General features: G+C 65.7%; 111 protein-coding genes and 1 other RNA gene (2 of these 112 only partly in view). 40 read left to right on the top strand and 72 right to left on the bottom strand.

The window, feature by feature from the left end; all coding sequences use genetic code 11:
* Window positions 1–854: the 3' portion of a 1,4-alpha-glucan branching protein domain-containing protein gene (locus BVC93_RS00300; protein WP_083735418.1), read on the top strand. It extends 667 nt beyond the left edge of the window; only the last 854 of its 1,521 coding nucleotides appear in the window; its start codon lies off the left edge, out of view; it ends in the stop codon at window positions 852–854.
* Window positions 851–2,077: a glycosyltransferase family 4 protein gene (locus tag BVC93_RS00305; protein WP_157516709.1), complete on the top strand. Its 1,227-nt coding sequence runs from the start codon at window positions 851–853 to the stop codon at window positions 2,075–2,077. The genes BVC93_RS00300 and BVC93_RS00305 overlap by 4 nt, the downstream gene beginning before the upstream one ends.
* Here BVC93_RS00305 and BVC93_RS00310 read toward each other — a convergent pair.
* Genes BVC93_RS00310 through BVC93_RS00320 form a run of 3 tightly spaced genes read right to left on the bottom strand, consistent with a single transcriptional unit; the run spans window position 2,074 to window position 3,484 of the window.
* Window positions 2,074–2,388, bottom strand: coding sequence for a DUF202 domain-containing protein (locus BVC93_RS00310; protein WP_083735419.1), 315 nt, complete (start codon window positions 2,386–2,388; stop codon window positions 2,074–2,076). The two genes, BVC93_RS00305 and BVC93_RS00310, sit on opposite strands and share 4 nt — an antisense overlap.
* Window positions 2,385–2,741, bottom strand: coding sequence for a YidH family protein (locus BVC93_RS00315; RefSeq protein WP_083735420.1), 357 nt, complete (start codon window positions 2,739–2,741; stop codon window positions 2,385–2,387). The genes BVC93_RS00310 and BVC93_RS00315 overlap by 4 nt, the downstream gene beginning before the upstream one ends.
* Window positions 2,742–2,746: 5 nt before the next feature.
* Window positions 2,747–3,484, bottom strand: a complete 738-nt coding sequence (locus BVC93_RS00320) for an acyltransferase (protein WP_083735421.1) — start codon at window positions 3,482–3,484, stop codon at window positions 2,747–2,749.
* A gap of 85 nt (window positions 3,485–3,569) precedes the next feature.
* Between BVC93_RS00320 and BVC93_RS00325 the strand changes: the two genes are divergently transcribed.
* Together BVC93_RS00325 and BVC93_RS00330 are read left to right on the top strand one after the other, a co-directional pair.
* Window positions 3,570–4,856, top strand: coding sequence for an outer membrane protein assembly factor BamB family protein (locus tag BVC93_RS00325; RefSeq protein WP_083735422.1), 1,287 nt, complete (start codon window positions 3,570–3,572; stop codon window positions 4,854–4,856).
* 110 nt (window positions 4,857–4,966) lie between these two features.
* Window positions 4,967–6,505: an alanine/glycine:cation symporter family protein gene (locus BVC93_RS00330; RefSeq protein ID WP_083735423.1), complete on the top strand. Its 1,539-nt coding sequence runs from the start codon at window positions 4,967–4,969 to the stop codon at window positions 6,503–6,505.
* Here the strand turns inward: BVC93_RS00330 and BVC93_RS00335 are convergent.
* Genes BVC93_RS00335 through BVC93_RS32890 form a run of 8 tightly spaced genes read right to left on the bottom strand, consistent with a single transcriptional unit; the run spans window position 6,502 to window position 12,538 of the window.
* Window positions 6,502–7,197 carry an esterase gene (locus BVC93_RS00335; protein ID WP_083735424.1) on the bottom strand — a complete coding sequence of 232 codons (696 nt, stop codon included), beginning with the start codon at window positions 7,195–7,197 and terminating at the stop codon, window positions 6,502–6,504. The two genes, BVC93_RS00330 and BVC93_RS00335, sit on opposite strands and share 4 nt — an antisense overlap.
* 18 nt (window positions 7,198–7,215) lie before the next feature.
* Entirely contained in the window at window positions 7,216–8,382 is a 1,167-nt protein-coding gene (locus tag BVC93_RS00340; protein WP_083735425.1) for a THUMP-like domain-containing protein, read from the bottom strand.
* A complete protein-coding gene (locus tag BVC93_RS00345; RefSeq protein ID WP_083735426.1) occupies window positions 8,372–9,349 on the bottom strand; it encodes a class I SAM-dependent methyltransferase in 978 nt (325 codons plus the stop codon). The genes BVC93_RS00340 and BVC93_RS00345 overlap by 11 nt, the downstream gene beginning before the upstream one ends.
* A gap of 10 nt (window positions 9,350–9,359) precedes the next feature.
* Window positions 9,360–10,100 (bottom strand): enoyl-CoA hydratase, encoded by a 741-nt coding sequence (locus BVC93_RS00350; RefSeq protein ID WP_083735427.1) that lies wholly within the window; start codon window positions 10,098–10,100, stop codon window positions 9,360–9,362.
* Window positions 10,100–10,900, bottom strand: coding sequence for an NUDIX hydrolase (locus BVC93_RS00355; protein ID WP_083735428.1), 801 nt, complete (start codon window positions 10,898–10,900; stop codon window positions 10,100–10,102). The genes BVC93_RS00350 and BVC93_RS00355 overlap by 1 nt, the downstream gene beginning before the upstream one ends.
* Window positions 10,897–11,742 (bottom strand): ABC transporter ATP-binding protein, encoded by an 846-nt coding sequence (locus tag BVC93_RS00360; RefSeq protein WP_083735429.1) that lies wholly within the window; start codon window positions 11,740–11,742, stop codon window positions 10,897–10,899. The genes BVC93_RS00355 and BVC93_RS00360 overlap by 4 nt, the downstream gene beginning before the upstream one ends.
* Window positions 11,697–12,368: a membrane protein YczE gene (yczE, locus tag BVC93_RS00365; protein WP_083735430.1), complete on the bottom strand. Its 672-nt coding sequence runs from the start codon at window positions 12,366–12,368 to the stop codon at window positions 11,697–11,699. Before yczE ends, BVC93_RS00360 begins: the two co-directional genes overlap by 46 nt.
* Complete coding sequence (locus BVC93_RS32890; protein WP_157516711.1) at window positions 12,365–12,538, bottom strand: hypothetical protein; 174 nt, start codon at window positions 12,536–12,538, stop codon at window positions 12,365–12,367. Before BVC93_RS32890 ends, yczE begins: the two co-directional genes overlap by 4 nt.
* Window positions 12,539–12,613: 75 nt before the next feature.
* On the opposite strand from BVC93_RS32890, the gene yczR reads away from it, so the two are divergent.
* The gene (gene yczR / locus BVC93_RS00370; RefSeq protein WP_157517149.1) at window positions 12,614–14,059 is read left to right on the top strand and encodes a MocR-like transcription factor YczR; all 1,446 of its coding nucleotides are present in this window, start codon (window positions 12,614–12,616) and stop codon (window positions 14,057–14,059) included.
* Here the strand turns inward: yczR and BVC93_RS00375 are convergent.
* The 3 genes from BVC93_RS00375 to ctaD form a co-directional block, all read right to left on the bottom strand.
* A complete protein-coding gene (locus BVC93_RS00375; RefSeq protein ID WP_083735431.1) occupies window positions 13,988–16,129 on the bottom strand; it encodes a bifunctional diguanylate cyclase/phosphodiesterase in 2,142 nt (713 codons plus the stop codon). The two genes, yczR and BVC93_RS00375, sit on opposite strands and share 72 nt — an antisense overlap.
* Before the next feature lie 174 nt (window positions 16,130–16,303).
* The gene (gene serB / locus BVC93_RS00380) at window positions 16,304–17,551 is read right to left on the bottom strand and encodes a phosphoserine phosphatase SerB (RefSeq protein ID WP_083735432.1); all 1,248 of its coding nucleotides are present in this window, start codon (window positions 17,549–17,551) and stop codon (window positions 16,304–16,306) included.
* Between the two features lie 24 nt (window positions 17,552–17,575).
* Window positions 17,576–19,321 carry an aa3-type cytochrome oxidase subunit I gene (ctaD, locus tag BVC93_RS00385; protein WP_083735433.1) on the bottom strand — a complete coding sequence of 582 codons (1,746 nt, stop codon included), beginning with the start codon at window positions 19,319–19,321 and terminating at the stop codon, window positions 17,576–17,578.
* A gap of 146 nt (window positions 19,322–19,467) precedes the next feature.
* Between ctaD and BVC93_RS00390 the strand changes: the two genes are divergently transcribed.
* Both BVC93_RS00390 and BVC93_RS00395 read left to right on the top strand, forming a co-directional pair.
* Window positions 19,468–20,529: an ABC transporter substrate-binding protein gene (locus tag BVC93_RS00390; RefSeq protein WP_442929000.1), complete on the top strand. Its 1,062-nt coding sequence runs from the start codon at window positions 19,468–19,470 to the stop codon at window positions 20,527–20,529.
* Between the two features lie 174 nt (window positions 20,530–20,703).
* Window positions 20,704–21,750 carry an NAD(P)-dependent alcohol dehydrogenase gene (locus BVC93_RS00395; RefSeq protein ID WP_083735434.1) on the top strand — a complete coding sequence of 349 codons (1,047 nt, stop codon included), beginning with the start codon at window positions 20,704–20,706 and terminating at the stop codon, window positions 21,748–21,750.
* Between the two features lie 27 nt (window positions 21,751–21,777).
* Here the strand turns inward: BVC93_RS00395 and BVC93_RS00400 are convergent, their stop codons facing one another.
* Window positions 21,778–23,550, bottom strand: coding sequence for a penicillin-binding transpeptidase domain-containing protein (locus tag BVC93_RS00400; protein ID WP_083735435.1), 1,773 nt, complete (start codon window positions 23,548–23,550; stop codon window positions 21,778–21,780).
* 194 nt (window positions 23,551–23,744) lie between these two features.
* Here BVC93_RS00400 and BVC93_RS00405 point away from each other — a divergent pair, with 194 nt between their 5' ends.
* The gene (locus BVC93_RS00405; protein ID WP_083735436.1) at window positions 23,745–25,325 is read left to right on the top strand and encodes an APC family permease; all 1,581 of its coding nucleotides are present in this window, start codon (window positions 23,745–23,747) and stop codon (window positions 25,323–25,325) included.
* A gap of 95 nt (window positions 25,326–25,420) precedes the next feature.
* Here the strand turns inward: BVC93_RS00405 and nrdF are convergent, their stop codons facing one another.
* The 4 genes from nrdF to BVC93_RS00425 form a co-directional block, all read right to left on the bottom strand.
* Window positions 25,421–26,383: a class 1b ribonucleoside-diphosphate reductase subunit beta gene (gene nrdF / locus BVC93_RS00410; RefSeq protein WP_083740693.1), complete on the bottom strand. Its 963-nt coding sequence runs from the start codon at window positions 26,381–26,383 to the stop codon at window positions 25,421–25,423.
* 106 nt (window positions 26,384–26,489) lie between these two features.
* Window positions 26,490–27,971, bottom strand: coding sequence for a flavin-containing monooxygenase (locus tag BVC93_RS00415; protein WP_083735437.1), 1,482 nt, complete (start codon window positions 27,969–27,971; stop codon window positions 26,490–26,492).
* A gap of 9 nt (window positions 27,972–27,980) precedes the next feature.
* Complete coding sequence (locus tag BVC93_RS00420) at window positions 27,981–28,616, bottom strand: TetR/AcrR family transcriptional regulator (protein ID WP_157516712.1); 636 nt, start codon at window positions 28,614–28,616, stop codon at window positions 27,981–27,983.
* Window positions 28,617–28,660: 44 nt separating this feature from the next.
* Window positions 28,661–29,392, bottom strand: a complete 732-nt coding sequence (locus BVC93_RS00425) for a TetR/AcrR family transcriptional regulator (RefSeq protein WP_083740695.1) — start codon at window positions 29,390–29,392, stop codon at window positions 28,661–28,663.
* 188 nt (window positions 29,393–29,580) lie between these two features.
* Between BVC93_RS00425 and BVC93_RS00430 the strand changes: the two genes are divergently transcribed.
* The 3 genes from BVC93_RS00430 to BVC93_RS00440 all read left to right on the top strand — a co-directional run bounded on the left by BVC93_RS00430 (window position 29,581) and on the right by BVC93_RS00440 (window position 31,801).
* Window positions 29,581–30,765 (top strand): NAD(P)/FAD-dependent oxidoreductase, encoded by a 1,185-nt coding sequence (locus BVC93_RS00430; protein WP_083735438.1) that lies wholly within the window; start codon window positions 29,581–29,583, stop codon window positions 30,763–30,765.
* A 75-nt stretch (window positions 30,766–30,840) separates the two neighbouring features.
* Entirely contained in the window at window positions 30,841–31,242 is a 402-nt protein-coding gene (locus BVC93_RS00435) for a VOC family protein (RefSeq protein WP_083735439.1), read from the top strand.
* A 73-nt stretch (window positions 31,243–31,315) separates the two neighbouring features.
* Window positions 31,316–31,801, top strand: a complete 486-nt coding sequence (locus BVC93_RS00440; RefSeq protein WP_083735440.1) for a hypothetical protein — start codon at window positions 31,316–31,318, stop codon at window positions 31,799–31,801.
* On the opposite strand, the gene BVC93_RS00445 is transcribed toward BVC93_RS00440, so the two are convergent.
* The gene (locus BVC93_RS00445; RefSeq protein WP_083735441.1) at window positions 31,798–32,511 is read right to left on the bottom strand and encodes a LysR family substrate-binding domain-containing protein; all 714 of its coding nucleotides are present in this window, start codon (window positions 32,509–32,511) and stop codon (window positions 31,798–31,800) included. The genes BVC93_RS00440 and BVC93_RS00445 overlap by 4 nt on opposite strands.
* 28 nt (window positions 32,512–32,539) lie before the next feature.
* Here BVC93_RS00445 and BVC93_RS00450 point away from each other — a divergent pair, with 28 nt between their 5' ends.
* The gene (locus BVC93_RS00450) at window positions 32,540–32,926 is read left to right on the top strand and encodes a DUF5997 family protein (RefSeq protein ID WP_083735442.1); all 387 of its coding nucleotides are present in this window, start codon (window positions 32,540–32,542) and stop codon (window positions 32,924–32,926) included.
* A 42-nt stretch (window positions 32,927–32,968) separates the two neighbouring features.
* On the opposite strand, the gene BVC93_RS00455 is transcribed toward BVC93_RS00450, so the two are convergent.
* The 8 genes from BVC93_RS00455 to BVC93_RS00490 form a co-directional block, all read right to left on the bottom strand.
* Complete coding sequence (locus BVC93_RS00455) at window positions 32,969–34,282, bottom strand: lipase family protein (protein WP_083735443.1); 1,314 nt, start codon at window positions 34,280–34,282, stop codon at window positions 32,969–32,971.
* A 45-nt stretch (window positions 34,283–34,327) separates the two neighbouring features.
* Complete coding sequence (locus tag BVC93_RS00460; protein ID WP_083735444.1) at window positions 34,328–34,633, bottom strand: EthD family reductase; 306 nt, start codon at window positions 34,631–34,633, stop codon at window positions 34,328–34,330.
* Between the two features lie 4 nt (window positions 34,634–34,637).
* Window positions 34,638–36,260, bottom strand: a complete 1,623-nt coding sequence (locus tag BVC93_RS00465; protein ID WP_083735445.1) for a 4-hydroxyphenylacetate 3-hydroxylase family protein — start codon at window positions 36,258–36,260, stop codon at window positions 34,638–34,640.
* The gene (locus BVC93_RS00470) at window positions 36,260–36,841 is read right to left on the bottom strand and encodes a flavin reductase family protein (RefSeq protein WP_083735446.1); all 582 of its coding nucleotides are present in this window, start codon (window positions 36,839–36,841) and stop codon (window positions 36,260–36,262) included. The genes BVC93_RS00465 and BVC93_RS00470 overlap by 1 nt, the downstream gene beginning before the upstream one ends.
* Window positions 36,838–38,151, bottom strand: a complete 1,314-nt coding sequence (locus BVC93_RS00475) for a cytochrome P450 (protein WP_083735447.1) — start codon at window positions 38,149–38,151, stop codon at window positions 36,838–36,840. The genes BVC93_RS00470 and BVC93_RS00475 overlap by 4 nt, the downstream gene beginning before the upstream one ends.
* A gap of 48 nt (window positions 38,152–38,199) precedes the next feature.
* A complete protein-coding gene (locus BVC93_RS00480) occupies window positions 38,200–39,267 on the bottom strand; it encodes a PDR/VanB family oxidoreductase (RefSeq protein WP_236950189.1) in 1,068 nt (355 codons plus the stop codon).
* An 86-nt stretch (window positions 39,268–39,353) separates the two neighbouring features.
* Window positions 39,354–40,304 carry an AraC family transcriptional regulator gene (locus tag BVC93_RS00485; protein WP_192860147.1) on the bottom strand — a complete coding sequence of 317 codons (951 nt, stop codon included), beginning with the start codon at window positions 40,302–40,304 and terminating at the stop codon, window positions 39,354–39,356.
* Window positions 40,305–40,559: 255 nt separating this feature from the next.
* A complete protein-coding gene (locus BVC93_RS00490; protein ID WP_236950190.1) occupies window positions 40,560–41,861 on the bottom strand; it encodes a helix-turn-helix transcriptional regulator in 1,302 nt (433 codons plus the stop codon).
* Between the two features lie 145 nt (window positions 41,862–42,006).
* On the opposite strand from BVC93_RS00490, the gene hxlB reads away from it, so the two are divergent.
* Together hxlB and hxlA are read left to right on the top strand one after the other, a co-directional pair.
* Window positions 42,007–42,588 (top strand): 6-phospho-3-hexuloisomerase, encoded by a 582-nt coding sequence (gene hxlB, locus BVC93_RS00495; protein ID WP_083740697.1) that lies wholly within the window; start codon window positions 42,007–42,009, stop codon window positions 42,586–42,588.
* Window positions 42,561–43,262 (top strand): 3-hexulose-6-phosphate synthase, encoded by a 702-nt coding sequence (hxlA, locus tag BVC93_RS00500; protein WP_236950191.1) that lies wholly within the window; start codon window positions 42,561–42,563, stop codon window positions 43,260–43,262. The genes hxlB and hxlA overlap by 28 nt, the downstream gene beginning before the upstream one ends.
* Before the next feature lie 65 nt (window positions 43,263–43,327).
* Here hxlA and zwf read toward each other — a convergent pair whose 3' ends face one another.
* The 15 genes from zwf to BVC93_RS00570 all read right to left on the bottom strand — a co-directional run bounded on the left by zwf (window position 43,328) and on the right by BVC93_RS00570 (window position 54,634).
* Complete coding sequence (gene zwf, locus BVC93_RS00505) at window positions 43,328–44,839, bottom strand: glucose-6-phosphate dehydrogenase (protein WP_083735451.1); 1,512 nt, start codon at window positions 44,837–44,839, stop codon at window positions 43,328–43,330.
* Window positions 44,840–44,952: 113 nt separating this feature from the next.
* On the bottom strand, window positions 44,953–45,243 hold the full coding sequence (gene catC / locus BVC93_RS00510; protein WP_083735452.1) for a muconolactone Delta-isomerase: 291 nt from the start codon (window positions 45,241–45,243) through the stop codon (window positions 44,953–44,955).
* A 7-nt stretch (window positions 45,244–45,250) separates the two neighbouring features.
* Window positions 45,251–46,114 (bottom strand): catechol 1,2-dioxygenase, encoded by an 864-nt coding sequence (catA, locus tag BVC93_RS00515; RefSeq protein ID WP_083735453.1) that lies wholly within the window; start codon window positions 46,112–46,114, stop codon window positions 45,251–45,253.
* Window positions 46,115–46,175: 61 nt separating this feature from the next.
* The gene (locus tag BVC93_RS00520; RefSeq protein WP_083735454.1) at window positions 46,176–47,282 is read right to left on the bottom strand and encodes a mandelate racemase/muconate lactonizing enzyme family protein; all 1,107 of its coding nucleotides are present in this window, start codon (window positions 47,280–47,282) and stop codon (window positions 46,176–46,178) included.
* A complete protein-coding gene (locus BVC93_RS00525; RefSeq protein WP_083735455.1) occupies window positions 47,279–48,196 on the bottom strand; it encodes a LysR substrate-binding domain-containing protein in 918 nt (305 codons plus the stop codon). Before BVC93_RS00525 ends, BVC93_RS00520 begins: the two co-directional genes overlap by 4 nt.
* A 120-nt stretch (window positions 48,197–48,316) precedes the next feature.
* Entirely contained in the window at window positions 48,317–48,532 is a 216-nt protein-coding gene (locus BVC93_RS00530) for a hypothetical protein (protein ID WP_083735456.1), read from the bottom strand.
* Entirely contained in the window at window positions 48,526–49,275 is a 750-nt protein-coding gene (gene pcaD / locus BVC93_RS00535; RefSeq protein WP_083735457.1) for a 3-oxoadipate enol-lactonase, read from the bottom strand. The genes BVC93_RS00530 and pcaD overlap by 7 nt, the downstream gene beginning before the upstream one ends.
* A 236-nt stretch (window positions 49,276–49,511) precedes the next feature.
* Window positions 49,512–49,676 (bottom strand): hypothetical protein, encoded by a 165-nt coding sequence (locus BVC93_RS33445; RefSeq protein ID WP_192860148.1) that lies wholly within the window; start codon window positions 49,674–49,676, stop codon window positions 49,512–49,514.
* A 39-nt stretch (window positions 49,677–49,715) separates the two neighbouring features.
* Complete coding sequence (locus tag BVC93_RS34470) at window positions 49,716–49,847, bottom strand: hypothetical protein (RefSeq protein ID WP_257788982.1); 132 nt, start codon at window positions 49,845–49,847, stop codon at window positions 49,716–49,718.
* Between the two features lie 79 nt (window positions 49,848–49,926).
* Window positions 49,927–50,415, bottom strand: a complete 489-nt coding sequence (locus BVC93_RS00545; protein WP_236950192.1) for a hypothetical protein — start codon at window positions 50,413–50,415, stop codon at window positions 49,927–49,929.
* A gap of 226 nt (window positions 50,416–50,641) precedes the next feature.
* Window positions 50,642–50,714, bottom strand: an RNA gene (locus BVC93_RS00550) — hammerhead ribozyme type II.
* 31 nt (window positions 50,715–50,745) lie between these two features.
* Complete coding sequence (gene nrdE / locus BVC93_RS00555; RefSeq protein ID WP_083735459.1) at window positions 50,746–52,911, bottom strand: class 1b ribonucleoside-diphosphate reductase subunit alpha; 2,166 nt, start codon at window positions 52,909–52,911, stop codon at window positions 50,746–50,748.
* Window positions 52,896–53,339 (bottom strand): class Ib ribonucleoside-diphosphate reductase assembly flavoprotein NrdI, encoded by a 444-nt coding sequence (gene nrdI / locus BVC93_RS00560; RefSeq protein ID WP_083735460.1) that lies wholly within the window; start codon window positions 53,337–53,339, stop codon window positions 52,896–52,898. Before nrdI ends, nrdE begins: the two co-directional genes overlap by 16 nt.
* Before the next feature lie 33 nt (window positions 53,340–53,372).
* Entirely contained in the window at window positions 53,373–53,618 is a 246-nt protein-coding gene (locus tag BVC93_RS00565) for a redoxin NrdH (protein WP_083735461.1), read from the bottom strand.
* Window positions 53,619–54,076: 458 nt separating this feature from the next.
* Complete coding sequence (locus tag BVC93_RS00570; RefSeq protein WP_083735462.1) at window positions 54,077–54,634, bottom strand: NADPH-dependent FMN reductase; 558 nt, start codon at window positions 54,632–54,634, stop codon at window positions 54,077–54,079.
* 87 nt (window positions 54,635–54,721) lie between these two features.
* On the opposite strand from BVC93_RS00570, the gene BVC93_RS00575 reads away from it, so the two are divergent.
* From BVC93_RS00575 to BVC93_RS00585, 3 genes are read left to right on the top strand one after another with little or no spacing between them, the layout of a single operon-like run.
* Window positions 54,722–55,327, top strand: a complete 606-nt coding sequence (locus BVC93_RS00575; RefSeq protein ID WP_083735463.1) for a TetR/AcrR family transcriptional regulator — start codon at window positions 54,722–54,724, stop codon at window positions 55,325–55,327.
* A 4-nt stretch (window positions 55,328–55,331) separates the two neighbouring features.
* Window positions 55,332–56,366, top strand: coding sequence for a DNA polymerase IV (locus BVC93_RS00580; protein ID WP_083735464.1), 1,035 nt, complete (start codon window positions 55,332–55,334; stop codon window positions 56,364–56,366).
* A gap of 39 nt (window positions 56,367–56,405) precedes the next feature.
* A complete protein-coding gene (locus BVC93_RS00585; RefSeq protein ID WP_083735465.1) occupies window positions 56,406–57,557 on the top strand; it encodes an AAA family ATPase in 1,152 nt (383 codons plus the stop codon).
* On the opposite strand, the gene BVC93_RS00590 is transcribed toward BVC93_RS00585, so the two are convergent.
* Together BVC93_RS00590 and BVC93_RS00595 are read right to left on the bottom strand one after the other, a co-directional pair.
* Entirely contained in the window at window positions 57,523–58,419 is an 897-nt protein-coding gene (locus BVC93_RS00590) for an SDR family oxidoreductase (RefSeq protein ID WP_083735466.1), read from the bottom strand. The two genes, BVC93_RS00585 and BVC93_RS00590, sit on opposite strands and share 35 nt — an antisense overlap.
* A 10-nt stretch (window positions 58,420–58,429) precedes the next feature.
* Window positions 58,430–59,074 carry a TetR/AcrR family transcriptional regulator gene (locus BVC93_RS00595; RefSeq protein ID WP_083735467.1) on the bottom strand — a complete coding sequence of 215 codons (645 nt, stop codon included), beginning with the start codon at window positions 59,072–59,074 and terminating at the stop codon, window positions 58,430–58,432.
* A 117-nt stretch (window positions 59,075–59,191) separates the two neighbouring features.
* Between BVC93_RS00595 and BVC93_RS00600 the strand changes: the two genes are divergently transcribed.
* Window positions 59,192–60,676, top strand: coding sequence for a cytochrome P450 (locus BVC93_RS00600; RefSeq protein ID WP_083735468.1), 1,485 nt, complete (start codon window positions 59,192–59,194; stop codon window positions 60,674–60,676).
* Between the two features lie 11 nt (window positions 60,677–60,687).
* Here the strand turns inward: BVC93_RS00600 and BVC93_RS00605 are convergent, their stop codons facing one another.
* A complete protein-coding gene (locus BVC93_RS00605) occupies window positions 60,688–61,146 on the bottom strand; it encodes a hypothetical protein (protein WP_083735469.1) in 459 nt (152 codons plus the stop codon).
* 594 nt (window positions 61,147–61,740) lie between these two features.
* Between BVC93_RS00605 and BVC93_RS00610 the strand changes: the two genes are divergently transcribed.
* The 11 genes from BVC93_RS00610 (at window position 61,741) to BVC93_RS00655 (ending at window position 70,162) form a co-directional block, all read left to right on the top strand.
* Entirely contained in the window at window positions 61,741–62,076 is a 336-nt protein-coding gene (locus BVC93_RS00610) for a hydrogenase maturation nickel metallochaperone HypA (protein WP_083740698.1), read from the top strand.
* Window positions 62,077–62,236: 160 nt separating this feature from the next.
* A complete protein-coding gene (locus tag BVC93_RS00615) occupies window positions 62,237–63,292 on the top strand; it encodes a hydrogenase expression protein HypE (protein WP_083735470.1) in 1,056 nt (351 codons plus the stop codon).
* 34 nt (window positions 63,293–63,326) lie between these two features.
* A complete protein-coding gene (locus BVC93_RS00620) occupies window positions 63,327–65,123 on the top strand; it encodes a nickel-dependent hydrogenase large subunit (protein WP_083735471.1) in 1,797 nt (598 codons plus the stop codon).
* A complete protein-coding gene (locus tag BVC93_RS00625; RefSeq protein WP_083735472.1) occupies window positions 65,120–66,007 on the top strand; it encodes a NifU family protein in 888 nt (295 codons plus the stop codon). Before BVC93_RS00620 ends, BVC93_RS00625 begins: the two co-directional genes overlap by 4 nt.
* Window positions 66,004–66,624 carry a DUF5947 family protein gene (locus BVC93_RS00630; RefSeq protein ID WP_083740699.1) on the top strand — a complete coding sequence of 207 codons (621 nt, stop codon included), beginning with the start codon at window positions 66,004–66,006 and terminating at the stop codon, window positions 66,622–66,624. The genes BVC93_RS00625 and BVC93_RS00630 overlap by 4 nt, the downstream gene beginning before the upstream one ends.
* Complete coding sequence (locus BVC93_RS00635; protein WP_083735473.1) at window positions 66,621–67,262, top strand: DUF6084 family protein; 642 nt, start codon at window positions 66,621–66,623, stop codon at window positions 67,260–67,262. Before BVC93_RS00630 ends, BVC93_RS00635 begins: the two co-directional genes overlap by 4 nt.
* Window positions 67,259–68,500, top strand: a complete 1,242-nt coding sequence (locus BVC93_RS00640) for a hypothetical protein (RefSeq protein ID WP_083735474.1) — start codon at window positions 67,259–67,261, stop codon at window positions 68,498–68,500. The genes BVC93_RS00635 and BVC93_RS00640 overlap by 4 nt, the downstream gene beginning before the upstream one ends.
* Window positions 68,491–68,610, top strand: a complete 120-nt coding sequence (locus BVC93_RS34675; RefSeq protein WP_442929001.1) for a DUF6893 family small protein — start codon at window positions 68,491–68,493, stop codon at window positions 68,608–68,610. Before BVC93_RS00640 ends, BVC93_RS34675 begins: the two co-directional genes overlap by 10 nt.
* A 3-nt stretch (window positions 68,611–68,613) precedes the next feature.
* Window positions 68,614–69,096 carry a hydrogenase maturation protease gene (locus BVC93_RS00645; protein ID WP_083735475.1) on the top strand — a complete coding sequence of 161 codons (483 nt, stop codon included), beginning with the start codon at window positions 68,614–68,616 and terminating at the stop codon, window positions 69,094–69,096.
* Entirely contained in the window at window positions 69,096–69,350 is a 255-nt protein-coding gene (locus BVC93_RS00650) for a HypC/HybG/HupF family hydrogenase formation chaperone (RefSeq protein ID WP_083735476.1), read from the top strand. The genes BVC93_RS00645 and BVC93_RS00650 overlap by 1 nt, the downstream gene beginning before the upstream one ends.
* Window positions 69,332–70,162: a DUF6390 family protein gene (locus BVC93_RS00655; protein ID WP_236950193.1), complete on the top strand. Its 831-nt coding sequence runs from the start codon at window positions 69,332–69,334 to the stop codon at window positions 70,160–70,162. Before BVC93_RS00650 ends, BVC93_RS00655 begins: the two co-directional genes overlap by 19 nt.
* Here BVC93_RS00655 and BVC93_RS00660 read toward each other — a convergent pair.
* Window positions 70,077–70,925, bottom strand: a complete 849-nt coding sequence (locus BVC93_RS00660) for an SDR family NAD(P)-dependent oxidoreductase (RefSeq protein ID WP_083735477.1) — start codon at window positions 70,923–70,925, stop codon at window positions 70,077–70,079. The genes BVC93_RS00655 and BVC93_RS00660 overlap by 86 nt on opposite strands.
* 8 nt (window positions 70,926–70,933) lie before the next feature.
* Window positions 70,934–72,667, bottom strand: a complete 1,734-nt coding sequence (poxB, locus tag BVC93_RS00665) for a ubiquinone-dependent pyruvate dehydrogenase (protein ID WP_083735478.1) — start codon at window positions 72,665–72,667, stop codon at window positions 70,934–70,936.
* Between the two features lie 182 nt (window positions 72,668–72,849).
* On the opposite strand from poxB, the gene BVC93_RS00670 reads away from it, so the two are divergent.
* The 3 genes from BVC93_RS00670 to BVC93_RS00680 all read left to right on the top strand — a co-directional run bounded on the left by BVC93_RS00670 (window position 72,850) and on the right by BVC93_RS00680 (window position 77,637).
* Window positions 72,850–74,400, top strand: coding sequence for a molybdopterin-dependent oxidoreductase (locus tag BVC93_RS00670; RefSeq protein ID WP_083735479.1), 1,551 nt, complete (start codon window positions 72,850–72,852; stop codon window positions 74,398–74,400).
* Window positions 74,401–74,434: 34 nt separating this feature from the next.
* Window positions 74,435–75,955, top strand: coding sequence for an ATP-dependent DNA ligase (locus BVC93_RS00675; protein ID WP_083740700.1), 1,521 nt, complete (start codon window positions 74,435–74,437; stop codon window positions 75,953–75,955).
* Between the two features lie 311 nt (window positions 75,956–76,266).
* Complete coding sequence (locus tag BVC93_RS00680) at window positions 76,267–77,637, top strand: DEAD/DEAH box helicase (protein ID WP_083735480.1); 1,371 nt, start codon at window positions 76,267–76,269, stop codon at window positions 77,635–77,637.
* Here BVC93_RS00680 and BVC93_RS00685 read toward each other — a convergent pair.
* Genes BVC93_RS00685 through BVC93_RS00690 form a run of 3 tightly spaced genes read right to left on the bottom strand, consistent with a single transcriptional unit; the run spans window position 77,634 to window position 79,665 of the window.
* Window positions 77,634–78,305, bottom strand: coding sequence for a hypothetical protein (locus BVC93_RS00685; protein ID WP_083735481.1), 672 nt, complete (start codon window positions 78,303–78,305; stop codon window positions 77,634–77,636). The genes BVC93_RS00680 and BVC93_RS00685 overlap by 4 nt on opposite strands.
* A 5-nt stretch (window positions 78,306–78,310) precedes the next feature.
* Window positions 78,311–78,436, bottom strand: coding sequence for a hypothetical protein (locus BVC93_RS34475; protein WP_257788983.1), 126 nt, complete (start codon window positions 78,434–78,436; stop codon window positions 78,311–78,313).
* Window positions 78,433–79,665, bottom strand: coding sequence for an MFS transporter (locus BVC93_RS00690; protein WP_083735482.1), 1,233 nt, complete (start codon window positions 79,663–79,665; stop codon window positions 78,433–78,435). The genes BVC93_RS34475 and BVC93_RS00690 overlap by 4 nt, the downstream gene beginning before the upstream one ends.
* A gap of 321 nt (window positions 79,666–79,986) precedes the next feature.
* On the opposite strand from BVC93_RS00690, the gene BVC93_RS00695 reads away from it, so the two are divergent.
* Window positions 79,987–81,105, top strand: a complete 1,119-nt coding sequence (locus BVC93_RS00695; protein ID WP_236950194.1) for an ROK family protein — start codon at window positions 79,987–79,989, stop codon at window positions 81,103–81,105.
* Window positions 81,106–81,162: 57 nt separating this feature from the next.
* On the opposite strand, the gene BVC93_RS00700 is transcribed toward BVC93_RS00695, so the two are convergent.
* From BVC93_RS00700 to BVC93_RS00740, 9 genes are read right to left on the bottom strand one after another with little or no spacing between them, the layout of a single operon-like run.
* A complete protein-coding gene (locus BVC93_RS00700) occupies window positions 81,163–82,143 on the bottom strand; it encodes a 2-hydroxyacid dehydrogenase (RefSeq protein WP_083735483.1) in 981 nt (326 codons plus the stop codon).
* Window positions 82,140–83,477, bottom strand: a complete 1,338-nt coding sequence (gudD, locus tag BVC93_RS00705) for a glucarate dehydratase (RefSeq protein ID WP_083740702.1) — start codon at window positions 83,475–83,477, stop codon at window positions 82,140–82,142. The genes BVC93_RS00700 and gudD overlap by 4 nt, the downstream gene beginning before the upstream one ends.
* 23 nt (window positions 83,478–83,500) lie before the next feature.
* Window positions 83,501–84,307, bottom strand: a complete 807-nt coding sequence (locus BVC93_RS00710; RefSeq protein WP_157516714.1) for an IclR family transcriptional regulator — start codon at window positions 84,305–84,307, stop codon at window positions 83,501–83,503.
* 13 nt (window positions 84,308–84,320) lie between these two features.
* The gene (locus BVC93_RS00715) at window positions 84,321–85,037 is read right to left on the bottom strand and encodes a sulfite exporter TauE/SafE family protein (protein ID WP_083735484.1); all 717 of its coding nucleotides are present in this window, start codon (window positions 85,035–85,037) and stop codon (window positions 84,321–84,323) included.
* Between the two features lie 3 nt (window positions 85,038–85,040).
* Window positions 85,041–86,054 carry an ABC transporter ATP-binding protein gene (locus BVC93_RS00720; RefSeq protein ID WP_083735485.1) on the bottom strand — a complete coding sequence of 338 codons (1,014 nt, stop codon included), beginning with the start codon at window positions 86,052–86,054 and terminating at the stop codon, window positions 85,041–85,043.
* On the bottom strand, window positions 86,047–87,069 hold the full coding sequence (locus tag BVC93_RS00725; protein WP_083735486.1) for an ABC transporter ATP-binding protein: 1,023 nt from the start codon (window positions 87,067–87,069) through the stop codon (window positions 86,047–86,049). Before BVC93_RS00725 ends, BVC93_RS00720 begins: the two co-directional genes overlap by 8 nt.
* A 21-nt stretch (window positions 87,070–87,090) precedes the next feature.
* Window positions 87,091–88,071, bottom strand: a complete 981-nt coding sequence (locus BVC93_RS00730) for an ABC transporter permease (protein ID WP_157516715.1) — start codon at window positions 88,069–88,071, stop codon at window positions 87,091–87,093.
* Window positions 88,072–88,083: 12 nt separating this feature from the next.
* Window positions 88,084–89,013 carry an ABC transporter permease gene (locus tag BVC93_RS00735; RefSeq protein ID WP_083735488.1) on the bottom strand — a complete coding sequence of 310 codons (930 nt, stop codon included), beginning with the start codon at window positions 89,011–89,013 and terminating at the stop codon, window positions 88,084–88,086.
* Between the two features lie 22 nt (window positions 89,014–89,035).
* Window positions 89,036–90,568 carry an ABC transporter substrate-binding protein gene (locus BVC93_RS00740; protein WP_157517151.1) on the bottom strand — a complete coding sequence of 511 codons (1,533 nt, stop codon included), beginning with the start codon at window positions 90,566–90,568 and terminating at the stop codon, window positions 89,036–89,038.
* A gap of 409 nt (window positions 90,569–90,977) precedes the next feature.
* Here BVC93_RS00740 and BVC93_RS00745 point away from each other — a divergent pair, with 409 nt between their 5' ends.
* Window positions 90,978–91,952, top strand: a complete 975-nt coding sequence (locus BVC93_RS00745) for a 2-hydroxyacid dehydrogenase (protein ID WP_083735490.1) — start codon at window positions 90,978–90,980, stop codon at window positions 91,950–91,952.
* 3 nt (window positions 91,953–91,955) lie between these two features.
* On the opposite strand, the gene BVC93_RS00750 is transcribed toward BVC93_RS00745, so the two are convergent.
* The 4 genes from BVC93_RS00750 to BVC93_RS00765 form a co-directional block, all read right to left on the bottom strand.
* Window positions 91,956–92,882, bottom strand: coding sequence for a LysR substrate-binding domain-containing protein (locus BVC93_RS00750; RefSeq protein ID WP_083735491.1), 927 nt, complete (start codon window positions 92,880–92,882; stop codon window positions 91,956–91,958).
* A gap of 74 nt (window positions 92,883–92,956) precedes the next feature.
* Window positions 92,957–94,231: a glucarate dehydratase family protein gene (locus BVC93_RS00755; protein WP_083735492.1), complete on the bottom strand. Its 1,275-nt coding sequence runs from the start codon at window positions 94,229–94,231 to the stop codon at window positions 92,957–92,959.
* Window positions 94,231–95,175: a 5-dehydro-4-deoxyglucarate dehydratase gene (locus tag BVC93_RS00760; protein ID WP_083735493.1), complete on the bottom strand. Its 945-nt coding sequence runs from the start codon at window positions 95,173–95,175 to the stop codon at window positions 94,231–94,233. Before BVC93_RS00760 ends, BVC93_RS00755 begins: the two co-directional genes overlap by 1 nt.
* Window positions 95,176–95,204: 29 nt before the next feature.
* A complete protein-coding gene (locus BVC93_RS00765) occupies window positions 95,205–96,761 on the bottom strand; it encodes an aldehyde dehydrogenase (NADP(+)) (protein ID WP_442929057.1) in 1,557 nt (518 codons plus the stop codon).
* Between the two features lie 225 nt (window positions 96,762–96,986).
* Between BVC93_RS00765 and BVC93_RS00770 the strand changes: the two genes are divergently transcribed.
* The 3 genes from BVC93_RS00770 to mgtE all read left to right on the top strand — a co-directional run bounded on the left by BVC93_RS00770 (window position 96,987) and on the right by mgtE (window position 100,828).
* On the top strand, window positions 96,987–98,216 hold the full coding sequence (locus BVC93_RS00770) for an acyl-CoA dehydrogenase family protein (RefSeq protein WP_083735495.1): 1,230 nt from the start codon (window positions 96,987–96,989) through the stop codon (window positions 98,214–98,216).
* Entirely contained in the window at window positions 98,217–99,338 is a 1,122-nt protein-coding gene (locus tag BVC93_RS00775) for an acyl-CoA dehydrogenase family protein (protein WP_083735496.1), read from the top strand.
* Window positions 99,339–99,445: 107 nt separating this feature from the next.
* Complete coding sequence (gene mgtE, locus BVC93_RS00780; RefSeq protein ID WP_083735497.1) at window positions 99,446–100,828, top strand: magnesium transporter; 1,383 nt, start codon at window positions 99,446–99,448, stop codon at window positions 100,826–100,828.
* Window positions 100,829–100,900: 72 nt separating this feature from the next.
* Here the strand turns inward: mgtE and BVC93_RS00785 are convergent, their stop codons facing one another.
* A complete protein-coding gene (locus tag BVC93_RS00785) occupies window positions 100,901–102,142 on the bottom strand; it encodes a cytochrome P450 (RefSeq protein ID WP_083735498.1) in 1,242 nt (413 codons plus the stop codon).
* 75 nt (window positions 102,143–102,217) lie between these two features.
* Between BVC93_RS00785 and BVC93_RS00790 the strand changes: the two genes are divergently transcribed.
* On the top strand, window positions 102,218–102,781 hold the full coding sequence (locus BVC93_RS00790) for a TetR/AcrR family transcriptional regulator (RefSeq protein ID WP_442929004.1): 564 nt from the start codon (window positions 102,218–102,220) through the stop codon (window positions 102,779–102,781).
* Here the strand turns inward: BVC93_RS00790 and purU are convergent.
* Window positions 102,778–103,692, bottom strand: a complete 915-nt coding sequence (gene purU, locus BVC93_RS00795) for a formyltetrahydrofolate deformylase (RefSeq protein WP_083735500.1) — start codon at window positions 103,690–103,692, stop codon at window positions 102,778–102,780. The two genes, BVC93_RS00790 and purU, sit on opposite strands and share 4 nt — an antisense overlap.
* A gap of 147 nt (window positions 103,693–103,839) precedes the next feature.
* A complete protein-coding gene (locus BVC93_RS00800; protein WP_083735501.1) occupies window positions 103,840–104,691 on the bottom strand; it encodes an SDR family NAD(P)-dependent oxidoreductase in 852 nt (283 codons plus the stop codon).
* Window positions 104,692–104,766: 75 nt separating this feature from the next.
* Between BVC93_RS00800 and BVC93_RS00805 the strand changes: the two genes are divergently transcribed.
* On the top strand, window positions 104,767–105,423 hold the full coding sequence (locus tag BVC93_RS00805; RefSeq protein ID WP_083735502.1) for a TetR/AcrR family transcriptional regulator: 657 nt from the start codon (window positions 104,767–104,769) through the stop codon (window positions 105,421–105,423).
* A 66-nt stretch (window positions 105,424–105,489) separates the two neighbouring features.
* On the opposite strand, the gene BVC93_RS00810 is transcribed toward BVC93_RS00805, so the two are convergent.
* Window positions 105,490–106,179, bottom strand: coding sequence for a DUF899 domain-containing protein (locus BVC93_RS00810; protein WP_083735503.1), 690 nt, complete (start codon window positions 106,177–106,179; stop codon window positions 105,490–105,492).
* A gap of 69 nt (window positions 106,180–106,248) precedes the next feature.
* Window positions 106,249–107,001, bottom strand: a complete 753-nt coding sequence (locus BVC93_RS00815; RefSeq protein ID WP_083735504.1) for a hypothetical protein — start codon at window positions 106,999–107,001, stop codon at window positions 106,249–106,251.
* A gap of 70 nt (window positions 107,002–107,071) precedes the next feature.
* On the opposite strand from BVC93_RS00815, the gene BVC93_RS00820 reads away from it, so the two are divergent.
* Window positions 107,072–110,344: a BTAD domain-containing putative transcriptional regulator gene (locus BVC93_RS00820; protein ID WP_083735505.1), complete on the top strand. Its 3,273-nt coding sequence runs from the start codon at window positions 107,072–107,074 to the stop codon at window positions 110,342–110,344.
* On the opposite strand, the gene BVC93_RS00825 is transcribed toward BVC93_RS00820, so the two are convergent.
* The 3 genes from BVC93_RS00825 to BVC93_RS00835 all read right to left on the bottom strand — a co-directional run.
* Complete coding sequence (locus BVC93_RS00825; protein WP_192860149.1) at window positions 110,286–110,942, bottom strand: hemerythrin domain-containing protein; 657 nt, start codon at window positions 110,940–110,942, stop codon at window positions 110,286–110,288. The genes BVC93_RS00820 and BVC93_RS00825 overlap by 59 nt on opposite strands.
* 93 nt (window positions 110,943–111,035) lie before the next feature.
* The gene (locus tag BVC93_RS00830) at window positions 111,036–112,295 is read right to left on the bottom strand and encodes an alpha-hydroxy acid oxidase (protein ID WP_083735507.1); all 1,260 of its coding nucleotides are present in this window, start codon (window positions 112,293–112,295) and stop codon (window positions 111,036–111,038) included.
* Window positions 112,296–112,521: 226 nt separating this feature from the next.
* On the bottom strand, window positions 112,522–113,272 hold the 3' portion of the coding sequence (locus tag BVC93_RS00835; RefSeq protein WP_157516716.1) for a class I SAM-dependent methyltransferase. Its footprint extends 293 nt past the window's final position; the window shows 751 of its 1,044 coding nt (coding positions 294–1,044); its start codon lies off the right edge, out of view; it ends in the stop codon at window positions 112,522–112,524.

Raw genomic sequence — 113,272 nt, forward strand, 5'->3', positions numbered from 1 at the left:
TCATCGCCTTCGGCAGAGACCTGCACGTCAGCTACCGCGTGTGGTCCCCCAGGTCGGGCTATCCCGGCCACGCCGCCTACCGCGACTTCCACACCTTCGACCACACCACCGGCCTCAAGCCGGCCCGGGTCACGGGCCGCAATGTGCCCTCCGAAGAGAAGGCGCCCTACGACCCGGAACGCGCCGACGCCGCGGTGGACGATCACGTCGCCGACTTCGTCGACATCGTGCGCCGCAGGCTGATCAGCGAGACCGAGCGCATCGGGCGCCCCGCCCACGTCATCGCCGCCTTCGACACCGAGCTGTTCGGGCACTGGTGGTACGAGGGTCCGCAGTGGCTCGAACGGGTGTTGCGGGCCCTGCCGCAAGCAGGAGTGCGGGTCGGCACCCTGGCCCAGGCCGCGGCCGACGGATTCGTCGGCGAACCTGTCGAATTGCCGCCCAGCTCATGGGGTTCGGGCAAGGACTGGCAGGTCTGGGCCGGCGAACAGGTGGCCGATCTCGTCCAGCTGAACGCCGAGGTTGTCGATACCGCCCTGGCGACCGTGGACAAAGCACTGGAACAGGCCTGCGCGCCCGGGGTACGCCCCGCCCGCGACGTGGTGGCCGACCAGATTCTGCGTGAGACCCTGCTGACGATCTCCAGCGACTGGCCGTTCATGGTGAGCAAGGACTCTGCGGCCGACTACGCCCGCTATCGCGCCCACCTGCACGCCCATGCCACCCGTGAGATCGCAGACGCGCTGGCATCCGGGCGCCGTGACGCCGCAACCCGGTTGGCGCAGAACTGGAATCGCGCCGACGGATTGTTCGGCGCCCTCGATGCACGACGACTTCCGGGACGGGTGCCGTGAGGATCCTGATGGTGTCCTGGGAGTACCCGCCGGTGGTCATCGGCGGGCTGGGACGTCACGTCCACAACCTGGCGACCGAACTGGTGGCCGCAGGCCATGAGGTGGTGGTGCTCAGCCGCAGGCCCACCGGAACGGATCCCAGCACGCATCCCAGCACCGACGAGACCGTCGAGGGGGTGCGGGTGGTGGCAGCGGCGCAGGACCCGCACGAATTCACCTTCGCCACCGACATGATGGCCTGGACTCTGGCCATGGGCCACGCGATGCTGCGGGCAGGCCTGGCTCTGGGCGACTGGCGCCCGGATGTCGTGCACGCCCATGACTGGCTGGTCGCCCACCCGGCAATCGCGCTGGCCCAGTTCTTCGATGTGCCACTGGTTTCCACCATCCATGCCACCGAGGCGGGCAGGCACTCGGGCTGGGTGTCGGGGCCGCTCAACAAGCAGGTGCATGCCATCGAATCCTGGCTGGTCCGCGATTCCGATTCGCTGATCACGTGCTCGGCGTCGATGCACGACGAGATCACCGACCTGTTCGGCCCCGAATTGGCCGATGTCAGGGTTATCCCCAACGGCATCGATACCGCGGGGTGGCCTTTCGCGCGTCGCACCGACAGCGGGACACCGGCTGAACTGCTGTACTTCGGCCGCCTCGAGTACGAGAAAGGGGTGCACGACGCGATCGCCGCTCTGCCGCGGATCCGTCGCACCCACCCCGGAACCACCCTCACCATCGCCGGCGAAGGCACCCAGCAGGACTGGCTGGTGGAACAGGCCCGCAAACACAAGGTGCTCAAGGCGATCAGTTTTGTCGGTCACGTGGACCATTCCGGACTGCTGGGCCTGCTGCACCGGGCCACCGCGGTACTTCTGCCCAGCCACTACGAACCGTTCGGGATCGTCGCACTGGAGGCGGCCGCCGCGGGCGCTCCGCTGGTGACCTCCAACGTGGGAGGCCTCGGTGAAGCGGTGATCGACGGCCAGACCGGAGTGTCGTTCCCGCCGCGGAACATCGCCGCACTGGCCGCCGCGGTGCGTACCGTTCTTGACGACCCGGCAGCCGCCCAGCGCCACGCCACCGCCGCCCGCAATCGGCTGACGTCTGACTTCTCTTGGCAGACAGTGGCTTCGGAGACCTCCCAGGTGTACCTGGCCGCCAAGCGCCGAGAGCGTGAACCGCACGCCCGCCGTCCGGTGGTGCAGCGACCGCTGCCGGGACGCTAGAGCAGTACCACCACCGACACCAGGATCAACACCAGTACCGCTGCCGTGACCACCACCACCTCGGTACGCGGTGTCAGTGTGGCGGGCAGTGGGTGGCGGGCCAGGGTCTTTTGGCGGCGCAGCCCGATGCCGTAGGTGAGCAACGCGACCAACATTGCGATTCCCGCGGCCACCAGACCGGGGCCCGCGCGGTGGTCGGCGATGTCGTGCAACATCAAGATGACACCATTGAGCAGCACCGCGAACGACGTCCGCGTCCAGGCCAGCGAAGTGCGCTGGGCCTGTAATCCCGGGTCGGGCGGCGCCGTCACGCGGTGAGCGCCCTGACCACGACAGCGCCGATCACCAGGACCCCGATCACCGTCAGCCCGATGGCGAGATAGGCGGGTGTCGGGTGCCGTGGCAACACGGTGCCCCGGCGCATCGCCCGGTCCACCTGCCGCCACCGCCACAGCCCGATCGCCGCGGTCAGTGCCGCCAGCGCAGCCAAGACGACCCCGACGAGGTAGCGAGCACCCGGCAGCGCCGCCTCGCTGACGAATTGGATGGCGGCCACGGATCCGGCCAAGAGCCCGAGTGCGGTGCGCTGCCACGCCAGGAAAGTGCGCTCGTTGGCCAGCGTGAACCGGTAGTCGGGCTCGGTTTCGCTCTCCTCGACGCCCATCGGGGTCAGCGAGCGGCTTTTTTACGCTCGATATCGGCCAGGGCGGCAGCCAGTTCGGCCCGCTGGGCCGCCGAGGTGTCCCACGCCAGCTTGCGGTTCTTCACCACCTTCGCCGGAGCACCGACAGCGATCGAATGGTCCGGGATCACACCCTTGACCACGGCGTGAGCTCCGAGCACGCAGCCACGGCCCACCGACGTGTCGCGCAGGACGGTCACCTTGGCCGCCACCCAGGTGTCCGGGCCGATGCGCACCGGCCCCTTCACGATTCCCTGGTCCTTGATGGGCACGTTGATGTCATCCATCCGGTGATCGAAATCGCAGACGTAACACCAGTCGGCCATCAGCACCGAGTCGCCGAGCTCGATGTCGAGGTAAGTGTTGATGACGTTGTCGCGGCCGAGGACCACCTTGTCGCCGATGCGCAGCGATCCCTCGTGGCAACGGATGGTGTTCTTGTCGCCGATGTGCACCCAGCGGCCGATCTCCATCTGCGACATCTCCGGGGTGGCCTGGATCTCCACACCTTTGCCCAGAAACACCATGCCCCGGGTGATGATGTGCGGGTTGGCCAGCTTGAACTTCAGCAGACGCCAGTAGCGCACCAAGTACCAGGGTGTGTAGGCGCGATTTGTCAGCACCCACCGCAGCGACTCCCGGGTCAGAAACCGGGCCTGACGTGGGTCGCGCAGCCGGGACCCACGCCAGCGCTTGTGCAGGGGCGCTCCCCACATCGTCGTCATGGGCGGAAAGCCTACGCGAGGCCGTCAGCGACTCGGGTTACCCTCGGTGGGCTTTCGGCATCGGCTGCAGAAGGGAACTGATCGGGTGCACCGGCGATTCGCGGCGCTGGCGGTAGCGCTGTTCGGCGTCGTGCCGCTGGTGCTCGCCACGGGCTGCAGCGACGACGGGTGGGTCCAGGCGGACCCGTCACCGGGCTGGTCCGCGCAGTACGGCGATGCGGCCAACAGCAGCTATGTCGCTGCCCAGGGCCCGTCGGAGCTGACATTCGACTGGACCCGGTCGGTCAAGGGTGAACTGGGTGCGGCAGTGGCACTCAACGGTGACAGCGACCTGGCGGCCAACGCGCAGACCACTGCCGGCTGTTCGCTGATGACGTGGGAGAGCGACAACGACGGCAGGCAACGCTGGTGTATCCGGCTGGTCCAGGGTGGTGGTTTCGCGGGCCCGATGTTCGACGGCTTCTCCAACCTCTACGTCGGCCAACCCGGCACCATCCTGTCCTACCCGTTGACGCAGTGGGTGCGCTGGCGCAAGCAGGTCATCGGAATGCCGCAGACCCCAAGGCTTCTCGGCGACGGACAGCTGTTGGTGGCCACGCACCTCGGTCAGGTCCAGGTGTTCGACGCGCACCGCGGCACCCTGTCGGGCAATCCCGTGGATCTGGTGTCCGGTTTGGATCCGACGGATTCCGAACGCGGACTTGACGATTGCGCAGCCTCCGGGCCGGAGTGCCCGGTGGCATCGGCCCCGGCCTTCTCGCCCGTCTCGCAGATGATCGTGCTGGGACTGCGGCAACCGGGCGCACCGGCGGCCACGCTGGTTGGTCTGCGGTATCAGCCCGGGCAGAAACCGCTGCTGGCCCCGGCCTGGACCAGTGACGCGGTGACCGACGGCGTGATCGGTGCGCCGGTGTTGTCCGCCGACGGCGCCACCGTCTACGTCAACGGCCGCGACCAGCAGCTGTGGGCACTGGATGCCAGCACCGGGGAAGCGAAATGGTCTGCGCCCCTTGGCTTCCTTGCTCAGACACCGCCCACCGTCTCCCCCGACGGCCTGATCATCTCCGGGGGTGGCCCCGGCGCAGCGCTGGTGGCCTTCCGCGATGAGGGGCAGAGCCCTGATGAGGTGTGGCGCGAGGAGGACGTGGAGCCCTTGAGCACCACCAGCCGGTCCGGCGACACCGGATACACCGTGGTGCGCGACGGCCAGGGGCTGGCGCTACTGGTCTTCGACGCCACCAGTGGTGAGACGCGCAACCGCTATCCGCTGCCGGAAGCCACCGGCTTTCCGGTGGGGGTGTCGATCGGTGTCGATCAGCGCGTGGTGACGGCAACCAGCGACGGTCAGGTGTATGGCTTCTCGGGTAGCTGACCCCTAGTTCCGCTGCAGTTCCACAAACCTGGCATTAGGCTGTGCATTTGCTGTGCGAATGACCGCTTGCGTGACGAGTACGTGGATACGAAACGAACGAACGGGCGACTATGAGCGATTTCCTGAGCACGGTCAATGGCTACATCTGGAGCAACGCCCTGGTGTACCTCTGTCTGGCGGTGGGAATCTACTTCTCGGTCCGGTCACGGTTCGTGCAGGTCCGCCAGATCCCCGAAATGATCCGAGTGATGGTGCGCGGTGAGAAATCGCCTGACGGGGTGTCGTCGTTCCAGGCGCTGATGATGTCGCTGGCCGGAAGGGTGGGCACCGGCAACATCGCCGGCGTGGCCACCGCCATCGCCTTCGGCGGTCCGGGCGCACTGTTCTGGATGTGGATGATGGCCTTCCTCGGCGCCTCCACGTCGTTCGTGGAATGCACCCTGGGCCAGATCTACAAAGTGCGTGACCAACTGACCGGCGAATACCGCGGCGGCCCTGCGTATTACCTGAGCCGGGCCATGTCGCACACCGCGGCGGCTCCGCTGTTCAAGATCTACGGATTGGTGTTCGCCGCCGTCACCATCCTGGCCTGCGGCCTGCTGCTGCCGAGTGTGCAGTCGAACTCGATGGCCGTGGCCATGAACAACGCCTGGGGCTGGTCGGAGTGGTGGGTGGCCGTCGGCACCGTGATCGTACTGGCGTTCGTGATCATCGGCGGCGTCAAGCGAATCGCGGTCTTCGCCTCCGTGGTGGTCCCGTTCATGGCCATCGCCTACATCGTGTTCGCGCTCATCCTCGTCGCTGTCAACGCCTCGGCGGTGCCGCAGATGTTCAGCCTGATCATCTCCAGCGCACTGGGTTTTGACGCGGCATTCGGCGCCATCATCGGCTCCGCCATCATGTGGGGCGTCAAGCGCGGCATCTACTCCAACGAGGCCGGCCAGGGCACCGGACCGCATGCCGCTGCCGCCGCCGAGGTGTCGCACCCGGCCAAACAGGGTCTGGTGCAGGCATTCGCGGTGTACGTCGACACCCTGTTCGTCTGCTCCGCCACCGGTTTTCTGATCCTCTCGACCGGCGCCTACCGGGTCTACGAGGGCGAAAGTGATGAAGGCGCGGTGTTGGCCGAAGGCGGCCTGCTGCCCGCCGATGTGGCGGTGGGCCCGACCTACGCCCAGCACGGCTTCGACACCTTGTGGAGCGGCGCCGGGTCCAGCTTCGTGGCCATCTCGCTGTTCTTCTTCTGCCTGACCACCATCATCGCCTACTACTACATGGCCGAAACCAACCTGCGGTTCATCATGGGCAAAGCGTCAACGGTGAACATGCCGGTCATCCGCGGTACCGTCGGCTCCAACGCGACCATGCTCCTGCAGGCGCTGATCCTGGTGTCGGTGGCGATCGGCGCGGTGTCCACGGCCAGCGAGGCTTGGACCCTGGGCGACATCGGCGTCGGCTTGATGGCATGGCTGAACATCATCGGCATCCTGATCCTGCAGCAACCGGCCTACAAGGCACTGCGCGACTACGAACGGCAGAAGAAGGCCGGGCTGGACCCGGTGTTCGATCCAATCGCCTTGGGCATACCGAACGCCACGTTCTGGGAAACCTACAAACGCGACAAGGTGTCCAGCTCGACCGGCAGTTAAATCTGCAGCGGCGGTATGGCGCTGCGCGGCACACTGGCCTGCAGGGCCCCCGCGGCTTCCGGCAGCAGCTCACCCTGGCCGAAGAAGAAGATCACCGCGTCATCGGTGATGGCGAAATTCTGGTAGTGAGTCGGGTCCAGGCCGTCACCCACCGGGGTTACCGACGGCTCGCCGAGCTGCTGGGTGATCTGGCGCATCACGATCGGGTACACCGCTTCCAGCGGTGTGGTACCCGGCGCGAACAAGTTGTCGAACGTGACCGGTGCCTGCGTGGCGGCATCGTAGGTGAAGCTCTGATACCAGGTGGACGGATGGGCGCCGCCGACGTTCTGGTACATCTCCAACACCAGTGACTGGGTGCCTCGCTGCGGCGTCCCGCTGGTGTAGCGGGTGGACTTCACGTCCAGCGCGTACGGCAGATTCCAGTTGCCGGGCATCTCGGCGACGTTGACGAAACCGTCGCGGGTCTGCAGCAGGTAGTCCGTCAGCGCGCTTTCGTCCGGGAAATCGACGGGGAACACCATGTCCAGCAGGTACTGGGGGTTCGAGACGTGCACTTCGCACATCTGCTCGGCCACCACAGTTCCCCCGAACCGGTCGCACACCGGCGACGGCTCGGCCGCGGCGGGGGCCGCGCTCAACAGGGTGATCGCCGCGGTGACGCCCGACAGGGCCGCAATCAGGGTGCGCATCGACCACAGATTACGTGTCTACCTCGACGACCTGCACACGAATGCCACGGCGCGGCTGCCTGCACCCGCTCCGATGCGGGTGATCACCACCGACAAGGGCAGCCGGCCGCGTGGCTTCAGGCGGCGCCGCAGAGCGTCCGGGTCCACCCCCACCCCCCGCACCAGGATTTCCAACGCACCGCAATCGAGCGACGAAAGCACTTGGCGCAGCTTCTTTTCCGCGAACGGCACGGTCTCGATCACTTCGAAGCCCCGCACTCCGCCCGGGAGTGTGTCTCCGGTCAGATAGGCGATCTCAGGGTCCAGTTGCCACAGGCCATGGCGCACCGCGTACTGGCGCACCAGCCCGGCTCGAACCACCGCGCCGTCCGGATCGACGATCCACCGGCCCGCCGCACCCACCCCGCAGTCGTCGGGTTCGGCATCGGTGAGCTGTTCATCGGTGTCCAGCACCGTGGCTCGTCTGCGGATGCCGGGCTGCGCCAGGGCCGTCGACCACAGGCACGCCTCCCGCACCGATCCGCCCAGTGACGTCACCTCGATCTCACCCTCGAATCCCAGTTCCTCCACCGCGGCGAAATCGATTCCGGGAGCGCACTTCACCACGAGATCTCGGTCGCGGTACACGTGCAGCACCGCGTCCAGCGCAGGTGTGTAGGCCCGCGGGTCGAACCGCCGGGCGCCACCGCTGCGCCGCGCCGGGTCCACGATCACCACGGCGTCGCGGGTGGTGGGGCGCAGCGCATCTGCGCGGCAGAGCGGGACTTGCCCACCCAGGTTGTGCCGGGCCATCGCCAGGCGCACCGGATCCAGATCACTGCCGACGACGTTCTCGGTCACCTCGCGCAGGACGGCCAGTTCGGTACCCACCGAACACGTCGCGTCGTGCACGGTGCGCCCGGTCAGCCGCGCCGCCCGATGTGCGGCCACAGCGGTGGCGGTGGCCTGCTGCAGCGCCTCGTCGGTGAACAGCCACTGCCCGGCGGCGGCCAGTTTGGCGGCGGCCCGGCGACGCAACAGTGCCGTCTCCACCAGAACCGGTGCGTGCCCGCGGAAGCGTTTACGCACTGCGGCCACCTCGGCCACCAGGTCGGTCAGTGGACGCTCGCCGACGACGGTCAACGCAGCATTACCCTCCTCCGATGTCAGATAGGCGACATCGGCGAGGGTGAACTCAAGCGCCAGGCTTCACTCCGGTGATCATCACGTTGTAGAACCAGCCCTTGGGCACCACATGGCGCCACAGGTTCTCGTCGACCCAGCTCAGCGTGGTCCAGCCGCCGAAGGCGAACTTCGCCCAGCCCCAGCCCAACTTGCCCGGCGGCACCGTCGACTCGAACGTACGCACCGGCCAGCCCAGCATGGCGGCGGTGAACTCGTCGGTGGCGGTCTCGACATCGACTGCACCGGCGTTGCGCGCCTTGGTCTCCAGCTCCGCCGGGTCGAAGGTGTGCAGGTCGACGATCCATTCCAGCGCCGCGGCGCGCGAGTTCTCGTCGAGCTCCTCCTGCGGGCGACGCCAGCTGCTCAGGCCCGGCAGTTTCATCGCGGCGACGGTGGTCTTCCACGTCAGGTCGGCCAAGGTACGAGCGTAGGTGTTGCCCACCTTCGTCGGCTCCCCCGCGAAGACGAAGCGCCCGCCGGGTTTGAGCACCCGGACCACCTCACGCAGCGACAGTTCGACATCCGGAATGTGGTGTAGCACCGCATGGCCGACCACCAGGTCGAAAGTGTTGTCCTCGTATGGAATGCCTTCGGCGTCGGCAACGCGGCCGTCGATGTCCAGGCCCAGATTCTGGCCGTTGCGGGTGGCGACCTTGACCATGCCGGGCGACAGGTCGGTCACCGAACCGCGCCGGGCCACCCCGGCCTGGATGAGGTTCAGCAGGAAGAATCCGGTGCCGCAGCCCAGTTCCAACGCACGGTCGTAGGGCAGCTCCCGCTGGACCCGCTCGGGCACGATGGCGTCGAACCGGCTGCGCGCGTACTCGACGCACCGCTGGTCATAGGAGATGGACCATTTGTCGTCGTAGGACTCCGCTTCCCAGTCGTGGTAGAGCACCTGCGCCAGCTTGGTGTCATGGCGGGCGGCTTCGACCTGTTCCGCGGTTGCGTGCGGATTGGGGACGGGACCCTCGTGCGTGCTCGTCATGGCTGGCAGCCTAACCCGCGTCGCTGTCCGGGTGACCGGCAGAGAACACCTCGACATATCGACGGCGTTCCTCGGCGATCCGTTTTGGCTTGGGCGCCACCAGACCGTCGATCACGGCCTTGGCCGCGGCCAGCGGAGCCGCAGGCGATTCGGCCAGACGCTGCGCCCAGGCCATCGCACCGTCGAACACGTGGTCAGGAGCCACCAGCTCGTCGAGCAGACCCAGTGCCGCTGCTTCCTTGGCATCGGCGAACCGCCCGCTGTAGACCAGGTCCTTGGCGCGGCTGACCCCGACAGTGCGCACCAGCCGAGCCATACCGCCCCCGCTGGGAATCAGGCCGGCCAGTATCTCGGTGGCGCCGACTCGGACGTTGTCGCCGCTGACCCGCCAGTCGGCGGCCAGGGCCAGTGTCAACGCGCTGCCGAGGGCGTATCCGGTGACGGCGGCCACCGTCGGCTTCGGGATGGCCGCCACGGCCTCGATGGCGCGGTGGCGGACCTGTGCCGCGGTGTCGACCTCTGCTGCGGTCAGCGTGCGTAGTTCAGGGACGTCGTCGCCGGCCGAGAAGATCTCATGCCCGCCGAACAGGATCACCGCAGCGATGTCCTCGCGCGTTGCGACCTCAGCCGCGGCGGCGGCGAGTTCCCGGTAAGCCTGCCGGTTCAGCGCGTTGTCCGGTGGCCGCGACAGCAGGATGGTGCCGACGCCAGGGTGCTCGGCTGCGGTGTGGATCGAGACGAATTCCTTCATTACGGCGCGCGCCCGTCGCGCGCCGCGTTGTACCGGTCGCTGTCGAAGAACTCGATGGCCCAGTTGCCGCGGCCCAGGGTCAGACTCGGCTGGATGGCCACGATCTGCCGCTCATGGGCCAGCACATCGGCGACCGAGCGATCGGCCAGCGAGTCCAGCTGGGTCCAGGTCGGCGGCAACAGAAAGGTCTTCTTGGCGGCGAAATCGCCGAGTGCCTGCTCCGGAGTCGCCCAGCCCACCTTGTCGGATTCGGTGTTCTCCCCGTCGGCACGTTGTCCTTCGGGAAGGGCGGCGGCGAAGAAGAAGGTGTCGTAGCGCCGGGTGCGTTCCTCTTCTGGGGTGATCCAGTTGGCCCATGGCCGCAGCAGGTCGGCACGCAGCATCAGCTTCTCGGTACGCAGGAACTCGCCGAAGGACAAGGTGTTGGCGGCCAGCGCCTTACGGGCGTCGCGGTAGACGCTGGCGTCGTCGACGATCAGGTCAGGGTCATCGGCGGCGCCGGCGAACAGCACCCCGGATTCTTCGAAGGTCTCCCGCGCCGCCGCACACACCAGCGCCAGGGCCAGGTCCTCGTCGACCCCAAAGCGCTGCGCCCACCAGGACGGGGGCGGACCGTGCCAATCGATATCGGCGTTGCGGTCACGGTCGTCGACCCCGCCGCCGGGGAAGACGATCACGCCGCCGACGAACTCCATCGCCCGGTGCCGGCGCATCAGGAAGACCTCGAGCCCCTCGGCACCGTCGCGGATCAGCATCACCGTCGCTGCCGGGCGTACCGGAAGTGGGGTGTTCTCAGTCATGCGCGCCTCCGGTGTGCGGCGCGGCTGCGGAGGCGTCGCGCGAAGTAGCGGTTGTCGATCACCTCGAGTGCGATGGACTGACCGAAGGCCTTGGACAGGTTCTCGGAGTTCAGCACGTCGTCGAGCAGGCCGGCGGCCACCACCTGTCCTTCGGAGAGGATCAGGGCGTGGGAGAACCCGGGAGGGATCTCCTCGACGTGATGGGTCACCAGCACGGTGGCAGGTGCGTCGGGGTCGGCAGCCAGGTCCGCCAACCGGGCCACCAGTTCCTCCCGGCCACCAAGATCCAGGCCGGCAGCGGGCTCGTCGAGCAGCAGCAGCTCGGGGTCGGTCATCAGGGAGCGGGCAATCAGCACCCGCTTGCGCTCACCTTCACTCAAGGTGCCGTAGGTGCGTTCGGCCAGGTGCTCGGCGCCCACACTCTCGAGCATGTCGACGGCCTGCGCGTAATCGATGTCCTCGTAAGCTTCGCGCCAGCGTCCCAGCACGGCATAGCCCGCGGAGACCACCAGGTCGCGGACCACCTCGTCATCCGGAATTCTTTGCGACAGTGCAGAACTCGAGAGCCCCACCCGAGAGCGGAGTTCGGCCATGTCGACCTTGCCCAGGCGGTCGCCGAGCACGAACGCGCGGCCGGTGGAGGGATACTCCATGGCTGCGGCGATCCGCAGCAGTGAGGTCTTGCCCGCACCGTTGGGGCCGATCACCACCCACCGCTCGTCGAGCTCCACCTGCCAGGTCACCGGGCCCACCAGGACCCGGCCGCCCCGGCGCAGCGAGACCTTGCGGAAGTCGATCAGGAGGTCTGGGTCGCTGCCTTGCTCGGAGTCTCGTTCTGGCACTCGATCATGGTAGTCATGGGCGCCGCGGCACCGAACGCGCCGAGTACCCCGGCGGGAACGAATCGCAGGATCAGCTGCACCAGCGGGCCGATACCGAAGGCGTAGACAACGGTCCCGACGCCGACGGTGCCACCGAGCAACCAACCTGCGGCCAGCACACATCCCTCGATCGTGGTGCGCACCAACCGCACTGATCGCCCACTGCGCCCCACCAGCCCGGTCATCAGTCCGTCCCGCGGACCTGGACCCAGTGCGACGCCGATGTAGAGCACGGTGCTGACGGCGTTGAGCGCCACAGCACCCACCATCACGGCCACCCGGACCGGCGGCGACTCGAAGTCCGGCAACAGCGCCAGCGCGGCGTCGATACTCACGGCAAGGACGACCACATTGGCCACGGTGCCGATACCGGGCCTGGTGCTCAGCGGAATCCACGCCAGCAGGACGACGACACCGACCAAGGCAGAGGCGGCACCGATGGTGATACCGGTGCGCAGCGACAAGCCCTGGTCCAACACGGCCCAGGGAGCCAGGCCCAGGCCGGAGCGCACCATCAGCGCCATCGAGACGCCGTACCCGACCAGTCCGACCACCAGCACCGCCAGGCGCAGTGGCGACACCCTCATCGGTGATCCTGGAACCGGACCCAGATGGCGTCCAGGTCGTCGAGCTCGCGGCGACTCCCCGGGTCGAGGTCCCAGCGGTCCCATGACTCCACGTCCCGGCAGGGGCGGGTCATCGCCGCGGCAGTCCTACGCCAGACTTTGGCGATCTTTGCAGTCCAGTTTTGCTTCATACGCTCATCGTGTCGACCAACTGGCTTGCCCATCAATAGCCAGTTGAGGAATACTGGCCTCCAATGACTACGGACATCACCACCGGCATGGCGCGCCGCGCCCTCGATGTGGACCTCTTGGCCCGCGAACTCGGAAACTGGCGCACCGCCAACCGGGCGGGGCCCGCCTACCAGGGCCTCTCCGACGCCATCCGCCTGCTGATCGTGGACGGCCGGATACCCGTCGGTGCCCGACTCCCCAGCGAGCGCGCCCTCGCCGACGCCCTGCGGGTCTCGCGGACCACGGTCACCGCCGCCTACACCCAACTGGGCGAGGACGGCTATCTGCACGCGCGTCGCGGCGCCCGCAGCATCACCGCGTTGCCGACCCTGCCCGCCGTTCATACCAGCGCCTCCCCCGCCACCGTCAGCCTGGCTGCCGCCGCCCTGCCCGCACCCCCGGCGGCGGTGCTGCAGGCGTTCACCGAGGCCGCAGCGCAGGTGGCACCCTTTCTGCAGTCCCCGGGACACGAACTGGTCGGGGTGGACGCGCTGCGCCGGGCGGTGGCCGAAAGGTACTGCGGCCGTGGGCTTCCCACCGAGCCGGAACAGATCCTGATCACCAGTGGCGCCCAACACGCCATCAGCCTGATCCTGGCCGCGTACACCCAGCCCGGCGACCGGGTGCTGGTGGAGCAGCCCACCTACCACGGTGCGCTGTCGGCCATCACCACCGCGGGAGCCCGGGCGGTGCCGGTGGCCATGACCGAAACCGGTTGGGAACTGGACGCCCTACACTCCGCCGTTCGGCAACTGGCCCCCAATCTGGCCTATCTGATCCCCGACAACCACAACCCCACCGGTTTCACCATGGGCGCCGCGGAACGCAAACGGCTGGCACACATCATCGCCGAGACGCGCACCCGTACCGTCATCGACGAGACGATCCTCGACATGTGGGTGGACGAACCCTCCCCGCGCCCCCTCGCCGCCGAGATGACCGGTCGCCGCGATTTGGTGATGACCATCGGATCGATGTCCAAGTCATTCTGGGGCGGCCTGCGGATCGGCTGGATCCGGGCCGAAGCTGGAATCATCGCCACGCTCGCCGCACTGCGTCCGTCGTTGGACCTCGGTACCGCTGTGCTCGAACAACTGGTGGCGGCAACACTTCTCGACGGATATGACGACATCCTGGCCGAGCGTCGCGAAACCCTGCGGACCCGCCGCGCATTCCTGGTGGAACTGCTGGCCCGCCGGTTGCCCGACTGGGAACCCGGACGCGGAGTCGGCGGCATGTCACTGTGGGTGCGCCTGCCTGCTCCCATGAGCACCGCGCTGTCGGCCTCCGCGTCACGACTCGGACTCGACCTGCCTGCCGGACCCCGCTTCGGCGTGGACGGCACCCTGGAGCGGTTCGTGCGGGTACCCTACGCGCTGCCGGAGGATCAGCTGGCCGATGCCGTCGAATTACTGGTCCGCGCTTGGCATTCCGTGACCGGGGTGGGTGTCGCTGAGGCGGGCGCCGCCGTCGTGGTGTGAGCGCCCGTTGCGCCGCTGCCGGTACATGTCGTGGTCCGCGCGTTCGAGCACACTGTCTATGGTGCGGCCGTCCCCGGGCTGATGCGCATCCACGCCTACGGTCAACGTCACCGGCAGCTCGCTTCCGTCGGCCAGCGTGATCGGTGTCCGACTGGTGTGCTCGGCGATGGTGTGCGCCAAGCGGTTCAGCTTGTCGACGTCGACAGTGCTTGTGATGACCAGGAATTCGTCGCCACCCCACCGTGCCACCATGTCCTCGGGCCCGATGGCCCTCAGAATCCGCTCGGCCACCGCGACCAGGAACTGGTCACCCGCGTGATGGCCGCGCAGATCGTTCACCGACTTGAACCGCTCGATGTCGCAGGACAGGATCCCGTAACCGCCGTCGTCGGCAGCCAGTTCTTCCAGCCGACTCCATCCCGCAGCCCGATTGGCGATCGCGGTCAGCTGATCGGTGGCGGCGCGACGGGCGAGATCGGCCTCGCGCATACGCTCGGCGGTCACGTCCACGATCTGCGAGACGAAGCAGTGCGGCTCATCGTGAGGTCCGCGCACCAACACAGCGGTCAACGTGCACCACACCGTGCGCCCGTCGGCGGCAATGTAGCGCTTGTCCATCCGGAATGAACGCCTCCGTCCGGCAAGGCAATCGGCCACCAGCGCCAGGTCCGAGTTCAGATCATCGGGATGGGTGATCTTCTGGAAGGTCAGGTCCGTCAGGGCCCGCCGTCCGTACCCGAGAATCGAACGCAGTGCCCGGTTGGTGCGCAGAAACGTGCCGTCCAGGCCCACGACGGCCATCCCGATCGGCGAGTGCGCCAACGCCAACTCGAATCGCCGCTCACCCATCAGGTCCACGGCAGCGGGCAAGGGGGCCATGGGAGCGGCGGTGGCACTCGCCACGGGAAACCCGGATTGATACGGTTTGGGTCGGCTCAGGTGATAGCCCTGCGCGTAGTCGATCCCGGCCGCACCCACCGCGTCCAGTTCCCGCTGCGTCTCCACACCTTCGGCGACGACCACGGCACCGATCTGACCGGCGAACTCGGCGATGGCCTGCGCCAGCCTTCGCCGGGCGTCGTCGCCGTCGATGTTGTGGGTGATCGAATGGTCGATCTTGACAAAATCCGGCTCCAGCTCCAGCACATGGGTGAAGGACGAGAATCCGGCGCCCACGTCGTCGACGGCAACCCGCATGCCCCGCGCCCGGCACGCCTCCAGCACCTCGTCGAGTGCTCCGTAGTCGTCGACCGCGTCATGTTCGGTGATCTCCAGGACAATGCGCGACGGGTCGACGCCGGTGAGGAGCTCGGTCCACGGCGCCTGCTGCGCCGCCGCCGGAGAGATGTTCACCGCGACGAACACATCGTCGGGCAGGCAGGGCACCAGATCCATCACCCGCGCGACGATCGCCGTCTCCAGTTGGATCCCCAGCCCCAATTGCGAGGCCTGCGCAAAAAACGCGTCCGGTCGAAACGGCTCGCACGGAAAGCGGGCCAGCGCCTCGACGCCCATCACCTTGCCGGAGGCGACGTCGTGGACCGATTGGAACACCACGTCAAAGTCGCGCTGATCGACCACATTGCGGATCGCCCTGCGCTGCTGTGCCGAGGAGTCGGGACCGGGCACCGGCGGCTCGATCAGCGCCCCGACAAGCTCAGCTGTGTGTTTCAGAATCCTCATGTCGACATCGGCGAGTTCCGGTCTGGCGCTTGCGCTCGCCGCGCACAGTGTCCCCACCGGCAGACCATCAGGTCCCGGCACCGGCACCCCCACGTAGGTGCCGAGTCCCAACTCACGGGTGATCGGATAGCTCGGCGTGGGGTGGTTGTCGATCACACGGACGTAACAGGTGTCGGCCAGTGACGAACGCACGCCCGCGGTCAGGCCCAACACTTCGGCGTCGCCGTCGATGACCTCGAAGACCTGCATGTCGTCACGGAACGACGCGAGCCAGGCGGTGTCGAGCCCCAACCGGGTCCGCAGCACGCCCAGCAATGCCCGCACCAGGTCGACGGGAATGTCGGCGTCACCCCAAGCGGCGTGCCCAGCCCCCCCGTCAGCCTGCATGGCAAAGAATATAGACCTGCAGTTACTCGAATGAATGGATATCGCAGCATGCGAAGCACGGTGATCCCGTGGTTTTGTCAGCGCTCAGCCTGCATGAACCCGTGGTGGTCAAAATCATCGCCGCCGTTCAGGTGATGAGCACAGCGCCGCTGATGCGATCCGGGCAAACGCCGGTCACTCCGACGGGATGTCCACCCGGCGACCCAGGCCGTCCACCGCGTCGGCCGCCTCGATCTCGCCGCGCGTCACGCCGAGAATGAACAGCACCGTGTCCAGGTAAGGGTGGCTCAGCGACGCGTCGGCGACTTCGCGCAGCGCGGGTTTGGCGTTGAACGCCACCCCCAGGCCCGCTGCGGCCAGCATGTCGATGTCGTTGGCGCCGTCACCGACGGCGACGGTTTGATCCATCGGCACATTGACCTGATGCGCGAAATCGCGCAGTGCCTTGGCTTTACCGGCTCGGTCGACGATCTGGCCCACCACGCGGCCGGTCAGCAGTCCGTCGACGACCTCGAGTTCGTTGGCGGCCACGTAGTCCAATTCGAGCTCGTGCGCCAGAGGATCGATCACTTGCCGGAAACCGCCAGACACCACCCCGCAGTGGAATCCGAGCCGGCGCAGCGTTCTGAGCGTGGTGCGGGCACCGGGGGTGAGCTCCAACTGCTCAGCCACCTCGTCGAGCACACTGGCGGGCAACCCTTTCAGCGTCGCCACCCGTTCGCGCAGCGACTCGGCGAAATCCAGCTCGCCGCGCATGGCCGCCTCGGTGATCTGTGCGACCTTGGCCTCGGCGCCGGCCCGGGCGGCCAGCATCTCGATGACCTCGCCCTGGATCAGGGTGGAGTCGACATCGAAGACGATCAGTCGCTTGGCCCGGCGACTCAGGCTGTAATCCTCGAGCGCGACGTCGATACCCTGCTCCACCGCGACCGCCGCCAGGGCCGCCTGCAGTTCACCACCGACCCCGAGCGGCACCGATACCCGAAGCTCCAGACCGGTGACCGGGTAGTCCGACACCCCGCGGATGAAGTCGATGTTGACGCCCAGCTTGGCCGCCTCACGGGCCAGCACCCCGAACGCCTGCGCGGTGATGGGCCGCCCCAGCACCACGATCGAGTGTGTGGACGGCTCCCGAATGATCGGCAGGGTGTCACTGCGCTCGATCGAGACCTCCAGGCCGACACCGTGGATGGCGGCGCGGACCTCACTGTGGAAGTCGTGACCACCCAGCAGCACCGCGGGTGGACCGGACACCAGCACGCCGAGGGTCAGTCGTCCGCGGATGACCACCTGTTCGACGTTGAGCAGTTCGACCTTGTGTCGGGACAGCACCTCGAACAGTGCCGAGGTGACACCAGGTTGATCTGATCCGGTGACGGTGATGAGCACCGACGCCTTGGGCACACTAAACCCCCGTGACATACCTGGCAGAAATCAGGTGCTGGTTCAGGTACGGACGTTTTCGCCGTCGAGCCGTGTCACATCTCCGTCTGACGGTCCGTGCGCACGCCCAATGTGGGCCTCGGCACGCATCCGTTCGATCATGTGCGGGTAGTGCAGCTCGAATGCCGGGCGCTCGGAACGGATCCGGGGCAGCTCGGTGAAGTTGTGCCGCGGCGGCGGGCAACTGGTGGCCCACTCCAGGGAGTTGCCGTAGCCCCACGGGTCGTCGACGGTGACAATCTCGCCGTAGCGCCAGCTCTTGAACACATTCCACAGGAACGGCAGCGTCGAGACACCCAAGATGAATGCACCCACGGTGGAGACGATGTTCAGTGTGGTGAACCCATCGGTGGGCAGGTAGTCCGCGTAGCGGCGCGGCATGCCCTCGTCACCGAGCCAGTGCTGCACCAGGAACGTGGTGTGGAAGCCGATGAACGTCAGCCAGAAGTGCAGCTTGCCGAGGCGCTCGTCGAGCAGGCGACCCGTCATCTTCGGGAACCAGAAGTAGATGCCGGCGTAGGTGGCGAACACGATGGTGCCGAAGAGCACGTAGTGGAAGTGCGCGATGACGAAGTAGCTGTCGGTGACGTGGAAGTCCAGCGGCGGGCTGGCCAGCAGCACGCCCGACAGGCCACCGAGCAGGAAGGTGACGATGAAGCCGACGGAGAACAGCATCGGTGTCTCGAACGTCAACTGGCCCTTCCACATCGTGCCTATCCAGTTGAAGAACTTGATCCCGGTGGGCACCGCGATCAGGAAGGTCATGAAGGAGAAGAACGGCAGCAGCACCGCACCGGTGGCGTACATGTGGTGCGCCCACACCGCCACGGACAGGGCCGCGATGGCCAGCGTGGCGTAGATCAGCGTGGTGTAGCCGAAGATCGGCTTGCGGCTGAACACCGGGAAGATCTCACTCACGATGCCGAAGAACGGCAGCGCGATGATGTACACCTCGGGGTGACCGAAGAACCAGAACAGGTGCTGCCACAACAACACTCCGCCGTTGGCGGGGTCGTAGACGTGGGCACCGAGGTGACGGTCGGCGGCCAGGCCGAACAACGCGGCGGTCAGCAGCGGGAAGGCCAGCAGCACCAGGATCGAGGTCACCAGGATGTTCCAGGTGAAGATCGGCATCCGGAACATGGTCATGCCGGGAGCGCGCATGCACACCACCGTCGTGATCATGTTGACGCCACCGAGGATGGTGCCCAGACCACCGACGGCCAGGCCCATGATCCACAGGTCGGCGCCGGCGCCCGGGGAGTGGATGGCGTCGGTCAGCGGCGAGTAGGCGGTCCACCCGAAGTCCGCGGCACCACCGGGAGTGATGAAACCGGCGGTGGCGATCAGCGCGCCGAACAGGAACAGCCAGAACGAGAACGCATTCAGTCGCGGGAAGGCGACGTCGGGTGCGCCGATCTGCAGGGGCAACACCAGGTTGGCGAAGCCGAACACGATGGGGGTTGCGTAGAACAGCAGCATCACCGTGCCGTGCATGGTGAACAGCTGGTTGAACTGCTCATTGCTCAAGAACTGCAGGCCGGGCAGGGCCAACTCCGTGCGCATGAACAGCGCCATGAGTCCGCCGATCAGGAAGAAGGCGAAGCACACGACGCAGTACATGATGCCGATCAGCTTGTGATCGGTGGTGGTGATGAGCTTGTAGATCAGGTTGCCCTTGGGGCCGACCCGCTCCTTGAACGGACGCGTGGCCTCGAGTTCTCCAAGCGGGGGCGCTTCGGCGGTCAAGAGCTCCTCCAGAAATCAATCCAGGCCGCCGAGTGACGGCCACTGATCTTCTCGAGGAATCCTATCCCCCTCGTCTGTGTCTGTCGGCCCGGGTCCGACAAAGTGTCGTAGACGCGTCCCTGTCGCCGTCGAGTTACCATCGGCCCGTGTTGCGCTGCCGGAGGTCATCAGCCGCTGTGCCTGCAGCCATCGTCGCCATTCTGGCCGTCGGTTGCGCCACTCCCCAGGGCATGACACCGGTCGAACCGTCCCGCGTCGTGGTCACCAGCACCACTGCCATTGCCGACGCCGGAGTGCTGGGCAACCTGCGACGCCCCGACGACTCGTGCGCCGCCGAACCCGCCCCCGCAGATCCGAGCCCACCCACCAGAACGGTGAACAGCGGCACCGAACGCGGTGATATCGAGGTTCCCGCCGATCCGCAACGCATCGTCGCGCTGGCCGGTGCTCAACTCGACGCGCTCTGTGCGCTCGGATTGCAGTCGCGGGTGGTGGCCGCCGCCCTGCCTGACGGCAGCGATCAACAGCCCTCGTATCTGGGCACCGTCATCCACGACCTGCCAGGGGTCGGCCCACGCGGCGCGCCGGACGTCGCCGCCATCGCGGCGGCCGGCCCCGACCTGATCCTGGGTGCGCAGACGCCGCAGTCTTTCGGCCAGTTGCTGGCGGTCGCGCCCACGGTGTTCACCCCGGACGCCCCACAGCGCTGGGAAGACACTCTGCGCGCGGTGGGCGCGGCAACGAGTCGGACGGGGGCGGCCGACGAGCTGCTGGGCCGCTTCACGGAGGACGCCAGGGAGGCCGGCCGGGACAATGACGCCCAGCACTACCAGGCCTCGGTGGTCCAGCTGACCGACACTTCCGTGCGGATCTACGGGGTAGCCAACTTCCCGGCCAGTGTGCTGGCCGCCGTCGGGGTGGACCGTCCTGCCAGTCAGCGGTTCACCGACAGTCCGTTCGTGGAACTGGGTCTTGACGACGATCTGTCCGCCGCCGATGCCGACCTGATCTTCGTGTCATTCGACTCACCGGCGGCCAAGGATGGTGCCGCTTCCTTCTTCGGCAGCGACGCCTGGCGGGCTCTGTCGGCCGTCCGTGACCACCGCGTCTACGTCGTCAACAACGAAATCTGGCAGCACGGCGACGGGGTGATCGCTGCCCGCGGCATCCTCGATGACCTGCGTGTGGTCAATGCCCCAATCAACTAGCGTGGCGCACACGCGGCCGTTGACCGTTCTTGAGCAATAAACTGACAAAAGGCGCGTAGCGGGACTATTTCACCCACCGGTTCTCGTTGCCACCCGTCGGATGCCCGCAACGTCGCTGGCCGATTGATGTTCGAATACGCACATCTGCACAAGAGGTAAAGAGGTTTTCATCTCATGAGCACCACTGTTTCCGCGTACGCCGCCACTTCGGCCACTGAGCCGCTGGTCAAGACCACCATCGAGCGCCGCGACGTCGGCCCGCACGACGTCGCCTTCGATATCAAGTTCGCCGGCATCTGCCACAGCGACATCCACACCGCCAAGGGCGAGTGGGGCCAACCCAACTACCCGGTGGTGGTCGGTCACGAGATCGCCGGCGTCGTCACCGAGGTCGGTTCCGAGGTCACCAAGTACAAGATCGGCGATCACGTGGGCGTCGGCTGCATGGTCAATTCGTGTCAGAAGTGTGACAACTGCAAGGACGGCAAAGAGCAGTACTGCACCGGCGGCGGCATGATCGGCACCTACGACGCCACCGACCGTGACGGCACCATCACCCAGGGCGGCTACAGCCAGGCCATCGTGGTCGACGAGAACTTCGTCCTGCGTATCCCCGATTCCCTGCCCCTGGACAAGGCCGCTCCCCTGCTGTGCGCGGGTGTGACACTGTGGTCGCCGCTCAAGCACTGGAAGGCCGGCCCCGGCACCAAGGTCGCCGTGATCGGCCTCGGCGGCCTCGGCCACATGGGCGTCAAGCTGGCCGTGGCCCTGGGCGCCGAGGTCACCGTGCTCAGCCAGTCCTTGAAGAAGATGGAGGACGGCCTGCGCCTGGGCGCCACCGAGTACTACGCCACCAGCGATCCCGAGACCTTCACGAAGCTGGCGGGCAAGTTCGACCTGATCCTCAACACGGTGTCGGCCAACCTGCCGATGGGCGCATACCTGTCGATTTTGAAGATCGACGGCACCCTGGTGGAGCTGGGCGCCCCCGAGCATCCGCTCGAGGTGCCGTTCTTCCCGCTGGCCGCCGGCCGGCGCAGCATCTCCGGCTCGATGATCGGTGGCATCCCGGAAACCCAGGAGATGCTCGATTTCTGCGCCGAGCACAACGTCACCCCTGAGATCGAGGTCATCGAGGCGTCCTACGTCAACGAGGCCTACGAGCGGGTGCTGGCCAGCGACGTGCGGTACCGCTTCGTCATCGACACCAGCACCATCTAGCAGGGTCGACGAGGCGGCCGAGGGTCGCTAGGACCCTGCCGCTGAGCGTAGGAAGTCTCCGGTGACGGTGAGCGCGGGCGCCGACGAGTCGCCTCCCACCACCAGAGTGGCGAACGCGATGTCACCGGAGATTCCCGCGAACCAGCCGTGTGACGGGGACACTCCCCCGAACTGGACAGGATCTCCGAACTCTGCGGTGCCGGTCTTGCCTCCGAGTTCGGGGATATCCTGCAGCTGGGTCGCGGTCCCCTCGGTGACGGTCTGTCGCATCATCGCCCGCAAGGCGGCGGTGACATTGGGCGGCAACGGAACCGACGGGGTGTCCACCTGGGTGGTCTCCCCCTCTATCAATGTGGGTACGACGGTGGCTCCGTGCGCCAGGCTCGCCTCGGCGACCGCCAGACCGAACGGGCTGACGGTGACGGTGCCCTGACCGATCCCGTTCTCCACCCGCTGTGCCGCGGTGTCGGCGACGGGCACGTTGCCGGTCACGGTCGTGATCCCCGGGATGACGTAATCCACACCGATGCCGAAACTGCGCGCCATCTTGGTCAGGGCATCGTTGGGCAACTGGTCGGCCAGCTGACCCATGGTGGTGTTGCAGGACCGCGCAAAAGCCGTGGCGAAAGGCACCACGCCGAGATCGAAGTTGTCGTCGTTGGGGATCGTGCGGTTGTCGATGGTCAGCACCCCCGGGCAGGCCACCGGAGTCTCCGGCGTCACCAGGGACGCGTTCAGGGCCGCCGCGGAGGTGATGGTCTTGAACGTCGACCCCGGCGGGTACAACCCCGAAAAGGCAAGGGGCCCTTGGCTGTCGGCGGGAACATTCTGGGCCGCCGCGAGAATGCCACCGGTGCCGGTGGACAATGCCACCAAAATCGCCGGCCGCGGATCGCGCGCCACAGCACGCTGGGCAAGTAATTGCAGCCGCAGGTCCAAGGTGGTGCGAATGGGCTCGGCGGGCTTCGGCGGCGTCGACTCCAGCCGCTGCACCGGCGCCCCGCTGCCATCGACCAGCGACACCGACCACCCCGAATTCGCCGTCACCCGGTCCAACCAGTAGTCGTCGAGTCCCGCCAGTGCCGGCGAGGACAGCGCCCGGTCCGCGGTCAGCAATTCACCTTGCTGCCGCACCGTGACACCGGGCAGGGCGCCCAGCGCGGGAGCCACCAGTGCCAGGTCCGGCTCGCGCAGCTTCATCACCGTCACCCGGTCGTCGGTGTTTCCGTTGAACAGCGCGCTGATCGATTCCGACGTGACACCGGGTTCGAACGGCGCCAACAATGGCGCCAGCGCGGCAGCCGTCGGCAGCTGGGCCCGCTCCAGGGTGATCACACCCACGGTCTGCCAGGTCAGCAGCGGCTGCCCCGTGCGGTCCAGCACCGGAGTCTGCAGTTCGCTGTCCTGGCTGTACTGAAAGGTCAAGCCCGGCTGCAGATCCTGGTGCAGCAGAGTCGGCGACCAGGCAATGCGCCAGTCGTCGCCACTCTGAGTGGCCTCAGCATCGGTGTTGTAGCTGAACTCGCGGTTCGGCCCGAACGACCACCGGTAGTCGACGCTGAACTCGTTGTCCCGGCCGTCCACCGGGACCGGGCTGGCCGACACCGATGCGGCCTCTCCCATGCCGGCGAACATCGCTTCGATCACCGGTTCGGCGGCTGCCGGGTCGGTGGTCTCCGCGGCCGCCGCGTGCGCATCCTTGCGCTGCAGGGCATTGGCGAACGAGGTGAACCGCTCCTCGGGATCGGGACCCGTCGAACAGCTGACCGCACCCGCCGTCAGGGCGAACGTCGACACCATCACTACCGCTGCGTGCACACCGCGTCGCCACATAAGAAGCCCAGTTAACCGCGCCAGCGTCCTGTGCTCAAGCTGTCAGGCACCTGCCAGTTTCCCTGACGCAGTTGCCCGTTGCCATTCTCGGTGTCACGCTCGCTGCGGATTCGCAATGCCGCGGAAATCCCAGCATCCGATATCGGCTCAGGAGGCCAGCGGTGAGCACTGATTCCGCAGCACTGTCGGAAACCCCGCAAGGACTCAAGAAGGGCGCCATCGGGATGATGGCGGTCATCTTCATGGCCGTGGCCAATGCCGCGCCCATCACCGCGATGACCGGGAACACGCCCATCGCAGTGGGTTTCGGCAACGGACTCGGCGCACCGGCGGGATTTCTGTTCGCCACCATCATTCTGACGCTGTTCGCCCTCGGGTATGTGGCGATGGCCAGACACATCACCACCACCGGGGCCTTCTACGGCTTCATCTCCCACGGCCTGGGCCAGGTCTGGGGCATGGCCAGTGGATTCCTGGCGACATTCGCCTACGTGGTGTTCGAAGGCTCGCTGATCGGTGGGTGCACCTATTTCGCTAACGATGCCGTCAATACCATTGTCGGCGTTGATGTCCCATGGCTGGTGTTCGCCGTCGGCGCCACAGTGGTCATTGCGGTTCTGTGCCATTTCCACATCAGCCTCACCGCGGCGATCCTCGGTGTCACGTTGGTGTCGGAAGTGGTGATCCTGTTCGCGCTCGCGTTCTCGGTGATCTTCTCCGGCGGCGGACCCGACGGCTTCATGCTGGACAAGACCGTGCTGTTGAACCGCGCGTTCGAGAGCCTGCCCGAGGGGGCGTTCGGCACCGCAGCGGCGGCAGGATCGATGGCCATCGGTCTGTTCTTCGCCTTCTGGTCGTGGGTCGGTTTCGAGACCACCGCCGTCTACGGCGAGGAATCGCGCAACCCGAAGAAGATCATTCCCCGCGCCACGCTGATCGCCGTCATCGGGCTGGGGCTGTTCTACACGTTCATCTCGGCAATGGTGTTGGCAGGCAACGGCGCCAAGGCGTCGGTCGAGGCATCGATCAGCGCCTCGCCGCTGGATCTGTTCTTCGGTCTGGTCGAGTCCAACCTCGGCAGCGTCCTGCTCGATGTCTACAAGGCGCTGCTGGTCATCGGGTCATTCGCCTGCGCGCTGGCCTTTCACAATGCCGCATCGCGCTACCTGTTCGCTCTCGGACGCGAAATCCCTTCTGCCGCAGTCCAGAAGACCATCGGCAGCGCGCACCCCAAGCATGGTTCGCCCTACATCGCCTCGGCACTGCAGGGCGTCATCACCCTGGTGCTGGTGCTGCTGTTCGCCTTCTTCACCGCGGTACAGGTGCCCGACGCCAACGGGGTGCCCGTCGACACCCCGGCTCTGGTGCCCTACACCAACATCTACGGCTTGCTGGCACTGATCGGCACCGCGGCCATCCTGCTGGTGCAGGCCATCTGCTCATTCGCGGTCATCTGGTTCTTCTGGGTGCGAAAAGTGCACAGCGGCAACGTGATCACCACCCTGATCTGCCCGCTGATCGGTGGCGTGGCGATGCTGTACGTGGTGTGGCTGCTGTGGGACAACCGGGCGTTCGCCGCCGGATACGCCGCCAATTCGCTGGTGTTCAAGGATGCGCCCTACTTCATCGCCGGGGTGTTCGTCGTGGGCCTGATGTACGCGATGTGGCTGCGCTTCGCGCGCCCGGAGGTGTACGCCGCGGTGGGCCGCACCGTCATGGAGGACGCACACGAGCGCAGTTAGCGACCTCCTGCCGAGCAGACACAAACTCGAGCGGAATCCGCGGATTCCGCTCGAGTTTGCGTCTGCTCGCGGGCGTTACTCGCAGCGTGCCGTGGCTAGAAGTCCCAGTCTTCGTCTTCGGTGTTGACGGCCTTGCCGATGACGTAGCTGGAGCCCGAGCCGGAGAAGAAGTCGTGGTTCTCGTCGGCATTGGGGCTCAGCGCCGACAGGATAGCCGGGTTGACGTCGGTCTCGTCCTTGGGGAACAGGGCCTCGTAACCCAGGTTCATCAGCGCCTTGTTGGCGTTGTAGCGCAGGAACTTCTTGACGTCCTCGGTGAGGCCGACGCCGTCGTAGAGGTCCTGGGTGTACTCCACCTCGTTGTCGTAGAGCTCGAACAGCAGCTCATAGGTGTAGTCCTTGAGTTCGGTCTTCTTGGCCTCGTCGACCTGCGCCAGACCCTTCTGGTACTTGTAGCCGATGTAGTAGCCGTGCACGGCCTCGTCGCGGATGATCAGCCGGATCATGTCTGCGGTGTTGGTGAGCTTGGCGCGGCTGGACCAGTACATGGGCAGGTAGAAGCCCGAGTAGAACAGGAAGCTCTCCAGCAGCGTGGAGGCGACCTTGCGCTTCAGCGGCTCGTCACCCTTGTAGTACTGCATGACGATCTCAGCCTTGCGCTGCAGGTTGGGGTTCTCCTCCGACCAGCGGAACGCCTCGTCGATCTCGCTGGTGGAGCACAGGGTGGAAAAGATGTTGCTGTAGCTCTTGGCGTGCACCGACTCCATGAAGGCGATGTTGGTGTACACAGCTTCCTCGTGCGGGGTGAGCGCATCCGGGATCAGACTGACCGCGCCGACCGTGCCTTGGATGGTGTCCAGCAGCGTCAGGCCGGTGAACACGCGCATGGTGAGCTGCTTCTCGTGGGCGTTGAGAGTGCCCCACGACGGTATGTCGTTGGATACCGGCACCTTCTCCGGCAACCAGAAGTTACCGGTGAGCCGGTCCCACACCTCGCCGTCTTTGTCGTCATGCAGGCGGTTCCAGTTGATGGCCGAAACTCGGTCGATCAGCTTGATTCCATCAGACACCAGGACCCCACTTCACCAGGTTTTCGTTGACTTTCTATAGCGCGCTATAGATAACCCAGACACTACTCGTAGTAGGGCAGATGTCCTTGTAGCGCTAGATATTGGGGTTTGCGCGTGTCGTCAACTGGTACTCGTCGAGGTCCAGCTTCCGCGTCGCCGCCCAATACTGCCAGGTGAAACCACTCCACAGCGTGCGGTTGTTGCCATGCTCGTCGAGGTACCAGCTGCGACAGCCACCGGTGTTCCAGACCGACTGCGCAAGATCGCGCTGCAACTCGTCGTTGAACTCGTCCTGTGCGGCGCGGATCGGGGCCAGCGCGTCGACGCCGGCTTCGTCGACCGCGGCGATGGCCTGGGCGACGTAGCGGATCTGCGATTCGATCATGAACACCACCGAGGTGTGCCCCAGCCCGGTGTTGGGCCCGAGCAGGAAAAACAGGTTCGGCATGCCGGCCACCGCGATGCCCCGATGTGCTGCCACCCCTTCGGCGTTCCACCGGTCCACCAGATCCTCGCCGCCCGGGCCCGAGATGGCGACGTAGGTGTAGGAGTCGGTGACGTGGAAGCCGGTGGCGAAGACGATGACATCAGCGCGACGCTCGGTACCGTCAGCGGTCACCACACCGGTGGGCCTCACCCGCACGATCGGGTCGGTGATCACCTCGACGTCGGATTGCGCCAGGGCTTGGTAGTAGTTGGTGGAATACAGGATTCGCTTGCAGCCGGCCCGGTAGTCGGGCGTCAGCTTCCTGCGCAGAGCCGGGTCGCTGATGGCACGACGGATGTTCCACTTCCCCATCGCCTCGTACACCCGCAGCAGGCCGGGCCGCCGCGTCAGCCCGTACGCGGTGGCTTCGAGGAACCAGTAGATGCCTGCCCGCAGTGCGGCACGGACCCCGGGCACCCGGGTGAGCACCGTCTGCAGCCGCGCCGAGATGTGCGCGTTAGGTCGCGGGAACACCCACGGCGGGGTGCGTTGGTAGAGCTGCAGTTCGGCAACCTGCCCGACGATGTTGGGGACGATCTGGATGGCGCTGGCGCCGGTGCCGATGATCGCGACCTTCTTGTCTGTCAGATCGATGTCCTGATCCCACTGTGCGGAGTGAAACGCCGCACCCGCAAAGGTGTCGAGGCCGTCGATCTCGGGAGTCGATGGAATGTGCAAGGCGCCGGCCCCGGAGATGAGGAACTGTGCGACGAATTCGTCGCCGGCAGCGGTGAAGACATGCCAGCGGTGTTCGTCGTCATCCCAGTGCGCACCCTCGACCTTGGCTCCGAACCGGATTCGACGACGCAGACCGTACTTGGCGGTGACGCCGCGCAGGTACTCCAGGATCTCCGGCTGCGGCGAGAACATCCGCGACCAATCGGGTTTCGGTTCGAAGGAAAAGGAGTACAGGTGCGACGGCACATCACATGCGCAGCCGGGATAGACATTGTCACGCCACGTGCCGCCGATGTCGTCGGCCTTCTCCAGGACAGTGAAGTCCACACCCTGTTTCTGCAGGGCGATCGCCATGCCCAGACCCGAGAAGCCGGTGCCGATGATCAGTGCGCGAGTCCGGTGCACGCTCATAGAGTCACGCTACTGCGCAAGCATGGCGATCGAGCGCCGTAATTGCTGTTCCGGTTGAGCGGGCGGCAGCACCTCCGACGGCGTCACCGCGAAAGCGTTGAGGATCAGTGCCGCGAACCGGCGCCACGGTTCGGCGCCCGGCGCCGACTCCGGCGTCGCCGTCACCACTGCGGCATTGCCCAGCAGCATCACCACGACGTCACCGGGTACCAGGTCCGGGCGCAGCGCGCCGACGGCTTTGGCGCGTTCCATCAGCGCACCCAACTTGGCCAGTGCCTCACCCGACTGTTTCTCGATGATGCTGCTGGCCGGGAACGACATGGTGAGCAGTTCACGCAGACCGGCGTCGCTGGCCTGCAACTGGCACAGGTCGTAGACCAATGTCCGGAACCCCCGCCACGGGTCGGCATCGGCAAGAGCGCGGTCGACGGCGTCGGTGTAGCGCGACAGGTTGCGCTCGAACGTTGCGGCAGCCAGATCTGCGCGGGTGGGAAAGCGTCGGTAGAGCGTGGCGACACCGACGCCGGCGTGGCGGGCCACCTCGTCGAGCGGCACCGCGATACCACGAGCGGCGAACAGCTCGGTCGCGGCATCGAGAATGCGGTCGCGGTTGAGGGCGGCGTCGGCACGCAATCGCCGGGTCACGGATTCAGGGTAGCGCCGTAAGTGAAGTACGCCTTCCGGATAGCTCAGCCGGCGACGTTGGTGCGCGGCACGGCCTTGCCGATCGGCAGATCGGGGTCGATGCGGATCCCCAGTAGCGCCGTCGTCCCGTTGATCGCGCCCAACATGATGGTGGTGAGGTGCTCGATGAACTTGTCGCGGTCCATTCGGCGCGGGCTCGCGGGGTTGGTGCCCAACCACCAGTCGGTGGCCGAGGTGGCCGAACCGAACGTCGTGTAAGCGGCCAACTCGATGGCTTCGCGGTCGAGTTCCATTTCACGCAATTCGTTGTTGAACATCTCGGCCATCGCCAGGGTGATCTCGCGCCCCTCGTTGAGGGCCCGCATCGTCGACTCGGACTGCTCCGGGAAACCCTGCACCAGGAACCGCACCACGTTGGGATGCTCGTCCACCAGGTAGACGTATTGCTCGACGCTGCGGCGGATGACCTCGCGCGCCGGGTCGGTGGCCAGGTTGATCACCGGGAAGATGCCGGCCCACAACATGTCCCGCATCCGCTCGCCGATGGCCTGGAACAGGTCGGATTTGTCGGCGAAGTGACGGTAGATCTTCGGCTTGGCGGTTCCCGCTTCCTCGGCGATCTCGCGCAGGCTGACCTCAGGGCCCAACTTGTCGATGGCCCGGAACGCCGCGTCGACGATCTCGGCGCGCACCTTCTTGCGGTGTTCGCGCCAGCGCTCGCTGCGCGCGTCCACCTTCACCTCGGCGGAGTCCCCGCTTCTGGTCCCTCTGCGCACCTGTGCACTGTACCGCTCGGAACTCGCTGACCTGCGCATACCGCAGTCAGAGTGCAGGTCAGCCGTGTTGTTATTACAGTCACACCCGGTTTTGTCCACCACGGGCAAACCCGACAAGCGCACCACACAGCTCGGTCGGCTAGCATCACGACGCGAAAGCTGAGACCACATCAACATGAGAGGCACTAGTGACGCAGCGATATGACCTGGTCATAGCGGGCGGGGGCCCCTCTGGATCGGCGGCCGCGTGGCAAGCCGCCCAGACCGGCGCCAAGGTGCTGGTAGTGGACAAGGCGGAGTTCCCGCGCGCCAAGCCCTGCGGTGACGGGCTCACCGCACGCGCCGTCAGCTACCTGCAGAAGATGGGGCTGGCCGACGAGGTGGCCACCTACCACCGGGTGAACCGTGTGACGGTGTTCAGCCCCAGCGCCTGGGAACTGTCGTTCCCCAAGCGCCCCGGTATGCCCGACCATGGCCATACCGTGAGCCGCGAACACCTCGACACCGTGCTGCTCAAGCACGCCGAGTCCGCTGGCGCGGAAGTGCGCCAGGGCGCCGAAGTCGCCGGACCCGAGCTGAACGAGAACGGCCGCGTCATCGGCGTCACGCTAAAGGGTGGCGAGAAGATCTACGGCGACGCGGTGATCGCCGCCGATGGCGCCTACTCCCCCATCAAGCGGGCACTGAAGATCGATTCCCAGTACAACGGCTATTCGGCCATCGCGATCCGCTCGGAGATGCCGGCCAACCGCGTCGACTCCGACAGCCTGGACATCTATCTGAAGCTGCAGTTCCAGGGTGACCAGCTGCCCGGCTACGGCTGGGTGTTCCCGATGGGCAACGGCATCTTCAACATCGGCCTGGGCTACGTGAACAGCTACAAGAACTGGCAGTCCATCAACGCCACCCAGTTCCTCGGCGAGTTCCTCCGGACCCTGCCGCGCGAATGGGATCTGCCTGCCATCGAAGAGCTCAAGAAGAACAAGAGTGTGCGCGCCTGGCGCCTGCCCATGGGCTTCACCGCGTGGCCGCCGTTCCGCCCTGGCGTGCTGTTCACCGGCGACTCCCTGGGCGCCGGCAAGCCGGCGTCCGGTGCGGGTATCTCCAAGGCCCTGGAGTCCGGCCTGGCCGCCGGTGAGTGCGCCATCGCCGCCCTGCAGAACGGCGGCCCGGACGACTTCACCAACTACGCGCAGCGCATGGAAGCGTCGTGGGGCAAGGAGTACAAGCGGGGCCGCTACATGCACAAGCTGATCGGGCAGCCCAAGCTGGCGAACGCCGGTATCAAGCTGATCGACAATGCGGCTTTCCGGGATCGCATGCTCAAAGCGCTGTACAAGAAGGCGCAGGGCCCCCAGCACACCACCCACTGACGCCAGCTCGAAAGTGCGGCCTCCCGCTGTGCGGGGGGTCGCATTTTTGTCGGACATGGGCGGTACACCGGAGCCATGACCTCAGCCCAGCTCACCGCCTTCATCTGCTACCGCGACCCCGACGCAGCGGTGGGCTGGATCACCGAGGTGCTGGGCTTTGTGGTGGTTCGCGAGTTCCGGTACGCCGGTCAGTTGGTGCACTCCGAACTTCGCCGCGCCGATGCTGTTGTGTGCGTCCAGTTCGACGATCGCGGCTACCACGTCCCCGTACCGATTGGCGACTGCGTGGGTTCAGGGCTGTACGTCGTGGTCGAGGACGCCGAGGTGACGGCCATCCACCAGCGCGCCGTCTCGCGCGGCACCCCGGTGCTGATTGCGCCCGAAACCACGGCGTGGGGCAACTTGCGTACCGAACTGCTGGACCCCGAGGGCAGACAGTGGTCCGTCGGGACGTATCTGCCGGGACTGCCCGAATAGGGTGGGTGACTATGAATCAGCGCAAGCATGCTCCGCCGTGCACGGTGAATGACGATGAGACGCCGACACTTTGATGCCCGTCGACTCCGAACCCGGTTTAACTGACGCCGAATTCGACCGGCTGGAGCAGCAATTCGATTTCACTTTCGCCGACGACCATCGGGCCTACCTGGCCGCCGGACTGCCGCTCGGCGCCGGCTGGCCGAACTGGCGCAGCGGTGGCCGAGCCCTGCAGAAGCAATTGCAGCTGCCGGTCGACGGCATCCTGTACGCGGTGGAGTGGACAGAGTTCTGGCATGACGCTTGGGACTCTCGGCCTGCCAGGATGAAAGATGCTCTGCGCAGCGCGAAGTACCACCTGGCGCGGGCGCCGAAGTTGCTTCCGGTGTTCTCACACCACTATCTGCCTTCACGTGAGTCACATCAGCCGGTGCTGTCGGTGGTCCGGACCGATGTGAGCGTCGTCGGCGTTGATCTGGCGGACTACCTCGAACGCGACGCTTCCAGTCCGGTAGCGGCGACCTGCATGATCGAGTTCTGGTCGTCGCTCATCAGTTAGCGGCGACCGCGTTTGGTCGGCCCAGGTTTGCGGGCAATCTTGCCTGCGGCAGCGCGGGCAGCCTGCTTGGCCAGCGTCTTCTCCCGGGCCGTGCGCTTGGGCGCCGGCTCAGTCTGCGCCCGCGACGAGCCCGGCTTGCGGCCTCGCACGATCCCGACGAATTCCTCGACCAGCGCCGACTGCTCCCCCTCCCGGAAGACCAGCGCCATCGGGCAGGCGGGTGCGTCCGTGATGGGCCGATAGGTGAGGTCTTTGCGGTGATGTAACCGCGCCAACGACTGCGGCACGATCAACACACCGAGCCCCGCAGCAACAAGTTCTATTGCATCGCCGGTGGTTTCGGGACGGTGCTCAATCGCTGTGCCCGGAGCATCCGACCAGGCAACCACGTCGTCGAGTGGGTGCAGAACCGGCTCGTCGTCGAGGTCCGCCGCCGTGATCTCGTCGACGGCGGTCAGTAGGTGGTCGGTCGGCACCACAGCGACCGTCGTCTCTTCGTAGAGCGGGATGACAGCCAACCCGGAGGTGTCTGCCGTTGGCCGGAGCAGAGCCGCGTCCACGGTGCCCGCTCGAACCTCATTCGCTGCGTCTGCCGCAGTCACCACACGCAGGTGCAATGGCAGCTCGGGGTGACGCTCCGTCCAGATCCTGGCCCACTTCGCGGGCGTCCCACCGGGGACGTAGCCGAGGGTGAGCGAGGGCGAAGTCACCGCCTCAGGCTACCGATAGGCTTATCCCATGAGCAGGCCCAACGCACAGTCCATGAAACCCGCTACGGCGGCAAAGAAGCTGGACGTGTACCTGCCGGCGACTCCCGCGGAGTTCCAGGAGAACGCGATCACCCGCGCCGAACTGGCCGCTCTCCAGGCTGACCCGCCGCAGTGGCTCAAGGATCTCCGCAAGAACGGGCCGCATCCGAAGAATCTGGTGGCGGCCAAGCTGGGCGTCTCGATCGCCGGGCTCGGACGCGGCGGAATCGTCGACGCCTTGACCACCGAGCAGATCAATGCGTTGCTCGAGGAGAAACCGGACTGGCTGGTCACTGAACGCGAGAGCTACCAGAGCGTGCTGGCCGAGGAGCGCCGGGTCAAGGCATTGCACGCGGACAAGGCTCGGAAGGACTGATCCGGCAATCTGCTGCAGGCCTGCCCCAGCGCTCCAGGCCGCTCAGCTGCTCGCACAGTTGGGTGTCGTCGGTAGGCCGTTGAAGCGGTCAGCCACCCACTGCATGGAGCGCTCCCCATCGACGAAGTAGGGCAGCAAGGTGTTGATACCCGTCTTGTTGAGGAACGGCGGTTGCTCATTGGTCCACAACTGCACATCGGCTCCCTTGCCGCACCAGTCCCGAGCAAGGTCCGCTGAGGCCTGATACGGATTGAAGCTATCGAATCGATTGGCCGAAATATAGCTAGGTCCAGCAGGTTTCATCGATCCCAGGTTCTGCGCGGCTAGGAGACTCTTCACCGGATCCGTACCGAACAGGGTTGCGGGGTCGACATTGAAGTACCCCGTGTTGTCCGGAAAATACATATGCCGAAATGCGAAGTCCGCCACCGACTGCACCAAGCAGATCTGACTCGACCACTGCACGAAGTGCTTACCGCGTTCGGTGAGAGTACCCATCAATAGATCCGCGGTCTCCGGGTAAGCGAACACCACGCCATTGAGCAGATACCCCAGTGCCCCAACCAGCATGCTGCCGTCCATGTATGACGGCATCAGCGAGAGGTTCGCAACCGGCGTGTTGAGCGCGGTCCCCACGACGTTCAACTCGGGCGCGTAGGCCGGTGCCAACTCAGCCGCCGCGCCGGCCGCTTGCCCGCCGGTCAGCCAGCCCCAGAAAGCCACTGGCCCTGCCACGTCCAACGATGTGTGCGGCAATTGCTTGGCGGCACGCGCCGCATCGAGCAAGGCCGTGCCTGCCGCTTGACGGATACCGAACTGCGGACCAGACGGAGTGTGAGTACCCATCCCGACGCCGTCAGCTACGACGATTGCGAAACCGCGCGCCACCATCGTGGCCAGGAATGTCTCCTCATAGTTGAACGTCAGATCGAAGCCCTGCGAGAAGTGGATGCCCTGATCCATCAGCCGCGACGGCGCACACTGCTCTCCGATTCCGTACGGCCCAGGGGCGTAGGCAATCAATGGCCTCGGACCGTTGCCTGGCCACGGGTTGTCGGGCTCGAGGTAAACACCTGTCGCCGCTGCGGAGTTGCCTTTGGCATCCGTGGTGCGGTACATGATCCGCGTACCTGTGGCCACCCAGCTTCCGAGCTGTCCGGACGGCTCGTATACCAGCTTCATCGGCTCCGAGCGGAGCAGATCACCAGGCTTGCCGGCTGGCAACGGATCCGGCGGTGTGTAGAACGCCAGGTATTTGGTCTCGTCGGCGTGCGCGACTGGGTGGACGATGCCAACGAGAAGTGCGAGCACACTGAGCACCGCACCGGTGAGTGTGCCGAACGTGGCACGAGACATGGTTGTTCCTCGACTTGTTCGGGGTAGTGGGAAGTTCGGCCGCACTCAGCAGGTCTGCGAGAAGTGCAAGATATCGACACCGCCGGAGGCGAAGTGGACCACGTCGGCCTGCGCTCGCTGGCCTTCCGGTGACGCAAGGGCCGACTGCAGCGACGTCAGATCGGCGAAATCGGCTTCGAAGACCGCGAAATAGGACGCCTCCCCGGCCAGCGACGTCACATCCAGGGTGTAGCGCACGCACAGAACACCGGGGATCGCCCTGGCAAGCGGTAGGTGGTGATCGCGGTAATAACGGCGAAACTCGTCCGGGTCGTCGGGTTGTCGATAGAGAACCTGAAGCGTGTGCGCCACGAGTTCAACCTCTGCCGAAGTAGGAGACGTCGGCGTTGCCGATGAGGTCGGGCACGGTCCATCCGTCGAGGTCGTACTCGGCCAGGCACGCCTCGGCCAGCCCGGTCATGCTGCTCACCGCGCCACGGTTCTGGGCGGCGAACAACAGCTCCGCCTTGACGTTCTCATGGTTACCCGAGTAGTTGCGCTCGTACAGTTCATGGCGACCGCCGAACTCCGAACCGATTGAATCCCACAGTGCCTTCATGATTTTCACCCGATCCACCGCAGTCATGCCGTCGGAGCCCCGTACGTACTTGTCGAGATACGGGCGCACCTCGGCGCTCTTGAAATCTGCGGCACTCGACGGTAGGTAAATCAACCCGGAGGCAACGTCTTGTTCGATGATCTCCTTCACTCGGGGATAACCCTGGATCATGAACATGCGGTAGGTGAGGCCGTACTCGAGCTTCGGGATCACCGTGTCCCCCACCCACGGCTCAGGGTCGCGTGCCATGGATTCGGTGAGTGACCAGAACAGGTTCCGCCAACCGATTACCTCACCGACTCGTGTCTGCACACCGCGGAATCCGCCGGACCCGGTTGCTTCCAACGCCTTGAGGAGCAGGCCGGCGATGAAGTCGAGCTTCACAGCCAATCGGGTGCAGCCCTGGAACGTGAACCGCGGCAGGAATCCGGACTGCGGGAAGAACGCATTGATCTTCTCCACGTCGCCGTACATGAAGATGTTCTCCCACGGTACCAGCACCTTGTCGAAGACGAAGATGGTGTCATTCTCGTCCATCCTGCTCGACAACGGATAGTCGAACGGAGTTCCCATCACAGCTGCGTTCTGGGTGTACGACGAGCGGCAGATCAACTTGATACCGGGAGCATCCATCGGCACGGTGCAGATAATCGCGAACTGCTTCTTCTTGATCGGAAGGCCGTAGTGCGCAATGAAATTGTAGTTGGTGATGGCCGAACCGGTGGCCACGACTTTGGCTCCGGAAACGATCACACCGGCGTCGGTCTCCTTCTCGACCTTCATGTACACGTCGCCGACCTCGTCGGGCGGCAGATGTCGGTCCACCGGCGGGTTGATGATCGCGTGATTCCAGTACAGCACCTTCTCCTGCGACTCCCGGTACCACCTTTCAGCGTTGTCCTGAAAAGGTGCGTATAGCTCCTTATTCGCGTGCAGCGTGCCCAAGAAACTGGCCTTGTAGTCGGGACTACGCCCCATCCACCCATAGGTCATGCGCGCCCACGCGGCAATCGCGTCACGCTCCTTGAGAAGATCCGCCGACGACGTCGACGCCTTGAAGAAAGGCATGGTGACGCCACCATTGCCGGTATCGGTCGGGCTGGTCACCGTATCGACCACGTCCCCTTGGTGCATCGAGTCGTACAGTCGCGCCACCATCCGGATCGGGTTACGGAACGCAGGGTGACTGGTGACATCTGACACTCGCTCACCCTGCAGATAGATCTCACGACCGTCTCGGAGAGACTCGATGTACTCGGCACCGGTCATCGGCCTGGTCGCAAACGTCGCGTTCGCCAGTTCCGCCGACTGCGATGCCGGATTGCTGGTCAGGACGGGAGTCGACGTGGGGTCGGACTCTCGTGATGCGATGGTGGTCATTAGGTGACTGCTCCTTGGCGGGTCTTGTTGAGGTAGAGCGGCGTGAACTCGGCATCAGCGCCGAACCATCCGCAGAATGGGTCGTCGAACGAGCCGCTCCACGGCACGTGCGACTCCGGTATTCCAAGTTCGTGAAATGTGCTTCGGAAGTAGAGAAGCGGACGCTTGTCGGTGACCTCGGCGGCGACTATCTCACCGATGAAGATCACGTGGTCACCACCGTCGTACTCGGCCCAAGGACGGCAGGAGATCATCGCGACCGACCCGCAGATCATCGGAGCGGTCGGCCCCTGGCGCCACACCGGCCCCGGATTGCACGGCCGCCCTGCGAAGTTCATCGCAATATCGCCCTGATCGTCGGCCAGGATATTCACTGTGAACGGTGCACCACTTAGTAATGCACAGGCTCTCGACGATCGGTGCAACGTGACCTGGCACAGCCTCGGCTCGACCGAGACCGGAGTGAAGGCCGTAACCGTGGCGCCGTGCGGAGTACCTTCGTCGTTCGCGCAGGTGATCACCGTGACACCACTGGCGAACTGCCCGAAGATGCTCCGGGTCTGTTGGGGTTCCGAGGTCACGGCCTGTCCTGCGCCATTGGGTTCTGCTGCGGATCCCAAGTGACCAGTACATTGTCTGGTCCACGGAACGAGGTGTTGGGCGAATACGTCCACGTCTGCCCGTCCACCAGCTGCATGTGCGGCAGCCGACGGGTCGTCTCCTCCAGCATGACCCGCATCTCCATGCGCGCCAGCGCCTGCCCGAGGCAGTGGTGTACGCCCCACCCGAAAGCCAAGTGTTCATCGGCGTTCTCACGGGTGATGTCGAACGAATCGCCGTCGGCGAACACCGTGTCATCATGGTTTGCCGATCCAGTGAGCACCAGAATCCGCTGCCCCGCAGGAATGTCGAGGCCACCGATGTTGACCGGACGCGTGGTCACCCTGCGCCACGTGGGAACCGAGGAAGCAAAGCGCAGGATCTCCTCGACCGCGTTGGGAATCAAGGTGGGATCGGCACACAGTTGCTCCCACTGGTCGCGGTGCTCGAGAAGCACCTTGAACCCGCTTGCCGCTGCGTTGGTGGTGGTCTCATGTGAGGCGTACAGGTGGCTCTGCATGATGGAGGCCAGATAGGTCTTGTCCCACACCTCGTCGTTGCCTGCGGCCTGCCAGGCTTTGATGGCGTTGCTCATGTAGTCGTCGCCAGGATTCTCGATCAGCCGGTCGACATGCTCACGCGCATACTGCAGGTAGGCCGCAAACTCTTCGGCCAGCGCGACCTGTTGTTCGTCGGACGGGCGTCCCCAGATCCACAGCGCGAATCGGGAAGCGTAGCCGCGAACCCGGGCAACTTCGGCTTCGGGGACGCCCATCAGAACGAACGCCGTCAGCGCGGGCACCTCGAAGGTCATATCGGTGACCATGTCTGCACTGCCGCTCTTGATCATAGTGTCCAGACACTGGTTGACGAATCGTCTTGTCAGCGGCTCGATTTCCGCAACTCGTGCTTCGCTCACGCCTTTGCGGAGTACGCGTCGGCGCTTGGTGTGCAACGGGGCGTCCTCGTCGACCAGCATGGTCGACGGGACGTAATCCACAGCGGCCAATTTGTCCATCGCCGCCGGGCAGGGCGGCTTGATGAGTTCGCCTGCCGCAGTGGCCGAGTAGGACTCGGTGTCGCGGAAGATCGCCAACACATCTTCATGCCGGCTGACCACCCAGTAGTCGATCTCTGGACTGTAGAAGACCGGCTCTTCTCGGCGCGCCCGAGCGAATACCGAGTAGGGGTCCTGGAGGTACTCCTCGTCGAACGGGTTGAACGCGGCTGCGAAGCCCGAGACTGGGCAACCGCTGGGAAGACTCCCCGTGTTGGCCATTGTTTCGGTCATCTTCTCCTCATTTCTCGTTGGGGGCTGGATGTTTGGTGATGTGGCCGTTCAGATATCGAGCACAAGTCGCCGCGAGGTCGCCCGCGAGCAACAGATCATCATGACTTCGTTTGCAGCCTTTTCGTCGTCGTCCAGGATCTGATCGCGGTGGTCGACATCGCCATCGAGAACGGCGGTTTCGCACGACCCGCAGATACCCTCGGCGCAGCTGCTGGTCACCTTGATGCCGGCCGCCGCGAGGGCGTCGAGAATGGTCTGCTCAGCGCCCACTTCGATGACTTTGTTGGATCTCGCGAGCTCCACATCGAAGGATTGATCCTTGGAGGTATCCACATTCAGTGCTGCCGCGGCGAATCGCTCGATATGGAGCTGGTCGGTCAATCCGATCTCTGCGCATCGACTACTCAACGCGTCCAGCAGGCGCGCCGGCCCGCAGGAGTAGATCAGACAGCCGGCTGACAGGTCAGGTGTCAGCACCTCCTCCAGCCGCAGCCGTGGACCCTCATCAGAGGCGTGGATCATGGTGTTCGGTAACGCATCCACCAAGTCGACAAATGCCATGGCAGACCGGCGAGAACCTGCATAGCGAACGGCGAAAGGCACGCCGGACCGCTGTGCCGCGGCGATCATCGGGATCAGCGGGGTGATGCCGATGCCACCCGCCACGAACAGGTACTCCTGCGCCTCGCGGAAGTGAAAGTGGTTCCGCGGAGCGGAAACGGTTAGCGTTGCACCTTTTTTCACCTGTGCGTGGAGGAACTCCGACCCGCCCCTGCTGTTTGGGTCACGAAGGACCGCAATCTCGTAGCGGCTGCGGTCCTGCGGATCCCCGCACAACGAATACTGACGGACGAGGTCATTGGGCAGATGGACGTCGATGTGCGCCCCGGCATTCCAGGGCGGCAGCGTCCTGCCGCGGGCGTCGATCATCACAAGAACGATCACGCCTTGACATTCAGTGCGGACCTCATCGACGGTCAGACTTAGCGTGTTATCCATATCCGTTGTTGTGCAATCCAATTCGTTCCTTCTTCCCAGGCCTTGGTCTGCCGCATGGACGGCGATGGCCGCACATCGCATGGCGCCACCGCCGACTTCCCCTGGTGAGCTTTCCATCACAACGACTCTAGAAAGTGGTGCAGACCATATCTATCCGTCGGACGCCAGAAAACATCCGTAGCGCGCCATTGTCGGCGGGCGTACTACAGGCTGGTGGCGCGTAAGGTTTCCGAGGGCGTTTCGCCGTACTCACGCCGGTAGTCCGCGGCGAATCTACCCAAGTGGGTGAATCCCCACGCCGTCGCCAGCTGGGCCACCGACGCGGCCTCAGGAGACGCCGCAGCAAGCGCGACGCGAACTCTGTTCAGGCGCACTTTGCGCACGAATTCCATTGGCGTGCATTGGTGTTGCTCGCGAAATCCGCGCTGCAGCGAACGAACGCTGACGCCGACCGCAGCGGCGATGTCCGCCGGCGTCAAGGAATCCGCCGTATGCCCGTTGATGTACTCCACAGCTTTGCTGATCACACCTGAGGTGATCGCCGGCTCAGGCGCAACCAGTGTCGCGCTGTAGCGATTCTCCGCGAGCATCAGAAGGCCAACGATCATGCTGTACGAGAGGGGCTTGATCATCAGGTGGTTGGCCAGTATCGAGTTTTCGACCTGCGCGCGGTAGACCTCGCGCACCAGAGACCACCAAGCCTTGCCGTCGGTGCCGGTGAGATCAAGGGGCCCGCCCAGATCGATCGGATCACTGACCGGACCGTCGATGAGGCCGGACAACACCGACCGCAGGGCGGTTCCGTCGATCTTCATTGCGAAGATGTTCAGCTGGCTGCCCTGCGGACAGAAAATCTTCGCATCCGATCCCGACTCGTACACCACGGCCGCATCGGTTCCCACCCGGCTGGTGGTGCTGCCAGATACCGAGACCAGTTCCCCACTTAGCGGAATGTTGATGTGGTAGCCGTCAATCGTCGGGCAGTAGAGGTCACTATTGCTGTTGTAGTGCAGTATCCCTGAAACGATAGGGCCCGATGTGACGGCGACGAGCTCGGCGTGAAATCCCCGCTCGCATCCGACGCGGGTGAGCTCGTGCGGATGAAAGATCTGACCCACCTGTTGGGTGGCCTCATTGACGTCCAGGCTGGACATCCGGATCGACGAGGCCGTCGCAGCGGACCGCAGTGACATGTCGGTCATCCGACTCTCTCGGCGCGATGTACGTCGCGCACGCCCGCACCTGCCGACAGCGATCTGGGCGCTCCCGCGAACCAGTGCTGGAGCGCCGCTGGAAAATTGCCGGGCTTCTTGGCCCCATCCACGGTCGACACGCTGAGTGCACTGTAGATCCGATAGCCGCACATAGAATCTGCTTTCAGCAATCCACTTTCGACTGACGCCACGCCTTCAGGACGTGAACTGGGTATATGTGGCAGGCAAGGCACCAGCTCGCAGTCCTATGGCGGCCGCCTCACCCCGATTCTGGGCGCCGAGCTTGCGCAACACCGCGGCGACATGGAACTTCACTGTGCTCTCACTGATGCCCAGCTGTTCCCCGATGGCCTTGTTGCGCTTTCCGACGGCAACGTGCCGCAGTACCTCCCGTTCGCGCGGGTTCAGCATGGCCAGTAGGTGATCGGCCGGCTCGGCTGCCGGTGCATCCAGAGGAATCGACAAACAGACGCGGCTCCCCCAACCTTTCACCGAGTCAATGTCGACCCGACCCCGCAGGGCGTACAGCCGGTCGCCCAGCTGCCGGCGTAACGCCGTCTGGTCGACATCGCCTGAGCCCTGATCGCGCACTTCCACCAGCAGATGCGCCCCATCGCATCCCCATCCGACAAGCAGTCGTCGCAACTGTGTCTGAGCGGTCAGCGCCTCGATGACTCCACGCACCATCGCGCGTGCACCGAAAGCCACCTCACCAGGCAGCGGACGTCCGTCCCGTGGCGGCTCAACGAGGTCGATCCCGACACCATCTGGAAGAAGAAGGTCACACAGTTCGGTTCGCAGTCTGGCGAAGGCCGTCGTCACCGCCTCCTCCGAGATTGCCCGATCCGCCACTCCCACCGATCGGACCGCAATCAGGGCAGACGACGCGGCTTCCCGCGCAATCACTCGGGCTCTCCGGTCATCGATCCGGTCGGAGCGTAGCGTGGCCAACAGCGTCGAGAGCGTGGCCTCATGCATCTCGGTCAACTCGGCGATGGTGCGTGCACGTTCAGTGGATGCAGCCCGAGATTCGGCCAGATAGTCGGGACTGGCCTGCGCCACCCGATGCCGGATCGAGTCGGCGACAATTCCGAACATGGCCGCGACAGTCGCGGTCACGTCCCAGGCCGGTGGTGGGCGCCGGTCGCACACCACCACCAACAAGGTGTCAGTGCTGTCTCGTAGTACCCAAGCTTGTCGCGCAAGCCCCGCAACGCGGGCAACCCCGAACCGTTGCTCACCGAGATCGAGCTGCTCCCTGATATGTGACAGCTCCGCCGTTGTCACCTTCGAGACGATCCCCGGCTCCCCACTCACCTTCCCGGGACGACCAGTGCACTCGCGGGTGAAGATCACCAAGGCTTCATGCGGCAGCAGTGGCGCCAGCAGCCGTGAAAACCGGTCGGCGATGTCCGGTAGCGGACCCGAAATCACCGATCTCATCGCCCGCCAGGCGTCAGATCCGGCACTGTCACTCTGCAACGCTTCGATACTCATCAAGACCTCCAAGTTAAACATCCTGCACGCGAAGGGAACTGACCGACCGTCGAGCAACAACTCACCGATCGAATGGGTGCTCAGTGCCCGGCGGCACGGCAACGTTGGACGCGATTCGGTAGTTGTCGACCAGCAAAGGAGAATGATGAACAGAACGGTCGAGCGCGGGCAGGTCAGCTTCAGCGATGCGCGCCGAACTGTGCTCGACGAGAACGAACGCCTGCTCGAGTCCCTCGACGACGAGGGTTGGGAACACTTCGGCGAGGTGCTGAGCCAGGGCCGGGCGGTCTTTGTGATCGGCTCTGGCCGTAGCGGTTTAGCGGCCCAGATGGCCGCGATGAGATTGATGCACCTCGGTTTGCGAGTGCACGTGGCAGGCGAGGTCACTGCACCGGCGATCGGCGCCGGTGATGTCTTGCTCGCGGTGTCCGGGTCGGGCACCACAGCAGCTGTCGTCCAGGCAGCCGAAGTCGCCAGAGGTGTCGGCGCCATTGTCGTCGCCGTCACCACAGCCGCGCAATCGCCACTCGCACAGCGCTGCGACCACGCGCTCGTGCTCGCAGCCGCCGACAAGCAGGACCACAGCACATCTGTCACCCGGCAATACGCCGGCAGCCTGTTCGAGCAGAGCCTTCTGCTTGCACTCGACGCACAGTTCCACATGCTCTGGCGCACAACATCACTGACACCCGAGCAGTTGTGGACCAGGCACGCCAACATCGGGTAGCCAACCGGCATGCCCGCAATACCACTCACCTCAGGAGTACATTCATGACCCAACTCCAAGTCGCCATCGACTTGCTCAGCACGGCCGAAGCTCTCGCACTGACCCGGCAGGTATCGCAGTATGTCGACATCATCGAGCTGGGTACACCGCTGATCAAAAGCGAAGGTATCGCCGTCATCAGCGCGATCAAGGCAGCGCACCCGGACAAGATCGTGTTCGCTGACATGAAGACGGCCGACGCGGGCCTGCTGGAAGCGGATCTCGCTTTCAAGGCCGGTGCCGACATCGTGACCGTTCTCGGCAGCGCGGCCGATGCCACGATCGCAGGTGCGGTTGAAGCAGCCAACACGCACGGCAAGCGTGTCGTCGCAGATCTGATCGGTGTCGCCAATCGTGTTGAGCGGGCGCGCGAAGTCTCCAAGCTTGGTGTCGCGTTCGTGGAGATCCATGCCGGTCTGGACGAGCAGGCTCAACCCGGGTACACGATCGAGACGTTGCTCGCCGACGGACAGCTCGCTGGTGTGCCATTTTCGGTTGCCGGCGGCGTCAAGGCCAATACCATTGAGGAAGTGCGCAATGCGGGAGCAACCGTCGCTGTGGCCGGCGCAGCGATCTACGGCGCCGACGACCCCGCGGCGGCAGCCAGGTCGCTGAAAGCGGCCCTGACAGCCTGAACCACGCCGTGATGTGGCCCTGGATCCTTGCGGGTCCAGGGCCACATCGCCGTTGCCGGCGCGATTCACAAGGAACGCCACATTCGTCCGTCTCGTGCCAGCATCCGGGCTGCCGACCGAGGTCCGTCCGAACCCGCCGGATAGTCCTCGGGGCGGCCACCTTTGGACCAGTACTCGATGACCGGATCGACGATCTCCCACGATCTTTCCACTTCGTCTCCGCTCGGGAAAAGCGTCGCATCTCCGGTCAGGGCATCACGGATCAGCCGCTCATAGGCGCTCGGTGCGGCGTCAAAGGACGCACGCAGATCCAGCTCGAGATTCATCGGCTGCACCTGCAACCCGGGTCCGTGCTGCTTGGCCCCAATCTGAAGCTCAATGCTGATCTCGGGTTGCAGACGCAAGACCAACACGTTGGCGACCCCGTCCCGCGCCGCGTACTCGGCCGGCCGAAAAGTCACGACGATCTCGACACCCTGGCGGCTCAGCCGTTTCCCGGTGCGGAGATAGAAGGGCACACCCGACCACCTCGGTGAGTCGACCAACACGGTCAGTGCCGCGTAGGTTTCGGTTGCCGAATCCGCGGCGAACGACGCCTCCTCGGTGAGGGCACCCACCGGAACCCCTTCCGACGTCCCGGCGACATACTGGCCTCGTGCTGTGGTCCGGTCGAACGGCAGCGCGACGGAGCTGGCAGCCAACACAGCACATTTGGCGGCCGCCACCGCGGCGGCGGCGTAGGACGAGGGTTCCTCCATAGCGACCAGCGCGAGCAGTTGGAGCAGGTGGTTCTGGATGACGTCACGGGCAGCTCCGACCCCGTCGTAGTACGACGCACGGCCGGTGACACCGATGGTCTCCGCCATGGTGATCTGCACGTGATCGATATGCAGGTTGTTCCACGATGGTTCGAACAGCCGGTTGGCGAACCGTAATGCCAAGATGTTTTGTACCGCCTCCTTACCCAGGTAGTGGTCAGTACGGAAGATCGACGCCGAGGCGAACGCCGATTCCAGGGCTGTCGCGATGACCCGGGCGCTGGCGAGGTCGTGGCCGAGCGGCTTCTCTACCATCACCCGCCGCCAGCCGGTCCGTGATCTGGAGAGGCCGGCGGCGTCGAGCCGAGTGGACACCTCTGCGAAGGCAGACGGCGGCAACGACAGGTGGTACAGGCAGTTGCTCGGCTTGCGTCGACGATGCTGCAGCGAATCGAGCAACACGGTGAGCCGCCGGTATGCTTCTGGATCCTCATAGGAACCACCCAGAGGATGGATCCTCTCCCGCAGCTCGGCCCAGACATCCGGGTTGTAATCCCGCCCAGCGTAACTAGCGATACTCGCCTGCAATCTCTCGTGCAGTCCGTCGGGACGCCGAGTGAATCCCACCAGGTCGAAATCCGGACCTAACTCGCCCCTGCTGGCCAGCTCGTACACGGCCGGCATCAGCTTCTTGCGCGCCAAGTCCCCGGTGATACCGAAGATCACCATCGTCGCGGATTCTATTTCCGCACCGGGGTTTCGCGCGTCGACCGAGATCGAGGCGGGCGCCTCACCCTGGCGCAGCTGCGTGGTGGTCATCTGATCGCTCCTTTGGCTAGCGGCAGCCGGCATAGCCAGCGTTCGTTGTAATACTGCGGGACAACGAAATCGGATACACCGAGCCAACCGGGTAGCACGTACTCGCCCTACGATCAGGTGGGCATCAACGCAATGTTGGAGGGGTGGACCGCTAGCGGAGTGACGACTATCCTCATGTACGGGAAGAGCGGCAATCCTGAAAGGATCTGGTGCAATTCGTCATTCGATTCGACGTCGAAAATCGAGAAGTTCGCGTACTCCCCCACGATGCGCCAGATATGCGGCCATTTGCCCGCCCGCTGCAGTTCTTGCGAATAGGCCTTTTCCGTGGCCAATACCTCGTCTTTGACAGTCGGATCGAGTCCCTGCGGAATTCGGACGTCCATACGAACATGAAAAAGCATGCGCGCGTCAGATTTCCGGGTCAAGGACAAAGTCGTAGACGACCACCTGCGACCCATCAGGTTTCGTGACAGGCTCCAGCATGAGCTCGGGCTTGACTGCGCTGGCGATGTCGTCGCCGTTGTGCGGGTCGCCCGGAAAGTAGAGCTGGGCAGTGAGTTGCTCATGTCCGGGCGCAGACACCTTGACGTGCAGATGGGCGGGCCGCCAGGCATGCCAACCGGCCGCCGCGATGAGTTTCCCGCACGACCCATCGGTAGGAATCTGGTAGGGCGCGGGGCGGATCGTGGTGATCTCGAAAACGCCGTCAGCGTCGACGGAAAAGGTCCCACGCAGATTCCACTCGGGAATGTTCGGAGCGAACTGCGAATAGAAGCCCTCGGCATCGGCGTGCCACAGTTCGATCTTGCCGGCCAGCGGCGTGCCGTCAGTGGCTTTGATGACGCCGCGCAAGACCAGCGGTGTTCCTGACTCGCCGGCGCGCATCGGTAGGATACCGCTGGCGCCGAGCTCCGGTGCGCCGGGTACATAGTAGGGCCCCTCGATGGTGCCCTTACTTCCCTTACGGTGTTGGGTGGCAACGTCTTCGACGACATGCTCTATCCACACATCGAGAAAGAGCGGCCACTCGCCGTCCTGCCCGACTGAGATAAGCCACGCCTTGAGGGCGTTGTATTCGTCGTAGGTGACGTTGTGACGCCGCACCGTGGCACGCACCGCTTCCAGCACCTCGGTGGCCAGTTCATGCACCCGCGCTGGAGGCGTGTCGGCGACCGCCGCGAAGGGTGATTTGTCGGTGTTGAAGCGTTCGGTCGCGGAGGCACCTGACGCAGCTGCACTCGCGCTCACCGCGGGGTTTTCGATGGTGGTCATGTCGTAGTTTCTCTCTTCCTATCTTGATCAAATCCCCGGACTGTGTCCGGAGGGCTGCGACTTACTGATGGTCGGTGCGGTAATGGGCCAACTTGTCCTCGTCGATCTCGATCCCGAGGCCGCAACCCGCGGGCACATGCAATCTGCCGTCCGCGATGCTGAGCGGTTCGGTCAACAGGTCATCGGACATGTCGAGGAAGTTCGACAGTTCGCCGGCGCGCCGCGAGGTCAACGCGAAAGCCGCGCCGAACGTCACGGTGCATACGGTGCCGAGCTGACCGTCGATCTGGTTGCCCATCACGACTTCCAGACCGAGCCCCTCAGCGAGGTGGTGCACGCGGCAGGAATCCGTGAATCCGGTGCGCGCCGTTTTGATGCTGAGTGCGGTTGCTGAGCCGGCGAGGATCTCGCGCGTCACATCTGCTGCGGTGCTGGCTGATTCGTCGGCAACAAACGGAGTGTCGATATGCTGCACCAACCATCGGCGGCCCAGCACATCGTCGGCCGGGCACAATTCTTCGGCGAACAATAGATCGAGGTCAGCCATCTCGCGCATGGCACGAAGCGATTCCGAGGCCGTCCAACCGCGATTGCCGTCGACGTAGAGTTCGATGGCATCGCCGAAGGCTTCGCGCAGTGCGCGGACCACCGCGGTGTCCAGGGTCACCGGACGCCGGCCGACCTTTACTTTGAACGTGCTGATGCCATAGATCGATCGCAGGCGCTGGGCCTCGTCGACCATCGCAGCGGGCTCGTCGAATCCCAACATGTGGCACACCCGCATTCCGTCGGCGTATCCGCCCAGGAGCCGGGTCACCGGCAGTTGCAGCGATCGCCCTAGCGCATCCCAGATCGCCATGTCCACAGCCGCTTTGGCGGTGGGGTTGCCGACGGTACGGGCAAGACGGGTCCGAACCAGTTCACGCTCGGTGAGTTGGAGTCCGAGAATCTGAGGAGCGAAGATATCACGGACGACCGCGATGATCCCAGCCTGCGTCTCGCCATAGGTGAACGGCCTCGGCGGAGCCTCGGCCACACCCACGATGCCTTCGTCGGTTCGGACACGAACCAGGACATGCTCAGCAGCATGTATTTCACCGGAGGCGAACCTCAGTGGCTTACGATACCGAATCCTGTAGGGAATCGCCTCTATCGCAGAGATTTTCATCGTCGACCGCCGTGAATATCGTCGGAGGAAGCGGCGACGGCGCTAGTTCGCAAGATGGTCTCGACCACGGCGGGAATCACGGGGTTATCTGCCGCGGCGCACCAGGCCAACGCCAGCTCGATCGACCTGCCGTCGAGCAAGTCACAAAAGTGCACACCCGGCAGCGGCAACGCCCGGGCCGAGGCCGGCACCACACCTACTCCCAAACCGGCAGCCACCAACGCAAGGAGCACGGCGGTGCCGTCTGCGGCATGCTCTCGATTCGGTACGAAACCTGCTTCGCGACAACTGCGCAGCACCGCGTCGTTGACGGCGGAATCTCGGCTCGAATAGGCGACGAACGACTCGGACCGCGCGTCAGCAAGCTCGACGACGATCTGACCGGCGAGCCGATGGTCTGCCGGGACAGCGAGCACCAGTGACTCGACCTCGATGGTGCGGAATTCGATACCCTCGCCAACCAGCGGCGGACGCAACACCGCCACATCCAGGTTCCCGGTTCGCAGCGCGTCGCACTGCGCGGGTGTGAGCATGTCCGCACAGATCGTTAACGCAACGTCGGGCAGGTCGCTGCGGAGCGCGCGGGCAATGCGCGGCAACTGGGAGAACACCGCGGTTCCGGTGAGGCCGAGTCGGACCATTCCGGATCGTCCCACGGCGATCCGTCGGACCCCCCGTTGCGCCTCGTTAACACTGCCGAGAATGCGAATCACCTCGGCCCTTAGGTACTCACCGGCGGCCGTCAGCGCGACATGCCTGGTGGTTCGGTTGAACAACGTCACATCCAATTCAGATTCCAACTGGCGGATCGCATACGACAGTGCGGGCTGGGCGATGTGCAGCTGCTCAGCGGCCCGACCGAAGTGACAGGTGTCAGCGACGGTAGCGAAGTAGCGAAGGTGACGTAGTTCCATTTTTCCCGCCTTTGTGACTGAAACTACAATCCACGCTATAAGCGACATACATAAATGACAAAGACTTAGATGCGGGTGATTGATCGATGTATTTGATCAATCGGCTCGAGGCGCAGTGCCTCAGCAGGTGCGGCGGGCACCGCCTGGCGAATTCCTTGATGTCCCGACACAGCGGGCTATGACGCGGCTGACTCCGCGTGCCTCTATTGGGCAGCAGAGCCCGCTGCCGTCGACACCGCGGTTGTTGCTGACGATCGTCAGATCGTCCGGTCCGTGCTCGAGCACCGTCTCGATCAGCAACCCCAGGATGCCGACGTCCTCGTCGAGGGTCAGCACGCCAGGTGTTCGATGAGCGCAGCCGTGATCACCGCGGGTTGTTCGACGTTCGCGAGGTGAGCGGCATGATCGACGACCAGCAGCCGCGAGCCCGGTATGCCTGCGGCGACCTGTTCGAGAACGGCCGGTGGGGTGGCTGGATCTTCGTCACCCGCGATGACCAACGCAGGTGCGGTGATGTCCGCGAGCTGCTCGCGCAGATCGAGTCGCGCGATCACCTCGCAGCAGCTTGCGTAGCCTTCTGCAGGTGTGCCCGCGCACATCGCAAGCCATGGCCCGCGGTCGCCGGTGTATCCGCGAGTGAACCAGCGATCGATGACGGCCGCCGCCACCGCTCCCGAACCGGCCGTACGCACCGCGTCGGCGCGGTCGATCCACCCGCTCGCCGGCGGCAGATGAGCGCCTGTGCACAACAACGCAATCCGGCCTACTCGATCAGGGTTGCGGGCGGCCACTCGCATCGTGGTCATTCCACCGAGCGAGAGCCCGACCAAGTGCGCACGCTGCAGGCCGAGCCGGTCGAGCAGCGCGATCAGATCATCGGCCAGTTCGTCGATGACGTATGGGCCCGGCGGCACCGTAGAGTCCCCGTGCCCGCGCGTGTCGTATCTGACGACGGTGAAATGCTGTTCCAAATCAGCGATCTGGGCGTCCCACATGCGGTGAGTCGACCCCAGCGAGTTTGACAGCACCACGGCGGGTCCAGATCCAGAGACCACGGCATGGACGTCGACAGCGTTCATGCCCCCACGCTAGAACCGGTACTCAGTAAACAGAAGTACTTAAATGTTGGCTATTGAGAGTCCTGGATTCTTAATCATGGAACTGCGCCGTCTGCGGTACGTCCGTGCGGTCGCCCGAGGAACTGCATTTCGGCCCCGCCGGCGAACGCATACCGGTTCGGTCCACGACTTGCCCGCCACGCTTCCACCTTGCGTCACCAGTTGTCCGATCGGGAAATCCACGCTACCGACGGCCATTACCGGTCGAGCATCTCGCCGATCCGGTCGAAGAAGCGATCAACACGCCGCTGCAGTCGCGAGCCCTTTCCCCGCTTCTCCCACGCGTAGATGATCACGAACATCACCACCACGATCCCGAACACCAGCGCGGTGACGAGGATCGCCTCAACAGTTGTCGACACCTGGCCATTCTCGCGCACCGGTGCCGCCTCGGGCCGGGGTCACCACTCATCGAGATCGTCGTCCTCACGCCGTGGACGCGGCTTGCGCATCACTATCACCGCCGATACCACCCCAGCGATCAAGGCTGCGACGATCGCATAGAACACCAGCTGTCCCGCCAAGTAGGCCATTGCTCATCCCCCGTTTAGCCGCCCACGAGCCCGGCGACCGTCGTTCTTCACGGCGGGGACCCCGTTGTCGCCACCGAGGCTAGAGCGCATCGATCCAGCGACTCCCGGGGTGCAGGCGCGACAACCATGTGCGCAGCCTGGATCGCCGAACCGCCGCCAGTTCCGGCAGCACGCGTCGGAAGTCTGCTTGGTCCTTAGTGCGCCGATGTTTGGCCTTGAACGACAGGGCACTCGGGGAGGACGTACGGGATTGCCGTCGTCTGTGCGCAGGATCAGTTCGGCATAGGGCACGCTGATGGCGGGGTCGCGCCGGCACAGCCAGCGCTCGTCCGACGGGTTCGCGGAAGACATCGGGCCGGTAGATCCCGGTGGCCGGTTCGCGCAGCCAGATCTGAAAGTGGGTCTGCAGCCGTTCGGGGCATTGCCAGATCCTGCCATCGCCCACGACATCCCATGCATAGTCAGACAGGTCCGCGACGATCTCGTCGAATTGCGCTGCCAGCACGGCGATCTCGATATCGACATGACCGCGGGTGACCTCGCCGACGAACAGGTCCAGCGACCACACATCATGGCGCGCGCACCGTCGCGAGACGCTGGGCGACGTCGGCCGGGCTCCAGGCCTACCAGCGGTCGTCAATCTGGTCGCCGGAAAGAGCAACTCCCCCGACACCAGTCGTGTCGCTGCCCGCCGAAACCGAAGGTGCGACCCCTTCCGCACCGCATGGCGTGTCGCAGACGAATCCGCACATTCGCATCACGCGAAAAACCCAGCGGACCAACGGTCATAAACACTATGGCTGCCATCGTCAGCCTGAGAACACCACCTCCCAGGGACGCCAACCGTAGTCGGTCGACGTTTCGGCAAATTCAGTTGTTTAGCGTGAAGCTTCGAGCGTCACAGCATGCAGCTGACGCAACCCTCGACTTCGGTACCCTCCAGGGCCATCTGGCGCAGCCGGATGTAGTACAGCGTCTTGATACCCTTGCGCCAGGCGTAGATCTGCGCCTTGTTCACGTCGCGGGTGTTGGCGGTGTCCTTGAAGAACAGCGTCAGCGACAGGCCCTGATCCACATGCTGGGTGGCTGCGGCGTAGGTGTCGATGATCTTCTCGTAGCCGATCTCGTACGCGTCCTGGTAATACTCCAGGTTGTCGTTGGTCAGATACGGTGCCGGGTAGTAGACGCGGCCGATCTTGCCTTCCTTGCGGATCTCGATCTTGCTTGCCACGGGGTGGATCGACGACGTGGAGTGGTTGATGTAGGAGATGGACCCGGTGGGCGGCACCGCCTGCAGGTTCTGGTTGTAGATGCCGTGCTGCTGCACCGACTCCTTCAACCGCTTCCAATCCTCTTGTGTCGGAATGCGAATGCCCGCGTCGGCGAAGATCTGCCGCACCCGCGCGGTGGCCGGCTCCCACACCTGATCGGTGTACTTGTCGAAGAACTCGCCAGAGGCGTACTTCGAGTCGGCGAAGCCGCCGAACGCCCGGCCCCGTTCGATCGCAATACGATTCGAGGCACGCAGGGCGTGGTAGAGCACCGTGTAGAAGTAGATATTGGTGAAGTCGACGCCCTCTTCTGAGCCGTACATCACCCGCTCGCGAGCTAGGTAGCCGTGCAGGTTCATCTGTCCCAGGCCGATGGCGTGGGATTCGTTGTTGCCCTGTTCGATCGACGGCACCGAGGTGATGGACGTCTGGTCGCTGACTGCGGTCAACGCTCTGATGGCCACCTCGATGGTCTGTGCGAAGTCCGGCGAATCCATGGCTTTGGCGATGTTGAGCGAGCCGAGGTTGCACGAGATGTCCTTGCCCACTTTGGAATACGACAGATCGTCGTTGAATTCCGACGGGGTGGACACCTGCAGGATCTCCGAGCACAGATTGCTGTGGGTGATCTTGCCCGCGATCGGGTTGGCCCGGTTGACCGTGTCCTCGTACATGATGTACGGGTAGCCGGACTCGAACTGCAGCTCGGCCAGGGTCTGGAAGAACTCGCGGGCCTTGATCTTGGTCTTGCGGATCCGGCTGTCGTCGACCATCTCGTAGTACTTCTCGGTGACCGAGATGTCGGCGAACGCCACCCCGTAGACGCGCTCCACGTCATAGGGCGAGAACAGGTACATGTCCTCGTTCTTCTTGGCCAGCTCGAAGGTGATGTCCGGGATCACCACGCCCAGCGAGAGCGTCTTGATGCGGATCTTTTCGTCGGCGTTCTCACGCTTGGTGTCCAGGAAGCGGTAGATGTCGGGGTGGTGCGCGTGCAGGTACACCGCACCGGCGCCCTGGCGGGCCCCGAGCTGATTGGCGTAGGAGAACGAGTCTTCGAGCAGCTTCATGATGGGGATGACGCCCGAGCTCTGGTTCTCGATGTTCTTGATCGGAGCGCCGTGCTCACGGATGTTGGTGAGCAGCAAGGCAACTCCGCCACCGCGCTTGGACAACTGCAGCGCCGAGTTGATGGAGCGCCCGATGGACTCCATGTTGTCCTCGATGCGCAGCAGGAAGCAGGACACCGGCTCGCCGCGCTGTTTCTTGCCCGAATTCAGAAAGGTCGGAGTGGCTGGCTGAAAGCGGCCGTCGATGATCTCGTCCACCAGCTTCTCGGCCAGGACGGTGTCGCCGGACGCCAGCGTCAGCGCCACCATCACCACACGGTCCTCGAAGCGTTCGAGGTAGCGCTTGCCGTCAAACGTCTTCAGCGTGTAGCTGGTGTAGTACTTGAACGCGCCGAGGAAGGTCGGGAACCGGAACTTCTTGGCGTAGGCCCGATCCAGCAGCGTCTTGACGAAGTTGCGGGAGTACTGGTCGAGCACCTCGCGCTCGTAGTAGTTCTTCTCCACCAGGTAGTCGAGCTTCTCGTCCTGGCTGTGGAAGAACACCGTGTTCTGGTTGACGTGCTGCAGGAAGTACTGGTTGGCGGCTTCCCGGTCCTTGTCGAATTGGATCTTGCCGTTCTTGTCGTACAGGTTGAGCATCGCGTTGAGCGCGTGGTAGTCCGTCTCACCGGGAAGGGCATGCACTGCGGTTTCGGGTTCGGCGGCGGTCACGGTTGGAGGCACTGCTGTTCCTTCCAGAAGTCGGCGAGACCGGCGCGGACGGCGAAGACGTCGTCGGTCGTTCCCATGAGTTCGAAGCGGTAGAGATAGGGGACGCCGCACTTACGCGAGACCACATTGCCCGCGTAGCCGAATTCAGCCCCGAAGTTGGTGTTGCCGGCGGCGATGACGCCCCGCAGCAGCGATCGGTTGTGTTCGTTGTTCAAGAAAGCGATCACCTGCTTGGGGACGTATCCCCCGGCATCGGGATCGGGGCCGTTGGCGTGCCCACCTCCATAGGTGGGCACGATCAGCACGTAAGGATGGTCGACCTGGATCCGGTCCCGCAGCGGGATCCGGATGGCCGGCAGCTCGAGCTTCAGGACAAAACGGTGGGTGTTCTCGGACACGCTGGAGAAGTAGACGAGGTTGGGCTCTGGCAGCTCGGCCATCTCGTTCTCCTCTCCAGTGGTTCGATAACTCCGTCAGGCGGTGGCGGTGACCGCGGCGCCGCTGAGCGCCTTGATCCGGTCCGGCCGGAAACCCGACCAGTGGTCGTTCCCGGCCACCACGACCGGGGCCTGCAGGTAGCCCAGGGCCATCACGTAGTCACGCGCGTCAGAGTCGACGGTGATGTCGACGATGTTGTACTCAACGCCCTGCTTGTCCAACGCCTTGTAGGTGGCATTGCACTGAACACAGGCAGGCTTGGTGTACACGGTGACGCTCATATTCGGACGACTCCCTCTATCTGCTCAGCGAAACTGGTGTGGACAAGTTCTCGGGCAAAGCTCACTACTGTTCAGCGACTCACGACGGCCCGAAATTCCAGGTCCGGACCGGAAGTTCGGGCCCGGTCAGTCCTGCTGGACTGCTCGGATCTCGCCCTCCGGGTGACCTCCACGGCTTGGGGTCCGTCGGCTCGTCAGACACTACACCTAGTGGCTCACATTCAGAAGCGACACCAGATGTTCTGAACAACATTCATGAAATTCCCTGGTCGTAAGTGCCTCCGTTGCCGTGCCGACGGCGTGTCGCGACACGTGTGTCGGCTTCTGCTGAAACCTCGCCCCTATATGTAGCAGCCGGCACCGACAACAGAGCGGCACCCAGGAAGCAGGCCCTACCACAGCAAAGCCGCCGGAGGGTCACATCCGACCCGCCGGCGGCTTCGTGTCGTGCGCGAGGTTCAGCCGACCTCGGCAACCAGCTTTTCCACCACATCACGCAGCTGTTCCACCACGTCGGCATTGTCCTGTGGATGCTTGCCGTCGAGGTTCTTGGTGGGAATCGACAGCGAGGACGACTCCACCACCTTCAGCCCGGCAACTCCGATGGATTTGCGGGTCTCGTCATGCGCCCACACTCCGCCGTACTGCCCCAGCGCGGCGCCGACCACCGCGGCAGGCTTGTCCTTCAGGGCACCCTGGCCGTACGGGCGCGACACCCAGTCGATCGCGTTCTTCAGCACGCCGGGCATGGTGCCGTTGTATTCGGGAGTGATGATCAGGGTTGCGTCGGCGGCCGCGGCCGCATCACGCAAAGCCTGCACCGACTCGGGGGCGGGGTCGATGTCGATGTCCTCGTTGTAGAACGGCAGCTCGCCGAGCCTGTCGAACAGGTTCAACCGGACCCCTGCGGGCGCGTTGGCGATCGCCACTTCGGCCAGCTGACGATTCACCGATGCCGCCCGCAGGCTTCCCACCAGCACCAGCACGTTCACGGTTTTTGATTCGGTTTCAGGCACAGCCCGTCCTTTCTTCTCGTCGGATGATCTCCTGCCATTAAACCGGACTACGGTCCGAATTGTTCCGCCTGAGCTACAGTTTCTGGCATGAGCACTGTGGAGTTCCCCGGCGCCCTGCCGGTCACGAACACACCGCAGGAGCGCGGCGATGCGGCCAGAAACCGCCTGCTACTGCTCGATGCCGCCCGACGACTGATCGCCGAACGGGGTGCCGACGCGGTCACGATGGACGACATCGCCTCGGCCGCCGGAGTGGGCAAGGGCACAGTGTTCCGCCGCTTCGGCAGCCGCGCCGGGCTGATGATGGTGCTGCTCGACGAAGACGAGAAGGCGGCACAGCAGGCGTTCCTGTTCGGGCCTCCCCCGCTGGGGCCGGGCGCGCCGCCGCTGGCCCGGTTGCTGGCCTACGGCCGAGCCAGGCTGGAGTTCGTCCACGCACACCACGGGCTGTTGTCCGACGCCGCGCGCGACCCGCAGACCCGGTTCAACGCGCCGGCCACCCTGCAGCGCACCCATATCCGGATGCTGCTCGCTGCGGCCGGCACCACCGGGGACCTCGACGCGCAAGCCGATGCGCTGACCGCGCTGATGGACGCCGATTACGTCGAACATCAACTCACCGATCACGGCAAGACGCTGCAGACCCTCGGCGACGCGTGGGAGGACGTGGCCCGCAAGTTCTGCGGGCACTGACCCGATGACTCCGCGCTGGGTGCTGCATGTCGACCTCGACCAGTTCCTCGCGTCGGTGGAACTTCGTCGTCGGCCCGATCTGGCGGGACTTCCGGTGATCGTCGGAGGCAACGGTGACCCGACCGAACCCCGCAAGGTCGTCACCTGCGCCTCCTACGAAGCCCGCCGGTTCGGCGTGCATGCGGGTATGCCGCTGCGCACTGCGGCCCGGCGCTGCCCGGAGGCCACCTTCCTGCCGTCGGATCCCGATGCCTACGACGAAGCCTCCGAACAGGTGATGGCCCTGCTGCGCGATCTGGGGCATCCGCTGGAGGTGTGGGGCTGGGACGAGGCATATCTTGGAGCCGACGTCGACGACCCCGTGGCGCTGGCGGAGCAGGTGCGCGCAGTAATCGCCGCTGAAACCGGCCTGTCCTGTTCCGTCGGCATCAGCGACAACAAGCAACGCGCCAAGGTGGCCACCGGGTTCGGCAAGCCGGCGGGTGTCTTCACCCTCACCGATGTCAACTGGATGTCGGTGATGGGCGACCGCCCGGTGGACGCCCTGTGGGGCGTCGGTCCCAAAACGGCAAAAAAGCTCGCCAGCTTGGACATCAGCACTGTGGCAGATCTGGCTTCTACCGATTCGACCGTGCTCACAAAGACTTTCGGCCCCACCACCGGACTGTGGATCCTGTTGTTGGCCAAGGGTGGAGGCGACGACGACGTCCGTGCCGAACCCTGGGTGCCCCGCTCGCGCAGCCATGTGGTGACCTTCCCCGCAGACCTCACCGACCCCGACGAAATAGCCTCGGTTGTAACCATGTTGGCCGACACCACCACCGATGAGGTCGTGAGCGCGGGCCGGGTGGTCAACCGGGTGGCGGTCACCGTCCGTACCGCCACCTTCCACACCCGCACGAAGATCCGCAAACTTGCCCACCCGAGCGTGGACAAGGCGCTGATCAGCGACACCGCACGGTCGATTCTGGAGCAGTTTCCCCTCGACCGGCCGATCAGACTGGTCGGGGTACGCCTGGAACTCGTCATGCCGAAATGACGTGCGGACTTGTCGCAACCGACGATTACGGTGGCGGTCATGCTGCAAATCGTCGCTGTGCGCGGGTACCGGTCGCTACGGGATATCGTGTTGCCGCTGCGTCAACTGACCGTCGTCACCGGCGCCAACGGCACCGGCAAATCGTCGCTGTACCGGGCCCTGAAACTGTTGGCCGACTGCGGCCGCGGAGAAGTCATCGGATCGCTGGCACGCGAGGGCGGCCTGCAGTCGGTACTGTGGGCGGGCCCGGAGAACACAGCGGGCGCCCGCCGCACCGGGCGGGTGGAGGGCACCGTCCGAACGCGCTCGGTGTCACTCGAAATGGGCTATGCTGCAGATGATTTCGGCTATCTCGTTGATCTCGGACTGCCTCAGATGGCCGGCATCCAATCCGCGTTCACGCTGGACCCGGAAATCAAACGCGAGGCGGTGTTCGTCGGGTCCACACCGCGCACCAACTCGATGCTGGTGCGGCGCGGCGGCCCGTTGGCCGAAGCTCGTGCCGAATCGGGCCGCGGCTTTGATCAATTGACGTCGGGCTTGCCCACCTACCACAGCGTCCTCACCGAATTCGCTCACCCCGGCGAGTTGCCCGAACTGTCGGCAGTGCGAGAGCGATTGCGGTCATGGCGTTTCTACGACGGATTTCGTGTCGACGCCTCAGCACCCGCGCGGCGCCCTCACATCGGCACTCGCACGCCCGTGCTCGCCGATGACGGAGGCGATCTGGCTGCCGCGGTGCAGACCATCATCGAAGCGGGGTTCGACGATTTCGCCACGGCAGTCGCCGATGCGTTCAACGGCGCCACCGTATCGGTCAGCGTGACCGACGGCCTGTTCGACCTGGCAGTGCAGCAGCCCGGAATGCTGCGAGCACTGCGAACAGCCGAGCTGTCGGACGGCACTTTGCGTTTCCTGCTGTGGGCGGCGGCACTGCTGAGCCCGCGACCCCCCTCGATGATGGTGCTCAACGAGCCCGAAACGTCACTGCATCCTGATCTTGTCCGCCCGCTGGCCACGCTGATTCGGTCGGCGTCCCGACAGACGCAGGTTCTGGTGGTCACGCATTCCCAGACGCTGCTGAAGCACCTCGACGCCGAACCGATCGAGCTCTACAAGGACTGCGGCGAGACCATGGTGGCCGGTCAGACGCAGCTCACTGCTCCGGCCTGGGATTGGGGAAAGCGCTGACCGCCGGAGCGGTTGCAGGCTTGAGCACTCGCGTGAACAGTGAATTCACCTGACGCATAACCACGCTGTAAGGCCACCACGCCACCCGTTTGAAGAGGTACAACGCGCGGATGTCCGGCGAGGTGTAGACCAAAAAGCGGTTCTTCTTGACCCCCAGCAGTATTCGGTCGGCCACGTGTTCGGCGGATACCGCATGCCCGGAGAAGCGGTCCACCCAGGGCGCCACCTTGGGGTGCTCACGGTCCACTCCGGCGATCTCGACGGACTTCACCAGCGGTGTGCGGACGGCCCCGGGCACCACCACCGACACTCCGATGCGGTACTTGGCCAGATCGAATCGCAGTACCTCGGACAGCCCCCGCAGGCCGTACTTGCTGGCGCTGTAGGCCGCGTGCCACGGCAAGGCGACCAGCCCGGCCGCCGACGAGACGTTGACCAGGTGGCCGCCGCGCTTGGCCGCAACCATCGGCGGCACGAATGTCTCGATGACGTGCACCGGGCCCATCAGGTTGATGTCGATCATCGACCGCCACTGCTGGTGGGTGAGACGGTCCACGGTCCCCCACGCCGACACTCCGGCGATGTTGAAGACCGCATCCATGGCTGGGTGTGCGGCGTGGATATCGGCAGCGAAGGCGGCTACGGCGTCGTAGTCGGAGATGTCGAGCACACGGTGAGCGCGGACCTGCCCGCCGAGCGCGCGGGCATCGGCCACCGTCTGCGTCAGACCCTCGGCGTCACGATCGGTCAGATAAAGCTCGGCACCCTCGCGGGCCAGCCGCAGCGCGGTGGCCCTGCCGATGCCACTGGCCGCTCCGGTCAGGAGACAGCGTTTGCCCGAGAAACCAGAGAAGTCAGCCATGGTGGCGACACTACCGAGGTGTGGCGCCCCAGAAGCCGTGCAGCCAGAGCTGCTCGAGCACGTGGACGCCGCGTTGCAGGTCCCCGTCGGGCCCCAGGAACGTGGAGTCGCCTGACAGCATCCAGGCCGTCGTCGCACCAAGGGTGCGGACCAGCATCGGCAGGTCGTCGCTGATCGGGTGGGCGGTACCGGCGGCCACCTCGGCGGAGATGTTGGTGACGATCTGGTTGATCACGGTGTCGATCTGGGCGTCGAGGATCTTGCGGATCTCGGCGTCGGCGTTGCGGGCGAGGTTGCACGCCGCCATCACCGGGTCGTTGTGGGCGAACACCGCCACCGCGCTGCCCACCATCCGCTTGGCGTACGCCGCGGGCGTCTCACCCTCGCTGCGGGCGGCGAAGAAGTGGGTCAGTTCCTCGAGCTCCTGCGTGGCTTCGGCGAGAATCTGGGCCAATACGGCGTACTTGGTGTCGAAGTAGAAGTAAAAGCCCGAGCGAGCGACCCCCGCGCGATCACTGATCGTGCTCACCGACAGGTCCGCGAACGGAGTCTCCTCCAGCAGCTCCCGCACTGCGTTGACGATCGCCTGGCGCTGCCGATCGCCGCGCCTGCGTGGTACTGACTCGCCGGGATCGGACTGCTGGGGAACACTCACGGTCTAACCATGCACCACGCCGGTGCGCTAACGAAACTTGACAGGCGTCAAGAATGCCGTTGAAGATGGGATGAGTGGCTCACGCCACATCGGATCGACGCTTCTCGAGGAGTGCCCATGCCAGCCACCATCAACACCTCCGACTACCTGATCGACCAGGCCAAGCGCCGGCTGACCCCGACGCTGAACAACATGCCCGGGTTGGGCGCGGTGGAGAAGCGGCTGCGCGATCACGACTTCAAGCAGTTCGTGCTCGCCGAGCCCCCACCCGGCAGCGGCCTGAAGCCCGTGATGGGTGACTCGGGCGTACCGATCCTCGGCCACATGATCGAGACGTTCCGCGGCGGCCCGGAGTATCTGCTGGAGGTCTACAAGAAGTTCGGCCCGCTGCACTACTCCTACTCGCCGGCGCTACCCGCCGTTGTCGCGCTGGGACCTGACGCCACGCAGGCGGTGTTCTCCAATCGCAACAAGGACTTCTCTCAGAAGGGCTGGGATCCGGTCATCGGCCCGTTCTTCAACCGCGGCCTGATGATGCTCGACTTCGAGGAACACATGTTCCACCGCCGGATCATGCAGGAGGCGTTCACCCGCTCCCGGCTGTCCGGGTACATCGAGCACATCGACCGGGTGGCTTCGCACGTCATCGCCAACGACTGGGTGGAAAACGATCCGCGATTCCTGTTCTACCCGGCAGTCAAGGAGCTGACGCTCGACATCGCCTCGGTGGTGTTCATGGGCCACGAACCAGGCAGCGACAAGGAACTGGTGACCAAGGTCAACGACGCCTTCACCATGACCACCCGGGCCGGCGGCGCCATCATCCGCACCGCACTACCGCCGTTCAAGTGGTGGCGTGGGCTACAGGCGCGCAAGGTGCTCGACAGCTACTTCGAGGAGCGGGTCAAGGAACGGCGCAGGGCCGAGGGCACGGACATGCTCACGGTGCTGTGCCACACCGAGGACGAGGACGGCAACAGCTTCAGCGATCAGGACATCGTGAACCACATGATCTTCCTGATGATGGCCGCCCACGACACGTCCACGTCGACGCTGACCACCATGGCCTATCACCTGGCCGCCAACCAGGACTGGCAGGACCGGTGCCGTGACGAATGCGATCGCCTGGGCGACGGACCGCTCGATATCGAGGCGCTGGACAAGCTGGAGACCTTGGACCTGGTGATCAACGAGTCGCTACGCCTGGTGACCCCGCTGCCTTTCAACGTGCGTTCGACGGTGCGCGATACCGAATTGCTGGGCCATTTCCTGCCGGCCGATACCACCGTGATCACCTGGCCATCGGTCAATCACCACCTTCCCGAGCTGTGGACGGACCCGGAGAGGTTCGACCCGGACCGCTTCGCCGAGCCGCGCAACGAACACAAGCAGCACCGCTATGCCTTCGCCCCCTTCGGCGGCGGCGCCCACAAGTGCATCGGCATGGTGTTCGGCCAACTCGAGATCAAAACAGTGATGCACCGGCTGCTGCGTCGCTACCGGCTCGAGCCCCCGCGCCCCGGCTATCGTGCCCGGCTGGACTACGGCGGCATGCCGGTACCCATGGACGGGATGCCGGTGACGCTGCGTCCGATTTTCTGAGAAAGACCGATTTACCGGGCCAGCCGGTTGGCACAGGCGATCACGGCACGCAACGCCGACTGGGTACCGTCCTCGGCCCAGGCCATCGCCCACTCGTCGCGAGTGCCGTCGGTGCCGCGGATGAACGTGACGATGTCGCGGCCCATCTGCAGCTGGTGAAAGTTCAGCATCTCCAGGCCGAACCCGCGCTGGTAGAGCATGTCGGTGAGCGCGGCGATCGATCCGGTGGCCGTTGCCGACCACACCGCCAGGCCGTCGGCGTGGCGAACGGTGGCAGCGAAACTGCGCACCTGCGGCCCGAAACGCCGCGAGGTGTCGGTGCACTCCCAGCCGATCAGCTCGAGCGGGCCCGCGGTGTGGCCGTAGGCAGCCAAGAAGTCGTCCCAGGACATCTCCCGGGCCTGTTCGCGCAAGCCGCGCGGCAGCGGCGTCAAGGTGTTGGCGGTGAAGGAAAGAGTGTGGATGCTCATGAACCGGTCTTCTCGATCTCGTTGGAGACGACCGACAGGCAGTAGCTTGCGACCCACAGCGGGGGGTCGGTCTGGATCAGACCCCGCTGCGGGGAGCTACTACGAGAATCAAACGACTGGAGAGAGTCCGCACATCGGCGACACTAGCGGCCCACACCAGCACCGCGCAACCACCTTTCCAGTCAGATGAACAGATGTCCCGTCGGGGGGCCTGGGCCGATGTACGCCATGAACCACCCGAGCATGCCCAGCCGCCGACGTCCGCCCGGACATCAGATATGGGCGGGAGCTTCCAGGTACCCCCGAGGTGTCGCCGAAGCTGCCGGCGATGACGTCATCGCCGGTGGCGATCTCCTGATCCCGGTCGACCTGTTGCAAATGATTGAATGTGCCCGTCCACCAACCACTTCCATGGCCATCCGAGTGGGCGCCGGCGTGGAAGTGTTCACAGGCCTGAAGAGCTCAGGTCAGCGCAAAACCCCGCGTCAGGTGGACTGTTCGACGCAGGACGGTCCCCTTCAGGCTAAACCCGTTCACGCTGCGGGAGATGGCAATTGGACACCAAATGTGGCAATCCGGGTGCACGATGAGCAGATGCACGAGCTGGCTCTGTGCCAGGCCATCGCCGGGGTGGTGCGGCCACACGCGGCAGGTCGGCATGTCACCGTGGTCCGGGTGCGGGTGGGAGCGCTGCGCCAGGTGGTGCCACAGTCACTGGAGTTCTGCTGGACTCTGGTCCGCGAGCACGAAAGCATGCCCGATGCCGAACTGGACCTGGAGGTGGTGGCAGCCGAGGTGAACTGCCGGTCGTGTGCGCAGCGCGGCGTCATCGAGTCGCGATGGGCGGTGCTGTGCCCGGTATGCGGTAGCGCCGACGTCGAGGTGGTGCACGGCAACGAATTCCTGGTGACCTCCCTGGACGTCACCTGATCGGAAGCTGAGATGCATTTGAAATCAACGGCGTTCGGCTCTCCACACACGATTGACATCACCGCGCGCCAGGAGTAGAGACGAGAGCAACGCCGCGCAAGTGGGCCGACGGTCGACTCCGGCGGCGCCAGGGGCCCACCCCGCCCCGGAAAGCTGCAGCATGCCCACGGAAGCAGCAGTCAAAGCGGAAGAAACGTTGATTCACGTGCTCTGGATCAACGCGGGTCTCAGTTGTGACGGCGATTCGGTGGCGCTGACTGCCGCCACCCAGCCCACGATCGAGGAGATCGCGCTCGGCGCCCTCCCCGGACTCCCCCGCATCGCCGTCCACTGGCCGTTGATCGACTTCGAATGTGGTCCCGCCGGTGGCGCGGACGATTTCCTCAGTTGGTTCTTCAAAGCCGACCGCGGTGAGCTCGAACCGTTCGTCTTGGTGGTGGAAGGCTCCATACCCAACGAAGACCTCCACACCGAGGGCTACTGGTGCGGGTTCGGCAACGATCCCGCCACCGGGCAGCCCATCACCACCAGCGAATGGCTGGATCGGCTGACACCCAAGGCCACCGCGGTGGTTGCGGTGGGCACGTGCGCCACCTACGGCGGCATCCACGCGATGGCCGGTAACCCGACCGGGGCCATGGGAGTACCGGACTACCTCGGCTGGGACTGGAAGAGCAAGGCAGACATACCCATCGTGTGCGTGCCGGGTTGCCCCACCCATCCCGACAATCTGTCCGAGACGTTGACCTACCTGCTGTACATGGCGACCGGGCAGGCACCCATGATCCCCCTGGACGACGCACTGCGGCCGACGTGGTTGTTCGGCAACACCGTGCACGAGGGTTGCGATCGGGCCGGCTACTACGAACAGGGTGATTTCGCGACCGAGTACGGATCGCCGAAATGCATAGTCAAGCTCGGCTGTTGGGGTCCGGTGGTGAAATGCAATGTGCCCAAACGTGGTTGGATCAACGGTATCGGCGGCTGTCCGAATGTCGGCGGTATCTGCATCGGATGCACCATGCCTGGTTTCCCCGACATGTTCATGCCGTTCATGGACGAACCACCAGGCGGCAAACTCTCTTCGGCGGCATCGGGCCTGTACGGCTCGGTGATCCGCAGCCTTCGCCATATCACCGGTCGCACAGTCGATCACGAGCCCAAATGGCGCCACACCGGTTCCGAACTACTCACCGGCGCCCGTCGCACCTGGTGATCGACCACCCCGCACTACAGAGAGCCCACCTACGATGACAACGATCATCCCCGAGCCGTCACACATGGAGCACGAACCCGGCCAGCTCGTCGAGATGTCCTGGGATCCGATCACCCGGATTGTCGGCAGCCTCGGCATCTACACCAAGATCGACTTCGACAACCAGCAGGTGGCCGAGTGCAAGAGCACGTCGTCCATCTTCCGCGGCTACTCGATCTTCATGAAGGGCAAGGATCCGCGCGACGCCCACTTCATCACCAGCCGGATCTGCGGAATCTGCGGTGACAATCACGCCACCTGCTCCTGCTACACCCAGAACATGGCGTACGGAGTCAAGCCGCCCCACCTCGGCGAGTGGCTGGTCAATCTCGGCGAAGCCGCCGAATACATGTTCGACCACAACATCTTTCAAGAGAATCTGGTAGGAGTGGACTACTGCGAGAAGATGGTCTCCGAGACCAATCCCGGTGTCCTCGCCGAGGCAGAGCACACCTCAGCTCCCCATTCCGATGCCCACGGCTACCGGACCATCGCCGACATCATGCGCGCCCTCAACCCGTTCACCGGGGAGTTCTACCGCGAGGCCCTTCAGGTCAGCCGCTACACGCGGGAGATGTTCTGTCTCATGGAGGGGCGTCACGTCCATCCGTCGACGCTCTACCCCGGCGGTATCGGCACCACCGCGACCATCCAGTTGATGACCGACTACATGACCCGGCTGATGCGCTACATCGAATTCATGAAGAAGGTCGTCCCGATGCACGACGACCTGTTCGACTTCTTCTACGACGCCATCCCCGGCTACGAGAAAGTCGGCCTGCGCCGCACACTGCTGGGCTGTTGGGGTTCGTTCCAGGATCCCGAAGTGTGCAACTTCGCCTACAAGGACATGGAGCGGTGGGGCGACGCGATGTTCGTCACCCCTGGTGTGGTGGTGGACGGCAAACTGGTCACCCACTCCCTGGTGGACATCAACCTGGGTATCCGGATCCTGTTGGGGAGTTCCTATTACGATGACTGGTCCGACCAGGAGATGTTCGTCAAGACCGATCCACTCGGTCACCCGGTGGACCGACGGCATCCGTGGAATCAGCACACCTTCCCCCATCCCCAGAAACGGGATCTCGAGGACAAGTACAGCTGGGTGATGTCGCCACGCTGGTTCGACGGCAAGGATCACCTGGCACTGGACACCGGTGGCGGTGCCCTGGCCCGCATGTGGTCTACGGCATTGGCCGGCCTGGTCGACATCGGGTACGTCACATCGACGGGCCACAGCGTCCAGATCAACCTGCCCAAGACCGCGCTCAAAGGCCCTGTCGAATTCGAATGGCACATACCGCAACACGGCAGCAACACCATCGAACGCAACCGGGCTCGCAGCTACTTCCAGGCCTACGCGGCGGCGGCTGCGTTGCATTTCGCCGAGAAGGCACTGGTGGAGATCCGGGCCGGCCGCACCAAGACCTGGGAGAAGTTCGAGGTGCCCGACGAGGGCATCGGCTGCGGGTTCACCGAGGCGGTACGCGGCGTTCTGAGCCATCACATGGTGATCCGCGACGGCAAGATCGCCAACTACCACCCCTATCCGCCGACGCCGTGGAACGCCAACCCCCGAGACAGCTTCGGAACGCCAGGACCGTACGAGGATGCCGTCCAGGGCACCCCCATCTTCGAGGAGAACAACCGGGACAACTTCAAGGGCATCGACATCATGCGCACGGTGCGTAGCTTCGACCCGTGTCTGCCCTGCGGTGTCCATATGTACCTCGGTGAGGGAAAGTCATTGCAGCGGATGCACTCCCCCACTCAGGCGGCCACCGGAGAATGACAGCCGACGGCCAGTGGCGCCAGGTCGGTGACCGGATCCAGACACTGCTGGATGCGGTGGGTTCGCCGGGTGTCAGTGGCCCCGCAGCACGGGAGCGTGCTGAGCTACTGGTGCGTGAAGTGGTGGGACTCTACGGTGCGGCACTCACGCGCATCCTGGAGCTCAGTGATCCCGACACCGTAGACCGGTACGCCGACGACGAACTGGTGGCCAGCCTGTTGGTGGTGCACGGACTGCATCCGCACGATCTCCGCCGGCGGGTCGACGACGCGCTGCAGCGGGTACGTCCCTACCTGGGCTCACATGGTGGTGACATCGAATTGGTCACCGTCACCGACGATCTCGTGGTGCAGTTGCGCTTCGGGGGAAGTTGCACCGGCTGCCCGTCCTCGGCGGCGACGCTCGAGTTGGCCGTCGAAGACGCAGTGCGATCGGCGGCCCCGGAGATCTCCGGGATCGAGGTAGTCGGTCCGGATGCCGCAACCGGGAACCTGTTCCCAGCGGAATCGTTGTTACGGCAGGTGCATTCCGCCGCGCCCACCCGGTGGCACCCGGTCCCGGAACTCGAGGATCTGGCCGACGGAGAGGTCGGCGGATTCGGCGTGGACGGTGTCGCGGTGGTCGCGTGCCGTGTCGGCGGACAGCTGTATGCCTATCTGGACCACTGTCCGCGTTGTGCCAACGGTTTGGCCGGCGCGGTTCTGCTTCGCCGGGATGACCGCGTACTTCTGCGATGTCCGCTCTGCGACGCCCACTTCGACGTCGTGCGTGCCGGTGCCCAGATCGAGGAAATCGGAATGCATCTGCAACCACTGCCGTTGGTCCAACGCGACGGGCAGCTGTGCGTGGCGTCGGCCGGCCAACCGAGCGGGGTGCCGGCATGAGCACGCCGTATGAAGTACTGTCCCGGATCACCAGCCGGCCGGCCGCGGAACCCGCAGGCCAACGGTGTGAGATGTGTGCCGAACCGGTAGCCGACGAACACCGACACGTGGTGGACACCACCGGCCGGGAGCTGATGTGCGTGTGCCGGGGTTGCCATCTGCTGTTCACCGAACCCGGCGCTGCGTTGCGATACCGGTCCGTCCCCGACCGCCACCTGGCGCTGCCGGGACTGGTCGACGGGCCTGCGCTGTGGGATGCGCTGCAGATCCCCGTCGGACTGGCGGCGTTGTTCCGCAACTCGGCGCTCGACCGGCTCGTCGCCGTCTACCCCGGCCCGGCGGGCGCCACGGAATCCGACCTCGATCTCGCCGCATGGCAGGAGATCGCCGCGGCGGACGCCCGGCTGAGCCTGATGGCCGACGACGTCGAGGTCCTGCTCCTGCGCGCCACACCCGATGGCACCCAGGCTTTCGTGATCCCCGTCGACCGCTGCTACCAGTTCATCGGTGGTCTTCGGCTGCGGTGGCGAGGTTTTGACGGTGGGCAGGAGGTCTCGGCGTACATCGACGGGTTCTTCGCCGACTTGGACCGGCGGGCCGAGGTGGTGCCACGATGACCGCGCTCGGACACGCAGCGTCCTTCGGAGTGCTGGACATCGCACCCGAGCCCTACACGGTGACACCGATGCTCGCGGCCAGGATCGGTGTGGCATTCAGCGCGGACGAACCGGTCACGGCCATCGCCCTGCGGGCCCAGGTTCGCATCGAGCCGTCACGGCGCACCTATTCCGACGCCGAGGCCGCCGGGATGCTGGATCTGTTCGGGCCGCGCCCTCGATGGTCGGACACCCAGCGGTCGTTCCTCTGGATGCACGCGGCCACGATGATTCCCGGATTCACCAGACTCACCCAGGTGACGCTGCCGCTGGCTTGTACCTACGACTTCGAAGTCGCCGCCGACAAATACATGCACGCGCTGCGCGACGGGCTCGTACCGCTGCAGTTCCTGTTCAGTGGAACCATTTTCACCGCGGGTGCCAACGGTTTCACCGTGCACCAGATTTCGTGGGACCGCGAGCATCGTTACAACATGCCGGTGCAGGTGTGGCGTGACCTGATGGCACAGCACTTTCCCGACAGCGGCTGGGTGCGGTTGCACCACGACACGGTCTCGGCGTTGGCGCAGTTCAAGTCAGCGCGCGGGCTGCTCGATTTCGACACCGCTGTCACCACACTCCTGGAGTCAAGCCCGTGAACAGCGATCTCGAAGCCACGCGGGCCGTCGCCGACGCGCTGCTCTACGAGGGCTATCTGCTGTATCCCTACCGAGCCAGCTCGGGAAAGAACCAATGCCGCTGGCAGTTCGGTGTGCTCGGACCACCGGGGGCCGCCACTGCCGGGGTGGGCGAACCGAATTCGCTGTCGGCCCAGTTCCCCGTCTGCGGTGCCGCCGATATGGACGTGACCGTCCGATTTCTGCAGTTGCAGCACCGCCGGGTCGAGCAGCGCACGCAGTCCGGCTACACCGTCGTGGATCGGCTCGAGACGCCGGCGGGCCCGCTGCTCACCTGGGATGAGGCCGTCGAGGTGGAGTGCCGTCTCGACGGGGTCAGCTTGGCTCAGCCGGTTCGTCTGCCGGTGACCGCGCGCGCCCACACCGAGGTGGAAGACGTCGAGGGCGGCCGTATCATCAGGCAGCGCCGCGCCGTGGCGGGCCGGGTGGAAGTCAGCGCGTGCAACCAGGGTCCGGCACAGCTTGTGACCGTGACCGTCCGCAACACGGGGGCGGCTGCCACCAGCAAGAGCGACGCGCTGTCACGGTCGATGATCAGCGCCCACGTGATCGTCCGCCTGCATGCCGGCCGCTTCATCTCCCTGCTGGAGCCGCCTGCGGGGTTGCAACCGCTGGTGGATCTTTGTCGCCAGGACCGCTGCTTTCCGGTACTGGCGGGCAGTCCTGCCTGCGACGACGTTCTGTTGATCTCACCGATCATCCTCTACGACCACCCCGAGATCGCCCCGGAGAGCAGGGGTGCGCTCTATGACGCGACCGAGATCGACGAGATCCTGACGCTACGGGTGATGGCGCTGACCGACGGCGAGAAGGCCGAGGCCCGCGCCACCGACCCCCGGGCCGCCAGAGTTGTCGAGCAGTGCGACGGCATGACTGCGGAGGCCATGCTGGGCCTGCATGGGGCACGGCGAGACATCGACCCTGCGCAGAACTGCGTGATCGTCGACGGAGTGCCTGTGCAAGCCGGCTGCCGGGTCCGGTTGCGACCGACGCGTAGGGCCGACGCCCAGGACATGTTCATCTCGGGTCGAACCGCCAGGGTCACCGCAGTGCACGAAGACCTCGACGGCGCAGTCCACATTGCCGTCGTGGTCGAGGACGACCCCGCAGCCGACCTGCACGACTGGTACGGGCGCTACTTGTACTTCTCGCCCGAGGAGATCGACCCCTTTCCGGAAAGGAGCCCGACATGGAGGTGATCGGTTGGATCGCCACGGTGATCGTCGTCGGCGTGGTGCTGGCGGGCGTGGTGATCGGAGTGCGGTCCATTCCCGACGTCCAGCGTTATCTGAAGATGCGGCGCATGTAGCCGGTGGCACCACGAATCCTGGTGGCCGGCATCGGCAACATCTTTCTCGGAGACGACGGTTTCGGATGCGAGGTGATACGTCACCTCGGTCACCGGATCGACGTTGCCGTGGTGGACTACGGCATCCGCGGGACGCATCTCGCCTACGATCTGCTCGACGGCTGGGACGCACTGGTGCTGGTGGACGCCCTGCCCAACCGGGGTGTCCCAGGACAGTTGCGGGTGTTCGAGGCGGACCACGAGACATTGCCAACCGCAGGCGGTTTCGACACCCACAGCATGGACCCGGGGGCGGTGGTGGCCACGGTGCGAGCACTGGGCGGCTTTTTGCCGCGCACCGTCGTGGTGGGCTGTCAGGTCGGCAGTCTCGGTGAGGGGATCGGACTGACAGCTCCGGTGCGCGATGCCGTTGCGCAGGCGGCAGTCACCGTGACGTCGGTGGTGGAGATGCTCTGTGAGGAGCTGGCATCGGCGGAGAATCCCTGATGTGTCTCGGTATTCCGGGTCGGGTTGTCAGCATGGTCGCAGGCCACGGCGGCCAGCTGGCCGTTGTCGACGTCGCGGGCCGGCAGCGCACGGTCAATGTCGGGATGCTGCCCGAGGAGACGTTCTCGCCCGGCGACTGGGTGATCATCCACATGGGCTTCGTGGTGGAACGCACCGATGAGACCGGTGCACAAGAAGCGTTGGCCGGCCTGGAGTTGCTGCGGTCGGGCACCGAATGGCCACAGCCACCATGAGCATCGAGGCGTTCGCCCGATATGCCTATCCGCCCAACGAGCTGGGATACTGCGGGCCGCCGGACGCGCAGGCCCTCCTGCGCGCCCACCCCGATGCGGTTGGGCATGCCGAGGCATTCACCGGAGCGTGGCCGTACCTGGAGCTGATCGCGGCGGCTGCCGGGCTGCCGCCTCTGCACCCGGAGGTGTCACGAACCTATTGGGTCGGTGGGCCGCTGCTTGGCGCCGTGGATGGTGCGGTGCTGCTCGGCCATCTCCGTACCGCGATGGCGGGACAACCGACCGGACTGCTCGACGCACTCGACGACGAGGTGGATCTGCTGGCACATCACAGCTTTCACGTCATGGTTGTCTACCCGTGGATTCGCTTGCTGCGGTCGGGTCCGGCCACGCCGCTGGGAATCCTGCAAGCCTGCCGGATCCGCTGGGGCACGGTGGACGAGGTGGACGGCGACACGGTGGTGATCGATTCCGCGCCTCTGGAGTTCGACGGCGAACGCCTGCTGCTGGGTGCTGTGCGCCCCGAAACCGTGCGCTGGCGCCGCGGCCAGACGTCACTGACACCGCAACCTCGGCGCGGGCAAGTGGTCAGCGCGCATTGGAACTGGATCTGCGACACACTCGACCAACCACAGCATGACGAACTGGCTACGGCAACCAAGACCACTCTGGGGCTGGTCAACCGGCTACTGGCCAGTGGGGCCGCCGGCCCGCGGGAGAGGCGGCTCAGCGAACAATTGCAGGATGCGGCACCCGCGGCGACCCCAACAACTCGCGGTGCGAAGCCGGTCGTCGTCCCCCCTCGTCGGTGATGCCATAGCGCTGCGCCAACTCGGCGCCGATCACCGTCTGTCCACTGAGCCCGGCCAGCTCCGGATCCTGGTACATCGCATTGATCAGATGCCCTGTGAACTCGGGAGTTTCGGCGTGCTGGGCGAAATCCGCGAGGCCATCGGGGTTGCCGTCGAAGGCCCGGTGCATCTTCTCGGTGAGCAGGATGCCCATCCAGATGGACACCGTCGATACTCCGGTGCCGCGAAGGTCGACCGCCATGTCCGCTACGAGTTTGTCCACTCCCGCCTTCTGAGCGCCATATGCGGGGCCATGCATATAGCAGACCGATCCGGGTGACGAGGTGAACACGATGAGTCCGCTGCCCTGGGCCGACATCAGCCTGGCGGCATGCCACGACGCGACATATCCCGATCGCAACCCCACGTCCAGGACGTCGGCCATCTCGAGGGGCTTCTCCCAGAACGGCGCCGGATCGGTCAGCCGGGCATGGACGGCGGCGGCGTTGTTGACCAACAGGTCCAACCGCCCCGACTCCTCGGCCACCATGGTGAACAGCCGGGCCACCGCAGCGTCGTCGCCGTGATCGACACGCACCGGCACCCCTTCGCCGCCGGCATCGGAAACCTGTTGCGCGGCAGCCTCTATGGTGGTGCGCCTGCCCGACGCAGCATCGGTGCGTCCGGTGACATAGACGCGCCACCCCGCTGCGCCGAGGGCCGCGGCGATACCGCGGCCCGCTCCTCTGCTGGCACCCGTTACCAATGCGGTCTTCGTTGGCATATCTTCGCCTAATCGAGCAGTCTCCGCGCCACATTGGTGCTCACCAGGTCCAGCAGTTCGTCGGCACGGCCGGCCATGATGGTCCGAATGGCGTACAGCGAGAAGCCCTTTGCCTGCTCCACCGTGATCGCCGGCGGGATGGACAGTTCCTGGCGGGCGGTCACCACGTCGATCACCGCGGGCCCGGGATGAGCGAAGGCGTCACGCAATGCCGTCTCCAGGTCGCCGGGCTGTTCCACCCGGCGACCGAACATACCCATGGCCTGCGCCACCGCCGCGAAGTTCGGGTTCTCCAGGTCGGTTCCGAAGTTCACGATCCCGGCCGCCTTCATCTCGAGTTCGACGAAGTTGAGCGATGAGTTGTTGAAGACCACGACCTTGACCGGCAGCTTGTTCTGCATCAATGTGATGAGCTCACCGAACAGCATCGTCAGTCCACCGTCACCGGCGAAGGCCACCACCTGCCTGCCGCGGTCGGGCGTCTGCGCACCGATGGCCAGCGGCAGCGCACAGGCCATGGTGCCGTGGTTGAAGGATCCGAGCAGTCGTCTGCGGCCGTTCATCTGCAGGTAGCGCGCCGCCCACACCACCGGCGACCCGACGTCGACAGTGAACACCGCGTCATCGGAAGCCAGCTGGCTGGCAAGCGCTGCAAGGTATTCCGGCCGGATGGGCGCCTTGTCACGGTCGTTGACCGCCAGTGCGTCCAGCGACTTGCGGGTCTTGGCGTAGTGGTGCAGGCACCGCTGCAGATGGGTGCTGTCGGACTTGGGCGCCAGCAGAGGCTGCAGCGCGGCCAGGGTGTCGCCGACATCACCGACCAGCGCGACATCCACCGGGGTACGACGTCCGATCTGGCGCCCACGGATGTCCACCTGGATGACGGTGGCGCCTTCGGGATAGAACTGCTGATACGGAAAGTCGGTGCCCAGCATCAACAGCACGTCGGCTTCCTTGATGGCCTTGTACCCCGAGGCGAACCCGAGCAGGCCCGTCATGCCGACGTCGTAGGGATTGTCGTACTCGACGTACTCCTTGCCGCGCAGGGCGTGCACGATGGGTGCCTGCAGAGTGTCGGCCAGTCGGATCAGGGCGTCGTGTGCGCCGGCCGCTCCCGCTCCGGCCAGGATGGTGACATTGGGTGCGCTGTCGAGGATCGCGGCCGCCTGAGTCAGTGCGGTGTCATCGGGACGCACCATCGATTGTGTGGGCAGTACGGCCGCGCCCCAGGGCGACTCGTCTGCCTTGGCGGAGAACACTTCACCCGGCACCACCACCACGGCCACGCCGTTCTCCTCCACGGCGGCCCGCATGGCCATGGCGAGGATGCGCGGCAGCATCTCCGGTGTGCTCACCAGTTCGCAGTACACGCTGCACTCTTTGAACAGGTCTTGCGGGTGCGTCTCCTGGAAGTAGTCCGAGCCGATCTCGGTGCGCGGGATGTGCGCTGCGATCGCCAGCACCGGAACCCGACTGCGCTGGGCGTCGAACAGGCCGTTGATCAGGTGCAGGTTTCCCGGCCCACAGCTGCCCGCACAGACGGCCAGCTGTCCGCTCAGTGCGGCGTCGCCGGCCGCGGCGAACGCTGCGGCCTCCTCGTGGCGGACATGTTCCCAGGTGAAATCGGGTGCACGCCGGATCGCGTCGGTCAGACCGTTCAGACTGTCGCCGGGCAGGCCGTACATGCGGCGCACACCGCTGCGCTGCAATGTCGAGATCACATGATCGGCAACCGTCGCCATTCGCCAGACTCCTCACTTGGTAGCCCTACCCGTCCCGGCTGCCAGCGTAGCCACCCTCACCGGCAGGACAGCGCTTCCAGGCGCCGATGCGCAGCGATTGCGTGTCCGGGTTCTGCTGCTGTCATAGATTCTTCACCGCCGCCGCCGGGCTGGCGCCGCCCGACGCGGGTAGCTTGACTCCCATGGCTGCTCCCGCGCCCGGATCGCGGATGTTGGGCGGTATCGCGGCCGCCGCGGTCGCCCTCGGCGTCACGCAACTGGCCGCCGTACCGCTGGGTTCGTCTGCCGACGCCCGCAACGCCGTCGGATCCGTCGTCATCGACCTCACGCCAGGCCCGGTCAAGGAATGGGCCATCCAGACCTTCGGCACCTCGGACAAACTGTTCCTGGCGGCCGCGGTGCTGGCCGTCATCGCGGTGATCGCGGCGCTGACCGCCGTCGCCGAGACCCCTCGGCGCCCGGTCGGCAGCATCGCGATCGGGTTGGCCGGGGTCGCCGGCTGCGTGGCGGTGTTCTCCCGGGCCGACGCAGGCCCGTTCGACATCCTGCCGACGGTACTGGGCACCGCCTGCGGTATCGCGGTGCTACGCCTGCTGACCTCGGGCCGGGTCGCCGACGGGGTGCGCAGACCCGGGGATGCGGTGGATGTCGACCCGGGACGACGACTGTCGCTGGTCACCATCGCTTTCCTGGGCGCCGGTGTGCTGTCGGGGGTACTGGGCGCCGTCTTGACCCGCCGTGTCCATTCGGTGGACCAGGATCGCGCGACCTTCACCGCACCACGGCCGCGGACGCCGGCGCCACCCATCCCGCCCGAGGTGCAACCCGCGGGTGTGCAGCTGCCCAGCTTCGTCACCGGCAACAACGACTTCTACCGCATCGACACCGCGCTGAGCGTGCCCCAGCTGGCCCGCGAGGACTGGCAGTTACGCATCCACGGCATGGTCGACCGGGAGATCACCTTCTCTTTCGACGATCTGGCCCGGTTCGAGGTGGTCGAGAAGGTGGTGACACTGGCGTGTGTGTCGAATCCTGTTGGCGGCGACCTGATCTCCAACGCGGTGTGGACCGGTTACCGGGTCCGCGACCTGCTGGCGGAAGCGGGGATTGACGCGGAGGCCGACATGGTGCTGTCCACCTCGTCGGACGGTTTCACCGCAGGCACTCCCGTCGAGGCTCTGACCGACGCCCGCGATGCGCTGCTGGCCGTCACCATGAACGGCGAGCCATTGCCTGCGCGCCACGGTTACCCGGCCAGGCTCGTGGTGCCCGGGCTGTACGGATATGTTTCGGCGACAAAATGGGTGGTGGATCTGGAACTCACCCGCTTCGACCGGGCCGAGGCCTACTGGACCCGGCTCGGCTGGGCGCCACGCGGCCCGATCAAGACCGAGTCCCGCATCGACGTCCCACGCAGCGGCCAGGAGGTCCCACCGGGGGCGGTGACCTTCGGTGGGGTGGCGTGGGCACAGAACCGGGGTGTGCGTGGGGTCGAGGTGCGGATCGACGGCCCGGCCGGACAAGGCATCTGGCAACCGGCGGAACTGGGTGCCAGCTATTCGGGTGAGACGTGGCGGTTGTGGAGTTTCCCCTGGCAGGCCACCACCGAGGGGCTGTACACCATCACGGTTCGGGCCACCGACAACACCGGCGAGACCCAGACCGAGGAGCAGGCTTCGGTACTGCCCGACGGGGCGACGGGCTGGCACGAGGTGTCGTTCTCGGTGCGGTGAGTGTGTGTCGGACCCCCGTGCCAGTGTGGACACCATGCTGATCGCCGATGTCGCCGCCGCCTCCGCTGCCGTGGGCGCCATCTCGGCGCGGCTGGCCAAGACCTCCCGCATTGCCGAGTTGCTACGCCTGTGCGACGTCAGTGATGTGCCGGTGGTGGTCTCATGGTTGTCCGGCGAGCTGCCGCAGCGCCAGATCGGGGTGGGGTGGGCTGCGCTGCGGTTGTTGCCGTCGCCGGCCGAGAACCCGAGCCTGACGGTGGCCGAGGTCGACGCCGCGTTCACCGAGATCGGTGCCATGTCGGGCAAAGGCTCTGCGGCCCGCAGGTCCGCCGCCCTGGCCGAGCTGTTCGCCCGGGCCACCGACACCGAGCAGACGTTCCTGCGCAGGCTGCTCGGTGGTGAGCTGCGCCAGGGTGCGCTGGTGGGCGTGATGGCCGACGCCGTCGCCAAAGCCGCGGACGTGCCCGCCGCCCAGGTGCGCCGCGCCGCAATGCTGGGTGGCGCGTTGCCGGCCGTGGCAGCGGCCGCGCTCTCCGGCGAGGCCGACGCGTTGGCCGGATTCACGCTGCAGGTGGGCCGCCCGGTGGGCCCCATGCTGGCGCAAACCGCCAACGGCGTGGTTGAGGCACTCGAGAAGCTGAGCGGTACAGCGATTTTCGAGGCGAAGCTGGACGGGGCCCGGGTTCAGATCCACCGCGACGGCTCCGAGGTCACGGTGTACACCCGCAGCCTCGATGACGTCACCGCCCGGCTGCCCGAGGTGGTCGAAGCCACGCTGGCCCTGCCGGCCACGTCGCTGATCGCCGACGGCGAGGCCATCGCACTGCGCCCAGACGGTCGTCCGCACCGATTCCAGGTCACCGCATCCAGATTCGGTAGGGCTGAGCGGGCCGACCAGCCGCTGTCGGTGTTCTTCTTCGACCTGCTGCACCTCGACGGTCAGGACCTGCTGGACCAACCGGCCTGCGAGCGGGCCGCTGCGCTGGCCGCACTGGTTCCGCAGGAATTCCGGGTCGACCGGCTTGAGACCACCGATCCACAAGCGGCACAACAGTTCCTGGACCGCACCTTGGCTGCCGGACACGAAGGCGTGATGGCCAAGTCCCCCACCGCCGCCTATGAAGCCGGCCGCCGTGGTGCGGGCTGGCTGAAGGTCAAGCCGGTGCACACCTTGGACCTGGTGGTGCTGGCCGTCGAATGGGGTTCGGGTCGGCGCACCGGCAAGCTGAGCAACATCCACCTGGGCGCCAAAGACTCTGCCGGCGAAGGATTTGTCATGCTCGGCAAGACCTTCAAGGGCATGACGGACGCCCTGTTGGACTGGCAGACCGAGCGTTTCCTGGATCTGGCCGTTGGCGCGGTCGACGGTCATGTGGTCACGGTGCGGCCCGAACAGGTCGTCGAGATCGCCTTCGACGGCGTGCAGGGTTCCACGCGCTACCCCGGAGGGATGGCCCTTCGCTTTGCCCGCGTCGTCCGGTACCGCGATGACAAGCCGGCAGCGGAAGCCGACACCATCAACACGGTGCGCGCGCTCTACGAACGAGGACAGTGAGCCCTATTCCGTTCACCGGCCCGGCGTGTCGCACAGTGCAGTCTTGATCACACTTGGGCACGGTTGTCAGGGACACCTGTGGCGGTGGGGTAGGCTGGTGTCAACGCCGGTCGGGTTCGTGGGCCGGTACGTCGTGGAATGCAGGTCAGCCCTAGGATGCTCGTCATCCACCCGGCGACACGTGCAAATGCACCAGCTCTTCTCGCGGCGATCGATTTTGCCCACCGGCAATCTCGCCACTGTCTGTTGTGCAACGGCTGCAACTTGTCTGCCACCACGACATACCTGATGCCTGAAAGGCACCAACCCCAATGAGTACGTTTTCCGACTTCGGAGTCAACGCTGCGCTGGTCAAAGCACTGGCCGACCGCGGAATCACCGAGGCCTTCCCCATCCAGGCCAAGACCCTGCCCGACACCCTGGCCGGGCGTGACGTGCTGGGCCGCGGCAAGACCGGCAGTGGCAAGACGCTGGCGTTCGCGCTGCCGCTGGCCAGCCGGCTGGCCGGTGGCCGCACCCGCGCCGGTCGCCCCTCCGGCTTGGTCCTGGCCCCCACCCGTGAACTGGCCACCCAGATCACCGGCACCCTGCAGCCCCTGGCCGCCGCCAACGGCCTGACCGTCACCACCATCTTCGGTGGCGTCTCGCAGAGCCGTCAGGTGAGCGCGCTGCGCGGCGGCGTCGACATCGTGGTGGCCTGCCCGGGCCGCCTCGAAGACCTGATGCGCCAGCGCGAGATCAACCTCGACTCGGTCGAGGTCACCGTCATCGATGAGGCCGACCACATGGCTGACCTCGGCTTCCTGCCCGGCGTCACCCGCATCCTCGCCGCCACCCCCGCGGGTGGGCAGCGGTTGCTGTTCTCGGCCACCCTGGACAACGGCGTGGACAAGCTTGTCAACCGGTTCCTCAATGAACCGGTGCTGCATTCCATCGATGAGGCCAACTCTCCGGTGGCTGCCATGACCCACCACGTCTTCCACGTGTCGGGCGTGGACGCCAAGAAACGTCTGGTGCATCAGCTGGCGTCGGGCACCGGCCGCCGGATCCTCTTCATGCGCACCAAGCACCAGGCGCGCAAGCTGGCCAAGCAGCTCACCGACTCCGGTGTGCCTTCAGTTGACCTGCACGGCAACCTCTCTCAACCGGCTCGTGACCGCAACCTCGCCGCGTTCAGCTCGGGCGCCGCCCGAGTGCTGGTGGCCACCGACATCGCCGCCCGCGGCGTGCACGTCGACGACGTGGAGCTGGTGGTGCATGTCGACCCGCCGATGGAGCACAAGGCTTATCTGCATCGTTCCGGCCGCACGGCGCGTGCGGGTAGCGCAGGCGATGTCGTCACGCTGGTGCTGCCCGAGCAACGCCGCGACACCCAGGCGCTGCTGCGCAAGGCCGGTATCAGTGTCAAACCCGAAGAGGTGGTACCGGATTCGGCATCGGTGCAGGCGCTGGTGGGCGAGGTCGCGCCGTATCAGGCTCCGGCACCCCAGGTGGAGCAGACTCAGAGCCAGTCCCGGCCCGCCCGAAACCGTGGTACCGGCAACGGAGTACGTCGTGGCGGTCAGCCCGGCCGCGGTCGCACCCAGTCCACTGGTCGCAACCAGTCCGCCGGGCGTGGCCAGTCCAGTGGTGGTGGCCGTAGCCAGCACGGTGGCCGCAGCAACGCGGCGCGCAGCCGCTAAGACGCCTCGGCCAGAGCGCGCGGTTCCAGGCGAACCGCGCGCTGATGGTTTTCGGCGATGCACGTGGCGGCGAAAGCCTCGATGGGACATGCACGCAACCCTGAGGCGACGTGAGCCACCGGCAGCCCGTCAGGTCCCGCTGCCCGCGGGCCGTGGATTGCGGTCCAGCCCAGGCCGGCGCGGTCGTCGGGAAAGGTGACCACCACCGCGTCGTCGGGAGCCATCTGATCCAGCACCGTGGCCACCGGGTCCTCCGGTTCGGCCAGCACCACCACCGCTTCGACACCGGAAACGTAGGTGCGGATCTCGTCCTGCACGTCTCCTGACTCCAGCAGGCGCTGCAGGAACATCCGGTCGGTGAGCCGGTCCCGGTGCACGGCACCCACCTTGCTGCGCACCCACATCCCCGCCACCTTGGCTTCGACGTGTTCCACCACCGGAGGCAGCTCGTGCCGGTCGAGATTCAGCAGTTCGGTCAGCTCCGCACGGTAGGACACCCGAGCCTCGGCCAGCGTGCTGGCCACTCCGACGCACCGGCCCGGTATCGACCGGTAGCTGATGGACGGCTCGAGCAGAGGTCGCGGGGAACGAGCGGCCGAAGAGATCGAGCCAACGTCCTTGGATTCCTCAGAAAGCGTCCGGAAGACGACGTTCTCGGTGACAGACATGGGACCTACCTTGCAGAGGCGACCTTCAGGAGTTCGAATCCCTTGCCCCGCAGGGTCAAGGTGAATTTTCTGCCCCCGGGCAGGAACAGTTCCACCCGGGTGCTTTCGGCAGGTTTCCGGTTCTGATTCATGCCGGAGCCTCCTTCTTGCGTTCTGTCTTGCGTTGCAACAGCACGGCGAGCGTGAGCACCACCAGAGCGCCCGCGGCCAGCACTGCACCTGCGGCCGCGGGTGCGGTGTAGCCGAATCCAGCCGCGATCACCACGCCGCCGATCCACGCTCCCGCGGCGTTGGCGACATTGAGCGCGGAGTGGTTGAGTGCGGCAGCCAAGGTCTGGGCGTCGGCTGCCACATCCATCAGTCGGGTCTGCAGGGCGGGCGCCATGGCGGATCCGCTGGCAGCGATACCGAACAGCAACAGCAGCGCCGTCCACGGGTTGTGGGCGGCCAGCACGAACAGTGCGAGCATGACTCCCAGCGAAGTGATGGTCAGATACAGACTGCGGATCACCGAGGCGTCGGCCAGACGTCCGCCGACGATGTTGCCAACCACCATGCCCGCGCCGAACACCATGAGCGCCAACGGAACCAGGCCGCGTGACATTCCGGCCACGTCGGTCATCGTGGTGGCCACGTAGGTGTAGACGGCGAACATGCCGCCGAACCCGACCATGCCGATGGCCAGCGCCATCAGGACCTGGGGCCGCTTCAGTGCGCCCAGCTCGGTCAGCGGGCTGCTGATGTGACTGTTGCCGAGCTCGGGCAGCCAGGCCCAGATAGCGGCCAGCGTGAGCAGTCCGATCGCCACCACCAGAGCGAAAGCGCTGCGCCAGCCCAGTCCTTGACCCAGCCAGGAAGCGACGGGCACGCCGACGACGGTGGCGATGGTCAGTCCGGTCATCACCTGCGCCACGGCCTTTGCGCGACGCGTCGGGCCCATCATCCGGGCGGCGACCAGCGCCGCCACCCCGAAGTAGGCCCCGTGCGGAAGGCCGGCGACGAAGCGGGCCGCAATCAGCGAGTAGTAGTCCGGCGCCAGCACGGTCGCCAGGTTGCCCAGGGTGAACACCGCCATCAGGCTCAACAGCAGAACCCGGCGGGACAAATGGGTGGTCAGCGCGGCGATCACTGGGGCGCCGATCACCACCCCCAGCGCGTAGGCGGAGATGACGTGGCCCGCGACGGGCTCGGAGATGTGCATGCCTGCGGCGATGTCAGGCAGTAGTCCCATCGCGACGAACTCGGTGGTGCCGATACCGAAGCCGCCGAGTGCTAGCGCGAACACCGCGAGCCGCAGCACGGGTGGCGGCGGTGCGACGACGGCTTTGGACGCCGGCGGACGGGGAGCAGTCAGAGTCACGGTCAACTTTCGTGTGCGGCGGGCGTGGAGCGGGAGACCCGAGGCCTCAGGTGGCACTCGCCGCGTTGCAGAGCGCCCTGTCGACACGAGGATATCGAGACTTCAGGCATAACCCCAACCGACTTTTGTCTTTTTAAGGCAGAAGTGACGATCATTACAGCCCTTGCTGATCATTTGTTCAGCTTGTTTAGATGGTTGTCACCACACTTTTACGCAGTACTGCCCGGTAGGAGTCGAACTATCCGTAGATCGCGCACCGCGCCACGATCCTCAGGAACGCCGGCGAGCTCCGGCGAGATCTTTGCGCTGATCCGCGACGGAGTGGCTACCACCCGCTCCGACATCCGCCGGATCACCGGTCTGTCCCGTACGGCGGTCGCCGCGCGGGTCGCCGACCTGACCGACCGCGGCCTGGTCATCGAGCGTCAGGACGGCCTGTCCACCGGCGGCCGGCCGCCGACCCTGCTCGCATTCAACGAAAACGCAGGCGTGGTCCTGGCCGCTGCCATCGGGCGCAGCCGGACCCACCTGGCAGTGTGCAATCTCGCCGGGCGCATGCTGGCCGTCACCGATATCGACGAGCACGTGGGCGTCGGCCCCGACCAGTTGATGCCACAACTGGTCAAGCGCCTCGAGGCGTTGGTCACCGACGCAAGCCTGCACCCGTCATCGGTACTCGGTGTCGGCGTCAGCCTCCCCGGCACCGTTGACCAGGAGCGCGGGTGCAGCCTCGATTCACCGGTGATGAACGGTTGGGACGGTGTGCCGCTGGCACCGTACTTCCGGGATCTCACCGCCGCTCCGGTACTGGTGGACAACGACGCCAACGTGATGGCACTGGCTGAACGCCACGGCGACTACCGCGGCGTCGACGACCTGGTGCTGCTCAAGATCTCCACCGGCCTGGGTGCCGGCATCATCTCCGGCGGGGTGTTGCAGCGCGGCGCGGTGGGTGCCGCCGGCGAGTACGGGCACAACAAAACTGCTGCGGCCCAAGATCTCCCGTGCCGTTGCGGTAGCACGGGCTGCCTGGAAGCGGTGGCCAGCGGCTGGGCCTTGGTGCGAACATTGCGCGATCAGGGGCATGACGTCGGTCACCTGCGTGATGTGGTCGACCTGGCCAACCGTGGCGACGCGGAGGCACGTCGACTGATCCGTGAAAGCGGACGCCTTGTGGGCGAGACGGTTTCGCCGCTGGTGAACGTTCTCAACCCTGCGGTACTGGTGATCGGCGGCGACATGATGGGCGCCTACGACCTACTGGTCGCCGGACTTCGTGAGGCGTTGTACGGCAATGCCACCGCCCTGGCCACCCGCACGTTGCAGGTGGTACCCGCGGCGCACGGTGAGCGGTCGTCGGTGATCGGCAGCGCCGCTTTGATTCTCGATACCATTCTGGACTCGGACGCCATCGACAGCGCCCTGCAGTCCAGCCGCTGAGACTCCGGACAATCAGCACCACCCGTGCAGCAGAGCGCGCACGCAACAACGCCCCTTTCAGGGCCGGTCCACCACATTCTGCAGCTGTTCGCCGCGATCCAGGCGCACGATGTTGGCGGCGATGTCGTCGACCCGTCCTTCGAAGGTGTCGCTGGTGATGCCGCAGGAGTGTGGGGTCATCAGGATGTTCGGCAACGCATCGAACGGGAACGCACTGGGAGCGCCGACACCATCGGAGCCTGGATAGCTGTACCAGACATCGATTGCCGCCGCTGCGATCACACGATCTCGCAAGGCCTCGTAGAGATCTCGCTCCACCACCAGCGGGCCACGGCCCACGTTGATCAGCACGCCACGCGAGCCGAGAGCCCGCAACTGCGCCGCCCCGATCATGCCCGTGGTGACGTCGGACAGAGGCGCCGACACCACCACGATGTCGCAGTCATCCATCAGCGCGTCGAGGGCAGAGGTGTCAGCGGCCCAATCCAGCCCGAACTCCCCTGCGTCCACACGTCCAGATCCCGTCACCGCCACGCCGGTGGAACCGAACGCCTGAAACAGCTTCCACGCGCGTTGACCGATATGCCCGAAGCCGACGAACCCCACCCGAGCACCACCCACGGTCGGCAACTGCGGCAAGCCGCTGTCATATACCGACGTGGCCCAACGCCCGTCACGCAGGGCCCGGTCCTGGGTCAGGAAGTCGCGGCGCAGCATCACCGCCGCGGCCACGATGTACTCGGCGATGGATGCCTCATGATGAAATGTGTTGGCCACCAGCACACCCGGGGCCAACGCGGCAAAATCCACCTTGTCGGTACCGGCGCCGGCCGCGTGCACCAGTCGGATCTTCTCCGCGATACCCGCCAACTCCGCGCCGAACCTCCCACCGACGTAGACGTCGGCGTCCGACAGATCATCGGCGAGTTCGGCAGGACCACAACCCACCCGCCACACCACTTCACAGGACGATGGCAACGCGGCCTCGAACCGCTGCCGGTGTGGCACCAGATTCACGTCGGCAACAAGGATCTTCATCGGTCTAGCGCCGGACGCTTGCTGTCGAACGTCCACCCGGGCACCAGATACTGCATCGCGATGGCATCGTCGCGGGCGCCAAGGCCTTCCTTCTGATACAGCTCGTGGGCCGCAGCCACCGCCTCAAGATCCAGATCGACACCGAGGCCGGGACGGTCCGGCACCGTCAGGTAGCCGTCGACGATCTCGTAAGGCTCGGCGGTGATGCGCTGGCCGTCCTGCCAGATCCAGTGGGTGTCGATGGCGGTGATGTCACCGGGTGCCGCGGCGGCCACATGGGTGAACATCGCCAGCGACACATCGAAGTGGTTGTTGGAGTGCGACCCCCACGTCAGACCCCAGGCATCACAGAGTTGCGCCACCCGCACCGACCCGTTCATGGTCCAGAAGTGCGGATCCGCCAGCGGGATGTCCACCGCACCCGCACGAACGGCATGTCCCATCTCGCGCCAATCGGTGGCGATCATGTTCGTCGCCGTCGGCAGACCGGTGGCCCGCTTGAACTCCGACATCACCTCACGCCCGGAGAACCCGCCTTCGGGACCCACCGGGTCCTCGGCGTAGGCCAACACGTCGCGAAGGCCCCGGCAGGTGCGGATGGCATCGTCCAACAGCCAGCCGCCGTTGGGGTCCAAGGTGATGCGGGCCTCCGGGAAGCGCTCGGCCAAAGCCCTGACAGCCGCAGCCTCCTCCGCAGCCGGGAGCACACCGCCCTTGAGTTTGAAATCAGCAAAACCGTAACGCTGCCTAGCTGCTTCAGCCAAGCGGACCACAGCCTCGGGAGTGAGTGCCTCTTCGTGGCGCATTCGCAGCCACGGGTCGTCCGAGGAGTCGTCGCACAGGTACGCCAAATCGGTCTTGGTGCGATCGCCGACGAAGAACAGATACCCCAGCGCTTGCACTTTGGTACGTTGCTGGCCGTCGCCCAGGAGTGCCGCGACCGGCACCTCCAGGAACTGGCCCAGCAGATCCAGCATCGCCGACTCCACGGCGGTCACCGCGTGCACCGTCACCCGCAGGTCGAACGTCTGCGCTCCGCGCCCAGCAGAGTCGCGCGAGGAGAACGCCGACCGGATCGAGGCCAGCACTGCGTGGTAGTCGCCGACACCGCGGCCGACCACCAGCGGGCGGGCGTCCTCCAGGGTGCGACGGATCGGTTCACCGCCGGGTACCTCGCCGACGCCGCTGCGTCCGTCTGAGTCGGTGAGGATCACCAGGTTGCGGGTGAAGTAGGGCGCGTGTGCACCACTGAGGTTGAGCAGCATGCTGTCGTGCCCGGCGATCGGAACCACCGTCATTTCCGTGACAACCGGGGTGCGTGTGCCGACGTTCATCTCCAGACCTTCATCTTTCCTTGTCATGAGGCGAACCACTTGTCGCCGTTGGCCAGCGGTCGCACCACTCGAGACACTTTGTCGCACACGGTGTGCAGGGCCTGGACTATCTCGGCCTCTCGTTGCGGTGTCAACCGCGACAACGGAACCGACGCGCTGATGGCGTCCTGCGAAGGTTGGCAGTAGCGCAGTGTCACCGCAAAACAGCGCAGTCCCACGGTGTTCTCCTCGTTGTCGACCGCATGCCCCCGCACCCTGATCTCCTCGAGGGCTTCCTGCAGCAGCGCGTGATCGGTGATGGTGTGAGGTGTCAGCGGCGCCAAGGCCAAGGGAACATGGGTAGCACGTCCGACGCCGAACCGGTCGGCCAACAGCGCTTTGCCCAACGCGGTGGCGTAGGCGGGCAGTCGACGGCCCACCCGGCTGGCGTTGCGCTGGTACTGCTTGGACTCCCGGGTGGCCAGATACACCACGTCGGTGCCGTCGAGTCGGCCCAGGTGGAATGTCTCGTCGAGATCGGCACGCAGCTCGTCGAGGAACGGAGTGATCAGCGGCAGGTATGGGTCGCTGTCGAGGTAACTGGTACCGACCAGCAGGGCGCGCATCCCGATGCCATACAACGTCCCGGAATCATCACAGCGCACCCAGCCCTGCAACATCAGTGTGCGCAGCAGGGCGTGCGCGCTGCTGCGCGGCATGTCCAGTGCCGAGCAGATCTCCCGGATCCGTGCGGGCCTGTCTTGACGGCCCGCGAGGTATTCCAGCAGCTCGACGGTGCGCACAGCGGACTTGACCTTGCGAATACTGACATCACCCGCGTCGACGGTCACGGTGTCTTCCTCTCTAGATCAGCTGTTGGGTGATCAGCACCGTGGCGCCCAGGGCAGACACCCCGATGGCCAACCAGCGCAGCCGCGTGGGGTCCAGCAGACGGTTGACGAAGCGCGACAGCACGTAACCGAGCACCGTCGCGGGCACGAACAGCGCGAAGGTCGTCACGGTGTGTCCGCCCACGGCGCCGCTCACCCACAACACCCCCAGCGACATCACCGAACCCACCAGGAAGAATCCGCTCATGGTCCCGCGCAGGCGAGCGCCGCTGTTGCGTTGCCACACCAGCGCCATCGGCGGGCCACCGATCGACGTCGCGGTGCCCAGCAGACCTGACGTCGCCCCTGCCAGCACTACATTGCGCCTGCGCGGAGCAGGCACCCAACCTGCGCTGGTCAGCACGACTCCCAGCAGCACCACCGCGGCCAGCAGCACCGCCAGCCCCTTCTCCGGCAGCGCCGTCAGCAGCAGCGCCCCGGCGATGGTGCCAGGAACTCGGCCCAGCAGAGCCCATTTGGTCCCGTTGAGGTCTATGTCCTCGCGCTCGCGCACCGAGACGAGCAGCGTGACGAACGTCGCCAGCATGATCAGCGTCCCCGGAATCAGCGACGGGTCCACTATCGCGACGACGGGTGCGGCCAGCATCCCCATCCCGAACCCGATCGAGGCCTGCAGGCAGGACGCCAGCAGCACCGCCGCCGTCACCACCGCGAATCCGGCCACGGTCATCGTTCACGCCGGGATCGCCGCGCTCTGTTCCTGCCCAAGTGGATGGAAGCACTCCGCGCGGTGCCCCTTACCTGCGGTGTCGAGCACCAACGGCGGTCGCGCGGTGGCACATTCATCGGCGGCCTTCCAACAGCGGGTGCGGAACCGGCAGCCCGACGGTGGGTTCAGTGGTGACGGGATCTCGCCCTTGAGCAGGATCTTCTCGGTGCGGTGTTCCGCGTTGAGCTTGGGCGCGGCCGACATCAGCGCCGCGGTGTACGGGTGGTTGGCACGGTCGAACACCGAGTCGGTGACACCGGATTCCATGATGCGGCCCAGGTACATGACGGCCACCCGGTCAGCGACGTGGCGCACCACCGACAGATCATGGCTGATGAAGATGTAGGAGATCTTCAGTTCCCGTTGGAGTTCGTTGAGCAGATTGAGCACCTGGGCCTGGACCGACAGATCCAGCGCGGACACCGGCTCGTCGCAGATGATCACGTCGGGGCGCAGCGCCAACGCCCTGGCGATACCGATGCGCTGCCGCTGACCGCCGGAGAACTCCTGTGGGTACTTGTCCGCCGCCTTGGCTCCGAGGCCCACCATGTCCAGCAGGCCGCGCACCCGCATCTCGCGGTCTTTGCGCCCCGGATACAGCGTCTTGTGGGTCCGCCACGGCTCCGCGATGATCTCGCCCGCTGTCATCCGAGAGTTCAGCGAGGCGTAGGGGTCCTGGAACACCATCTGCACCCGCCGCCGAAACGACAGCAGTTCTTTGCCTTTGAGTGTGAACGGGTCGATACCGTCGAAGGTCACCGAGCCCGAGTCCGGCCGCTCCAGCATCATCAGGGTGCGAGCCAGCGTCGACTTGCCGCAGCCGGATTCCCCCACCAGCCCCAGAGTTTCGCCGCGAGCCAGATCCAGGTTGATGCCGTCGAGCGCGGTCAGGGCGTTCTTGGCGCCGGGGATCTTGAAGGTCTTGGTGAGTTCCTTGACCTGCAGCACCTTGTCGGACTTGCGCTCCTGATCAGACATTGGAAACCTCCTCCGGGAAGTGGCAGGCTGCCTTGCGTCCGACGCCGCTGACGCTCAGGGTGGGCCTCGAGCTGGCGCACACCTCGCTGGCCAGGGGGCAACGAGCTTGGTAGACACAGCCTTTGGGAATCGAATGCAAGTCCGGCGGCGCACCGCCAATGGACTTGAGTTCCTCCCCGCGCACCGCGTCGACGGGCACCGAGTTCAGCAAGCCCTTGGTGTAGGGGTGTTTGGGGTTGGCGAAGACCTCGGCCACCGGCCCGGTCTCCACCACGTTGCCGGCGTACATGATGGCCACCCGGTCGGCCTCCTCGGCCACCAGTGCCAGGTCATGGGTGATCAGTACCACGGCCATGTCGTACTCTGCGCGCAGATCCCGCAACAGCGCCATGATCTGCGCCTGCACTGTCACGTCGAGCGCGGTGGTGGGTTCGTCGGCGATCAGCACGCTGGGGTTCAGTGCCACGGCCATCGCGATGAGCAGGCGCTGCCGCATCCCGCCGGAGAACTGGTGCGGGTAAGAGTCCACGCGGGTCTCGGGCTGCGGAATCCCCACTCGCGCCATCAGTTCGATGGCCTTGCGCTTGGCCTCCTTGGCCTTCATCCCCTGATGGATCTGGAACGGCTCGGCCAACTGCGCCCCGACGGGGTACAGCGGGTTGAGCGCGGTCAGCGCGTCCTGGAACACGATGGCCAGTTCGGTGCCTGCCAGCTTGCGCCGCGTCTTGCGATCGACGGCGAACAGGTCCTGGTGCGCCAGCACCGCGGTGCCGCGGGTGACTTCGGCCACCGGCTCGAGCAGACCGACCAGGGCGGTGGCCGTCATCGACTTGCCGCAGCCGGATTCACCCAGCAACGCCAGGGTTTCGCCGCGATAGGCCTCGAATGTCACTCCGTTGACCGCGCGCACGGTGCCGGCGATGGTGCGGATGTCGACGCAGAGATCGTCGACCTTGAGCGCCGGGTCGGATTCGACCTTCGGTGCGCTGGTGGTGTGATCTTCCAACACAGTCATGTAATTCAGCCTTTCCAGGGCCTAGCGGTTAGTTGGCCGAGTGAACCGGGACAGACGCTTCTGCGGGACGGTGAGCCGCCAGCGCTGCGCGGGATCGGTGGCGATCCGAGCCCAGGCTGCGAGGATGGTGGCCGAGACGGTGGTGATGACGATGGCCAGACCGGGGAAGAACGACAACCACCACGCGGAGTGCAGGTAGGTGCGACCCTGAGCGACCATCAGGCCCCAGCTGACGTCGGGCGGCTGGATGCCGATACCCAAGAAGCTCAGTGAACTCTCTGCCAGCATGACGTAGCAGAAGTCCAGGGTGGCGACGGTGAGCAGGGTGGGCAGCACCACCGGCAGCACGTGCCGGGTGATGATGGCGCTGCCGCTGGCTCCGAAGGTGCGCGCGGCGTCGACGAACACCCGGGTGGACAGCTCCGCCGATTCGGCGCGGGCGGTGCGCAGATACACGGGGATGCGGGTGATGGCCAGCACCGCAACGATATTGGCGGCACTCGGGGAGAACACGTAGAGCACCACCACGGCCAGCAGCAGCGACGGGAAGCTCATGATCACATCGGCGACGCGCATCGCCAGGGTTTCGCGCCAGCCCCGGTAGAAGCCGGCCCACATGCCGATCAGGGAGCCGACGACCGCGCTGATCACCACCGCGGGAATGGCCACCGACAGGGTGGTCTGGCTGGCCACGATCAGCCGGGCCAGCATGCTGCGCCCCAGCGGGTCGGTGCCCAGGATGTTGGCCCAGCCGTGGCTGAGGGTAAACGGCGCCTGGTTGGAGTTGTCGAGGTCGATGCGGGTGGCCAGGTCGCCCATCAGCCACGGTCCCAGCAGGGCGGTGAGGAACACCAATCCCAGCACCACCGCTGCGGCGGCGGCCACCCGATCGTTGACCAGCAGTCGGTACCAGGTGGAGCCCGACCGCTTCTTGGTGGTGTCGGCCTCGCCGACGATCGCGGTGGTCGGTTTGACCGGGACCATATCGATTTGAGTGCTCATGACGTGGCTCCCTCAGACTTTCGCGGGCTCGCGGACGCGGGCATCGAGCAATGCGTAACAGGCGTCGATGAAGATGTTGAGCAGGAAGATCGACACCGCGGTGAGCAACACGGCGGCCTGCAGTACCGCGAAGTCGCGTTGCAGGATCGCGTCGATCATCAGCTTGCCGATTCCGGGCCACCCGAAGATGGCCTCGACCACCACCGCACCGTTGATGAGGCCGACGGCGAGATCACCTGCGACGGTCAGTGCCGGGGCGGCGGCGTTGCGCAGCGCGTGGTGAGTGACAACGCGGAAGTCACCGGCGCCCTTGCTGCGGGCCAGCCGGACGTACGGCGCCGACAGCGCGGAGACCATGGCGCCGCGGACCACCTGGGTGAGCACACCGAGGGGACGGATCATCAGTGTGGCGATCGGCAGGATCCACGACAGCATGCCCGCGTCGGTGCCGGAGGTGGGCAGCCAGCCCATGAGTACCGCGAACAACCAGACACCGGTGATGGCGAACCAGAAGTCGGGAATGGAGGCAGCGGTCATGGAGAGCAGCGACGAGAAGCGGTCGGCCAGCGAGTTGGGCCGGTATGCCGCCCAGCAACCGATCACCACGGCCGCCACGATGGCCAGCAGCATTGTGGTGATGGCCAGTTGGAGTGTGGCGGGAAAGGCCCGCAGCGCCATGGTGGAGGCAGACTCCCCGGTCCGCAGCGAGGTGCCGAAGTCCAGGTGCAGCACACCGGAGAAGTAGTCGACCAGCTGGTTCCACACCGGCTGGTCGAGGCCGTTGGCCTCGGCGAACTCGGCCCGCTGGGCTTCGGTGGCCGATTCGGGCAGGTAGAGGCTGGTGGGGTCACCGGTGAGGCGGGCCAGGAGAAACACCCCCAGCAGCACGATGATCAAAGGTATTGCGCTGGTGTACATCCGGCGCCGGACGAACGAGAACATGGGCAGGGCCTTCCTGGGCGGGTCAGGTGTTGGCGGGTTCGGAGGTCGCGAAGGTCATCTCGGCCAGTCGCATCTCGTCACCGGTCGCGGAGTTCGGGGTGTAGGCCACCCGGGCGGACTTGCCGAGGATGCCCTTCATGTGGGCCAGGTAGGCCATCTGCATGATCTCCTGGGGCTCTTCGGCGAACAGTTGCGCGAACGCGTTCTGTCGTTCGTCACCGGTCAGTGCTTCGGCGGCACGGATCTTGGCGTCGAATTCTGGTGTGCCGTAGGCAGCTTGCGGACCATCCGAGAGCATGTACTGGTCCAGGGTGAAGGCGGCGTCACCGGCCTGGTTGCCGTGCTGGATCATCAGCAGGTAGGGGCCCGTATTGGCCGGGAACGGCCGCAGCTGGTATTCGAGTTGTGCTGCGGTGTCCATCATCTCGATCTTGACGTTGAGGCCGATGTCGCTGAATTCGCTCTGCAGCACCTCGATGGTCTCGGCGATCTTGGGGAACTGTGCGGTGCGCCCGATCAGTCGGATCTCGTTGTCCACCGGCACCCCGTCGGCCCTGGCCTCGTCGATGAGCTGCTTGCCCTTCTCCGGGTCGTACGGCCATATCGGCAGGTCCTGGTTGTAACCCACCACACCCGAGGGGATCAGCTGCGAGGCCGGGTCGCCGAGGCCGCGGAACAGGGCCTTCACAATGCCGGGGCGGTTGACGGCGTAGTTGATCGCCTGCCGCACCCGGATGTCGTTCAACGGCGGTTCTGCTGCCTGGATCCGCAGTGCGGTGGTCTCGTTGTTCTGGAACGGCACACCGAGCTCGCCCGCCCCGTCCTCGGGACCGAGAGAGGTGGCGATGTCGGCCTCGTCGTTGGTGATCATCGCGGCACGGACGCTGCCCTCGCTGCGCCACTGGTACTCGGCACGGGCGAAGGCCGGCGCGGCACCCCAGTAGGTCTCGTTGCGGGCCAACGTGAGTTTCTGCCCGTAGTCCCAGTTCGCGATGGCGTACGGTCCGGTACCGATCGGCTCACGCACCTTCTCGGCGGTGCCGGTGCTTCGCGGGACGATCTCGACGAACGAAAGCCGCAGCGGCAGAATCGGATCGGGGCTGGCGGTGGTGACCGTCAAGGTGGTGTCGTCCATCACGTCCAAGCCCAGTTCCTCGTCGCCGAAGACGTAGCCGTCGACGTTGCACTGCAGGTCGGAGTTGACGGCCCGGTCGATGGAGAATGCTGCGTCCGCGGCGGTGAAGGGGGCCCCGTCCGAGAACGTCACGCCCTCCCGGGTCCGGAAGGTCCACTGGGTGGGGGCGGTCTGCTCCCATTCGGTGGCCAGCAGCGGCAGCAGATCGCCGGTGTCGGGATCCCGCTCCACCAGCGGCTCGGTGATGTTGGAACGCACCACGATGCCGGTGGAGGTCAGCGAGCTCTCACACGGTTCCAGGGTGGGCGGTTCCTGGGAGAGCACCACCCGCAGGGTGTTCGGGTCGTAGCCGCCGTGGCCCGAGTTGGCGACTGTGCAGCCGCTGGCGGTCACGCATACCCCGGCCAGGGTCACGGCCATCACGCGGCGGGAAATCGGGCCAGCGTGGCTCATGGGGTCCTCCAGGTGTCGAGAGTGTGGAGTTGGGAAAGCTATGCGCGGGGCTGGTGCGCTAGTGACGTCCACGTATGTAGATGCGGCTTGTGATCGCAGACACACGGTATGAATGCGCCGACAACCCCGTCAACCCCGGCATAACGGCCCGACAGTGCCTGTTTTTGACCGCTCGACACCCGCTCCGCACGCCCGCGGCACCGAGGAAATGATGCTTGACCAGGACTTTTCAACGAGCATGACGGCGATCCATGCTGCGAGTTGCACCCCGCGGGCCTAGTTATTCACTTTCGGCAACAAACGATGCTATTTCCGTGTTGGACAGGTATTCGCGGGCAGACTTACCGTCGCTACATACCGTAGGAGGACAACTGCTGTGACCAGTCTTGGCCAGACTCCCGCCACCGTGCTGCAGGTGGGCCCGCTCAAACCGTCGTTGCAGGACACCCTGCGCACGTCGTTCGGGGCTGCATTGCTGCCCGCCGATGCTGACCAGCGTGCGGCGTTCCTGGCCGTACACGCAGATGAGGTCACCGTGACCGTCACCTCGGGGCGCACCGGGGTGGACGCGCGCCTCATCGACGCGTTGCCGCGGCTGGCCGCCATCGTGCACTTCGGCGTGGGGTACGACACCACCGACCTCGTTGCCGCCGCCGCCCGCGGCATCGTTGCCAGCAACACCCCCGACGTGCTGACAGACTGTGTGGCCGACACCGCCGTGGGGTTGATGATCGACACGCTGCGCGGGTTCTCCGCCTCCGACCGCTATGTCCGGGCCGGCTTGTGGCCGTCAGGCAACTATCCGCTGACCCGGCAGGTCAGCAACACCCGAGTGGGCATCATCGGACTGGGCCGCATCGGCAGCGCCATCGCGGCGCGCTTGACGGCCTTCGGCTGCCAGATCTCGTATCACAACCGCCGGCAGGTCCCCGACTCACCGTTCACCTATGTCGACTCCACAGAACAACTTGCCGCGCAGGTGGACGTCTTGGTGGTGGCAGCTGCGGGCGGCGCCGATACCCGCCATCTGGTCGACGCGAAAACCCTTGCCGCCCTTGGCCCTCAGGGGTACCTGATCAATGTCGCGCGCGGCAGCGTCATCGACGAGGACGCCCTGGTGGCCGCCCTGGTCGAGGGCAGGATCGCGGGTGCGGGGTTGGATGTCTTCACCCATGAGCCCGCGGTTCCCGAAGTTCTGTTCGGCCTCGACAACGTGGTGCTGCTCCCCCATGTCGGCAGTGCGACGGTGCAGACCCGCGCCGCCATGGAGGAGCTGACGCTGCGCAACCTCGACAGCTTCCTCAAGACCGGTGAGCTGGTGACACCCGTCCCGATGCCGTCGACCGTCTGAGGCTCAGGCGAAAGCGTCTTCGACCAGATCGTCGGTGGTCCACTCCCGCGGCGGCAGCACGTCTCTGAGCAGCCTCAGCAACGCCGGGTTGGTGGAGTCACCGCGCCACACCGCGTCCAGCTCCACGGGCCGCTCCCGGAACGCACCGATGGTCCGGAACACCACCCCCTCCGGGCGCAGTGTCGACGCCGAAGCCGGCACCAGGGCGATCCCGATGCCGGAACGTACGAGCACCAGCATGGTGTGCACCTGTGTGACGTACTGGACATAGTGCGGAGTGGCCCCGGCGATGGTGAACGTGCTGATCAGCAACTCGTTGAAGTAGCGCGCCTGCACCGGCGAGTACATGATGACGTCCTGGCCGTCGAGATCGGTCAACGTCAGTTGCCGGGGTAGCTGCACCAGTGGATGCTCCGCCGGCAGCGCGGCGACCAACTGTTCGTGCAGCAGCGGCCGTGACACCAGGCCGGGACGTTTCAGGGGTGGCCGGGCCATGCCCAGATCCAGCTCGCCTGTCATCAGACCCTCGATCTGTGCGGCCGTCACCATCTCCCGGAGTTCGAGCTTCACATCGGGAAGGGACGCGCGAGCACTGTCGAGAAGCCGCGGCAGCACGGCATGCGCCGAGGCTGCGGTGAAGCCGATGACGACAGTGCCGAGGTCACCGGCCGGTACGCGCTTGACGGTCAACGCGGCGCCTTCGGCCAGCTGGAGAATGCGGCGGGCATCCGGCAGGAATGCCACCCCGGCCGGCGTCAGCGTCACCGAGCGGGTGGTGCGGTCGATCAATTGGACACCGAGTTCGGTCTCCAGCTGCTGGATCTGACGTGACAGCGGGGGCTGCGTCATATGTAGACGCTCGGCAGCCCGACCGAAGTGGAGCTCCTCGGCGACCGCGATGAAACAAGACAGCCTCGCCAGGGAAAACATGGCAAACTCCGATGCACTCTCCGCATAACTGGGTGGTTGTTATGCCCCTAGGCGCATCAGTGTACGGAGCAGAACTACCAGCGGGGGCTGATCGCTTCGAATGCCGGGTCAACGCTCTGCATATAGCCCGTGTCATCCCTGTCACGGATTCCACTCCGTAGGTATTGCTGGTGCAGGGCGTCCAGTGCGTCGGCGTCGATCTCGATCCCCAGACCCGGGGTGGTGGGCAACGCCACCGCGCCGTCCCGGATCTCCAGCACACCTGGTTTCACCACGTCGTTTACCTCCGCCTCGGCCTTCCATGGCCAGTGCGTGTCGCACGCGTAGGTGAGGTTGGGGGTGGCCCCGGCCAGGTGCACCATGGCGGCCAGCGAGATGCCCAGGTGGGAGTTGGAGTGCATCGACAGGCCCAACCCGAAGGTCTCACAGATGCTCGCCAGTTGTCGGGAGCGCTGCAGGCCGCCCCAGTAATGATGGTCGGAGAGCACCACTTTCACGGCGTCGGCGGCAACCGCGGGTTTCAGCTGATCAAAGGCCACCACACACATGTTGGTGGCCAACGGCATCGGTGCCTGCTGGGCGACGTCGGCCATACCCTCGATGCCCGGGGTTGGGTCTTCGAGGTACTCCAGGATGCCGGCAAGGCCGGAGGCCACCTTGACCGAGGTCTGCGGTGTCCACGCGGCGTTGGGATCCAACCGCAACGGATGGTTGGGGAAGGCCTTGTGCAACGCCTCGATGGCGGCCATCTCCTCCTCGGGCGGGAACACCCCGCCTTTGAGTTTGATTGCAGTGAAACCATATTCACCGACCATGCGCTGCGCCTGGGCGACGATGCCCGCCGGGTCCAGTGCCTCTCCCCAGGAGTCCGGTTCCCCGCCGGGATGCGCCGCCCATTTGTAGAACAGGTAGGCGCTGAACGGCACCGTCTCGCGCACCGCGCCACCCAGCAGATCGGACACCGGGCGCCCGCTGGCGTGGCCCTGCACGTCCAGGCAGGCCACCTCGAACGGGGACAGCACTTGATCCACGGCGCTGGCCGAGGTGATCATTCCCGCGGTGCCGACGGCAGCGTCGTCGCCACGCAACCGTTCGGCAATGGCGGCGCGGATGGCGTTGAGTGCGAACACATCCAGACCCGTGATGGCCTCAGCGGCCGCCTCCAGCCGCGCCAGATGCCTGCTGTCGGCGTAGGTCTCCCCCAGCCCGACCAGACCCGAGTCCGTGTCGAGCTGGATGATGGCCCGCAGCGCGTAGGGTTGATGCACGCCGACGGTGTTGAGCAGCGGCGGGTCCTCGAACGCGACGGGGGTGATGCGAGCGCCGGTGATCCGGATGGCACCCGACATCAGCGCACCGCGGCGAGTTCGTTGGCGAGCACCGCCCGACCGGCCTTGATCATCTCGGCCAGTTCAGCGACGTCCTTGGGTGCGGCATCGACCAGCGGTGCACGCACCGGACCGGCTTCGATGCCCTCCAACGTGACTCCCGCCTTGATCAGCGAGACGGCGTAACCGGGCACGCTGTCGCGCAGCCGCACCAGCGGGTGGAAGAAGTCGCGCAGCAGGGCGGCGACCAGCGCTTCGTTGCCGCTTTCCAGCGCCTCGTAGAAGGCCAGTGCCAGTTCGGGCGCAAAAGCGAAAGTGGCCGAGGAGTACAGCGTCAGACCAATGGCGCGGTAGGCCTGCTGGGACACCTCGGCGGTGGGCAGTCCGTTGAAGAACTGGAACGGCTTGCCGGTGGCGGCGAGCGAGTCGGTGACGGCACGCACGATGCGGGCCACCCGGTCGATGTCGCCGGTGCCGTCCTTGAAACCCACGACATTGGAGATATGAGCCACCTCGACTGCTGAGGCCTCGGTGTATCGGGCGTTGGCGCGGTTGTAGACGATCACCGGCAGCGACGTGGCCCCGGCAACCTCTTTGGTGTAGGCCACCAGACCGGCCTGCGGCACCGACACCAGATACGGCGGCAGCAGCAGGATTCCGTCGGCACCGGCGGTTTCGGCGGCTGTGGCGAAGACCTTGGCCTGGGCCACGGAGCCACCGGCTCCGGCGTACACCGGGACGCGACCTGCCACCGCCTCAACCGCGGTGCGCACCACGGCGGCGTACTCGCCGACCTCCAGTGCGTGGAATTCGCCGGTACCGCATGCGATGAAGACACCGCCGGGGCCGGCGTCGACACCCTTGGCGACGTGCGCGGCGAGCTTGTCGAGATCAACGTCACCGGCTGCGGTGAAGGGGGTGACGGGGAAGAACAGAACGCCGTCGAGTTGGGTGGCCGAGCGCATGGTCAGGTCTCCTATGTGGTGTCGGGATGTCAGTCTTGGGTGAAGCGGCCGTCGATGAGCCGCCAGAGGTTATCGGGGTTGCCGTCGGCAATGGCGCTGGGCAGCAACGCCTTCGGCACGTCCTGGTAGGCCACCGGCCGTAGGAATCGTTCGATTGCCTTGGCGCCCACAGAGGTGGTGCGTGCGTCCGAGGTAGCCGGGAAGGGGCCGCCGTGCACCATCGCGTAGCCGACCTCGACTCCGGTCGGCCACCCGTTGAACAGGATCCGCCCGGCCTTGAGCTCGAGTACCGGCAGCAGCCGGGCTGCTTCAGCGACATCGGAGTCGTCGGTGTGCACTGTCGCGGTCAGTTGACCTTCGAGTTTGCTTGCCACCGATGCCATTTCGTCGGAGTCGGCGCAGCGGATCACCAGGCTGGAGGCACCGAAGACTTCCGCCTGCAGCACCTCCGAAGCCAGGAAGCTGGCAGCGTCGGCGGAGAACAGCGCGGCTCGGCAGGCGGTCGGGCTGTCGCCGTCCCTTCCACGCGCCACCAGGTCGGCGGCGCCCTCGAGGTCGCGAACTCCCTCGGCGTAGCTCTTGGCGATGTTGGGAGTGAGCATCGGGGTGGGAGCCGCCTGCGCCAGAGCGTCGGTGGCCGAGGCGACGAAGGTGTCGAGGTCGGGACCGTCGACGGCAATGACCAGTCCGGGGTTGGTGCAGAACTGTCCTGACCCCATGGTCAACGAGCCGACGAACGCGGCACCGAGTTCGTCGGCTCGGGCGCTGAGGGCACCGGCAAGCAGGAACACCGGGTTGATGGAACTCATCTCGGCGTACACCGGGATGGGCTCGGGGCGAGCCGCGGCCGCGGCCACCAGAGCGGTTCCGCCGGAACGGGATCCGGTGAATCCGACGGCTTTGATGCGGGCGTCGGTCACCAGGGCGGTGCCGAGTTCTCGTCCCGAGCCGAACAGCAGGGAGAACGTGCCTGCGGGCAGGCCCGCGTCGGCGACGGCTTTGGTGACGGCGCGGCCGACCAATTCGGAGGTTCCGGGGTGGGCGTCGTGCGCCTTGACGACAACCGGGCAGCCGGCGGCCAGCGCGGAGGCGGTGTCGCCGCCCGCCACCGAGAACGCCAAGGGGAAGTTGCTGGCGCCGAAGACCGCCACCGGACCCAACGGCACGGTGCGCTGGCGGATGTCGGCGCGTGGTGCCGGCGTGCGGTCTGGCTGTGCGGGATCGATGCGCGCGCCGTTCCAGCTGCCCTCGCGCAGCACGGCGGCGAACAGTCGCAACTGCCCGCAGGTGCGGCCCACCTCGCCGGTGATCCTGGCCTGGGGCAGCCCGGTCTCGGCCGAGGCGCGGGGGATCAGCACCGCGGAGATGGCCTCGATGTTGGACGCGACGGACTCCAGGAACCGCGCGCGGGTCTCGGAGTCGGTGGCCCGGTACGGCCCGAAGGCCTCGGCGGCGGCGGCGCAGGCGGCCTCGACCTGGGTGTGGTCACCGTGGCGGTAGACCGGCTCGAGAGGCGTACCGGCCGCGGGGTCGAATCCCCGGACCTCGATACCGATACCCGTGACCATCGTCCCTGCGACGATCATCTGGCCGGTCAGGGTGTCGTTGTCCGTCTCAGAAACAAAGGTAGTCACGTCGCCAACGCTAGGCTCGCCATCCATTCCTGTCCAAGACTCTTTTTGCCTCCAAAAATGCAGAAATCGCATCAATCCAGTATTTGATCAAATATCTGAAATCGCCGTATATTCGAGCGGGCGGTGCATCCACCAAGCGGTTGACCGGTACGCCCGTCAATGTCACGAAGGACAGCTATGGATCTGGACTGGTCGGACTCGGAACTCGCCTTCCGCGACGAAGTGCGCACGTTCCTCGATGAGAAACTGACCCCGGAGCTTCGTCGGGCAGGACGCCTGATGACCAGTGTGTATGCCGATCACGAGGCCGCCATGGCGTGGCAGGCGATCCTGCACGAGCGCGGGTGGGCGGCTCCGGCATGGCCCGTCGAGTACGGCGGCTGCGACTGGTCGCTGAGCCAGCACTACCTCTTCAGCCGAGAATCCACCCTGGCCGGTGCTCCCACTCTGTCGCCGATGGGCATCCGGATGGTGGCCCACGCCATCATCCGATTCGGCACTCCGGAGCAAAAGGACTTCTTCCTGCCCCGCATCCTCACCGGTGAGGTGTTCTTCTGCCAGGGCTACTCCGAACCCGAGTCCGGGTCCGATCTGGCGTCGCTGCAGATGGTCGCCGTCTCCGACGGTGACGATCTCGTGTGCACCGGCTCCAAGATCTGGACCACCCACGCGAGCGAGGCCAACTGGATGTTCGCCCTGGTGCGCACCTCTCGCTTGGAGCGCAAGCAGCAGGGCATCACCTTCGTTCTGATCGACATGAGCACCCCGGGCATCGAGATCCATCCGCTGGTGATGACATCAGGCGAAGAAGTGCAGAACCAGGTGTTCTTCTCTGGTGTGCGGGTGCCGAAATCCAATGTGCTCGGGCACATCGACGACGGCTGGACCGTGGCCAAGTACCTGCTGGAGTTCGAGCGGGGCGGGGGCGCCACCGCGCCGTGGCTGCAGGTGATGGGCGAGCAGATCGCCACCGCCGCCGAGCAACCCGGGCCGACGGGTGGACGGCTGATCGACGACGCCGCGTTCTCCCTCAAACTCGCCGACGCCCGGATCCGCACCGAAGTACTCGAGATCCTGGAGTTCCGCACCCTGACCACCGTCGCCGAAGGCAAGAATCCGGGTCCGGCATCATCGATGCTCAAGGTGTTGTCCACCGAACTCAGCCAGACGCTCACCGAACTCGCGCTGGAGGCCGCCGGTCCCCGTGGCCGCGTGTATCAACCGCACGCCACCGCTCCGGGTGGGCCGGTGGCGGGTTACCAGGCCCCCACCGACGGCTACGTCTCGGGCGAACCGTGGCAGGCCGTTGCCGCACTGAAGTACTTCAACGATCGCGCCGGCTCGATCTACGCCGGCAGCAACGAAATTCAACGCAATATCCTGGCGAAAGCGGCATTGGGGCTGTAGATGGACTTCAAGCTCACCAACGAACAAGTGCTGCTGCGCAACGGGCTGACCAAGTTCCTGGCCACCCGCTACGACCTGGAGAAGAGCCGCGCCGCGGCCAAGAGCGGACCCGGCTGGCAACCGGAGATCTGGCGCGGGTTCGCCGAGGAGCTGGGCGTCCTGGCCGCCACGTTGCCCGAGGACGCGGGCGGTCTGGGTGGTGGACCGGTGGAGACGATGGTGATCGCTGAAGCACTGGGCCATGCACTGGTGGTGGAGCCGTACGTGGACACGGTGGTGGTGGCGGGCGGGCTGCTGCAGCGTGCCGGCGGCGCACGCGCCAAGGCCGTCCTGGCGGCCATTGCCAAGGGCACTGCCGTGGTGGCGCTGGCGGTCACCGAAGCAGACACCGGCGACGATCTCGCCACCACAGCCACCACCGCCGACCGCAACGGCGACAACTGGGTGGTCAACGGCGCCAAGGTGGTGGTGCTCAACGCTCCCCTGGCCACCCACCTGCTGATCGCCGCACGGACCGACGTCGGAGTGTCCTTGCTGTTGACCGACTTCGACGCGGCCGATCCTCCGGCCGGGGTGACGGTGCACCCGTACCGAACCATCGACGACCGACGCGCGGCCGACCTCACGTTCGACGGCCTGAGACTATCTGCGGACGCCATGCTCGGGGAAGCAGAGGCGTCGCTACTGCGCGCCCGTGACGAAGGCGCGGCCGCCGTGGTGTCCGAAGCCGTGGGCGGAATGCGCAAAGTGCTGGCCGACACGGTCGAATACAGCAAGCAGCGTCAGCAGTTCGGCCAGCCGATCGGAAGTTTCCAGGTGCTGCAGCACCGCATGGTGGACATGTACATGGAACTCGAACAGGCGGTGGCCGCCGCGTATCTGGCGGTGCTCAATCTCGGCGCCGAACCCGCCGCCCGCGCCCGCGCGGTATCGGCCGCCAAGGTCACCGCAGGCCGGGCGGCCAGATTCATCGGGCAAAACGCCGTGCAGTTGCACGGTGGCATGGGTATGACAGAGGAGCTCGCCGTCGGCCACTACTTCAAGCGACTGACCGCCATACAGTACGAATTCGGGACTACTTCAGCTCATCTGAGTAGGTATGCCGAGTTGACGAAGCCCTGACTGCGGCCAGCCGAACAGGTGAAGATCCCGGGCCCCATTTGTTCACCTGCCACTGATCCCATAGATTGCTGGCGCACTCGTCGAACGCATCACCGGCTCGAAGGGAAATGCCCATGGGCGCAACGAAGTCGAGCACTCCGAAGTTGGAGCAGGTCCTCGTAGCGGAGAGCATCAAGGATCTGACGCACTGGTTGGAGACGGTAGAGGATCCCACCGAACGTGCCCACCAGCTCGCAGAGCTGTCCAAGTCACAGATGCGGGTGCTCGGTGACCTACTGGACGCCGACACCGGAATAGAACTCTACGAGAGCGTCGATGACCACCTGGCCGCCCAGGTGCTGCGGCAGCTGCCCGCCACCCGAGTGGCGGCCTTCCTGGACCTGCTGGACTCCGACCATGCGGGAAACGTGATGCGCGAGGTGGACGAATCCACCCGCGAAAAGTGGCTCACTGCGCTGCCCGCGCCGCGCGCCGCGGTGCTGCGCGAACTGCTGTCCTGGCCCAAGGACAGTGTTGCAGCGCACATGGTCCCCGAGGCCCTCACCGTCCGGCCGGACATGACAGCACCCGAGGCAGTGGACGCCATCCGAGGCCACGCGGCGCAGATGCGCAGCGATTCGCGCAGCGGCGCCTACATCTACGTCACCGACGACGACAACCACCTGTTGGGTGTTGTCCCGTTCCGGAATCTGGTGCTGGCTGCCCCCGATCAAACCGTCGATGACCTGATGGAGACCGACGTCATCACACTGTCGCCGCTGACCGACCAGGAGGACGCGGCGCAACTGTTGATCGACCACCGACTGGTGGCACTACCCGTCGTTGATGCCGACAACCGCCTGCTCGGTCTGCTCACCGAGGACGACGCCGCCGACATCGCCGAGGAGGAGGCCACCGAAGACGCCGAAAAGCAGGGTGGCTCAGCCCCCTTGGAGGTGCCCTACCTGCGAGCCTCGCCGTGGCACCTGTGGAAGAAACGCATCGTGTGGTTGCTGGTGCTGTTCGCCGCGGAGGCCTACACAGGCACGGTGTTACGCGCTTTCGAGGACGAGCTCGAAGCGGTGGTGGCCCTGGCGTTCTTCATCCCGCTGCTGATCGGCACCGGCGGCAACACCGGCACCCAGATCACCACCACGCTGGTGCGCGCCATGGCCACCGGGCAGGTGCGTTTTCGGGACGTCCCGGCCATCCTCGTCAAGGAACTGTCCACCGGCATGCTGATTGCGCTGGCCATGGCAGCCGCCGCGATGATCCGCGCCTGGACACTGGGCGTGGGGCCGGAAGTCACTCTGACCGTGTCGCTGTCGGTGGCGGCCATTGTGCTGTGGGCGTCGTTCGCCGCCTCGATTCTGCCGCCACTGCTGAAGAAGTGCCGCGTGGACCCTGCCGTGGTGTCAGCACCGATGATCGCCACCATCGTCGACGGCACCGGGCTACTGATCTACTTCATGATCGCGAAGTTGACGCTCTCCGAGCTGGCCGGGTTGTGAGTCGGCGGAGAACCCGTTGCTGGACAGGCCGTGACCACCAGATAACCAAGTGACACAAGAGTTTCCAGCCTGTCAGCAATAAGCGACCTGTAGGTCCTTGATGCCGTTGATCCAGCCGGAGCGCAACCGCTGCGGTTCGCCGAGAACCTCGATATCAGGCAACAGATCAGCGATCGCCTCGAACATCAACCTGATCTCGGTGCGTGCCAGGTTGGCGCCGATACAGTAGTGAATCCCGTTACCGCCGAATCCCAGGTGCGGATTCGGGCTGCGGGTGATGTCGAACTCGAACGGTCGATCGAAGACATCTTCGTCGAAGTTGGCGGAGCTGTAGAACAATCCGACCCGCTGCCCGGCGCGGACGGCGACCTCACCCACCTGAGTATCGGCCAGTGCGGTGCGCTGGAAGCAGTGCACCGGCGTCGCCCAACGCACGATCTCGTCCACCGCGGTCAGCGGTCGTTCACGCTTGAAAAGCTCCCACTGCTGCGGGTGGTGGGCGAATGCCAGCATGCCGTGGGTCATCGCATTGCGGGTGGTCTCGTTGCCTGCCACCGCGAGCAAGATCACGAAGAACGCGAACTCGACATCGCCGAGGGAGTCGCCGTCGACGTCGGCTTCGATGAGCCGGGTGACGATATCGTCGGCCGGGTTGCGCCGGCGCTCCTCGGCCATGGCGTACGCGTAGCCCATCAGCTCGGCATTGGCCACCGCGGGATCGACGTCGTTGAAGTCGGGGTCATCGGTGTTCATGATCGAGTTGGTCCAGTCGAAGAGCTTGCGCCGGTCGGCATCGGGGACACCGATCAGATCGGCGATCGCCGCCAGCGGCAGCCCCATCGCGATGTCGTCGACGAAGTTGCCCGCCTTTTTCTCTGCCGCCGCGGTGACGATGTCCCGGGCGGTGCGCTCGAGTCCCTGTTCCAGTGCGGCCACGGCACGCGGGGTGAACAGCCTGGACACCAGCTTCCGCAGCCGGGTGTGCGCGGGTGGGTCGTGATTGATCAGCAGCGCCTTGGTGAGGTCGAGTTGATCAGCGGTCACACCGTCGGGCAGGCGCATGACGGCACCCTTGACGTTGGTGGACCACACCTCGCCGTCTCGGGAGATCTGTTTGATGTCTTCGTGTTTGGTGATCACCCAGTAGCCGCCGTCATCGAAGACGGAGGCCCCCGGAGGTTGGTGGTTCCACCACACCGGCGACGTGCGGCGCAACTCGGCGAACTGGTCTACCGGCATGCCGCTCTCCAACACCGCCGGGGAGGTGAAATCGAAGTTCGCGCCGAAACGGGAGAAGTCATCGGTGACCGTCATCGCGTTCCTTTCCATAGGACCGCTCAGATTTTCTGGACAGGTGTATGAAATATTCCTAGCAGTTACTCTATGAGCGTGTCCAGCGAAGCCGTCGCAACGCGGAAACGGGACCGCCGCCCCGAGCAGACCATCCGCAAGGTGCTCGACGCCGGACTCGAAGAACTGCATCAGACATCGTTCAGTGCGCTGACCATGCGCATGGTGGCCGCCAGGGCCGGGGTGTCGCCGGCGAGCGCGTACACCTATTTCCCCTCCAAGAGCGCGCTGGTCGCCGAGATCTATCTGCGGCTGCTGCGCGACACCGCAGTGCACACCGACGTCAACAAGACCACTCGGGACCGGGTCAGCACGACGCTGCGGGAGATGGCGCTGGTGGTCGCCGACGAACCCGAGCTGACCAACGCGTGCAGCGCCGCGTTGATGGCAGACGACCCGGCGGTGACGCCCATCCGGGCACAGATCGGCACCGAGGTGATCACCCGGATCCAGGCCTCACTGGGGCCAGGCTGGCCCGAGCCGGTGGCCACCACGCTGCTGATGACATTTGCCGGCGCCCTCATGACAGCCCGGTTCCTGTCGTTCGACCAGATCGCCGATCAGTTGGACGCCGCCGTGGGCCTGATCCTGGGAGAGTCCTAGAAGACCACCGTCTGGTTGCCGTACCGGATGATCCGATCTTCGCAGTGCCAGAGCACCGCACGAGACAGCACGGCGCGTTCGACATCCGCTCCGAGGCGCACCAGATCCGACACCCCGTGCCGATGATCAACCCGCACCACGTCCTGCTCGATGATCGGCCCCTCGTCCAGGTCCTCGGTCACGTAGTGCGCCGTCGCACCCACCAGCTTGACGCCGCGCTCCCGTGCCCGGCGGTACGGCGCCGCCCCGATGAACGCGGGCAAGAACGAGTGGTGGATGTTGATCACCGGACAACCCACCTCGGCGAGGAACTCCGGCGTCAGAATCTGCATGTACCGGGCCAGCACCACCAGATCGACGTTGCCCTTGAGGATGCCCAACATCCGCGCCTCGGCATCGGCGCGGATCTCTTTGTGCGCGGGCACGTGGATGAACGGCACCCCGAACGGTCGGACCTGATCGGCGAGGTCGGCGTGGTTGGCGATGACGAACGCCACCGCCATGTCCAGTTCCCCGCGCCGGTTGCGCCACAGCAGATCCAGCAGGCAGTGATCCTCTCGGGAGGCCAGGATGGCGACCCGCTTGGGGCGTGAGGCGTCGGTGAGGGTGAAGTCGATCTCGAACGGACCGGCCACCTCCCGAGCGAAGTTCTCCCGCAGTTCGTCGCGGGCCGCGCTGAGCCCGGGAAGGTGGAAGATGGTGCGCTGCATGAAAATTCCACCCGACTGCTCGGTGGCATGCTGGTCCAGCGAAATGATGTTGGCGCCGACACCGGCCAGGAAGGAACTCACCGCGGCCACCAACCCGGAGCGGTCTGCACAGCGCAGCAGCAGACGCCCGATGTCCTCGTTCGGATAGGCATCGCGGGTGGGCGGGAATTGCTGTCGGAGTTTGGTGTCGTCGCCGGCCATGGGGAAAGCCTGCCATGGAGTCACAGTGCCAGCGCATCGGCCGTCCACTCGGCGATGTCCGGACCCAACGCCATCCCGCGTCCGCTTGGTTGCGGCGCCGGTCGGTCTGCCGGTGAGGATGTCGTCGGCGGTGTCGCCGAACCGACGCTAGCCGGGAAACGGTGCCGGAAAGGGCTGTCCGTAATCAGCCGAGCGGCTGACGGCCTCCCACGCAGTCGCTTCGTCGATCTGGCGTTGCGAATAGTCCAGTGCCATCTCCACGGCGTTGACACCAAGCAGCAGGTGCGTCGGCGGATGCTCACGCGCGGCTGCCTCCAGGATGATCCGCGCGGCCCGCTCGGGGTCGCCCGCGGCGGTGCTGGTGCCACGCACCCGCCGGTTGAATTCCCCGACCGTCTGGTCGTACTCCGCCGGGACGGCGTTCACGGTCATCGATGAACCGGCCCAATCGGTGGCAAATCCGCTGGGCTCCACCACCATCACCCGGATTCCGAACGGCGCTGTCTCGACCGCCAACACCCGGCTGAATCCGTCTACGGCGAACTTGGCCGACTGGTAGGAGCCGATGCCCGGCGAGCCGCCGACCCGTCCGCCAACCGACGAGACCTGCACCAGGGTGCCGCCACCCTGCTCGCGCAGCGGGGCGATTGCGGCGCGGGAGACGTTGTAGACGCCCCAGAAGTTGGTCTCGAACTGGGCGCGGAAGTCACCGTCGTCGGCGATCTCGATCGGTGCCACATTGGCGTAGCCCGCGTTGTTGACCACCACGTCGATGCGGCCGAAGCGTCGCACACCGGCGGCGATGGCGGCTCGGGCCGCGTCGGGATCGGTTACATCCAGCGGAATGGCCACGATGCGGTGGTCGCCCACCTCCACCAGGTCAGCAAGGTCGGAAGGGTTTCGCGCGGTGGCGACCACCTGGTCGCCCGCATCGAGGGCCGCAGTGACCAGGGCGCGGCCCAGGCCGCGGGATGAGCCGGTGATGAACCAAGTAGTCATCCCTTAAGTAAACACCGTTTCGTTATTAACGCAACATCGTTTCGCAATAGCCTGCTCGGGAACTATCATCGAGCGATGACGTCGACCGGGTTCCAGCGCGCCCGCTCCCCCGAAGCCAAACAGCAACGGGAGGACGCCATCCTGGCGGCCGCGACCCGTTTGGGCGCCGAACACGGCATCCGGCAGATCACCTTGACCGGACTGGCCGCCGCCGTGGACATGCACAAATCGGCACTGCTGCGCTACTTCGAGACCCGTGAACAGATTTTTCTGAGGTTGACCGCCACGAGCTGGCAGCAGTGGTCCGCGGACCTGCTGTCATGCACCGGCGCGATGACTGCAGATACCCCCACTTCCGATGTTGCCCAGGCCTTTTCGCAGACACTGACCTCGCGCCCGCTGTTCTGCGATCTCCTGGCACACGCCCCGATGAACCTCGAACGCAACGTTTCCCTGGACCAGGTGCGCACGTTCAAGTACGCCACGCATGCCGAGGTTGAGACGATCGTCGGCGAACTCCGCCGACTCCGGCCGCACCTGACCGACATCCAGGCCGTGGACGTGATCGCCACGGCGACCTCGATGGCCGGGGCAATGTGGCAAATGGCTACGCCCGCACCGGAAGTCGCCGAACTCTATCGCAGCGACCCGCGGCTACAGCTCGCCGTGTTCGACGTCACCGAGCGGCTCACCCGCATCCTGCGGGCGCTCATCGACGGCTATCTACACTGACCGTTGCAGCGCCGCAGTGAGATTGCGCGATGAACTCCTCGGGAAAACTGCGGCATCCCACCGGGTTCACGGCTGCCGGAGGGCGCCGCCGTACATCTTCGCGATCTCCGGGCTGTCCAGCCAACCGGAGTAGGTAGGACGGCTGGGCCAGCCGTCAGGTGAATCCAGCCATTCCTCCTGCCTGCCCCAGGGCAGCACATCGATGAGCGCAAAGCTGTGGCTCAGCTGTTCGGTGCCACGGCCGTTGGTGTGCCAGGTGCGGTAAACGGTGTCCCCGTCGCGCAGGAAGACGTTCACCGCGAAGCCGGCACCTGGTGCGGCGTCGACATCCGCGCCGAACGAACTCTGCGCCGACGAATACCACGGCATTTTGTTGCCCACTTTGTCCCGGTAGGCCAGTGCCTCGTTGATCGGACCATTGGTGACGATGACAAAACGTGCGTCGTAGCTGTCCAGGAAGTCCAGCCGCGTGAACTGGGAGGTGAACCCGGTGCAGCCGCCGCACTGCCACTCGGCGCCGTCGGTCCACATGTGGTTGTAGACGATCAACTGATGGTGGCCGCCGAAGACGTCAGCCAAGGTCACCGGGCCCTCTTCGCCGATGAGCGTGTATTCGGGTAACTGCACCATCGGGAGCCTGCGCCGCTGGGCGGCGATGGCGTCGAGTTCGCGGGTGGCGGCCTTCTCACGGCGCCGCAGGTCCTCGAGGGCACTGCGCCAGGTGTCCAGGTCGACGACGGGTGGCTTGGCTTGCATGGGTGATGGCCTCCTTGAACTGGTGGTGAATCAACCGATACCCATACCGACCGCGCCAGCACCAGAAAGTCATCGCCGTTCAACGGCCTGACTCGACTGGTTGATCCAGGCCCTGGCTCGTTTGGCGGCCCTGGCCAGCGCGCCGAGTTCGCCCAGGTAAGCCGCCACCGCACCGACGGCGGGCACCATCCCCAGGTAGCGGAACACCGCACGAGGATGGGGCCGACGCCCGAGTTCCTCGCTGATCGCACCGAACAGGCCCCACAGTTGCCACAGCGCCTTGGCCAGGCCCGCCGGGGTACGCGGCAGCGCCGGCGGCGGTTCCGGATCGGCTCCGTCTGCGACGTCGAGTTCGCGGCCACACAGCACGGCGCCGAGCATCCGGACCTGGCGATCCGGGTCCGTCACACCCAGCTCCCGGGCCACCGCACACATCACCATCGCCTGATTGGTGAACCCCAGCAGATCCTGGACCGGCAGCCTGCCGGCCAGCACGCCGAAAACCCCTGGCCATGCCACCAGCACAGTGTTGAGCGCCCCCACCCGGTGCACCCACCAGTCGATGCGGGCGTCGGCATCCATCTCGTCCCAGGACAAGGTGCCGGGGACGTCCGCGGCGTTGAGGACCCAGCTCACTGCGTCGGCGATCTTGTCCAGTGCTCCGGCACCATCCTCGTCGTCGCAGGTCCGACGCTTCAGATTCAACGGATCGGTGTCCCACAACAGGTCCAACACGGGCCCGATCACGCGAACCGCGCGGTTCAACACGGCGGTGACATCGGCGTCGGTAATCGTCACGTCGGGCGACGGCAGCAGGTTCACGCTGCCATGATGACCCGTGGGGCGGCTCCCCAAACGCCCGATCCTCCGACACTGCATATCCTGTCGTGCGATGAGCGACGTCCAGATCACCCTCTTCGGGCCGCTGACGGTCCGGGTTGCCGGTGAGATCATCGAGCTCAGAGGTCCCCAACCCCGGGCGGTGCTGGCCCGGCTCGCAGTCGCCGCCGGCGAGGTGGTGTCCACCGACCGCATCATCGACGACATCTGGACCGGCGAACCACCCCCGAAGGCCCTCGGGGCCCTGCAGGTCCACATCTCCAACCTGCGCCGTGTACTCGAGCCGGCCCGCACCCGCCGGGCACCCGCGCAGGTCTTGGTCAGTTCACCGCCGGGCTACGCGTTGCGACTCCCGTTCGACGCCGTCGATTCGTGGCGGTTCGAGGCACTGCTGCGCGATGCCGCCACGGTGAGCAACCCACGTGAACGCGCACAACTGCTTCGGACAGCGCTGAACTCCTGCACCGGAGCGGTGCTGCCGGAGTTCACCGACACCGACTGGGCCGCAACCGAGGCGACGCGGCTGGCCGGTTTACGGGCCGCCGCCGTGGAGCAGCACGCCGCCGTCAGCCTCGAACTCGGACAGGAGTCGGCGATCATCCCCGAGTTGGAGCGTCACCTCCTCGACGATCCGCTGCGTGAAGAAACAGTGCGCCTACTCGCCCTCGCCCTATACCGGGCGGGCCGCCAGAGCGACGCCCTGGCACAGCTGCGCGCAGCCAGGGAGCGCCTCGCCGACGAACTGGGCATCGATCCCGGCCCAGCGTTGCGGACGCTGGAAGCCAAGATCCTCGACCAGTCCGAGGATCTGCTCGAAGTTCTTCCTCACCACGCTGTTTCGATATCGAAAGCACCAGTGCCCGCAACTCGGCATCACGCCACCCTGGTGGGCCGCGCCGAGGAGTTGCAGCGCCTCGATGACGTAGCACAGACAGTCACCCAGCACGGGTTGCACGTGGTGTGGGTGAGCGCGGAATCGGGCGCGGGCAAGACCGCACTGGCCGACGTGGTGGCCGACCGCCTGGCAGCCCGCGAATGGACGGTGGCACGGGGTCGCTGCCCGGAGGTGGACGGCGCTCCCCCGGCGTGGGCGTGGGCCGAAGTGGCTCAGGCGCTGGGGGATCCGGCACCTGCGTCGGGTTCGGCGTTCGAGCTGGCCGCCGCAGTCACCGCCGCCGTCCGCGCTGTGCACAGTCCACTACTGGTGATCCTGGACGATCTGCATCGCGCCGACGGCGCCACTCTGCAGCTGTTACGCAGCCTGGCACACGATCTCGCGGACCTGCCGGTGTTGATGCTGGCGGCCTACCGGCCCTCGGAAGCAGGACCCGACCTGGCCGCCACCTGGGCGGCACTGGCAGCGGTGACCGCACATCGACTCGAACTCGGGGGCCTGAGCCGCGACGGCATCACCACCTTGGTCCGTGACCACGCTCCCGGCTTCCACCGCGACAACCAGGTGATCGACCGGCTGATCGAACGCACCGGCGGTAACCCGTTGTTCGTCACCGAGTTCGCCCGGCTGCTCGCCGCCGAGGGCCGGTCCGGGGCCACCGCCGCGGTGCCGGCGGGCGTCCGGGATGTGCTGCGTCGTCGGCTGTCCCGGCTGCCGGGATCGGCTCGGACGGTGCTCCAGCAGGCTGCCGTACTGGGTCGCGAACTCGAGGTGGACCTCCTGCTGATCATCGCCCGCCGAGACGAGGAAGAGGTGCTCGACGGCCTGGAAGCGGCCGTGCTGGCCGGGCTGCTCGATGAACCCGCCCCCGGCCGGGTGCGCTTCACCCACGCTCTGGTGCGCGACACCCTCTACGAAGACACCCCCGCGCTGCGCCGAGCCCGTTGGCACGCCGCCGCATTGGCCGAGCTGCGCCGCGGGTCGTCACCGGACATCGCGGCTTTGGCCCACCACGGGCTGGCCGCGGCCACACCCGCCACCGCGGCCGATGCCGCGCAGCTGGCCTACGCCGCAGCACAACAGGCGATGGCACTGAACTCCCCCACCGAGGCCGCCACGCTGGCCGAGTCTGCGTTGCGGATGGCGGAGTTGTCCGGCGACGGCGTGGCGGTGAGCGACCAGGTGCGGATGCTCATCCTGCTCACCGCCGCGGCCGCGCAAGGCGGTGCAGCCAAGAAGGCCCGTCCCGCCCGGGCACGCGCCGTGCGACTGGCCGCTGACAACCAAGCGCTGCTCCTTGCTGCCCTGACCTCGTACCGGGCTCCGATCTCGTGGACGGTCAACGGTTTTGAAGGTGATGACACCGATATCGAGGTGCCGCTGCGGCGCGTTCTGCAGGATTGTTCCGATACCGATCCGGTGACCCGAGTGTGGCTGTATGTGGCCCTGATCTTCGAGACGGAAAACGACGCCGCCGCATACGGAATGGCAGAGGTGGCGCAGTGGTCGGAGCAGGCGCTGGCACTGGCGCGCGGGTGCGACGATCCGTTGGCGCTGTGCGCGGCACTGAATGCTCGTGCCTATCTGGCGCTGGGCCCGGATCTGGCGACCGAGCGGGAACCGCTTGCCGCCGAACTGCTTTCCGTTGCGCAACACCACGAACTGCTGGGGTACGAGGCCTTGGCGCACTGGTTCCTGTTCTTGTGCGCCAGCGCCCGCACCGATCTGCCGGAGGCCATTCGCCAGGCCGACCTGGCCGTCGAACGCTCCACCACCGGCCAGCTCGCCGCGCTGGTGCAGGTGGTCGAGGTCTATCACGCGGTGCTTTGTGTCCTGGCGGGCCGCCTTGACGAGGCTGAGCACGAATATCACCGGATCGCCAAACAGATGGCCGACACCGGGATGTCCAACGCCGGTGAGGTCGCGGTCGTGTTCGAACTCGTCCTGGCCTTCGCCCGTGGCGACCTGTCAGGTCTGGCGGACGTGATGACCGCCGTGCATCAGGTGTATCCCGACGCGATGAACGAGGCGCTGGTGTTGTGCCTTCTCGACGCTGGCCGCACCGAGGAAGCCCGGACCTGGTGGGCGAAGCGGACTCCGGTGCGCCGCAACTACTACTGGCTGGCGCGGATGGCCCTGTTGGCGCGGGCCGCGGCGCGGATGGGTGACGTCGAGGCATGCGGCCAGGCGTATGCCGAGTTGGCTCCGTGGGCGGGTCGGATCGCTGGAGTCGATTCCGGTTCCGTGGCCTTCGGAACCGTCGACGAAGCGCTGGCGGTACTGGCCGAGGCGCTGGGCCGGGCGGCCGATGCGGCGCGGCATCGTGCCGACGCCGCCACCCTGCGCGCGCAGGTGGCCGCCGACCTTGCTGTCAGCACCAGATGGCCTTCTCCAGCCGGCGGTACCGGGGACCGACCAAGGCCAGCATGATGTTGATCATCGGCCCGGCGTCTTTCTTCAGGGTGGCCATCTCGTCGGGAGTCACGGCGGCGGCGATGCGGGGAAGCTCGAACGACATCCGGGCGTGCTTGCGAATCCGCGCCTCGACGTCACGCCAGTCGTCCACCGACAGGTAGCGCCGGATCACCGGGAACGTATCGCGTTCTTCCTCGGCGATGTGCTCGGTCAGCAGGTTGCGCATCTCGACCAGGCGGGCCGCCACCACCGCGGCGGTCCGCCGGGTGGGCTCGGCCTCGAACAGCCCCACGGCGACGCGCAGGCCGTCGAGCTTGGGTCCCAGCGCTTCGTGGTCCTCGGTCAGCGGCGCCAGATCGATGTGCGACCCCGCGCGGGCTTCGATGACAGGCCACAGGATGTCGTCCTCGGCGTGGTGGTGATGGTGGATGGATTCGCCCATCAACTCCAGGTATTTCGCCAGTGCCCGCACCCGGCGTCCGGTGATCGGCGCTCCGCCATCGGCGATCGCCATGGTGATGCCGGTGGTGCGGTCCAGGTCGCGCAGCATCACGCGGTGTGCGATCCGCATGCCGAGAACGTCGGGGGCGGCGGTGGTGAATTCGGTGGTCATCATGGGCTCCTGATCGACAGCGGGGTGCGACTCACCCCATTTCGCGACCCACTGTCGATCAGCCCACTTGCCGCCGACTTGTCGGCGACTTGGTCAGCGACTTGTCAGCGCCGTCGCCGCCTGCGAACGCGGCACCAGACGCACCAGCTGGGTGACGTGTTCAGGGCCCAACTCTTCCAGCGAGCACACCCCCAGCAGGCGCATGGTCCGCGCGATCTGGCCGCTGACGATCTCGATCATCTTGTCCACGCCCGCCTCGCCGCCAGCCATCAGGCCGTACAGGTAGGCGCGGCCCAGCAGGGTGAACCGGGCACCGAGGGCCACCGCAGCCACCACGTCGGCGCCCGACATGATGCCGGTGTCGACGATGATCTCGTATTCCGAACCCACCTCCTTGGCCACCTCGGGCAGCAGGTGGAACGGGATGGGGGCGCGATCCAGTTGGCGGCCACCGTGGTTGGACAGCACAATGCCGTCGACACCCACTTCGGCGACCTTCTTGGCGTCGTCGAGGCTCTGGATGCCCTTGACCACGACCTTGCCCGGCCACTGGTCGCGGATCCAGCGCAGGTCGTTGAAGTCGACCGTGGGGTCGAACATGGAGTCCAGCAGTTCACCGACGGTGCCCGACCAACGATCCAGCGACGCGAAGGACAGCGGTTCGGTGGTCAGGAAGTCGAACCACCACCACGGCCGCGGAATGGCGTTGACCACGGTGCTCATGGTCAGCTGCGGCGGCAGTGAAAAACCGTTGCGCTTGTCGCGCAGCCGGGCGCCGGCGACGGGTACGTCGACGGTGACCAGCAGGGTGTCGAATCCGGATTTGGCGGCGCGATCCACCAACGCCATGGACCGCTCGCGGTCCTTCCACATGTACAGCTGGAACCAATTGCGGCCATTCGGGTTTGCCGCCTTGACGTCCTCGATGGCCGTGGTGCCCATGGTGGACAACGAAAACGGGATGCCGGCACGAGCCGCAGCATGCGCGCCCGCGATCTCGCCTTCGGTGTGCATCATCCGAGTGAAGCCGGTGGGGGCGATGCCGAACGGCTGGGACACGGGGGCGCCCAGGACCTCCCAGCCGGTGGAGACGTCGGCGACGTTGCGCAGGATCGACGGCGTGAACTCGATGTCCTCGAACGCCTGCCGAGCCCGGGCCAGCGAGATCTCGGCCTCGGCGGCACCCTCGGTGTAGTCGAAGGCTGCCCGCGGGGTCCTACGCTTGGCGATCTTGCGCAGGTCGTAGACGGTCTGCGCCTTGTTCAGCCGGTTCTGCTTGAAGTCCAGGCTGGGCTTCTTGAACTGCAGCAGCGGGGCCAGGTCGTGAACCTTGGGAAGCTGGCGCTTGATCATCACTTCATCCTTGCTGGGGCGGGGCCGGAAAGCACGCCATTACGATGTGGTCGGACCACACACTATCGTGTGGCCCGACCACACTCAAGGCCGCGGTTTCCACAATCACGAAGACGGACATACCCCAAGCGCACTCGACCCCACCTCCCAACCAACCGTCACCCTCGGATTGCGGAGTCCGCTGAAGAACAGCACGAAGGCGACGCCGACCCAGTGGCGTGAGCGATCAGCCGTTCCTGCCGACCACGTACAACGCTTGTCCAGGGATTCGCAGAATCCGGATCCGCTGTGGTTCACCGAATCCGGCATCTCGAAGCCAGCCGGACAACCGCTGCGGCGGATGCACCTGCGCCCCGGAGCTGAGGTAGACGAACAGGCCGAGGACGTTGGCCTGCGCCGACGAGCGTCGGCCCGGTTCGGCGAACGCGTCCATGACGGCGAACACCCCGCCGGGAGCCAGGGCATCGCGAACGCGTCTGAACAAATCCACCGTTTGCTCAGATGTCAAGTGGTGCAACAGGTTGAAGCACAGCACGGCGTCGTAACCACTGCCCAGATCGGCCGTCGTCGCGTCCCCGTCGCAGTGCACCACCCGGTCACTCAACCCAGCGTCAGCGATGATCTCGCGACCGATTGCGGCACTGCCCGGCAGGTCTAGCACCGTCGCGGTCAGGCGCGGATAACGGCGACACAGCTGTGCCGAGTACCAGCCGTGGCCGCCACCGATGTCCAGTAGCCTCCGCGAATCTGCGGGAAGCCTGAACTTTTTGGCCACTTCGTCAGCACTCAGACGAGCCAGTTCCACCTGGCCGCCGAGATACCGCCGCCAGTACGGATCGTCGGGCGGCGCGTCATGATGCCCCGTGGGCCGACCGTGGCGAGTCACCTCGTCGAGTTGTGCCCACCACTGCCAGTAGTCGGCGGTGCCGGCCACGTACTGCGCAACGGACAACCGGGATTCCGGGTCCAGCCAACGG

Source organism: Mycobacterium sp. MS1601 (genome assembly GCF_001984215.1).
GTDB lineage: Bacteria > Actinomycetota > Actinomycetes > Mycobacteriales > Mycobacteriaceae > Mycobacterium.

What these genes read in the sequence shown, in the direction of transcription:
- BVC93_RS00315 (WP_083735420.1), bottom strand. Translation starts at nt 2,741, where the DNA reads ATGGGCGTCGAGGAGAGCGAAACCGAGCCCGACTACCGGTTCACGCTG.
- BVC93_RS00320 (WP_083735421.1), bottom strand. Translation starts at nt 3,484, where the DNA reads ATGACGACGATGTGGGGAGCGCCCCTGCACAAGCGCTGGCGTGGGTCC.
- BVC93_RS00330 (WP_083735423.1), top strand. Translation starts at nt 4,967, where the DNA reads ATGAGCGATTTCCTGAGCACGGTCAATGGCTACATCTGGAGCAACGCC.
- BVC93_RS00335 (WP_083735424.1), bottom strand. Translation starts at nt 7,197, where the DNA reads ATGCGCACCCTGATTGCGGCCCTGTCGGGCGTCACCGCGGCGATCACC.
- BVC93_RS00345 (WP_083735426.1), bottom strand. Translation starts at nt 9,349, where the DNA reads ATGACGAGCACGCACGAGGGTCCCGTCCCCAATCCGCACGCAACCGCG.
- BVC93_RS00350 (WP_083735427.1), bottom strand. Translation starts at nt 10,100, where the DNA reads ATGAAGGAATTCGTCTCGATCCACACCGCAGCCGAGCACCCTGGCGTC.
- BVC93_RS00355 (WP_083735428.1), bottom strand. Translation starts at nt 10,900, where the DNA reads ATGACTGAGAACACCCCACTTCCGGTACGCCCGGCAGCGACGGTGATG.
- yczE (WP_083735430.1), bottom strand. Translation starts at nt 12,368, where the DNA reads ATGAGGGTGTCGCCACTGCGCCTGGCGGTGCTGGTGGTCGGACTGGTC.
- BVC93_RS32890 (WP_157516711.1), bottom strand. Translation starts at nt 12,538, where the DNA reads ATGAAGCAAAACTGGACTGCAAAGATCGCCAAAGTCTGGCGTAGGACT.
- BVC93_RS00375 (WP_083735431.1), bottom strand. Translation starts at nt 16,129, where the DNA reads ATGCAGGCTGACGGGGGGGCTGGGCACGCCGCTTGGGGTGACGCCGAC.
- serB (WP_083735432.1), bottom strand. Translation starts at nt 17,551, where the DNA reads ATGTCACGGGGGTTTAGTGTGCCCAAGGCGTCGGTGCTCATCACCGTC.
- BVC93_RS00395 (WP_083735434.1), top strand. Translation starts at nt 20,704, where the DNA reads ATGAGCACCACTGTTTCCGCGTACGCCGCCACTTCGGCCACTGAGCCG.
- BVC93_RS00400 (WP_083735435.1), bottom strand. Translation starts at nt 23,550, where the DNA reads ATGGTGTCGACGTTCGCCCTGACGGCGGGTGCGGTCAGCTGTTCGACG.
- BVC93_RS00415 (WP_083735437.1), bottom strand. Translation starts at nt 27,971, where the DNA reads ATGAGCGTGCACCGGACTCGCGCACTGATCATCGGCACCGGCTTCTCG.
- BVC93_RS00435 (WP_083735439.1), top strand. Translation starts at nt 30,841, where the DNA reads ATGACCTCAGCCCAGCTCACCGCCTTCATCTGCTACCGCGACCCCGAC.
- BVC93_RS00440 (WP_083735440.1), top strand. Translation starts at nt 31,316, where the DNA reads ATGCCCGTCGACTCCGAACCCGGTTTAACTGACGCCGAATTCGACCGG.
- BVC93_RS00450 (WP_083735442.1), top strand. Translation starts at nt 32,540, where the DNA reads ATGAGCAGGCCCAACGCACAGTCCATGAAACCCGCTACGGCGGCAAAG.
- BVC93_RS00455 (WP_083735443.1), bottom strand. Translation starts at nt 34,282, where the DNA reads ATGTCTCGTGCCACGTTCGGCACACTCACCGGTGCGGTGCTCAGTGTG.
- BVC93_RS00465 (WP_083735445.1), bottom strand. Translation starts at nt 36,260, where the DNA reads ATGACCACCATCGCATCACGAGAGTCCGACCCCACGTCGACTCCCGTC.
- BVC93_RS00475 (WP_083735447.1), bottom strand. Translation starts at nt 38,151, where the DNA reads ATGACCGAAACAATGGCCAACACGGGGAGTCTTCCCAGCGGTTGCCCA.
- BVC93_RS00480 (WP_236950189.1), bottom strand. Translation starts at nt 39,267, where the DNA reads ATGGAAAGCTCACCAGGGGAAGTCGGCGGTGGCGCCATGCGATGTGCG.
- BVC93_RS00485 (WP_192860147.1), bottom strand. Translation starts at nt 40,304, where the DNA reads ATGTCCAGCCTGGACGTCAATGAGGCCACCCAACAGGTGGGTCAGATC.
- BVC93_RS00490 (WP_236950190.1), bottom strand. Translation starts at nt 41,861, where the DNA reads ATGAGTATCGAAGCGTTGCAGAGTGACAGTGCCGGATCTGACGCCTGG.
- hxlB (WP_083740697.1), top strand. Translation starts at nt 42,007, where the DNA reads ATGAACAGAACGGTCGAGCGCGGGCAGGTCAGCTTCAGCGATGCGCGC.
- zwf (WP_083735451.1), bottom strand. Translation starts at nt 44,839, where the DNA reads ATGACCACCACGCAGCTGCGCCAGGGTGAGGCGCCCGCCTCGATCTCG.
- catC (WP_083735452.1), bottom strand. Translation starts at nt 45,243, where the DNA reads ATGCTTTTTCATGTTCGTATGGACGTCCGAATTCCGCAGGGACTCGAT.
- catA (WP_083735453.1), bottom strand. Translation starts at nt 46,114, where the DNA reads ATGACCACCATCGAAAACCCCGCGGTGAGCGCGAGTGCAGCTGCGTCA.
- BVC93_RS00520 (WP_083735454.1), bottom strand. Translation starts at nt 47,282, where the DNA reads ATGAAAATCTCTGCGATAGAGGCGATTCCCTACAGGATTCGGTATCGT.
- BVC93_RS00525 (WP_083735455.1), bottom strand. Translation starts at nt 48,196, where the DNA reads ATGGAACTACGTCACCTTCGCTACTTCGCTACCGTCGCTGACACCTGT.
- pcaD (WP_083735457.1), bottom strand. Translation starts at nt 49,275, where the DNA reads ATGAACGCTGTCGACGTCCATGCCGTGGTCTCTGGATCTGGACCCGCC.
- BVC93_RS34470 (WP_257788982.1), bottom strand. Translation starts at nt 49,847, where the DNA reads ATGGCCTACTTGGCGGGACAGCTGGTGTTCTATGCGATCGTCGCAGCC.
- nrdI (WP_083735460.1), bottom strand. Translation starts at nt 53,339, where the DNA reads ATGGCCGAGCTGCCAGAGCCCAACCTCGTCTACTTCTCCAGCGTGTCC.
- BVC93_RS00565 (WP_083735461.1), bottom strand. Translation starts at nt 53,618, where the DNA reads ATGAGCGTCACCGTGTACACCAAGCCTGCCTGTGTTCAGTGCAATGCC.
- BVC93_RS00575 (WP_083735463.1), top strand. Translation starts at nt 54,722, where the DNA reads ATGAGCACTGTGGAGTTCCCCGGCGCCCTGCCGGTCACGAACACACCG.
- BVC93_RS00580 (WP_083735464.1), top strand. Translation starts at nt 55,332, where the DNA reads ATGACTCCGCGCTGGGTGCTGCATGTCGACCTCGACCAGTTCCTCGCG.
- BVC93_RS00585 (WP_083735465.1), top strand. Translation starts at nt 56,406, where the DNA reads ATGCTGCAAATCGTCGCTGTGCGCGGGTACCGGTCGCTACGGGATATC.
- BVC93_RS00590 (WP_083735466.1), bottom strand. Translation starts at nt 58,419, where the DNA reads ATGGCTGACTTCTCTGGTTTCTCGGGCAAACGCTGTCTCCTGACCGGA.
- BVC93_RS00600 (WP_083735468.1), top strand. Translation starts at nt 59,192, where the DNA reads ATGCCAGCCACCATCAACACCTCCGACTACCTGATCGACCAGGCCAAG.
- BVC93_RS00605 (WP_083735469.1), bottom strand. Translation starts at nt 61,146, where the DNA reads ATGAGCATCCACACTCTTTCCTTCACCGCCAACACCTTGACGCCGCTG.
- BVC93_RS00610 (WP_083740698.1), top strand. Translation starts at nt 61,741, where the DNA reads ATGCACGAGCTGGCTCTGTGCCAGGCCATCGCCGGGGTGGTGCGGCCA.
- BVC93_RS00615 (WP_083735470.1), top strand. Translation starts at nt 62,237, where the DNA reads ATGCCCACGGAAGCAGCAGTCAAAGCGGAAGAAACGTTGATTCACGTG.
- BVC93_RS00620 (WP_083735471.1), top strand. Translation starts at nt 63,327, where the DNA reads ATGACAACGATCATCCCCGAGCCGTCACACATGGAGCACGAACCCGGC.
- BVC93_RS00625 (WP_083735472.1), top strand. Translation starts at nt 65,120, where the DNA reads ATGACAGCCGACGGCCAGTGGCGCCAGGTCGGTGACCGGATCCAGACA.
- BVC93_RS00630 (WP_083740699.1), top strand. Translation starts at nt 66,004, where the DNA reads ATGAGCACGCCGTATGAAGTACTGTCCCGGATCACCAGCCGGCCGGCC.
- BVC93_RS00635 (WP_083735473.1), top strand. Translation starts at nt 66,621, where the DNA reads ATGACCGCGCTCGGACACGCAGCGTCCTTCGGAGTGCTGGACATCGCA.
- BVC93_RS34675 (WP_442929001.1), top strand. Translation starts at nt 68,491, where the DNA reads ATGGAGGTGATCGGTTGGATCGCCACGGTGATCGTCGTCGGCGTGGTG.
- BVC93_RS00650 (WP_083735476.1), top strand. Translation starts at nt 69,096, where the DNA reads ATGTGTCTCGGTATTCCGGGTCGGGTTGTCAGCATGGTCGCAGGCCAC.
- BVC93_RS00655 (WP_236950193.1), top strand. Translation starts at nt 69,332, where the DNA reads ATGGCCACAGCCACCATGAGCATCGAGGCGTTCGCCCGATATGCCTAT.
- BVC93_RS00660 (WP_083735477.1), bottom strand. Translation starts at nt 70,925, where the DNA reads ATGCCAACGAAGACCGCATTGGTAACGGGTGCCAGCAGAGGAGCGGGC.
- poxB (WP_083735478.1), bottom strand. Translation starts at nt 72,667, where the DNA reads ATGGCGACGGTTGCCGATCATGTGATCTCGACATTGCAGCGCAGCGGT.
- BVC93_RS00670 (WP_083735479.1), top strand. Translation starts at nt 72,850, where the DNA reads ATGGCTGCTCCCGCGCCCGGATCGCGGATGTTGGGCGGTATCGCGGCC.
- BVC93_RS00675 (WP_083740700.1), top strand. Translation starts at nt 74,435, where the DNA reads ATGCTGATCGCCGATGTCGCCGCCGCCTCCGCTGCCGTGGGCGCCATC.
- BVC93_RS00680 (WP_083735480.1), top strand. Translation starts at nt 76,267, where the DNA reads ATGAGTACGTTTTCCGACTTCGGAGTCAACGCTGCGCTGGTCAAAGCA.
- BVC93_RS00685 (WP_083735481.1), bottom strand. Translation starts at nt 78,305, where the DNA reads ATGTCTGTCACCGAGAACGTCGTCTTCCGGACGCTTTCTGAGGAATCC.
- BVC93_RS34475 (WP_257788983.1), bottom strand. Translation starts at nt 78,436, where the DNA reads ATGAATCAGAACCGGAAACCTGCCGAAAGCACCCGGGTGGAACTGTTC.
- BVC93_RS00700 (WP_083735483.1), bottom strand. Translation starts at nt 82,143, where the DNA reads ATGAAGATCCTTGTTGCCGACGTGAATCTGGTGCCACACCGGCAGCGG.
- gudD (WP_083740702.1), bottom strand. Translation starts at nt 83,477, where the DNA reads ATGAACGTCGGCACACGCACCCCGGTTGTCACGGAAATGACGGTGGTT.
- BVC93_RS00715 (WP_083735484.1), bottom strand. Translation starts at nt 85,037, where the DNA reads ATGACCGTGGCCGGATTCGCGGTGGTGACGGCGGCGGTGCTGCTGGCG.
- BVC93_RS00720 (WP_083735485.1), bottom strand. Translation starts at nt 86,054, where the DNA reads ATGTCTGATCAGGAGCGCAAGTCCGACAAGGTGCTGCAGGTCAAGGAA.
- BVC93_RS00725 (WP_083735486.1), bottom strand. Translation starts at nt 87,069, where the DNA reads ATGACTGTGTTGGAAGATCACACCACCAGCGCACCGAAGGTCGAATCC.
- BVC93_RS00730 (WP_157516715.1), bottom strand. Translation starts at nt 88,071, where the DNA reads ATGAGCACTCAAATCGATATGGTCCCGGTCAAACCGACCACCGCGATC.
- BVC93_RS00735 (WP_083735488.1), bottom strand. Translation starts at nt 89,013, where the DNA reads ATGTTCTCGTTCGTCCGGCGCCGGATGTACACCAGCGCAATACCTTTG.
- BVC93_RS00740 (WP_157517151.1), bottom strand. Translation starts at nt 90,568, where the DNA reads ATGGCCGTGACCCTGGCCGGGGTATGCGTGACCGCCAGCGGCTGCACA.
- BVC93_RS00750 (WP_083735491.1), bottom strand. Translation starts at nt 92,882, where the DNA reads ATGTTTTCCCTGGCGAGGCTGTCTTGTTTCATCGCGGTCGCCGAGGAG.
- BVC93_RS00755 (WP_083735492.1), bottom strand. Translation starts at nt 94,231, where the DNA reads ATGTCGGGTGCCATCCGGATCACCGGCGCTCGCATCACCCCCGTCGCG.
- BVC93_RS00760 (WP_083735493.1), bottom strand. Translation starts at nt 95,175, where the DNA reads ATGCGCTCGGCCACCCAACTCGACGGCGTTCTGTTCTTCCCCGTCACC.
- BVC93_RS00765 (WP_442929057.1), bottom strand. Translation starts at nt 96,761, where the DNA reads ATGATCGTCGCAGGGACGATGGTCACGGGTATCGGTATCGAGGTCCGG.
- BVC93_RS00770 (WP_083735495.1), top strand. Translation starts at nt 96,987, where the DNA reads ATGGATCTGGACTGGTCGGACTCGGAACTCGCCTTCCGCGACGAAGTG.
- BVC93_RS00775 (WP_083735496.1), top strand. Translation starts at nt 98,217, where the DNA reads ATGGACTTCAAGCTCACCAACGAACAAGTGCTGCTGCGCAACGGGCTG.
- mgtE (WP_083735497.1), top strand. Translation starts at nt 99,446, where the DNA reads ATGCCCATGGGCGCAACGAAGTCGAGCACTCCGAAGTTGGAGCAGGTC.
- BVC93_RS00785 (WP_083735498.1), bottom strand. Translation starts at nt 102,142, where the DNA reads ATGACGGTCACCGATGACTTCTCCCGTTTCGGCGCGAACTTCGATTTC.
- purU (WP_083735500.1), bottom strand. Translation starts at nt 103,692, where the DNA reads ATGGCCGGCGACGACACCAAACTCCGACAGCAATTCCCGCCCACCCGC.
- BVC93_RS00800 (WP_083735501.1), bottom strand. Translation starts at nt 104,691, where the DNA reads ATGACTACTTGGTTCATCACCGGCTCATCCCGCGGCCTGGGCCGCGCC.
- BVC93_RS00805 (WP_083735502.1), top strand. Translation starts at nt 104,767, where the DNA reads ATGACGTCGACCGGGTTCCAGCGCGCCCGCTCCCCCGAAGCCAAACAG.
- BVC93_RS00810 (WP_083735503.1), bottom strand. Translation starts at nt 106,179, where the DNA reads ATGCAAGCCAAGCCACCCGTCGTCGACCTGGACACCTGGCGCAGTGCC.
- BVC93_RS00820 (WP_083735505.1), top strand. Translation starts at nt 107,072, where the DNA reads ATGAGCGACGTCCAGATCACCCTCTTCGGGCCGCTGACGGTCCGGGTT.
- BVC93_RS00825 (WP_192860149.1), bottom strand. Translation starts at nt 110,942, where the DNA reads ATGACCACCGAATTCACCACCGCCGCCCCCGACGTTCTCGGCATGCGG.
- BVC93_RS00830 (WP_083735507.1), bottom strand. Translation starts at nt 112,295, where the DNA reads ATGATCAAGCGCCAGCTTCCCAAGGTTCACGACCTGGCCCCGCTGCTG.